At 70.5% G+C, this 112,614-nt stretch carries 96 protein-coding genes, 2 tRNA genes, 1 other RNA gene, 7 pseudogenes and 1 riboswitch (1 of these 107 only partly in view); of the genes and pseudogenes, 47 read left to right on the forward strand and 59 right to left on the reverse strand.

The window, feature by feature from the left end; all coding sequences use genetic code 11:
• Positions 1 to 139 precede the first annotated feature (139 nt).
• The 5 genes from OHB04_RS18950 to ssd form a co-directional block, all read right to left on the reverse strand.
• The gene (locus OHB04_RS18950) at positions 140 to 340 is read right to left on the reverse strand and encodes a DUF4244 domain-containing protein (RefSeq protein ID WP_326688868.1); all 201 of its coding nucleotides are present in this window, start codon (positions 338 to 340) and stop codon (positions 140 to 142) included.
• Between the two features lie 52 nt (positions 341 to 392).
• Positions 393 to 1,310 (reverse strand): type II secretion system F family protein, encoded by a 918-nt coding sequence (locus OHB04_RS18955; RefSeq protein WP_326688869.1) that lies wholly within the window; start codon positions 1,308 to 1,310, stop codon positions 393 to 395.
• A complete protein-coding gene (locus OHB04_RS18960; RefSeq protein WP_326692801.1) occupies positions 1,307 to 2,182 on the reverse strand; it encodes a type II secretion system F family protein in 876 nt (291 codons plus the stop codon). The genes OHB04_RS18955 and OHB04_RS18960 overlap by 4 nt, the downstream gene beginning before the upstream one ends.
• 68 nt (positions 2,183 to 2,250) lie before the next feature.
• Positions 2,251 to 3,510 carry a TadA family conjugal transfer-associated ATPase gene (locus OHB04_RS18965; protein ID WP_326692802.1) on the reverse strand — a complete coding sequence of 420 codons (1,260 nt, stop codon included), beginning with the start codon at positions 3,508 to 3,510 and terminating at the stop codon, positions 2,251 to 2,253.
• A gap of 83 nt (positions 3,511 to 3,593) precedes the next feature.
• Positions 3,594 to 4,736, reverse strand: coding sequence for a septum site-determining protein Ssd (gene ssd / locus OHB04_RS18970; protein ID WP_326807871.1), 1,143 nt, complete (start codon positions 4,734 to 4,736; stop codon positions 3,594 to 3,596).
• Between the two features lie 453 nt (positions 4,737 to 5,189).
• Between ssd and OHB04_RS18975 the strand changes: the two genes are divergently transcribed.
• A complete protein-coding gene (locus OHB04_RS18975; protein WP_326807872.1) occupies positions 5,190 to 6,023 on the forward strand; it encodes an HAD family hydrolase in 834 nt (277 codons plus the stop codon).
• Positions 6,024 to 6,472: 449 nt separating this feature from the next.
• Here OHB04_RS18975 and OHB04_RS18980 read toward each other — a convergent pair whose 3' ends face one another.
• Entirely contained in the window at positions 6,473 to 7,336 is an 864-nt protein-coding gene (locus tag OHB04_RS18980) for an oxidoreductase (RefSeq protein WP_326688872.1), read from the reverse strand.
• A gap of 106 nt (positions 7,337 to 7,442) precedes the next feature.
• Here OHB04_RS18980 and OHB04_RS18985 point away from each other — a divergent pair, with 106 nt between their 5' ends.
• A complete protein-coding gene (locus tag OHB04_RS18985; protein WP_326688873.1) occupies positions 7,443 to 8,426 on the forward strand; it encodes an ATP-binding protein in 984 nt (327 codons plus the stop codon).
• Between the two features lie 137 nt (positions 8,427 to 8,563).
• Here the strand turns inward: OHB04_RS18985 and OHB04_RS18990 are convergent, their stop codons facing one another.
• Positions 8,564 to 9,805 carry a hypothetical protein gene (locus tag OHB04_RS18990; protein ID WP_326688874.1) on the reverse strand — a complete coding sequence of 414 codons (1,242 nt, stop codon included), beginning with the start codon at positions 9,803 to 9,805 and terminating at the stop codon, positions 8,564 to 8,566.
• Positions 9,806 to 10,065: 260 nt separating this feature from the next.
• On the opposite strand from OHB04_RS18990, the gene OHB04_RS18995 reads away from it, so the two are divergent.
• From OHB04_RS18995 to OHB04_RS19020, 6 genes are all read left to right on the forward strand, one after another.
• Positions 10,066 to 12,411, forward strand: coding sequence for a SulP family inorganic anion transporter (locus OHB04_RS18995; RefSeq protein WP_326807873.1), 2,346 nt, complete (start codon positions 10,066 to 10,068; stop codon positions 12,409 to 12,411).
• Between the two features lie 179 nt (positions 12,412 to 12,590).
• Entirely contained in the window at positions 12,591 to 14,558 is a 1,968-nt protein-coding gene (gene acs, locus OHB04_RS19000) for an acetate--CoA ligase (RefSeq protein ID WP_326807874.1), read from the forward strand.
• Between the two features lie 281 nt (positions 14,559 to 14,839).
• Entirely contained in the window at positions 14,840 to 16,180 is a 1,341-nt protein-coding gene (gene nhaA / locus OHB04_RS19005) for a Na+/H+ antiporter NhaA (protein WP_326692803.1), read from the forward strand.
• Positions 16,181 to 16,314: 134 nt separating this feature from the next.
• Positions 16,315 to 16,785, forward strand: coding sequence for a phage holin family protein (locus OHB04_RS19010; protein ID WP_326688877.1), 471 nt, complete (start codon positions 16,315 to 16,317; stop codon positions 16,783 to 16,785).
• Positions 16,782 to 17,717 (forward strand): alpha/beta fold hydrolase, encoded by a 936-nt coding sequence (locus OHB04_RS19015; protein ID WP_326688878.1) that lies wholly within the window; start codon positions 16,782 to 16,784, stop codon positions 17,715 to 17,717. Before OHB04_RS19010 ends, OHB04_RS19015 begins: the two co-directional genes overlap by 4 nt.
• A 130-nt stretch (positions 17,718 to 17,847) precedes the next feature.
• The gene (locus tag OHB04_RS19020; protein WP_326688879.1) at positions 17,848 to 18,033 is read left to right on the forward strand and encodes a hypothetical protein; all 186 of its coding nucleotides are present in this window, start codon (positions 17,848 to 17,850) and stop codon (positions 18,031 to 18,033) included.
• Positions 18,034 to 18,105: 72 nt separating this feature from the next.
• Here OHB04_RS19020 and OHB04_RS19025 read toward each other — a convergent pair whose 3' ends face one another.
• The 3 genes from OHB04_RS19025 to nth all read right to left on the reverse strand — a co-directional run bounded on the left by OHB04_RS19025 (position 18,106) and on the right by nth (position 21,356).
• Positions 18,106 to 19,305 carry a MarP family serine protease gene (locus tag OHB04_RS19025; protein ID WP_326688880.1) on the reverse strand — a complete coding sequence of 400 codons (1,200 nt, stop codon included), beginning with the start codon at positions 19,303 to 19,305 and terminating at the stop codon, positions 18,106 to 18,108.
• A 207-nt stretch (positions 19,306 to 19,512) separates the two neighbouring features.
• Positions 19,513 to 20,217 (reverse strand): NUDIX hydrolase, encoded by a 705-nt coding sequence (locus OHB04_RS19030; protein WP_442814877.1) that lies wholly within the window; start codon positions 20,215 to 20,217, stop codon positions 19,513 to 19,515.
• Positions 20,214 to 21,356 (reverse strand): endonuclease III, encoded by a 1,143-nt coding sequence (nth, locus tag OHB04_RS19035; RefSeq protein ID WP_326807876.1) that lies wholly within the window; start codon positions 21,354 to 21,356, stop codon positions 20,214 to 20,216. The genes OHB04_RS19030 and nth overlap by 4 nt, the downstream gene beginning before the upstream one ends.
• A gap of 265 nt (positions 21,357 to 21,621) precedes the next feature.
• On the opposite strand from nth, the gene OHB04_RS19040 reads away from it, so the two are divergent.
• Positions 21,622 to 22,296 (forward strand): Crp/Fnr family transcriptional regulator, encoded by a 675-nt coding sequence (locus tag OHB04_RS19040; RefSeq protein ID WP_326688883.1) that lies wholly within the window; start codon positions 21,622 to 21,624, stop codon positions 22,294 to 22,296.
• Between the two features lie 183 nt (positions 22,297 to 22,479).
• Here the strand turns inward: OHB04_RS19040 and OHB04_RS19045 are convergent, their stop codons facing one another.
• The 4 genes from OHB04_RS19045 to OHB04_RS19060 form a co-directional block, all read right to left on the reverse strand.
• A complete protein-coding gene (locus OHB04_RS19045) occupies positions 22,480 to 23,334 on the reverse strand; it encodes an MBL fold metallo-hydrolase (protein WP_326807877.1) in 855 nt (284 codons plus the stop codon).
• Positions 23,331 to 24,194 carry an NUDIX hydrolase gene (locus tag OHB04_RS19050; protein ID WP_326688885.1) on the reverse strand — a complete coding sequence of 288 codons (864 nt, stop codon included), beginning with the start codon at positions 24,192 to 24,194 and terminating at the stop codon, positions 23,331 to 23,333. Before OHB04_RS19050 ends, OHB04_RS19045 begins: the two co-directional genes overlap by 4 nt.
• 356 nt (positions 24,195 to 24,550) lie before the next feature.
• Entirely contained in the window at positions 24,551 to 25,015 is a 465-nt protein-coding gene (locus tag OHB04_RS19055; RefSeq protein WP_326688886.1) for a RidA family protein, read from the reverse strand.
• Positions 25,012 to 25,173 (reverse strand): DUF4177 domain-containing protein, encoded by a 162-nt coding sequence (locus OHB04_RS19060; protein WP_165299738.1) that lies wholly within the window; start codon positions 25,171 to 25,173, stop codon positions 25,012 to 25,014. Before OHB04_RS19060 ends, OHB04_RS19055 begins: the two co-directional genes overlap by 4 nt.
• 127 nt (positions 25,174 to 25,300) lie before the next feature.
• On the opposite strand from OHB04_RS19060, the gene OHB04_RS19065 reads away from it, so the two are divergent.
• Both OHB04_RS19065 and OHB04_RS19070 read left to right on the forward strand, forming a co-directional pair.
• Positions 25,301 to 26,296 (forward strand): ArsA-related P-loop ATPase, encoded by a 996-nt coding sequence (locus OHB04_RS19065; protein WP_326688887.1) that lies wholly within the window; start codon positions 25,301 to 25,303, stop codon positions 26,294 to 26,296.
• Positions 26,297 to 26,412: 116 nt separating this feature from the next.
• Entirely contained in the window at positions 26,413 to 27,885 is a 1,473-nt protein-coding gene (locus tag OHB04_RS19070) for an ArsA family ATPase (protein ID WP_326809470.1), read from the forward strand.
• A 246-nt stretch (positions 27,886 to 28,131) separates the two neighbouring features.
• On the opposite strand, the gene OHB04_RS19075 is transcribed toward OHB04_RS19070, so the two are convergent.
• A complete protein-coding gene (locus OHB04_RS19075; RefSeq protein ID WP_326688888.1) occupies positions 28,132 to 28,482 on the reverse strand; it encodes a WhiB family transcriptional regulator in 351 nt (116 codons plus the stop codon).
• Between the two features lie 501 nt (positions 28,483 to 28,983).
• Between OHB04_RS19075 and OHB04_RS19080 the strand changes: the two genes are divergently transcribed.
• Positions 28,984 to 31,266, forward strand: a complete 2,283-nt coding sequence (locus tag OHB04_RS19080) for a transglycosylase domain-containing protein (protein ID WP_326807878.1) — start codon at positions 28,984 to 28,986, stop codon at positions 31,264 to 31,266.
• Between the two features lie 233 nt (positions 31,267 to 31,499).
• Here OHB04_RS19080 and OHB04_RS19085 read toward each other — a convergent pair whose 3' ends face one another.
• The gene (locus tag OHB04_RS19085) at positions 31,500 to 31,964 is read right to left on the reverse strand and encodes a GatB/YqeY domain-containing protein (protein ID WP_326807879.1); all 465 of its coding nucleotides are present in this window, start codon (positions 31,962 to 31,964) and stop codon (positions 31,500 to 31,502) included.
• Positions 31,965 to 32,260: 296 nt separating this feature from the next.
• Between OHB04_RS19085 and OHB04_RS19090 the strand changes: the two genes are divergently transcribed.
• Positions 32,261 to 33,205, forward strand: a complete 945-nt coding sequence (locus OHB04_RS19090; RefSeq protein ID WP_326688891.1) for a metallophosphoesterase — start codon at positions 32,261 to 32,263, stop codon at positions 33,203 to 33,205.
• Between the two features lie 684 nt (positions 33,206 to 33,889).
• Positions 33,890 to 33,963 (forward strand) — tRNA-Pro (locus tag OHB04_RS19095).
• A 136-nt stretch (positions 33,964 to 34,099) separates the two neighbouring features.
• On the opposite strand, the gene OHB04_RS19100 is transcribed toward OHB04_RS19095, so the two are convergent.
• The 4 genes and pseudogenes from OHB04_RS19100 to OHB04_RS41860 form a co-directional block, all read right to left on the reverse strand.
• A complete protein-coding gene (locus OHB04_RS19100) occupies positions 34,100 to 34,450 on the reverse strand; it encodes a hypothetical protein (protein ID WP_326688892.1) in 351 nt (116 codons plus the stop codon).
• A 375-nt stretch (positions 34,451 to 34,825) separates the two neighbouring features.
• Positions 34,826 to 34,948: pseudogene (locus OHB04_RS19105) on the reverse strand (site-specific integrase); the annotation flags it as partial.
• A gap of 504 nt (positions 34,949 to 35,452) precedes the next feature.
• Positions 35,453 to 35,988, reverse strand: a pseudogene (locus tag OHB04_RS41855) (LacI family transcriptional regulator); the annotation flags it as partial.
• A gap of 87 nt (positions 35,989 to 36,075) precedes the next feature.
• Positions 36,076 to 36,656 (reverse strand): annotated as a pseudogene (locus OHB04_RS41860) (IS701 family transposase); the annotation flags it as partial.
• Between the two features lie 166 nt (positions 36,657 to 36,822).
• On the opposite strand from OHB04_RS41860, the gene OHB04_RS19115 reads away from it, so the two are divergent.
• On the forward strand, positions 36,823 to 37,221 hold the full coding sequence (locus OHB04_RS19115; RefSeq protein ID WP_326688893.1) for a type II toxin-antitoxin system PemK/MazF family toxin: 399 nt from the start codon (positions 36,823 to 36,825) through the stop codon (positions 37,219 to 37,221).
• Between the two features lie 379 nt (positions 37,222 to 37,600).
• On the opposite strand, the pseudogene OHB04_RS19120 reads toward OHB04_RS19115, so the two are convergent.
• Positions 37,601 to 38,743, reverse strand: a pseudogene (locus OHB04_RS19120) (IS701 family transposase); the annotation flags it as partial.
• Positions 38,744 to 39,022: 279 nt separating this feature from the next.
• Between OHB04_RS19120 and OHB04_RS19125 the strand changes: the two are divergent.
• The 3 genes from OHB04_RS19125 to OHB04_RS19135 all read left to right on the forward strand — a co-directional run bounded on the left by OHB04_RS19125 (position 39,023) and on the right by OHB04_RS19135 (position 44,948).
• Positions 39,023 to 40,444 carry a hypothetical protein gene (locus OHB04_RS19125; protein WP_326688894.1) on the forward strand — a complete coding sequence of 474 codons (1,422 nt, stop codon included), beginning with the start codon at positions 39,023 to 39,025 and terminating at the stop codon, positions 40,442 to 40,444.
• 266 nt (positions 40,445 to 40,710) lie between these two features.
• Entirely contained in the window at positions 40,711 to 41,184 is a 474-nt protein-coding gene (locus tag OHB04_RS19130; RefSeq protein WP_326807880.1) for a hypothetical protein, read from the forward strand.
• Positions 41,181 to 44,948 (forward strand): caspase, EACC1-associated type, encoded by a 3,768-nt coding sequence (locus OHB04_RS19135; protein ID WP_326807881.1) that lies wholly within the window; start codon positions 41,181 to 41,183, stop codon positions 44,946 to 44,948. Before OHB04_RS19130 ends, OHB04_RS19135 begins: the two co-directional genes overlap by 4 nt.
• 499 nt (positions 44,949 to 45,447) lie before the next feature.
• On the opposite strand, the gene OHB04_RS19140 is transcribed toward OHB04_RS19135, so the two are convergent.
• Positions 45,448 to 48,081 (reverse strand): valine--tRNA ligase, encoded by a 2,634-nt coding sequence (locus tag OHB04_RS19140; RefSeq protein WP_326807882.1) that lies wholly within the window; start codon positions 48,079 to 48,081, stop codon positions 45,448 to 45,450.
• A 294-nt stretch (positions 48,082 to 48,375) separates the two neighbouring features.
• On the opposite strand from OHB04_RS19140, the gene OHB04_RS19145 reads away from it, so the two are divergent.
• Positions 48,376 to 48,930 carry a hypothetical protein gene (locus tag OHB04_RS19145; RefSeq protein ID WP_326807883.1) on the forward strand — a complete coding sequence of 185 codons (555 nt, stop codon included), beginning with the start codon at positions 48,376 to 48,378 and terminating at the stop codon, positions 48,928 to 48,930.
• A gap of 310 nt (positions 48,931 to 49,240) precedes the next feature.
• Here the strand turns inward: OHB04_RS19145 and OHB04_RS19150 are convergent, their stop codons facing one another.
• The 3 genes from OHB04_RS19150 to cobN all read right to left on the reverse strand — a co-directional run bounded on the left by OHB04_RS19150 (position 49,241) and on the right by cobN (position 56,656).
• Entirely contained in the window at positions 49,241 to 49,612 is a 372-nt protein-coding gene (locus OHB04_RS19150; RefSeq protein ID WP_326688899.1) for a 6-pyruvoyl trahydropterin synthase family protein, read from the reverse strand.
• A gap of 67 nt (positions 49,613 to 49,679) precedes the next feature.
• A complete protein-coding gene (locus OHB04_RS19155) occupies positions 49,680 to 52,598 on the reverse strand; it encodes an AAA family ATPase (RefSeq protein ID WP_326807884.1) in 2,919 nt (972 codons plus the stop codon).
• 257 nt (positions 52,599 to 52,855) lie between these two features.
• Entirely contained in the window at positions 52,856 to 56,656 is a 3,801-nt protein-coding gene (gene cobN, locus OHB04_RS19160; protein ID WP_326807885.1) for a cobaltochelatase subunit CobN, read from the reverse strand.
• 118 nt (positions 56,657 to 56,774) lie between these two features.
• Positions 56,775 to 56,871: riboswitch (cobalamin riboswitch) on the reverse strand.
• Between the two features lie 203 nt (positions 56,872 to 57,074).
• On the opposite strand from cobN, the gene cobG reads away from it, so the two are divergent.
• The 3 genes from cobG (at position 57,075) to OHB04_RS19175 (ending at position 61,272) form a co-directional block, all read left to right on the forward strand.
• Positions 57,075 to 58,787: a precorrin-3B synthase gene (gene cobG / locus OHB04_RS19165; protein ID WP_326807886.1), complete on the forward strand. Its 1,713-nt coding sequence runs from the start codon at positions 57,075 to 57,077 to the stop codon at positions 58,785 to 58,787.
• Positions 58,788 to 58,912: 125 nt separating this feature from the next.
• A complete protein-coding gene (locus OHB04_RS19170) occupies positions 58,913 to 59,539 on the forward strand; it encodes a precorrin-8X methylmutase (RefSeq protein WP_326692805.1) in 627 nt (208 codons plus the stop codon).
• Positions 59,540 to 59,685: 146 nt separating this feature from the next.
• Positions 59,686 to 61,272, forward strand: coding sequence for a precorrin-2 C(20)-methyltransferase (locus tag OHB04_RS19175; protein ID WP_442815098.1), 1,587 nt, complete (start codon positions 59,686 to 59,688; stop codon positions 61,270 to 61,272).
• A 43-nt stretch (positions 61,273 to 61,315) separates the two neighbouring features.
• Here the strand turns inward: OHB04_RS19175 and OHB04_RS19180 are convergent, their stop codons facing one another.
• Positions 61,316 to 62,230 carry a helix-turn-helix transcriptional regulator gene (locus tag OHB04_RS19180; RefSeq protein WP_442814879.1) on the reverse strand — a complete coding sequence of 305 codons (915 nt, stop codon included), beginning with the start codon at positions 62,228 to 62,230 and terminating at the stop codon, positions 61,316 to 61,318.
• Between the two features lie 254 nt (positions 62,231 to 62,484).
• Here OHB04_RS19180 and OHB04_RS19185 point away from each other — a divergent pair, with 254 nt between their 5' ends.
• Together OHB04_RS19185 and OHB04_RS19190 are read left to right on the forward strand one after the other, a co-directional pair.
• A complete protein-coding gene (locus tag OHB04_RS19185) occupies positions 62,485 to 63,366 on the forward strand; it encodes an SDR family oxidoreductase (RefSeq protein ID WP_326688905.1) in 882 nt (293 codons plus the stop codon).
• Between the two features lie 89 nt (positions 63,367 to 63,455).
• A complete protein-coding gene (locus OHB04_RS19190) occupies positions 63,456 to 63,671 on the forward strand; it encodes a tautomerase family protein (RefSeq protein WP_326688906.1) in 216 nt (71 codons plus the stop codon).
• A gap of 85 nt (positions 63,672 to 63,756) precedes the next feature.
• On the opposite strand, the gene OHB04_RS19195 is transcribed toward OHB04_RS19190, so the two are convergent.
• Positions 63,757 to 64,950, reverse strand: a complete 1,194-nt coding sequence (locus OHB04_RS19195; RefSeq protein ID WP_326688907.1) for an MFS transporter — start codon at positions 64,948 to 64,950, stop codon at positions 63,757 to 63,759.
• Between the two features lie 105 nt (positions 64,951 to 65,055).
• Here OHB04_RS19195 and OHB04_RS19200 point away from each other — a divergent pair, with 105 nt between their 5' ends.
• Together OHB04_RS19200 and OHB04_RS19205 are read left to right on the forward strand one after the other, a co-directional pair.
• Positions 65,056 to 65,667 (forward strand): TetR/AcrR family transcriptional regulator, encoded by a 612-nt coding sequence (locus OHB04_RS19200; RefSeq protein ID WP_326688908.1) that lies wholly within the window; start codon positions 65,056 to 65,058, stop codon positions 65,665 to 65,667.
• Between the two features lie 151 nt (positions 65,668 to 65,818).
• A complete protein-coding gene (locus OHB04_RS19205) occupies positions 65,819 to 65,980 on the forward strand; it encodes a hypothetical protein (RefSeq protein WP_326688909.1) in 162 nt (53 codons plus the stop codon).
• 56 nt (positions 65,981 to 66,036) lie between these two features.
• Here OHB04_RS19205 and OHB04_RS19210 read toward each other — a convergent pair whose 3' ends face one another.
• Entirely contained in the window at positions 66,037 to 66,318 is a 282-nt protein-coding gene (locus OHB04_RS19210; protein ID WP_326688910.1) for a ribosomal protein L7/L12, read from the reverse strand.
• 192 nt (positions 66,319 to 66,510) lie between these two features.
• On the opposite strand from OHB04_RS19210, the pseudogene OHB04_RS19215 reads away from it, so the two are divergent.
• Positions 66,511 to 66,636: pseudogene (locus OHB04_RS19215) on the forward strand (IS5/IS1182 family transposase); the annotation flags it as partial.
• A gap of 35 nt (positions 66,637 to 66,671) precedes the next feature.
• On the opposite strand, the gene OHB04_RS19220 reads toward OHB04_RS19215, so the two are convergent.
• From OHB04_RS19220 to OHB04_RS19235, 4 genes are all read right to left on the reverse strand, one after another.
• The gene (locus OHB04_RS19220) at positions 66,672 to 67,325 is read right to left on the reverse strand and encodes a hypothetical protein (RefSeq protein WP_326807889.1); all 654 of its coding nucleotides are present in this window, start codon (positions 67,323 to 67,325) and stop codon (positions 66,672 to 66,674) included.
• A gap of 713 nt (positions 67,326 to 68,038) precedes the next feature.
• Positions 68,039 to 68,236 carry a DUF397 domain-containing protein gene (locus OHB04_RS19225; protein ID WP_326688912.1) on the reverse strand — a complete coding sequence of 66 codons (198 nt, stop codon included), beginning with the start codon at positions 68,234 to 68,236 and terminating at the stop codon, positions 68,039 to 68,041.
• Positions 68,229 to 68,447, reverse strand: coding sequence for a DUF397 domain-containing protein (locus tag OHB04_RS19230; RefSeq protein WP_326688913.1), 219 nt, complete (start codon positions 68,445 to 68,447; stop codon positions 68,229 to 68,231). The genes OHB04_RS19225 and OHB04_RS19230 overlap by 8 nt, the downstream gene beginning before the upstream one ends.
• Positions 68,448 to 68,452: 5 nt before the next feature.
• Positions 68,453 to 69,337, reverse strand: coding sequence for a helix-turn-helix domain-containing protein (locus tag OHB04_RS19235; protein WP_326688914.1), 885 nt, complete (start codon positions 69,335 to 69,337; stop codon positions 68,453 to 68,455).
• A 361-nt stretch (positions 69,338 to 69,698) separates the two neighbouring features.
• On the opposite strand from OHB04_RS19235, the gene OHB04_RS19240 reads away from it, so the two are divergent.
• Complete coding sequence (locus OHB04_RS19240) at positions 69,699 to 70,055, forward strand: hypothetical protein (RefSeq protein WP_326807890.1); 357 nt, start codon at positions 69,699 to 69,701, stop codon at positions 70,053 to 70,055.
• A gap of 3 nt (positions 70,056 to 70,058) precedes the next feature.
• On the opposite strand, the pseudogene OHB04_RS19245 reads toward OHB04_RS19240, so the two are convergent.
• Both OHB04_RS19245 and OHB04_RS19250 read right to left on the reverse strand, forming a co-directional pair.
• A pseudogene (locus OHB04_RS19245) lies at positions 70,059 to 70,868 on the reverse strand (alpha/beta fold hydrolase); the annotation flags it as partial.
• Between the two features lie 90 nt (positions 70,869 to 70,958).
• Complete coding sequence (locus tag OHB04_RS19250; protein WP_326807891.1) at positions 70,959 to 71,762, reverse strand: cobalt-precorrin-6A reductase; 804 nt, start codon at positions 71,760 to 71,762, stop codon at positions 70,959 to 70,961.
• A gap of 51 nt (positions 71,763 to 71,813) precedes the next feature.
• Between OHB04_RS19250 and OHB04_RS19255 the strand changes: the two genes are divergently transcribed.
• A complete protein-coding gene (locus OHB04_RS19255; protein WP_326807892.1) occupies positions 71,814 to 73,031 on the forward strand; it encodes a cobalt-precorrin-5B (C(1))-methyltransferase in 1,218 nt (405 codons plus the stop codon).
• Positions 73,032 to 73,266: 235 nt separating this feature from the next.
• Here OHB04_RS19255 and cobM read toward each other — a convergent pair whose 3' ends face one another.
• On the reverse strand, positions 73,267 to 74,043 hold the full coding sequence (gene cobM, locus OHB04_RS19260) for a precorrin-4 C(11)-methyltransferase (RefSeq protein WP_326807893.1): 777 nt from the start codon (positions 74,041 to 74,043) through the stop codon (positions 73,267 to 73,269).
• Positions 74,040 to 75,395: a precorrin-6Y C5,15-methyltransferase (decarboxylating) subunit CbiT gene (gene cbiT, locus OHB04_RS19265; protein ID WP_326807894.1), complete on the reverse strand. Its 1,356-nt coding sequence runs from the start codon at positions 75,393 to 75,395 to the stop codon at positions 74,040 to 74,042. The genes cobM and cbiT overlap by 4 nt, the downstream gene beginning before the upstream one ends.
• Before the next feature lie 100 nt (positions 75,396 to 75,495).
• Between cbiT and OHB04_RS19270 the strand changes: the two genes are divergently transcribed.
• Positions 75,496 to 77,334, forward strand: a complete 1,839-nt coding sequence (locus OHB04_RS19270) for a S9 family peptidase (protein ID WP_405804806.1) — start codon at positions 75,496 to 75,498, stop codon at positions 77,332 to 77,334.
• Here the strand turns inward: OHB04_RS19270 and OHB04_RS19275 are convergent.
• The 4 genes from OHB04_RS19275 to OHB04_RS19290 form a co-directional block, all read right to left on the reverse strand.
• A complete protein-coding gene (locus OHB04_RS19275; protein ID WP_326807895.1) occupies positions 77,249 to 78,133 on the reverse strand; it encodes an SURF1 family protein in 885 nt (294 codons plus the stop codon). The two genes, OHB04_RS19270 and OHB04_RS19275, sit on opposite strands and share 86 nt — an antisense overlap.
• 163 nt (positions 78,134 to 78,296) lie before the next feature.
• Complete coding sequence (locus OHB04_RS19280; protein WP_326807896.1) at positions 78,297 to 79,535, reverse strand: hypothetical protein; 1,239 nt, start codon at positions 79,533 to 79,535, stop codon at positions 78,297 to 78,299.
• On the reverse strand, positions 79,532 to 80,107 hold the full coding sequence (locus tag OHB04_RS19285; RefSeq protein ID WP_326688923.1) for a SigE family RNA polymerase sigma factor: 576 nt from the start codon (positions 80,105 to 80,107) through the stop codon (positions 79,532 to 79,534). The genes OHB04_RS19280 and OHB04_RS19285 overlap by 4 nt, the downstream gene beginning before the upstream one ends.
• A gap of 460 nt (positions 80,108 to 80,567) precedes the next feature.
• Entirely contained in the window at positions 80,568 to 81,848 is a 1,281-nt protein-coding gene (locus OHB04_RS19290) for an aspartate kinase (protein ID WP_326688924.1), read from the reverse strand.
• 350 nt (positions 81,849 to 82,198) lie between these two features.
• Here OHB04_RS19290 and OHB04_RS19295 point away from each other — a divergent pair, with 350 nt between their 5' ends.
• The 3 genes from OHB04_RS19295 to OHB04_RS19305 all read left to right on the forward strand — a co-directional run bounded on the left by OHB04_RS19295 (position 82,199) and on the right by OHB04_RS19305 (position 84,427).
• On the forward strand, positions 82,199 to 83,011 hold the full coding sequence (locus tag OHB04_RS19295; RefSeq protein WP_442814881.1) for a vWA domain-containing protein: 813 nt from the start codon (positions 82,199 to 82,201) through the stop codon (positions 83,009 to 83,011).
• A gap of 263 nt (positions 83,012 to 83,274) precedes the next feature.
• Positions 83,275 to 83,583 (forward strand): hypothetical protein, encoded by a 309-nt coding sequence (locus tag OHB04_RS19300; protein ID WP_326688925.1) that lies wholly within the window; start codon positions 83,275 to 83,277, stop codon positions 83,581 to 83,583.
• A gap of 133 nt (positions 83,584 to 83,716) precedes the next feature.
• Positions 83,717 to 84,427, forward strand: a complete 711-nt coding sequence (locus OHB04_RS19305; protein WP_326688926.1) for an ArsR/SmtB family transcription factor — start codon at positions 83,717 to 83,719, stop codon at positions 84,425 to 84,427.
• 34 nt (positions 84,428 to 84,461) lie between these two features.
• Here the strand turns inward: OHB04_RS19305 and OHB04_RS19310 are convergent, their stop codons facing one another.
• The 5 genes from OHB04_RS19310 to ffs all read right to left on the reverse strand — a co-directional run bounded on the left by OHB04_RS19310 (position 84,462) and on the right by ffs (position 89,241).
• A complete protein-coding gene (locus OHB04_RS19310; RefSeq protein ID WP_326688927.1) occupies positions 84,462 to 85,121 on the reverse strand; it encodes a DUF5063 domain-containing protein in 660 nt (219 codons plus the stop codon).
• 186 nt (positions 85,122 to 85,307) lie between these two features.
• Complete coding sequence (gene recR / locus OHB04_RS19315; RefSeq protein ID WP_326688928.1) at positions 85,308 to 85,907, reverse strand: recombination mediator RecR; 600 nt, start codon at positions 85,905 to 85,907, stop codon at positions 85,308 to 85,310.
• A 183-nt stretch (positions 85,908 to 86,090) separates the two neighbouring features.
• Positions 86,091 to 86,432, reverse strand: coding sequence for a YbaB/EbfC family nucleoid-associated protein (locus OHB04_RS19320; protein ID WP_326688929.1), 342 nt, complete (start codon positions 86,430 to 86,432; stop codon positions 86,091 to 86,093).
• Positions 86,433 to 86,643: 211 nt separating this feature from the next.
• Positions 86,644 to 89,073 carry a DNA polymerase III subunit gamma and tau gene (locus OHB04_RS19325; RefSeq protein WP_326807897.1) on the reverse strand — a complete coding sequence of 810 codons (2,430 nt, stop codon included), beginning with the start codon at positions 89,071 to 89,073 and terminating at the stop codon, positions 86,644 to 86,646.
• Positions 89,074 to 89,142: 69 nt separating this feature from the next.
• Positions 89,143 to 89,241, reverse strand: an RNA gene (gene ffs, locus OHB04_RS19330) — signal recognition particle sRNA small type.
• A 72-nt stretch (positions 89,242 to 89,313) separates the two neighbouring features.
• On the opposite strand from ffs, the gene OHB04_RS19335 reads away from it, so the two are divergent.
• Both OHB04_RS19335 and OHB04_RS19340 read left to right on the forward strand, forming a co-directional pair.
• A tRNA-Ser gene (locus OHB04_RS19335) sits at positions 89,314 to 89,398 on the forward strand.
• A 297-nt stretch (positions 89,399 to 89,695) separates the two neighbouring features.
• Positions 89,696 to 91,084, forward strand: a complete 1,389-nt coding sequence (locus OHB04_RS19340; protein ID WP_326807898.1) for a sensor histidine kinase — start codon at positions 89,696 to 89,698, stop codon at positions 91,082 to 91,084.
• A gap of 139 nt (positions 91,085 to 91,223) precedes the next feature.
• On the opposite strand, the gene OHB04_RS19345 is transcribed toward OHB04_RS19340, so the two are convergent.
• Positions 91,224 to 91,868, reverse strand: a complete 645-nt coding sequence (locus OHB04_RS19345) for a response regulator transcription factor (RefSeq protein WP_326688953.1) — start codon at positions 91,866 to 91,868, stop codon at positions 91,224 to 91,226.
• 538 nt (positions 91,869 to 92,406) lie between these two features.
• Between OHB04_RS19345 and OHB04_RS19350 the strand changes: the two genes are divergently transcribed.
• Entirely contained in the window at positions 92,407 to 93,171 is a 765-nt protein-coding gene (locus OHB04_RS19350; RefSeq protein ID WP_326807899.1) for a S1 family peptidase, read from the forward strand.
• A gap of 297 nt (positions 93,172 to 93,468) precedes the next feature.
• Here the strand turns inward: OHB04_RS19350 and OHB04_RS19355 are convergent, their stop codons facing one another.
• The gene (locus tag OHB04_RS19355) at positions 93,469 to 93,717 is read right to left on the reverse strand and encodes a hypothetical protein (protein WP_326688955.1); all 249 of its coding nucleotides are present in this window, start codon (positions 93,715 to 93,717) and stop codon (positions 93,469 to 93,471) included.
• A 134-nt stretch (positions 93,718 to 93,851) separates the two neighbouring features.
• On the opposite strand from OHB04_RS19355, the gene OHB04_RS19360 reads away from it, so the two are divergent.
• Positions 93,852 to 94,508 carry a hypothetical protein gene (locus OHB04_RS19360; RefSeq protein WP_326688956.1) on the forward strand — a complete coding sequence of 219 codons (657 nt, stop codon included), beginning with the start codon at positions 93,852 to 93,854 and terminating at the stop codon, positions 94,506 to 94,508.
• A 353-nt stretch (positions 94,509 to 94,861) separates the two neighbouring features.
• Here OHB04_RS19360 and OHB04_RS19365 read toward each other — a convergent pair whose 3' ends face one another.
• Entirely contained in the window at positions 94,862 to 95,437 is a 576-nt protein-coding gene (locus OHB04_RS19365; protein WP_326688957.1) for a hypothetical protein, read from the reverse strand.
• An 85-nt stretch (positions 95,438 to 95,522) separates the two neighbouring features.
• Between OHB04_RS19365 and OHB04_RS19370 the strand changes: the two genes are divergently transcribed.
• Positions 95,523 to 95,990, forward strand: coding sequence for a MarR family winged helix-turn-helix transcriptional regulator (locus OHB04_RS19370; protein WP_326688958.1), 468 nt, complete (start codon positions 95,523 to 95,525; stop codon positions 95,988 to 95,990).
• A 37-nt stretch (positions 95,991 to 96,027) separates the two neighbouring features.
• Here the strand turns inward: OHB04_RS19370 and OHB04_RS19375 are convergent, their stop codons facing one another.
• The 3 genes from OHB04_RS19375 to OHB04_RS19385 form a co-directional block, all read right to left on the reverse strand.
• Positions 96,028 to 96,885: a ribonuclease BN gene (locus tag OHB04_RS19375; RefSeq protein ID WP_326688959.1), complete on the reverse strand. Its 858-nt coding sequence runs from the start codon at positions 96,883 to 96,885 to the stop codon at positions 96,028 to 96,030.
• Between the two features lie 37 nt (positions 96,886 to 96,922).
• Positions 96,923 to 97,480, reverse strand: coding sequence for a hypothetical protein (locus tag OHB04_RS19380; RefSeq protein WP_326807900.1), 558 nt, complete (start codon positions 97,478 to 97,480; stop codon positions 96,923 to 96,925).
• Between the two features lie 465 nt (positions 97,481 to 97,945).
• Entirely contained in the window at positions 97,946 to 98,938 is a 993-nt protein-coding gene (locus OHB04_RS19385; RefSeq protein ID WP_442815099.1) for a GlxA family transcriptional regulator, read from the reverse strand.
• A gap of 160 nt (positions 98,939 to 99,098) precedes the next feature.
• Between OHB04_RS19385 and OHB04_RS19390 the strand changes: the two genes are divergently transcribed.
• Positions 99,099 to 99,992, forward strand: coding sequence for an NAD(P)-dependent oxidoreductase (locus tag OHB04_RS19390; RefSeq protein WP_326688962.1), 894 nt, complete (start codon positions 99,099 to 99,101; stop codon positions 99,990 to 99,992).
• Positions 99,993 to 100,136: 144 nt separating this feature from the next.
• A complete protein-coding gene (locus OHB04_RS19395) occupies positions 100,137 to 100,511 on the forward strand; it encodes a hypothetical protein (protein ID WP_326688963.1) in 375 nt (124 codons plus the stop codon).
• 231 nt (positions 100,512 to 100,742) lie between these two features.
• Here OHB04_RS19395 and OHB04_RS19400 read toward each other — a convergent pair whose 3' ends face one another.
• Complete coding sequence (locus OHB04_RS19400; RefSeq protein WP_326807902.1) at positions 100,743 to 101,075, reverse strand: hypothetical protein; 333 nt, start codon at positions 101,073 to 101,075, stop codon at positions 100,743 to 100,745.
• 481 nt (positions 101,076 to 101,556) lie between these two features.
• Between OHB04_RS19400 and OHB04_RS19405 the strand changes: the two genes are divergently transcribed.
• On the forward strand, positions 101,557 to 101,976 hold the full coding sequence (locus tag OHB04_RS19405; protein WP_326807903.1) for a TOBE domain-containing protein: 420 nt from the start codon (positions 101,557 to 101,559) through the stop codon (positions 101,974 to 101,976).
• 247 nt (positions 101,977 to 102,223) lie between these two features.
• Here the strand turns inward: OHB04_RS19405 and OHB04_RS19410 are convergent, their stop codons facing one another.
• The 3 genes and pseudogenes from OHB04_RS19410 to OHB04_RS19420 form a co-directional block, all read right to left on the reverse strand.
• Positions 102,224 to 103,465, reverse strand: coding sequence for a PP2C family protein-serine/threonine phosphatase (locus OHB04_RS19410; protein WP_326688966.1), 1,242 nt, complete (start codon positions 103,463 to 103,465; stop codon positions 102,224 to 102,226).
• Between the two features lie 146 nt (positions 103,466 to 103,611).
• Positions 103,612 to 103,725, reverse strand: a pseudogene (locus tag OHB04_RS19415) (AraC family transcriptional regulator); the annotation flags it as partial.
• 78 nt (positions 103,726 to 103,803) lie between these two features.
• Positions 103,804 to 104,445, reverse strand: a complete 642-nt coding sequence (locus OHB04_RS19420) for a DNA-binding response regulator (protein WP_326809472.1) — start codon at positions 104,443 to 104,445, stop codon at positions 103,804 to 103,806.
• Between the two features lie 85 nt (positions 104,446 to 104,530).
• On the opposite strand from OHB04_RS19420, the gene OHB04_RS19425 reads away from it, so the two are divergent.
• Positions 104,531 to 105,388 (forward strand): oxidoreductase, encoded by an 858-nt coding sequence (locus OHB04_RS19425; protein WP_326807905.1) that lies wholly within the window; start codon positions 104,531 to 104,533, stop codon positions 105,386 to 105,388.
• On the opposite strand, the gene OHB04_RS19430 is transcribed toward OHB04_RS19425, so the two are convergent.
• Both OHB04_RS19430 and OHB04_RS19435 read right to left on the reverse strand, forming a co-directional pair.
• Complete coding sequence (locus OHB04_RS19430) at positions 105,381 to 106,226, reverse strand: MerR family transcriptional regulator (protein ID WP_326807906.1); 846 nt, start codon at positions 106,224 to 106,226, stop codon at positions 105,381 to 105,383. The two genes, OHB04_RS19425 and OHB04_RS19430, sit on opposite strands and share 8 nt — an antisense overlap.
• A 7-nt stretch (positions 106,227 to 106,233) precedes the next feature.
• A complete protein-coding gene (locus OHB04_RS19435; RefSeq protein ID WP_326807907.1) occupies positions 106,234 to 106,614 on the reverse strand; it encodes a winged helix-turn-helix transcriptional regulator in 381 nt (126 codons plus the stop codon).
• Between the two features lie 133 nt (positions 106,615 to 106,747).
• Here OHB04_RS19435 and OHB04_RS19440 point away from each other — a divergent pair, with 133 nt between their 5' ends.
• The gene (locus OHB04_RS19440) at positions 106,748 to 107,113 is read left to right on the forward strand and encodes a DoxX family protein (protein ID WP_326688971.1); all 366 of its coding nucleotides are present in this window, start codon (positions 106,748 to 106,750) and stop codon (positions 107,111 to 107,113) included.
• Positions 107,114 to 107,134: 21 nt separating this feature from the next.
• Here OHB04_RS19440 and OHB04_RS19445 read toward each other — a convergent pair whose 3' ends face one another.
• The gene (locus OHB04_RS19445) at positions 107,135 to 107,935 is read right to left on the reverse strand and encodes a class I SAM-dependent methyltransferase (RefSeq protein ID WP_326688972.1); all 801 of its coding nucleotides are present in this window, start codon (positions 107,933 to 107,935) and stop codon (positions 107,135 to 107,137) included.
• Positions 107,936 to 108,229: 294 nt separating this feature from the next.
• On the opposite strand from OHB04_RS19445, the gene OHB04_RS19450 reads away from it, so the two are divergent.
• The 3 genes from OHB04_RS19450 to OHB04_RS19460 all read left to right on the forward strand — a co-directional run bounded on the left by OHB04_RS19450 (position 108,230) and on the right by OHB04_RS19460 (position 111,549).
• Entirely contained in the window at positions 108,230 to 109,648 is a 1,419-nt protein-coding gene (locus tag OHB04_RS19450) for a sensor histidine kinase (RefSeq protein WP_442814883.1), read from the forward strand.
• The gene (locus tag OHB04_RS19455; RefSeq protein WP_326688973.1) at positions 109,645 to 110,331 is read left to right on the forward strand and encodes a response regulator transcription factor; all 687 of its coding nucleotides are present in this window, start codon (positions 109,645 to 109,647) and stop codon (positions 110,329 to 110,331) included. The genes OHB04_RS19450 and OHB04_RS19455 overlap by 4 nt, the downstream gene beginning before the upstream one ends.
• Before the next feature lie 345 nt (positions 110,332 to 110,676).
• Entirely contained in the window at positions 110,677 to 111,549 is an 873-nt protein-coding gene (locus OHB04_RS19460) for an MBL fold metallo-hydrolase (protein WP_326807908.1), read from the forward strand.
• Positions 111,550 to 111,818: 269 nt separating this feature from the next.
• Here the strand turns inward: OHB04_RS19460 and OHB04_RS19465 are convergent, their stop codons facing one another.
• Positions 111,819 to 112,256 (reverse strand): ATP-binding protein, encoded by a 438-nt coding sequence (locus OHB04_RS19465; protein WP_326807909.1) that lies wholly within the window; start codon positions 112,254 to 112,256, stop codon positions 111,819 to 111,821.
• 112 nt (positions 112,257 to 112,368) lie between these two features.
• On the opposite strand from OHB04_RS19465, the gene OHB04_RS19470 reads away from it, so the two are divergent.
• Positions 112,369 to 112,614: the 5' end (the start) of a helix-turn-helix domain-containing protein gene (locus OHB04_RS19470; RefSeq protein WP_326688974.1), read on the forward strand. 576 nt of this gene lie beyond the right edge of the window; 246 of the gene's 822 nt are visible here — the first part of the coding sequence; it begins with the start codon at positions 112,369 to 112,371; its stop codon lies off the right edge, out of view.

Below are 112,614 nucleotides of genomic sequence, written 5' to 3' on the forward strand. Positions count from 1 at the left end.
GTCCGCTCCCCACCGGGCGTGCCATGCCGTCCTCAAGCGCCCACGCCCGGCCCCGCGCCCCGGCCCACGCCACCCCGCCCGCCTCCGGGCCCCCGGCCGCCCCCACCGTCTCCACAAACCCCCGTGCACGGCCGCCCCCTCAGAAGGGCCCGCTGAGGGCCCGCATGATGAGCCCTTCCATCTCGTCACTGACCGTGCCGCTGGAGACGACCTTGTAGAGCGCGGTCGCCAGCATGACGGCTGCCAGCGTCCCCACCGCGTACTCCGCCGTGCTCATCCCCCTGTCCCCCGCGATCCTCCGCGCCTCGCGCGCCCTCTCCCACAGCTCTCGAACCCTCATGAACATCGTTTCCTCTCCCTCGCTCGATCCCGCACCTCAGCGATCGACTTCCTCACCACAGCGACTTCGCGAGCCCCAGCACCACGGGGACCACCCCGATCGCCAGGAACGCCGGCAGGAAGCACAGCCCCAGCGGGCCCGTGACCAGGACCGCCGCTCTCCTCGCCTTGCCGGTCGCCACCCGCGCCCGTTCGCCGCGCAGCTCGGACGCCAGCCGGGTCACGGACTCCACCGCCGGAACCCCCGCCGTCCCCGCCCGCTCCATGCACCGGGCGAATTCCGCACCCCAGGGCCGCTCCGCGAACCGCCCCCACACCACTCCCGGTTCGGCCCCGAGCCGCAGCTCGGTCGCCGCACGCACCAGAGGCTCTCCCAAGGGCCCGCCCAGAGAGCCGCCCACTGCCTCCGCCGCCCGTTCCGGACCCGCGCCGGCGGCCAGGCAGGCGGCCATCAGCTCTGCCGCGAGCGGGAGATGCTCCCGTGCGGCCTTCTCCTCGGCGTCCTCGCCCTCTCCTGCGAGAGAGCGCCCTCTCAGCCACCACCACATGCTCCCGGCGGCCACCGCGCCCACCAGCCACCCGAACCCCCCTCCGACCAGCAGCGCTCCCAGCATCCCGGCGCTCAGCACACCGGCCCGCTCCAGCACCCTTCTCTTCCGCAGCCACTCCTCCCAGCCACGCGGCGCCCCGGGGCCCGACGCCAGCCCCCGTCTCCGCGAGGGCCTCCACCACTCCCGCGCCCCTGCCGAGAGCCCTGTCGCCGCGGGCGCGCCGCCGAACAGCGCCAGCGCCCGCCTGCGTACACCTGACTCGCGGCGTATCGCCGCCACCACCCCGGCCACACACCCGGCCGCCGACAGCACCGACACCCACATCCACACCCTGGGGACAAGTCCGCCCTCCCCCAGCCCGGCTACCGCCTCAGTGGCCGCGAGCCGAGCCGGCCCGACGGCCCCGTCCAGCCCCCTCACGCCTTCACACTCCCCTGCGTGCCCTCCGCCGCGCGGACGATCCAGGCCACCCAGGCCAGCCCGGCGCCCTCCAGCACGACCCCCGCCACCAGGCAGGCGAACCCGGCGGGGCTGTGCAGCAGCACCTTCAGTGGGTCCGCTTCCATGGCCGAGCCGAGCAGCAGCCCGAAGACGGGCAGCAGGGCCAGGACGAAGGCGGTGGAGCGCGGCCCCGCCAACTGGGCCCGCAGGTCCTCCCGCTGGTCCCGGCTCGCCCGCAGGGCACCGGCCACCCGGTCAAGGCCCTCGGCGAGCCCCGCGCCGCCCTCGACGGCCACCTGCCAACAGGCCGCGACCCCGGCCAGGCCCTCGGCGCCCGGCTGGCGTGCCGCCTCGCGCAGCGCTCCTGGCACATCGCCGCCGAACCGCGCCGCCGCCAGCACAGCCGAGCCCGCGTCGCCGAAGCGCCGGATCACGGCGGCGTCCCCCGCCAGCAGCGCTCCGTCCGGCTGCCGTCCCGCGCGCAGCTCGCCCGCGACGGCGGCGCACAGCTCGACCACCGCCGTCTCCCTGTCGAGCGCCGCCCGTCCCGCCTCGCTCCTCGCCAGCCATCCGCGTACCAGCGGCACCGCCACGAGTCCGGCGATCAGTGGAATCCAGGACCTGCCCAGCACCGCCAGCAGCACAGCGGCAGGCAGGCACCACCACGCGTGGCCCAGCCGCCCGCCGAGCCGGGCGCGCACGCCCCCCGCCAAGTCCCGCAGCCAGCCGGGCGGCTCGAACGCCCGGCGCGGTCCCGCCGTCTCACCGCCGCCGGCCAGCAGCAACCGTGCCCGGTTCGCCCCGTCGTCGCGTCCGGTCATCAGCCATGCCGCGGCACCGGCGCAGGCCATCGCCGCATAGGCCGACGAGACGGCCGTCGGTTCCGTGCCGGGCAGCAGGGTGCCCGCTGCCTCCGTGATCACGCCCTCCTCCTGTCCGTGCCGGTCCGAAGTCCACCGGCGGTATCGCCGGGCCGGCTCAGGAGCCCGTCCGGGCCGCTCAGCCCGCCCCGCTCGCAGAGCCGTTCGAGCCGGGCCCAACCCCGCTCCTTGACGAACCCTGCGCTCCCCGCACCCCGTACGCCGGCCGTCCCCTTCGCGCCGTCCCATACGGCCGCCGGGACTGTCGTCACCAGCCCGTTGCGGTCCCGCTCCAGCACGTGGATCTGGGCGATGCGCCGCTTCCCGGAGCGCCCCCGCACCAGGTGCACCACCACATCGAGTGCGGCGGCCAACTGGCTGTGCAGGGCTGCCCTGTCGAGTCCCGCAGTCGTCCCCAGGGCCTCCAGCCGGGCGGGGACATCGTCCGCCGCGTTCGCGTGCACAGTCCCGCAGCCGCCCTCGTGGCCGGTGTTCAATGCGGCCAGCAGGTCGGTGACTTCGGCTCCCCGCACCTCGCCCACGACCAGCCGGTCGGGGCGCATCCGCAGTGCCTGCCGCACCAGATCGCGCAGTTCCACACGGCCCACGCCCTCCTGGTTGGCGGGCCGGGCCTCCAGCCGCACCACATGCGGATGGTCGGGACGCAGTTCGGCCGAGTCCTCAGCGAGCACGATGCGCTCGGTGGGGCCGACCAGCCCCAGCAGCGTGGACAGCAGGGTCGTCTTCCCGGAGCCGGTGCCGCCGCTGATCATGAAGGAGAGCCTGGCGTCCAGCACGGCGCGCAGCAGCCGCTCTCCGCCCGGCGGCACCGTACCCGCCGCCACCAGCTCTCCGAGCCCGAATGCGCGGGGCCGCACCACCCGCAGGGACAGACAGGTCGAACCGACGGCGACGGGCGGCAGCACGGCGTGCAGCCGCGTTCCGTCCGGCAGCCGGGCGTCGACCCAGGGCCGTGCGTCGTCCAGCCGCCTGCCCGCCGAGGTCGCCAGCCGCTGAGCGAGCCTGCGGACGGCGGCGGCGTCGGGGAAGCGCACCTGGGTGTGCTCCAGACCGCACCCCCGGTCGACCCACACCTGGTCGGGTGCGGTCACCAGCACATCGGTGACCTCCGGGTCGGCGAGGAGCGCCTCCAGGGGCCCCGCGCCGACGAGTTCGGAGCGCAGGGCTTCGACCACCCCCAGCACCGCGCTGTCCCCCAGCAGCCGCCCCTGGGCGCGCAATGCCGCCGCGACCCTGGCCGGGGTCGGCTCGGCGCCCGACTCCGCGAGGCTGCGCCGTACGGCGTCCAGCAGGCCCATGCCCGCACCGCCCGCCCGGCCGGCTCGCTTTTCGGCGTCTCCGGTCGCAGGGCCGCCGCTCGTGGCGGAGAACTCCAGAAGGCTCATGCCGCCACCTCTCCCCCGCTGAGCACGCGCGCCCAGAACTCCCGGCAGAAGCGGGCCAAGGCTCCGTCCTTCGCGCAGCCGGGCGGCAGCCCCCGGTCGACGCTCTCCAGCAGGCCGCGCTCCCAGGGCAGCTCCCCGGCCAGTGGCAGGCCGAGCAGCCGTGCGACCTCCTCGTCGTCCAGCCCGGAGCCGTAGCCGCGCTCTCCGCCGGGGCCACCGGGGGTACGCACCACGGCCCGCAGGTCGCGCACCACCAGCTGCACCCGCGTGACCATCCGGTGAGCCGCCGCCACGGCGCGCAGCTCGGCGGGAACGACAGCGAGCCCGAGGTCGAGCTGGACCAGGGCCTCGGCCACCGTCTCGTCCATCTGGCGGGGCAGGTCGACGACGACCACGCCGCCGCGTCGACGGGCCGCGCACAGCACGGACTTCATCGCGTCGGCGGGGATCAGCGCGGACTCGCCGCGATCCCAGCTGAGCACGCTCAGGTCGTGCAGCCGGGGCAGTGACTCGGCGAGCGCCGCGCCGCCCACCCGGCCCCGCGATTCCGCGAAGGCCGGCCAGCGCAGGCCCTCGGCGCGCTCTCCGCCCAGCAGGACGTCGAGACCGCCGCCGAGCGGGTCGCCGTCGATCAGCATCGTGCGCTCTCCGGCGCGCGCCGCTGTGACCGCCAGGGCGCACGCGAGTGTGGAGGCTCCGGCTCCGCCCCTGCCGCCGATCACGCCGACGGTCAGCGCCGGGCGGCCCATCTCCTCGGAGGCGTCGGCGATGCGACCGGTGAGCCAGCTCTCCGCGTCGGGCAGCATCACCACGCCCTCGGCCCCGATCCTCGCGCCGCGCTCCCACACTCCCGAGTCGTCCAGGTCCCTGCCGACGAGAAGGACTCCCGGCCGGCGCAGGGCCACGCCGCCGTCCGCCCCGGCGTGGCCGCCGAAGCCCGGGGCAGCGGCGCAGTCGTCCCCCACGAGCACCAGTGGGGCGCGCTCCCACGAGGCCGCGCCGCCCCAGGCCGCCCAGCCGACGCCGCTCGCGGGGGCGCCGTGGGCGACCTCCGCTTCGGCTCCGGCGGCTGCGCACAGTCGCAGTAGGTCATCGAGGAGTTCCTCGTCCTCGGTGACAATCAGAATGTTTTCAGCCAAGATCCCGGCCCCCTTCGCACGGCGTGCACTCGCGTCCGCAAACGCCTGCGGACAACGCCGGGAATCACCGTGCGGCGAACCGGGAAAACTTGTGGATCATGGTCCAAAACTGTGGACAACCGGGGAGCTGTGAATAACTTGCTCACCCAAACCAGTGACTCCCGGAGAGCAGCGTAACGATTACACTCGGTTACAGCTCGGAGGAATCAGGGAGTCCGCCTCCGGGAGATCAAAAACGCCCCGGCCACCTGGGGCCGGGGCGGAGATATGCCTTCGGACATGCGACGACCCCCGCCGGGGGGGAGAGCGGGGGTCGTCCCCACGGCCGACTCGGGGGGGGAGGAGTCGGGCCGGGTTAGCACGGTCGCGAACGATCCGTGACTTCCATGGTGTACCCGAGAGCCTTCTCAGGCAAACCCACGCGCCCCAGCTTACGCCGAATGGTTGGCGCCTATGCTCGATACCGTGGAAAATCTAGCGATGCCCCGCACAGCCGCCTTCTTCGATCTGGACAAGACGGTCATTGCGAAGTCGAGCACGCTCACCTTCGGCAAGTCCTTCTACCAAGGTGGCCTGATCAATCGGCGCGCGGTGCTACGGACCGCTTACGCGCAGTTCGTATATCTCCTCGGCGGCGCCGACCACGACCAGATGGAGCGGATGCGCGAGTACCTCTCGGCGCTCTCCCGGGGCTGGGATGTAGAGCAGGTCAAGGAGATCGTCGCTGAGACCATCCACGACCTGATCGACCCCATCATCTACGACGAGGCGGCCTCGCTCATCGAGAAGCACCACCTGGCCGGCCGGGACGTGGTCATCGTCTCGACATCGGGGTCCGAGGTGGTCGAGCCCATCGGCAAGATGATCGGCGCCGACCGCGTCGTGGCGACCCGGATGGTGGTCGAGGACGGCCGCTTCACCGGCGAGATCGAGTACTACGCCTACGGCCCGACCAAAGCCGAGGCCATCCGTGAGCTGGCCGGGTCCGAGGGCTACGACCTGGCGCGCTGCTACGCCTACAGCGACTCCGCGACCGACTTGCCGATGCTGGAGGCCGTGGGTCACCCGCATGCGGTCAACCCGGACCGGACGCTGCGCAAGGAGGCCCTCGCGCGCGAATGGCCCGTGCTGTCCTTCTCCCGGCCCGTACGGCTCAAGCAGCGCATCCCCTCGCTGTCCATGCCCTCGCGGCCCGCCCTGGCGCTCACAGCCGTCGCCGTGGGCGCCGCTGCGGCGACGGCGGGGCTCGTCTGGTTCAACAACCGCCGCTCGGTCCGCCCCGCCTAACGATTTTCACCCTGTATAAGCAAGCAGGTGCAATTTAGCTCTGTACGCCCGTATTTGAACGGGAAAGTAAAGAACTGCGGGCAGGGGTTCCACTTCGCCTCTGTCGGGAGTACAAAGGAATCAACGGCCCGCGAGACCGGCGGCATCCGAGAGGATCCCGTTTGTACGCACAGGCCCCACGGACCGGATTGCATGAACATCGGGCACCCACGCGACGCACAGCCCGCGATCGGGCAGGTCCCAGCAGGAAACGGGCAAAGTCCCGTCCTGATGGACGAAAAGTGGAGCACGCACTGGTAACCCGGTGGACATGCCAGCGGCGGCACACGCTCTGAGGCGGTGCCGCCGCATCTCTGTTTCCGCTGCCCCGGTCGAGCCGCGCCCCCGCACCCGCGTGGCGCCCGCACTCCCCCGGCAGACGGACACACCCTCGGCATCGCGGTGCCCGCTCAGGCCGCGCCGCGCTGGAGCGCCTCACAGACCGCCGTGCTCTCCCGCACCCCGAACCCGATCGCGCGTCCGCAGTGCGCGATCCACTCGACCATCCCCTCCGGCGTCCCGGAGGCGTAACCGTGCAGCGCGTTCAGATACGCCTCGCCACCCTGTTCGGCCTGGCCCACCTCGGCCGGGCAGATGGCTTTGGGGTCCAGACCGCTGCCGACCAGGACGACCCGCTCGGCGGCGCGTGCCACCAGGCCGTTGCGGGAGCCGAACGGGCGCAGCACCTGAAGCTCCCCATGCACCACGGAGGCCGTGACCAGAGCGGGGACCGAACCGCCGGCCGCCACGAGCTGGGCCAGACCGTCCAGCCGGGCCGCCACCTCGTCGGCTCCGGGCAGCTCCAGGCCCAGGTCGGGGCCCTCCACGGGCTCTCCGGCACGCCGGGGACGGCCGACGCTGTCGTCGGGCGCGGCGCCGCCCGCGGCCACCAGATGCAGCCTGGCCAGCACGCGCAGGGGTGACTGCTGCCAGATGTCGAGGAGCTGCCCGGCCTCGGCGGTCACGCGCAAGGCCGCGCCGACGGTACGAGGCTCGTCGTCGGCGCCGAAATCGCTGCGCCGCCGCACCTCCTCCAGTGCCCAGTCGGCACCCTCCAGCGCGGCGGAGGCGCGGGCTCCGCGCAACGCCGCCTCGGCGCTGACCTCACTGCTGCGCCGGCGCATGACCCGGTGCCCGTACGCCCTGTCGACGGCTGTCCGCACCGATTCGACGGCCTCGGGCACACCAGGGAGCACGGCGAGCGGAGCCAGCGGGTCGGCCGGGGTGGCGACTGGCGCCGGAGGGCGGCCTGCGGGCCGAGCGGTGCTACTCATGCGTACGACCCTACGCACCCTCCGGAGGGACCCCACCCCTCGATCGAGTGGTCTTCTTCACTCAGCGGTCCCGTTCGCGGCCTGTGCCCGGCTTACGCTGTTGAACATGAAGATCGCTTTCGTAGGGAAGGGCGGCAGCGGGAAGACCACGCTGTCCTCGCTGTTCATCCGCCATCTCGCCGCCCACGGCGCGCCCGTGGTCGCTGTCGACGCCGACATCAATCAGCATCTGGGCGCCGCGCTGGGGCTCGACGAGGAGGAGACCGCCACGCTCCCCGCGATGGGCGCCCAGCTGCCGCTGATCAAGGAGTACCTGCGGGGCTCCAATCCGCGGATCGCCTCCTCCGACACGATGATCAAGACGACCCCGCCAGGAGAGGGCTCCCGGCTGCTGCGCCTGCAAGAGGACAACCCGGTTTACGATGCCTGCGCCCGGAACGTCGCACTGGATGGCGGGCAGATCCGGCTGCTGGCGACCGGGCCCTTCACCGAGTCGGACCTGGGAGTGGCCTGCTACCACTCGAAGACGGGCGCGGTGGAGCTGTGTCTGAACCACCTCGTGGACGGACGCGATGAGTTCATGGTCGTCGACATGACGGCGGGCAGCGATTCGTTCGCCTCCGGGATGTTCACCCGCTTCGACATGACCTTCCTGGTGGCCGAACCGACCCGTAAGGGCGTCTCGGTCTACCGGCAGTACAAGGAGTACGCGCGGGACTTCGGCGTACCCCTGAAGGTCGTGGGCAACAAGGTGCAGAGCGAGGACGACGTCGACTTCCTGCGCCAGGAGGCCGGGGAGGACCTGCTGGTGACGGTCGGCCACTCGGACTGGGTCCGCGCCATGGAGAAGGGCCGCACCCGTCCCTTCGCCGAGCTGGAGGAGCCCAACGCCCGGTCCCTGGCGGCGCTCCACGGGGCGGCCGACGCGGTCTACGGGCAGCGCGACTGGGACCGCTACACGCGCCAGATGGTCCATTTCCATCTGCGGAACGCGGAGAGCTGGGGCAACGCGAAGACGGGCGCCGACCTGGCCGCGCAGGTCGACCCCTCCTTCGTCCTGCGCGAGGAGCCCGCCCCCCAGCCCGCCTGATACCCCGGCGGGCCTGCCGGACCCAGGAACCGCCTGGGCCCGGCAGCCCGCCCGTCCGTGGCCAAGGCGCCGGAAAACGCCTTCATCCGGTCTCCCCCGTCCCGGACCAGGCCCTGGTCCGGGACCGGGGATCGGGGTCACCTCATCCGGCCCTCCGGCTTCGCCTGGGCCAGGAAAGAGCGCCAGCCTCCGGTGGGCTTCTCACCCACCTCCAGGGTGCGCAGCTTGGCGAGGACGCGCGGGTTCTGCGCGTCGAGCCAGTCGGCCAACTGCCGGAAGGAGACGCAGCGGACGCCCTTCTTGGGGCAGACCCCCTTCATGACGTCCTCGACGGCGTCCATGTAGACGCCGCCGTTCCAGTCCTCGAAGTGGTTGCCGATGATGAGCGGGGCGCGGTTGCCCTTGTAAGCGCGACGGAAGCCCTGGAGCAGCCCTTCGCGCATCTGCCGTTCATAGGCGGGCCGCTGGGACACGGGGCCGTTGACGGTCACGGACTGGTTGGCGAGGAAGTTGTAGTCCATCGAGAGCGTCTCGAACTTCCTGCCCGGCACCGGCACCTGCTGGAGCGGCATGTCCCACAGACCGTCGCGCTTGGCCGGCCACACCTGGGTGCCGTTGCCGCTTGAGTCGTAGCGGAAGCCCATCTGGCGCGCCGCCTTCAGAAGGTTCTCCTGGCCCTCCAGACAGGGGGTGCGGCCACCGACCATCTCCCTTTGGTAGTTGAACGGAAGCGCGGTGGCGCGCTTCCATCCGGTGGTCGTCTTCCAGTTCTGAACGAACCAGCGGGCCTGCTTGATCTCGCTCTTCCACTGGTCGACCGACCAGGACCCCACTCCGCCGGGGCCGCAGAAGTGGCCGTTGAAGTGGGTGCCGATCTCGCTGCCGTTCAGCCATGCCTCGCGGACCTGCTTGAGGGTGGCGCGGACGTTCTTGTTCTTCAGGTAGCCGATGTCGGAGGCTCCCTGGGGGTGTCCTGGCGGGAAGTAACGTTTCGCCTGGTTCTCCGGAAGCGTGTAGACGCCGCTGAGGAAGTAGGTCTGTGCCGCGCCGTACTTCCTGCCTGCCTTGCGGAAGCGGGAGAAGAGCCTCTTGCTGTCCTCTCCGGCCCCGTCCCAGGAGAAGACGACGAACTGCGGGGGCTTCTTGCCGGGTGACAGCTTGCGGGGGTGGGGCTGGAGCGGCTGCCGGCCCGTGAAGGACGTCGAACCGTCCCCGATGAGCTGAGCCTTGAGCTGGGGCCTCGCCTTGGGCGCCGGCCTCGGCGCCCCCTCCGGACTCTCCGTCGTACTGCCGTCCGCGCATCCGCTCACAGCCAGGGACAGCGCCAGCGCCGCCATGACCGCCGCGGTGAGAGCGGGTCGTCTTCGCGTGGCTGCCATCGGCTCACCTCGTCCTCTCGCCTTGTCTCGTCGGTCACCGGTCGGGACCGGCGGTTGCCACAGGGATAAAAGTGACATGAGATGTTAAACAGACAAATAGGACAAGCGGCTTTTTTACGCTGTTCACTCGATGGATGGAATCGGCTGGCCAGACGCCACCCCGGGCTTCTCCAAGGATTTACTTGTCATTACGATCCATTTACTTCCGCTTGGGAGTAATCAGACGGTCACCCTCCGTGCCATCCATCGAAGGAGACACGATGTCCGCCTGCACCTCCGCGCACCGGGGCGATCCCAGCCGTCCCAAGCGCTCCCCCGCGCGCAAGCGCTGGTCAGCCGACCTCTCCGCCTCCACGGCCGTCTTCCTGATCGCCCTGCCTCTCTCCCTCGGCATCGCCCTGGCCTGCGGCGCCCCGCTTCAGGCCGGGCTGGTGGCCGGGGCGGTCGGCGGGCTGGTCTGCGGCCGGCTGGGCGGAGCACCGCTCCAAGTCAGCGGCCCCGCGGCCGGCCTGACGGTGATCACCGCCGAGCTGATCCAGATGTACGGATGGCGCACCACCTGCGCGATCACCGTGGCGGCCGGGCTGGCGCAGATCGGGCTCGGGTGCCTGCGGGTGGCCCGCTCGGCGCTCGCCGTCAGCCCCGCGATCGTGCACGGCATGCTGACCGGGATCGGCATCACCATCGCCCTCGCCCAACTGCACGTCATGCTCGGCGGCGATCCCGACAGTTCGCCGGTCACCAACGCGCTGGAGCTGCCGGGCCGGCTGGTGGCCGTCCAGTCGGCGGCGCTGTCCATCAGCGGGCTGACGGTCGTCGTGCTGCTGGCCTGGCCGTGGCTCAAGGAGCGTGGCGGGCCCTTGGGAGCGGCGCTGGGGACGATGCCCGCGGCCCTCGCCGCCGTGGGGCTGGCCACCGCCGCCGCCTGGCTGGGGGACATGCGGCTGCCCCGTGTCGACCTCCCCTCCTGGCGCACCCACGCTCTGCCCGAGCTGCCGGAAGGGCCCGTTCTGGGGCTGGGCTCCGCGGTGCTCACGCTCGCCCTGGTGGCCAGCATTCAGGCGCTGTTGTCGGCTGTGGCCGCGGACAAGCTGGCGTCGGCGCGCAGTGGGAAGGACCGGGTGCCGCGCAGCGACCTGGACAAGGAACTGCGCGGGCACGGCGTCGGGAACGTGGTCTCCGGGATGCTCGGCGGCCTCCCCATCACCGGGGTCGCGGTGCGCAGCGCGGCCAACATCTCGGCGGGCGCCGTCAGCCGCAACTCCGCCGTGCTGCAAGGGCTGTGGGTGCTGCTGGCCGCCGGTCTGCTGGTGGGGGCGCTGGAGCTGATCCCGCTCGCGTCACTGGGCGCGCTGGTGATGGTCGTGGGCGTGCAGATGGTCAACCTCACCCACATCAGGGATGTGAGCCGGCACAGGGAGGCCCTGGCGTTCTGGATCACGACCGCCGCGGTCGTGCTGCTCGGCGTGCTGGAGGGGGTCGCCATCGGGATCGCGGTCGCCGTCGGGGTGGCGCTGCACCGTCTCGCGCACACCCGTATCTCCGTCGAGCGGGGCGAGGCGCAGGCGCCGACGCGGACGGGGGCCGAGGAGAAGGCGGGCGAGCACCGGGTGGTCGTACGGGGGCAGTTGACGTTCTTGGCAGTGCCGCGGCTGAGCCGCGCGCTGGCGCAGATTCCGGAAGGGGCAAAGGCAGTGGTGGAACTGGAGGGATCGTTCATGGATCACGCGGCGTACGAGGCGCTGGAGGGCTGGCGGATCACGCACACGGCGGCGGGCGGGGAGGCGGAGGTGTGGGGCCGTGCCGGTCAGCACATCGCGGAGCCCTCCGATTCGGACACCTGCACGCCTTGGACACCGTGGCGCAACCACCAGTGCTCCCGCGCGCACGCCGAGGGCGAGGGCCACGGCCGTCACACTCCGCGCAAGAGGCAACTGCTCGGCGGGGTGCGCAACTTCCAGCGGACCACGGCGCCGCTCGTACGCGAGGAGCTGGCGCGGCTGGCCAAGGAGGGGCAGCAGCCCTCGCAGCTCTTCCTCACCTGCGCCGACTCACGGCTGGTCACCAGCATGATCACCTCCAGCGGCCCGGGAGACCTCTTCACGGTCCGCAACGTCGGCAACTTCGTACCGCTGCCCGGCGAGGAGGCCAGGGATGACTCGGTGGCGGCGGCCATCGAGTACGCCGTGGACATCCTCAAGGTCGAATCGGTGACCGTGTGCGGCCACTCGGGGTGCGGGGCGATGCAGGCGCTGCACTCCAGCACCGGCCAGGGGGACACGGGCAACTCCCCGCTCGCGCGCTGGCTGCGGCACGGACGGCCCAGCCTGGCGCGGCTGGCCGCCCACGGCGAGACGGCGCCCCGCATCGCCGACCGGGAGACGGCGGACGACACCGAGGCGCTGTGCCTGGCCAACATCGTCCAGCAGCTCGAACATCTGGCCGCCCACGAGTGCGTGGCCCGCCGGGTCCGCGAAGGGGCCCTTGAGCTGCATGGCATGTACTTCCATGTGGGCGAGGCGCAGGCTTACGTACTGGACCTGGACAGCACGAAGGTCAGCCCCGCGGTCTTCGCCGCCGTACGCCCGGACCCGGTGGCGGGATGAGGGGGCAGGGCCGACGGCGTCGCTTCCCATGACAGGTCTACACCAATTTGAGTTGCGGCCCTTGTCACAAGGGCCGCGTGGCTGATGAGCTATGGCCGGGAAACAGCGCACAACCCTGGGAAGGGAGATGACGTGAGCAACAAAAGCCTGGCCAACCTCTTCAAGGAGGAGGGGGAAAAGTGAGCGAGCATTCTTCCCTCTCCAACCTGCTCAAGGAAGAGCGGAGGTTCGCCCCGCCCGCCGATCTGGCCGCGAACGCCAATGCGAAAGCCGCGGCTTACGAGCAGGCGAAGGCTGACCGGCTGGGTTTCTGGGCCGAGCAGGCGCGCCGCCTGAGCTGGGGCACCGAGCCGACCGAGACGCTCGACTGGTCGAACCCGCCGTTCGCCAAGTGGTTCAAGGACGGCAAGCTCAACGTCGCCTACAACTGCGTGGACCGGCACGTGGAGGCGGGCAACGGCGACCGTGTCGCCCTGCACTTCGAGGGCGAGCCGGGGGACACCCGCACCCTCACCTACGCCGACCTCCAGCGCGAGGTCTCACAAGCGGCCAACGCGCTCACCGAGCTGGGCGTCCAGGCGGGCGACCGGGTGGCCGTCTACATGCCGATGATTCCGGAGACGGTCGTCGCCATGCTGGCGTGCGCGCGCATCGGCGCCCCGCACTCCGTCGTCTTCGGCGGCTTCTCGGCCGACGCCCTGGCCACCCGCATCCAGGACGCGGACGCACGGGTCGTCATCACGGCGGACGGCGGCTACCGCAAGGGCGCGCCCAGCGCGCTCAAGCCCGCCGTGGACGAGGCGCTCACCCGCCCCGGCACCGAGAAGGTGCGCAGCGTACTGGTCGTCAGAAGGACGGGCCAGGACGACATCTCCTGGACCGAGGGCCGCGACGTGTGGTGGCACGACGTGGTCGCACGTCAGTCCGAGCAGCACACGCCGCAGGACTTCGACGCCGAGCACCCGCTCTTCATCCTGTACACCTCCGGCACCACCGGTAAGCCGAAGGGCATCCTGCACACCACGGGCGGCTACCTCACCCAGGTCGCCTACACCCACAACGCCGTCTTCGACCTCAAGCCGGAGAGCGACGTCTTCTGGTGCACCGCCGACGTCGGCTGGGTGACCGGGCACTCGTACATCGTCTACGGGCCGCTGGCCAACGGTGCGACCGAGGTGCTCTACGAGGGCACGCCCGACTCCCCGCACAAGGGCCGCTGGTGGGAGGTCGTACAGAAGTACGGCGTCACCATCCTGTACACCGCACCCACCGCGATCCGCGCCTGCATGAAGTGGGGCGACGACATCCCCGCGAAGTTCGACCTGTCCTCGCTGCGGATCCTCGGCTCGGTCGGTGAGCCCATCAACCCCGAGGCGTGGATCTGGTATCGCCATCACATCGGGGCCGACCGCACGCCGGTGGTCGACACCTGGTGGCAGACCGAGACGGGCGGCATCATGATCAGCCCCCTGCCCGGGGTCACCGAGACCAAGCCCGGCTCGGCGCAGGTGCCGCTGCCCGGCATCTCCGCGACGGTCGTGGACGACGACGCCAACGAGGTGCCGGACGGCGCCGGCGGCTATCTCGTGCTGACCGAGCCGTGGCCGTCGATGCTGCGCACCATCTGGGGCGACGACCAGCGCTTCCTGGACACCTACTGGGCGCGCTTCCAGGACAAGTACTTCGCGGGCGACGGCGCCAAGAAGGACGACGACGGCGACATCTGGCTGCTCGGCCGGGTCGACGATGTGATGCTCGTCTCCGGGCACAACATCTCCACCACGGAGGTCGAATCCTCGTTGGTCTCCCACCCGAAGGTGGCCGAGGCCGCCGTCGTGGGCGCCACCGACCCCCAGACCACCCAGGCCATCTGCGCCTTCGTCATCCTGCGCGGCGGCGCGGCCGAGGACGAAGGTCTGGTCGAGGAGCTGCGCGCCCATGTGGCCAAGCAGCTCGGGCCGATCGCCAAGCCGAAGCGGATCCTTCCGGTCGCCGAGCTGCCCAAGACCCGCTCCGGCAAGATCATGCGGCGGCTGCTGAGGGACGTCGCGGAGAACCGGACGCTGGGTGACACCCAGACCCTCACCGACTCCTCGGTGATGGACCTGATCCAGTCCAAGCTGCCGAGCGCCGCCAGCGAGGACTGAGCGGACTGAGCGGCCCGGCGCGTGCGGCGCCGGGGCGGAGATTCGCGGATTCACAGGTGAGGGGCATCCGGGCGCCCGGATGCCCCTCACTCGCGTTGGTTACCCTGGCAGGGGTCGCGTAACGAACGCGGCAAGATCACGGGCGCGCCGGGAAGTCTGGTCGGCACACAGAGCACGTATGTCCGCCGACGCTCCTGGAGGCCCCCACCGTGTCCACGTCCCCCGACGGCAAAGAGCCCCGCCGCTCCGTCTTCCTCGGCAGGCTGCCCCTGGGGGAACGGATGTTCCTCACGGATGCGCTGCGCACCGAGACCGTCGGCGGCACGCTGCTGCTGGTGGCCGCCGTCCTGGCCCTCCTGCTGGCCAACACCCCGGCGAGCGGCTTCTACGACGACGTCAGGAACTTCCACCTCGGGCCCGAGTCCCTCCATCTGCGCCTGACGATCGCCGACTGGGCCAAGGACGGGCTGCTCACCGTCTTCTTCTTCGTTGCCGGGATCGAGCTGAAGCGCGAGCTGATCGCGGGCGAGTTGCGCGACCCGAGAGCCGCCGCGCTGCCGATCGTTTCCGCGCTGTGCGGCATGGCCGTACCAGCGCTGGTCTACGTCGCCATCACCCTCAGCGGCGGGGGTGACACGCAGGGCTGGGCCATCCCGATGGCCACCGACATCGCCTTCGCACTCGGCGTGCTGGCCGTGCTGGGCACCGGACTGCCCTCCGCGCTGCGGGCCTTCCTGCTCACGCTCGCGGTCGTGGACGACCTCGGTGCGATCGTCATCATCGCCATCTTCTACTCGGCGGGCGTCAGCATCGGCGCCCTGGCCGGAGCCGTCGCCGGGCTGGCGCTGTTCTGGTTCCTGCACCACAAGGCGGGGGTGCGCGGCTGGTACGTGTACGTGCCGCTCGGCGTGGTCGTCTGGGCGCTGATGCACGCCAGCGGGGTGCACGCGACGGTCGCCGGGGTCGCGATGGGACTGATGCTGCGCTGCACCGTCGGGCCGGGCGAGGAGGTCTCCCCTGCCGAGCGCGTCGAACACAAGGTCAGACCGCTGTCCGCCGGGCTCGCCGTGCCGGTCTTCGCGCTCTTCGCGGCGGGTGTCGGAGTGTCAGGCGGGGCACTGGCGGATGTGTTCGGCAAGCCGGAGACACTCGGTGTGGTCCTGGGCCTGCTCGTCGGCAAGACCGTGGGCGTCTTCGGTGGCGCGTGGCTGGCGGCCCGCTTCACCCGCGCGGAACTCAACCGCGACCTCGGCTGGCCGGACGTCCTGGCCATCGCCATGCTCGCCGGAATCGGCTTCACCGTCTCGCTCCTCATCAGCGAACTCGCCTTCACCGGGCGGCCCGGCCTGGCCGACGAGGCGAAGGCGGCGGTGCTGTGCGGCTCGCTGCTCGCCGCGCTCTGCTCCGCCGTACTGCTCAAGTTCCGCTCCAAGAAGCACCGTTCTCTCATGGAGGCCGAGGAGCGCGACGAGGACCAGGACGGCATCCCGGACATCTACCAGGAGGGCCGGCCCGAGTACCACCTGCGCATGGCGGCGCTCCTGGAGGCGAAGGCCGCCGAGCACCGCAGGCTCGCCGAAGTGGCCAGGGGCCAAGACGTGACGGACGATGGTCCGGCATGATTCGACGTTGACCGACGGGTAATCCGGCAGAACAGCCGGAGGATGCCCCGGACAGCATCGCGGGGAGCCCCCGGCTCGTGCCACGGCACGTCCCGGGCACGCACTTCGCCGTACGACAAAGGGAGAGAGAAGCGATGAGCGCAGCCGACGACGGCCGCAGCCTCGGACAACTGGTCGCGGCGGCGACCGCCGAGATGTCCGCGCTGGTGCACGACGAGATCGCCCTGGCCAAGGCCGAGCTGCGGCAGGACGCGAAGCGCGGCGCCATGGGAAGCGGCGCCGCGATCGTCGCGCTGGCCTTCCTGCTCTTCGCGCTCCCCGTGCTGAGCTTCGCCGCGGCCTACGGCATCCACAACCTGGGGCTCGGGCTCGCCTGGTCGTTCCTGATCGTGGGCGGCGCCTTCATCCTGCTGGCGCTCATCCTGCTGGGTCTGGCGGCGCTGAAGTTCAAGAAGATCTCCAAGAGCAAGGGCGCCCAGAAGTCGATGGCCTCCGCCAAGGAGAGCGCAGCCGTCCTCTCCCACGCCAAGCCCCACCCCCGCGAGGGGGAGGACAAGGCGGAGGAGAGCCGTCCTCTTGAGGGTGTGACACGCTCGTCTGTATGACCCTCGCAGAAAGCCCCGCGGCAGTGATCCGCGCCGACGGACCCTGGACCCACCGGGATGTGGCCGCCAACGGCGCGCGCTTCCACATCACCGAAATGGGTGAAGGTCCGCTGGTGCTGCTGCTGCACGGTTTTCCGCAGTACTGGTGGACCTGGCGCCATCAGCTGCCCGCGCTGGCCGACGCGGGGTACCGCGCCGTCGCGATGGACCTGCGCGGGGTGGGCGGCAGCGACCGTACGCCGCGCGGCTACGACCCGGCCAACCTCGCGCTCGATGTGACCGGTGTCATCCGCTCCCTGGGCGAGCCGGACGCGGCGCTCGTCGGACATGACCTGGGCGGCTACCTGGCGTGGACGGCCGCGGTGATGCGGCCCAAGCTGATCCGCCGGCTCGCCGTGGCCTCGATGCCGCACCCACGCCGCTGGCGCGCCTCGATGCTGGGCGACCTGCGGCAGACGGCCGCCAGCTCCTACATCTGGGGCTTCCAGCGGCCCTGGGTGCCGGAACGTCAGCTCGTCGCGGACGGAGGAGCCCTGGTGGGCCGGCTGATCCGGGACTGGGCGGGGCCCAAGCTGGCCGGACCCGCCGAGGACACGGCGGTCGAGAACTACCGCCGCGCGATGTGCGTGCCCTCCACGGCGCACTGCTCGGTCGAGCCGTACCGCTGGATGGTGCGCTCGATGGCGCGGCCGGACGGTGTGCAGTTCTACCGCCGGATGAAGCGGCCGGTGCGGGTGCCGACCCTCCACCTGCACGGCTCACTCGATCCGGTGATGCGCACGCGCAGTGCCGCCGGGTCGGGCGAGTACGTCGAAGCGCCGTACCGCTGGCGGCTGTTCGACGGGCTGGGCCACTGGCCCCAGGAGGAGGACCCGGTGGCCTTCACCACTGAGCTGGTGAACTGGCTGGGAGACCCGGAACCGGACCGCTGATCCACCCCGGGGAGCCGTCCCGCTGACCTGCCGTGACCACTCAGCGAAATCAAACATGTGCCCGCCGCATAGGCCAATTCGGGACCCCGGAGGCGATTACCGACCTTGGGGCGGGGGCAGGGACCCCGGTATGGGCTGGTCGCACGACTTCCGTGACGTGGCACGTAATCGCAGCCATCTGAGGGCCCCGCGAGCGCAGGCTTCCGCGCGCTTCGCGGCCCGGCTGGAGCCTTCGGATCCCGAGTTGGGAATCCCCCGCATTCTGCGCCGTCGCGCCCGCTGGGTGGGCGCACGGCTGCGGCATACGCGCACCTGAGCCGGGGCCGGGCGGCCCCACATAAGGCGAGCCCGGACCCGGCGCCTCACATCAGCGCGCCGGGGCCCGGTCTCACATGGCGCAGCCCTTGCTGTCGGCCTGCCGCTGGGCCGTACGGCCCTTGGTGATGTCCTCGCGCACCTCATCGGCGCTGAGGGCGTACCCGGTGTCGCTGTCGTCCAGGGACTTGGCGAAGATCACGCCGTAGACGCGGCCATCCGGTGTGAGCAGCGGCCCGCCCGAATTCCCCTCCCGGATGGTGGTGTAGAGCGAGTACACGTTCCGTGTGACCGTGCCACGGTGGTAGATGTCCGCGCCGCTGGGCTGCATACGGCCGCGCACGCGCGCGGCCCGCACGTCGAAGGCGCCGTTCTCCGGGAAGCCCGCGACGATGGCGCTGTCGCCGCTGACCGCGTCCTGTGCGGCGAAGCGCAGCGCGGGCGCGTTCAGCCCGGGGACCTTGAGGACGGCGATGTCCCGCTTCCAGTCGTAGAGCACGACCCGTGCGTCGTAGCGCTGTCCCTCGCCGCCGATCTGCACGGTCGGCTTTTGCACGCCGCCGACGACGTGAGCGTTCGTCATCACCTTGTCGTGCGAGAAGACGAAGCCGGTGCCCTCCAGCTCCTTGGCGCAGCTGGGCGCGGTACCGACGACCTTGACGATGCTGCGCTTTGCCCGCTGGGCCACCGGGCCGGAGGCCAGCTCGGGGTCCGGCGGCGGCACGTCGCGGATCTGCTCGTTGGAGAAGGGCGAGAAGACCTGCGGGTAGCCGTTCTTGGCCAGCACGGAGGAGAAGTTCGCGAACCAGCTGCTGGCCTGCTGGGGCATCACCCGCGAGATGCCGAGCAGCACGTTGGAGCCGCGCACCTCCTTGCCGAGGGTCGGCAGCGCCGTACCGGCCATCGCGGCACCGATCAGCCAGGCGACGACGAGCATGGCCAGCACGTTGACGAGGGCACCGCCGGTTGCGTCCAGGGCGCGCGCGGGCGACCAGGTGATGTACAGGCGCAGCTTGTTACCCAGGTGCGTGGTGAGCGCCTGGCCGACGGACGCGCAGATGATCACGAGGATCACCGCGCTCACGGCCGCCACCGTGCCCGGTCTGTTCCCGTCCGTGAATTGGTCCCACAGCAGCGGCAGGACAAGCAGCGCGACCAGTCCGCCCGCCATGAAGCCGAGGACGGAAAGGATGCCGACGACGAACCCCTGGCGGTATCCGATGACCGCGAACCATACGGCTGCCAGCACCAGCAGTAAGTCCAGCACGTTCACCGAATCAGCCTCGCCTCGGATCCACCTGACAGTACGATCGCCGCTCCCGCGAGGAGAGCGGGCCGCTCTGCGAAAAGAGCGGGAGAGATACCGTCTCATGTGCGCGGGGCGGCTCTGTCACGTGTCCTGGGGCTTCGGGGGGAACGGTCATCTGTGCCGGGCCCGGGAGAGGGCCCGCAGGCGGGGAGGCCGGGACGGCGGCGTCGGTCATGTGTGCCAGTCGAGCGGGACCCGGCGGTTCTGGTCCCAGGGGCGCTCCCACCCGGCGAAGTGCAGGATCCGGTCGATCACACCCGCGGTGAAGCCCCATACGAGCGCGGAGCCCACGCGGAAGGCAGGGCCCGCGTGTCCGGCCGGATGCACGGCCATGACGCGGTGGGCGGGGTCGGTCAGGTCGGCCACCGGCACGGTGAACACCCGCGCCGTCTCCCCCGGATCCACCGGCGTGACGGGTGTGGGGCGGCGCCACCAGCCGAGCACGGGTGTGACGACGAAGCCGCTCACCGGGATGTAGAGGCTCGGCAGGACGCCGAACACCTGCACGCCCGAGGGGTCGAGCCCGGTCTCCTCCTCGGCCTCCCGCAGCGCGGCCCGCAGCCGGCCCTCGCCCTGCGGATCCCCGTCCTCCGGATCGACGGAACCGCCGGGGAAGGAAGGCTGGCCCGCGTGCGAGCGCAGGCTGGAGGCCCGCTCCATCAGCAGCAGCTCGGGACCCCGGGGGCCCTCGCCGAAGAGCACCAGCACGGCGGAGGGGCGGCCTCCGCCGTCGGGGGGCGGCAGGAAGCGGCTGAGCTGACTCGCCTCGACGGTCCGCGCGGCGTCCCGTACGGGCACCAGCCATTCGGGCAGACCGTGGTCGCTGACCTCCACGGGCACGGGGGAATCCCCGTGTGTGGACCTCGCGCTCGTCACTGGGCGGCACCGGCGGCCGGGGCACGGGAGGGCAGGGGCGGCGCCGGCTGTCCGGGGTAGTCGGCCGGCGGTTTGAGCCGCTGCCCCGGCTGGCCGCCCATCTCGTACTTGAGCAGCTTCTTGGCCTTCTCCGGGTCGGTCTCGCCCTCGCCGTAGGAGGGGCACAGCTCGGCGATGGGGCACGCGCCGCAGGCGGGCTTACGGGAGTGGCAGATGCGGCGGCCGTGAAAAATGGTGCGGTGCGAGAACATCGTCCACTCGCTCTTGGGGAGCAGCGCGTCAATCTCCTGCTCGACCTTGACCGCGTCGGTCTGCTCGGTGAGCTTCCAGCGGCGCACCAGACGGCCGAAGTGCGTGTCCACGGTCAGGCCCGGGACGCCGAAGGCGTTCCCCAGCACCACGAACGCGGTCTTGCGGCCGACACCGGGCAGGGTGACGAGCTCGTCGACGGTGCCGGGAACCTCGCCGCCGAAGTTGTCGCGCAGGGCGGCGGACAGGCCCAGGAGGGACTTCGCCTTGGAACGGAAGAATCCGGTGGGCCGGATCAGCTCCTCCAACTCCTCCGGATTGGCCGCCGCCATGTCCTCGGGGGTGGGGTACGAGGCGAAGAGCGCGGGCGTCGTCTGGTTGACCCGCAGGTCCGTGGTCTGCGCGGACAGGACGGTGGCGACGAGCAGCTCGAAGGGGTTCTCGAAGTCCAGCTCGGGGTGCGCGTAGTAGTACACATCGGCCAGCGCTTCGTTGATCCGGGCGGCGCGGCGGGCCCTGGACGCCTTGGACTCGGTAGAGGTGCCGCCGGATGCCTTCTTGGCGGCCGGCTTCTTGGCGGCCGGCTTCTTGGTGGCGGGCTTCTTGGTGGCCGATTTCTTCGCGGCGGTGTTGACAGGCGCCTTCTTCGCAGCGGTGTGGACAGGCGCCTTCTTCGCAGCGGTCTTGGCAGGCGCCTTCTTCGCGGCGGTCTTGTTCGCCGCCGGTGTGGCCTTCTTGGCGGTGGCTCTGGTGGCGGTCTTCTCGGCGGTGGCCTTGGTGCCCGCTGTCTTCTTGGCCGCTGTTTTCCTGGCCGGGGCCTTCTTCGCCGCCGTCTTCTTCGCCGCCGTCGGGCCGCCCGTCGCCCTCTTGGCCGCCTCGCGTTCGCTCACAGCGGAATCCTCCGTCACCGTCACCCGCCCAGCCCCCTCTCTGTCCGTGCACTTCCCGGGGTGGTGGACACTCGGCCAGACTAAAGGGGCCCACCGACATTCGCGGCGCACACAGCCGATCCACGGCCCTAGCGGGACCTGCCTTGGGGGTCACTGCGTGCGTGCGTCAAACTTGTGACTGATTGCTGTGACTGATCGCACTGTTTCACCGTCCGGCATCATGGGTTCCACGGATCCCATGGGCAGGTCGACAAGGAGAGAACTCGTGGACGACGTTCTGCGGCGCGCCCCGCTCTTCGCGGCGCTCGATGAGGAGCAGGCCGCTGAGCTGCGTGCCTCCATGGCGGAGACAACGCTGGCTCGCGGTGAGGCCCTCTTCCACGAGGGTGACCCGGGGGACCGCCTCTATGTGGTGACCGAAGGCAAGGTGAAGCTGCACCGCACCTCGCCGGACGGACGCGAGAACATGCTCGCTGTTCTCGGCCCCGGTGAGCTGATCGGTGAGCTGTCCCTGTTCGACCCGGGCCCACGCACGGCGACGGCCTCCGCGCTGACCGAGGTCAAGCTGCTGGGCCTGGGCCACGGCGACCTCCAGCCGTGGCTGAACGCCCGCCCCGAGGTCGCGACGGCGCTGCTGCGCGCCATCGCACGGCGGCTGCGGCGCACCAACGACTCCATGTCCGACCTGGTCTTCTCCGACGTGCCCGGACGAGTGGCCAAGCAGCTGCTCGACCTGTCGCGGCGCTTCGGGGTGCAGTCCGAGGAGGGCATCCACGTCGTGCACGACCTGACGCAGGAGGAGCTGGCCCAGCTGGTCGGCGCCTCCCGCGAGACCGTGAACAAGGCGCTGGCCGACTTCGCCGGGCGCGGCTGGCTTCGGCTGGAGGCCCGCGCGGTCATCCTGCTGGACATCGAGCGGCTGGCGAAGCGCTCCCGCTGACCGCCCGGCACGTGCCGCCGCCCGGATCCGATCCGTGACGGTAAGGGGCATCCTCTCTGGAGGGTGCCCCTTACGCGTGTGCCCTTTACGCACGTCCCGTGGCCCGCGAGTGTCCCCGTGGCGCCGGAGGATGCGAGAACGGGGTGCGCGTCCTCGGCACCTCTTGGATCAGCTGCTCGACACCTATCGGGCTGGCCCGCGTCCGCGTGAGATCAGCCCGTGTTCGCGCAGGTAGTCGAGCTGTGCCCGTACGGAGAGTTCCGCCGCCGGCCACAGCGAGCGGTCCACGTCGGCGTAGACGTGCGCGACGACCTCGGATGCCGTGCGGTGGCCCGCCTCGACGGCCGTCTCGACCTGGGCGAGCCGCTTGGCGCGGTGGGCCAGGTAGAAGTCGATGGCGCCCTGTGCGTCATCCAGTACCGGCCCGTGCCCCGGCAGGATCCGGCTGACCCCGTCGTCCACCGTCAGGGAGCGCAGCTCGCGCAGGGAGTCGAGGTAGTCGCCGAGCCGCCCGTCCGGATGAGCGACGACTGTGGTGCCACGGCCCAGCACCGTGTCACCCGTCAGCACGGCGCCGTCGGCGGGCAGGTGGAAGGAGAGCGAGTCGGCCGTGTGCCCGGGTGTGGGGACCACGTGCAGTTCCAGGCCGCCCGTGGTGACGACGTCGCCCACGCCGAGCCCCTCGCCGCCCAGCCGCAGCGCCGGGTCGAGGGCCCGCACCGGAGTGCGGGTCAGCTCCGCGAACCGCGCCGCGCCCTCGGCGTGGTCCGGATGCCCGTGCGTGAGCAGGGTGAGCGCGACGCGCCTGCCGGCCCGTTCGGTGGCGGCGATGACGGCGCGCAGGTGGGAGTCGTCCAGGGGCCCGGGGTCGATGACGACGGCGAGATCCGAGTCCGGTTCGGCGACGATCCAGGTGTTGGTGCCGTCGAGGGTCATGGCCGAGGGGTTGGGAGCGAGCACGCAGTGGGCGCGTGGGCCTGCCTGCCCGCTGATCACCCCGCCTCGCGGCTGTCCGGGAAGGGCTGCGGCGTCGGTCATGCCGGATCGATCCTCTTGGTGAACTCGTCGTGTCCCGGCCAGCTCAGCACGATCTCCCCGCCCTCCAGGCGGGCCCGTGCGAGGACCGGGGTCAGGTCGCGGTCCGCCGCCGCTGCCAGGGCTTCGGCGGCCGTCGCGTACGGGAGCAGCTCCCGCAGCGCGGAGATGGTGGGCGGCATCATCAGCAGCTCGCCCCTGTCGTAGCCCGCGGCGGCCTCCTCGGGGCGTACCCAGACGGTGCGGTCGGCCTCGGTGGACGCGTTGCGGGTGCGCTGGCCCTCCGGGAGGGCGGCCACGAAGAAGAACGTGTCGTAGCGCCGCTTCTCGAACTCGGGCGTGATCCAGCGCGCCCAGGCCCCCAGCAGGTCGGCACGCAGGACGAGGCCCCTGCGGTTGAGGAAGTCGGCGAAGGACAGCTCGTGGGCCACCAGAGCGGCCCTGTCGGCCTCCCAGTCCTCCCCCGTGGTGTCCGCCACGACCGTGCGCGGGTCCGGCCCGGCCAGGAGCACCCCGGACTCCTCGAAGGTCTCCCGGACAGCGGCACACACGATGGAGCGCGCCGTCGCCTCGTCCGTGCCGAACCGCTCGGCCCACCGCGCGCCGGTGGGTCCCGTGCTGTCGGTCGCGCGTGCGTCACGCGGGTCGACGGAACCGCCCGGATAGGCGTACGCGCCGCCCGCGAACGCCATGGAGGCACGGCGGCGCAGCATGTGGACGGCCGGTCCTTCGGGAGCGTCACGCAAAAGCATGACGGTCGCGGCTCTTCGCGGGGCGACGGGCGTGAGTTCGCCCGCTGCCATGGCGCGGATACGCTCCGGCCACTCGGACGGGTACCACTGGCCGTTCTGGGTGGACGACATGGCCGGATGCTACGGCCCACCGCGTCGATGTTCGAGAGGCGACCGACGTGCCGGCATCCGGTCGCACGGGCTGGAAGTGCGCATATCCGGTCACGCGAGCCGATCATGCGGGCATCCGGTCACGCGGAACATCGCCCGGCATCCGGTCGCGCCAACGTCACCGGCGACCTCGGGGTGGCATCCGGTCACGCGCGACCGTCCGGCGCGGCATCCGGAGGCCAGCGGGGAACGGCCGACGGGCCGACCCCGAGGACCCGACGGCCGTGTGCGCCGTCAGGCCGTCCGGATCGGCCCTTTCCGTCCCGTGCGGAAGCCCGCCCCTGCGGCAGCCCGGTCAGAGGGCTGCCGGACGGCGCTCAGTCGGCCAGCTCGACCTGGGCCTCGACCTCCACGGGCGCGTCCATCGGCAGCACGGCGACGCCGACGGCGCTGCGCGCGTGCACGCCCTTCTCACCCAGGACCTCGCCGAGCAGCTCGCTCGCGCCGTTGATGACACCGGGCTGGCCGGTGAAGTCCGGCGCGGAGGCGACGAATCCGGTGACCTTGACGACACGTGCGACCCGGTCGAGGTCCCCGGCGACCGACTTCACCGCGGCCAGCACGTTCAGCGCGGCCGTACGCGCCAGCTCCTTCGCCTCCTCGGGGGTGACCTCGCCGCCGACCTTCCCGGTCAGCGGGAGCGTGCCCTCGACCAGGGGGACCTGGCCCGCGGTGTAGATGTACTTGCCCGACTGCACCGCGGGCACGTAGGCACCCGCGGGGGTGGCGGTCACCGGCAGCGTCAGGCCGAGCTCCGCCAGCTTGTCCTCGACCGCGCTCACGCTTCCTTCTCCCGCTTCAGGTATGCCACGAGCTGCTCGGGGTTGTTCGGCCCGGGCACGACCTGGACCAGCTCCCAGCCGTCCTCGCCCCAGGTGTCCAGGATCTGCTTGGTCGCGTGCACGAGGAGCGGCACGGTCGCGTATTCCCACTTCGTCATGGGGACGACCCTAACGGCTGCGGCCACCCCCGCACGGGCGCGGTGGTTCCGGCTGTTCAAGCCCGGAAGAGGCTTCCGCGGGGAACCCGGCGCGTAGGCGGGGCGCGCGCTGGTTAGGCTCCCAGCCGTGAGCAGGCTTCACGTAGTGACCGGCAAGGGCGGGACCGGCAAGACGACGGTCGCCGCCGCACTAGCGCTGGCTCTGGCCGACGGCGGGCAGCGCACGCTGCTCGTCGAGGTCGAGGGCAGGCAGGGCATCGCCCAGCTCTTCGAAACCGAGCCGCTTCCCTACGAGGAACGCAAGATCGCCGTCTCGCACGGCGGCGGCGAGGTGTACGCGCTGGCCATCGACGCGGAGAGGGCGCTGCTGGACTACCTCCAGATGTTCTACAAGCTCGGCAGCGCCGGCCGCGCGCTCAAGCGCCTGGGCGCCATCGACTTCGCGACGACCATCGCGCCGGGGCTGCGCGACGTGCTGCTGACCGGAAAGGCGTGCGAGGCGGTGCGGCGCAGGGACAAGCACCAGCGTCCCGTCTACGACGCCGTGGTGATGGACGCGCCGCCCACCGGCCGCATCGCCCGCTTCCTGGGCGTGAACGAGGAGGTGGCCGGACTGGCGAAGGTCGGCCCCGTCCACAACCAGGCGCAGGCCGTGATGCGGGTCCTCAAGTCGCCGGAGACGGCGGTGCACCTGGTGACGCTGCTGGAGGAGATGCCGGTCCAGGAGACCGTCGACGGCATCACCGAGTTGCGCTCGGCCGGGCTGCCCACCGGAAGCGTGGTGGTCAACATGGTCCGCCCGAGGCTGCTGGACGAGGAGCACCTGAAGGCAGCGGACGGGCACAGGGCCGAGGTCGCGCGCGCCTTCGCACGCGCCGGCCTGGGCGGCGCACGGCGCGGAGGGCACGCCGAGCGCCTCGTCGCACCGCTTCTGGAGCAGGGCAGGGAGCACGCGGAGCGCGTCGGGCTGGAGCGGGGGCTGCGCGAGGAACTGCGCGAGCAGGGCCTTCCCATGCGGGAACTGCCCCTGCTGAGCGAGGGAGTCGAGCTGGCGGGCCTGTACGGCATGGCCGGCGAGCTGCGCGCCCAGTGGCAGACCGGAACCGGCGGGAGGCAGCGATGAGCCGCACAGAGCGCGAGAGGGGCCCCTCGGTCTCTCAGGAGGCGGCAGAGGCAGCGGAGGCGGCAGCGGCCACAGACGCGGCGGAGACCCCCGCACCCGGCGAGGGGACGGCACCCATGGACCCGCTGGACGCCAAGGCCCTGGACATCGACCCGCTCCTGGAGGACCCCAACACCCGCATCGTCGTCTGCTGCGGCTCCGGTGGGGTCGGCAAGACGACCACGGCTGCGGCGCTGGGCGTGCGGGCCGCCGAGCGCGGTCGCCGCGCCGTCGTACTGACGATCGACCCCGCCCGCCGCCTCGCGCAGTCGATGGGCCTCTCGGAGCTGGACAACACCCCGCGCGAGGTCCCGGGCGTCGACACCTCGGCGGGCGGCGAACTGCACGCCATGATGCTCGACATGAAGCGCACGTTCGACGACATAGTCGAAGCGCACGCGGATCCCGACCGCGCCAAGGCGATTCTGGAAAACCCCTTCTACCAGTCGCTGTCCGCCGGATTCGCGGGGACGCAGGAGTACATGGCGATGGAGAAGCTGGGGCAGCTGCGCTCCGGCGACGAGTGGGACCTGATCGTCGTGGACACCCCGCCCTCGCGCTCGGCGCTGGACTTCCTGGACGCCCCCAAGCGGCTGGGCTCCTTCCTGGACGGGAAGTTCATCAAGCTGATGATGGCTCCGGCCCGGGTCGGCGGCCGGGCCGGCATGAAGTTCGTGAACCTGGGGATGGCGGGCCTGTCGATGTTCACGGGCGCGCTCAACAAGCTTCTGGGCGCCGGGCTCCTGCGGGACGTCCAGACCTTCGTCGCCGCCATGGACACCATGTTCGGCGGCTTCCGTACCCGCGCCGACGCCACCTACCGGCTGCTCCAGGCGCCGGGCACGGCCTTCTTGGTGGTGGCGGCACCCGAGCGGGACGCGCTGCGCGAGGCCGCGTATTTCGTGGAACGGCTGGCCGCCGACCGGATGCCCCTCGCCGGACTGGTGCTCAACCGGATGCACGGGAGCGAGGCGGCCGGACTGAGCGCCGAGCGGGCCCTCGCCGCCGCCGAAAATCTTGAGGACGGCGGCATTGTGGATCGCGGCCAGGGGAAGGGTGGAGGACACAGCGCCCCGTCGGCCGGTCCAGAGGATCCCGAGGACGGCTCCCCCGCCTTCGAGGACCCCGGCTCCGCCGGATCCGTCACCACCTCACGAGCCTCTCGCACGACCCACGCCGATGCCGCCACGCCCGCCGAGCAGGCGGGCACCGCCCGCGCGAGCGGGGAGACCGACACCACCGGGGGGAACGAGAAGACACAGCGAACGACGCCGGACGCGCGTATGGGCGCACCTGACGGCAGCACAGCGCCCGACGAGGACGCCGACGACACCACCGCGGCCGACGACACCGCCACGCTGGCCGCGGGGCTGCTGCGGCTGCACGCAGAACGCATGCGGCTGCTCGCGCGCGAACGACGTACCCGCGACCGCTTCACCGCGCTGCACCCCGAGGTGCCCGTGGCGGAAGTGACCGCCCTGCCGGGCGACGTGCACGACCTTGAAGGCCTGCGCACGATCGGTGAGCGGCTGGCCCAGCAGCAGCGGTGAGCTGCTCGCGCTGCTGCGTGCCGACTCCGGGCAGGCTGAAGCGCTTGGCCGCGCCGGACTGCCTCGTGGACCTGTGGACCTCGCAGACCTCGGGGTGAATCACCTCGTGGGGGTTCGCCTCATCCGGGTCGAACGGCCTCGTCGCGACCCGCAGCGCCTCGTCGGCCCGTGAATCCGCAGCTGAATCGCTGCACCTCAGCGATTCACATGACACTGGATGTGTTGGAGCGGCCTTGGAGCCGGGGTCTATCCCACAGCTGCATAGTCCTGGTCGTAGTCGTGCTCATCGTCCATGTCCACGGGCAGTACGCCGCCCGTGCTGCGCTCATACTCCGAGCGCGCCGTTTCCAGCAGGCGGCGCCAAGAGGTGACCGTGGGGCGACGGCGCAGCAGCGCTCTCCGCTCCCGCTCGGTCATCCCGCCCCACACGCCGAACTCCACACGGTTGTCCAGAGCGTCCGCGAGGCATTCCGTGCGGACGGGGCAGCCGGTGCATACGGCCTTGGCGCGGTTCTGCGCCGCTCCTTGCACAAACAGCTCATCTGGATCCGTCGTGCGGCAGGCTGCCTGCGCACTCCAGTCTGTAACCCAGCTCATTGCCGGTGCCGTCCTCTCCCGAATCGAGGCTCCCCCACGGCGGCGAACGGCATATTCACCGTTGCCAGTTGAGGACGTTACGGAAGGCGGACAGGGCGCAACACCCCCTTCGGGCCCAATCTTGAATGGCCCGAACGGACTATGCGTATGCGGCAGATCACCCAACGGAGTGAGCGGACGACAAGCACGACCTTCCCGGCAGATCCGGGCAGTTCAACAGCCTGACTGCTCAAATGGGCGGCTCTGGAAGGGCAGCCGGCGGCCTGTCCGGCAATTGTCACTACAGATTTCTTCTGGCATATGACCGCTCACGAGGCAGCCCTCATCACTCACTTGAGTGAGCTGGAGGGCAAGGAAGAGCTGCGTGGTGGGGAACCACTGATGTGACGGGTGGGAGGACGAGAACGAGCCACAGCTTAGGTGACCTCTCTCGCCCCTGTCCGGCGTTTGCCACGCTTCTCCACGGGATTCCGGGGGTGTACTCGTCGTAGGCTCTTCCCCATGGCTAAGAAGCGCGCGGGCCGAGGGCTGAGTGGCCCCCAGCAGATCGCCAAGTTCGTCGGTGTCAGTGTGCTGGCGGGGGCGGTGATGGCAGGGCTCGCGCTGCCCGCTGTCGGAACGCTGGGCCTCGCCGCCAAGGGCACGGTCGAAGGCTTCGACGAGTTGCCCGTCAACCTCAAGCGCCCCCCGCTCAGCCAGCGCACCACGATCCTGGACCGGCAGGGCGGTGAGATCGCCAAGGTCTATTCGCGCGACCGTACGGTCGTGGACCTCAAGAACATCTCGCCCTACATGCGCAAGGCGATCGTCGCCATCGAGGACGCGCGCTTCTACCAGCACGGCGCGGTCGACCTCAAGGGCGTGCTGCGCGCGGTGAACCGGAACGCGCAGTCGGGCCAGGTCTCGCAGGGCGCCTCGACCCTCACCCAGCAGTACGTCAAGAACGTCTTCGTCGAGGAGGCGGGCAACGACCCCGACAAGGTCGCCCGCGCCACCCAGCAGACCATCGGCCGGAAGATAAAGGAGCTGAAGTACGCGATCCAGGTCGAGGAGGAGCTGGGCAAGAAGCGGATCCTGGAGAACTACCTCAACATCACCTTCTTCGGCCAGCAGGCCTACGGGGTCGAGGCCGCCTCGCAGCGGTACTTCTCCAAGTCGGCCAAGGACCTGAAGCTGGAGGAGGCCGCGCTGCTCGCCGGGATCGTCCAGTCCCCGACCCGGTACGACCCGGTCAGCAACGGGCAGGAAGCGAAGAAGCGGCGCGACGCCGTGCTGAGCCGGATGGCCGTACACCACGACGTCAGCAAGGCCAAGGCCGCCGAGGCGAAGAAGAAGCCGATCAAACTGGCCGTCAGCAAGCCCAAGAACGGCTGCATCACCGCCACCAAGGGCTCCGGATTCTTCTGTGACTACGTACGCCAGGTCTTCTTGAACGACCCCACCTTCGGAAAGACCCGCAAGGTGCGCGCCAAGCGGTGGAACCAGGGCGGCCTCACGGTCAAGACCACGCTCGACCCGAAGTCCCAGGAGTCGGTCAAGGCGTCCATCGAGTCGCATGTGAACAAGTCCGACAAGGTCGCGACAGCCGCCTCGATCGTGGAGCCCGGCACCGGCAAGATCCTGGGGATGGGTCAGTCCCGGCCGTACGGCTTCGGGAAGAACGAGACGCAGATAAACCTCTCGGTGGACAGGAGCATGGGCGGCGGCGCCGGATACCAGCCAGGTTCGACCTTCAAGCCCGTGATAGCCGCAGCGGCGCTGGACAGGGGAATGAGCCCCTACAAGTCGTACCCCTCGCCGTACCGCATGCAGTACCCGTCCCCGGTGAAGACCTGCCGCGGCGACTGGCAGGGCAAGGCTCCGGTCGAGAACGAGAACAGCACTGAGGTCGGGCCGTACCGGATGAAGGAAGCGACCGCGAAATCGGTCAACACCTACTTCGTCTCGCTCATAAGCGAAACCGGTATCTGCCCCGTCACCGACATGGCGAAGAAGATGGGCATCGAGCGCGCCGACGGCAAGAAGATCGACCAGGTGCCGTCGATCTCGCTCGGCACCCAGGAGATGTCGCCGCTGACCATGGCCGAGGGCTACGCCACGTTCGCCAACCGTGGCGTGCACTGCACTCCCGTCGCCATCGAGTCGATCACCGACGCGCGGGGCAAGAAGCTGCGCGTGCCGAAGTCGAAGTGTGAGCGCGCGATGAAGACCAAGACCGCCGATACGGTCAGCGCCCTGCTGCGTGGCGTGGTCGAGGACGGCACCGGCAAGAAGGCCGGCCTGTCGGGCAGGGACAGCGCGGGCAAGACGGGTACGACGGACGAGCGGTACGCCGCCTGGTTCGTGGGCTACACGCCGAACATGTCCGGCGCCGTATGGGTCGGCGACCCGACGCACCGCACCCAGATGACCAACATCACCATCGGCGGGGTGCCGTACGACAAGGTCTTCGGTGGCGAGGTCCCCGGCCCGATCTGGCGGGACGCGATGACCGGCGCGCTGGCGGGCAAGCCGTCGCCCGACTTCCACCACGTGCCCATCCGGGACGGCGGCAAGAAGAAGCCGAAGCCGCCGAGGCGCGATGGCGGTGGCCGTGGTGGCGGTGGCGGTGGCCAGGGCGGCAACTCCGGCGACAACAAGCCGGATGATCCCTGGCCGGACGTTCCGGACGTCGTCGGCGGAAACGACAACGGCGGGGCCGCGAACGGCAACGGCGGTGGCGGCGGCGGCTGGCCGGGTGGCAACGAAGGTGATCCCGGTGGTGGCGGCTGGGACTGGCCGTAGCCGCGCGCTGCGGGTGCCGACGGCGGCTGCCCTGACAGTGGGTGCCGGCGGCGTCTGACAGCGGCCATCCGGTGCGAGGAAGCATGAGTAAGGGGCGCCCTTCTGGAAGGGCGCCCCTTACTCATGCGCTCACGCGCTGTGGGTGCTCGCTGTAGGTACTGCTGGCGCTTCGGGCCCTCGTCCTCTGGCCTCGTAGGGCCCGGACCCGGACCCGGACCGGGGCCCGGGGGTCGCTAGCCTGCCAAGCGCTTCTTCACCACTGCGGCGACCCGGCCGCCCTCGGCACGGCCCGCCACCTTCGGATTGACGATCTTCATGACGGCGCCCATCGCGCGGGGACCCTCGGCTCCGGATGCCTGCGCCTCGGCGACCGCCTCCCCGACCAGCGCCTCCAGCTCCTCGTCGGAGAGCTGCTGGGGCAAGTAGCGCGCGAGCACCTCGCCCTCGGCGCGCTCCCTGTCGGCCTGCTCGGCACGACCGCCGCCCGCGAACGCCTCGGCCGCCTCACGCCGCTTCTTCGCCTCGCGGGCGATGACCTTCTGCACCTCGTCGTCGGAGAGTTCACGCGCGCTGGTGCCCGCGACCTCCTCCTTCGTGATCGCGGTCAGGGTCATACGGAGGGTGGCGGAACGCAGCTCGTCGCGCTCCTTGATCGCTGCGGTCAGGTCGTCCTGCAGCCGGGACTTGAGCGTGGTCATGGAGGTCAGTGTGCCAGGATCCGGCCAAAGCTTGCCCGGGATAAACGGTCGGGGTCGGGGCCGGGGGGGGCGGGGACGCCAGGGCGCCAGGGCGGGACAGGCTCTGAACGTCGTATCGCGGGCGGCGGACGGCTCGGGCGGCGGGCGGCGGACGGCGGGCGTCGGCTGACCGGCTCGCCCCGCTGGGTCGGCCGGCTGGTGGGCCGACCGCCGGCTGACTCGCTGGCTGGTCCGCCGGCTGGCTCGCTGGCCTGGACTCGCTGCGTGGGGTCTGCCGGGTCTGCGACCATGGGCCCATGCGCGCGCGATACCGGATTCCCCTCAAGACAGCAGTCGGCGTCACGGCACTCGGCGCGGCGTGCGTCGGGTATGCGGCGGGGGTGGAAGTCCGCTCGTTCCGGCTGCGACGGGTCTCTGTGCCCGTACTGCCGCGCGGCATGCACCCGCTGCGCGTCCTACAGGTCTCCGACATCCACATGGTCGGCGGGCAGCGCAAGAAGCAGCGCTGGCTGCGCGATCTGGCGGGTCTGCGCCCGGACTTCGTGATCAACACCGGGGACAACCTGTCCGACCCCGAGGGTGTCCCCGAAGTACTGGACGCGCTGGGCCCGTTGATGGAGTTCCCCGGGGCGTACGTCTTCGGTTCGAACGACTACTACGGGCCAAAACTGCGCAACCCCGCGAAGTACCTCCTGGAGAAGGCGAGCGGCCGGCACGGTCTGAACGGGAACCCGCCCGCGGTCAGCGCGGTCCACAACCCGTGGGAGGACCTGCGGGACGCGTTCGACGCGGCGGGCTGGACCGGCCTGTCCAACGCCAGGGGCCGCATCAAGCTCGACGGCGGCCAGGAGATCGCGCTGACGGGGCTCGACGACCCACACATCAAGCGCGACCGCTACAGCGAGGTCGCGGGCGGCCCGGAGACCGAGGCGGACCTCTCTCTCGCCGTCGTACACGCTCCGTATCTGCGCGTGCTCGATGCGTTCACCGCCGACCGCTACCCGCTGATCCTCGCGGGGCACACCCACGGCGGCCAGCTTTGCGTCCCCTTCTACGGAGCGCTCGTCACCAACTGCGACATCGACACCGACCGGGTGAAGGGTCTGTCCTCGCACCGGGCGGGCGGCCATGAGTCCTATCTGCACGTCAGCGCGGGCTGCGGCACGAACCGGTACACCCCCGTCCGCTTCGCCTGCCCCCCGGAAGCGACGCTCTTGACGCTCACCGCCCGGGAGGCGTAGGACGCCGCCCACGCGGACGACGACGAGGCAGGCTCCGGCTCGCGGCTCCTCTTGGCCGCGACGCCCGACGCCATCCAGTTGCTCACCCTGCGCGACGGGAGGGCTGCGCCCACGGCTCCCCTCCCCCCTCTCCCCCTCCCCGCGATCAGCGTTTTCGGCGGACCGCGTTCGCGCGTTCGCGCGTTCGCGCTTCCGCGCTGACGGTGGCGGCGGTCACTGCCGGACTGAACGAGGCCCTCAGCGTCTCCGAGATCGCATTCGAGATCGCATTCGAGATCGCCTCGAGCTCACTTTCGACTTCGTGAAGTGGTGCGGGCGGCGTATCTGCTGTGGCTCGTCGGCCGGACGATCCCCACGGCCGAACGGTGCGGCGGCGACAGGCCCGCTTCTTCACCGTCTTCCTGCCGCAGTTTCTGGCGCCCCGCGCGGCGCAGCACGTCAAGGTGCGCTCCTCACGGCGGGCAGCGCGTACATCGCCATCGAGATCTGCTCCGCCTGGCGACTTCGCCGCCCTCGGCGGTCACCTGCGCGAACGCACCCGCCGTGCCCCCCAACCCCCTCACCGGCCCTCGATTGCCGGCCGGCCACCGAACACCACTGTCCCCCCTGCCAGCCCCGCCCCTCCCCGCCCAAAACCGGATTTCGCCTCAGCGCTCCGCTGGGCTAAAGTAGTCTCCGTTGCTTCGGGGTGTAGCGCAGCTTGGCAGCGCGCTTCGTTCGGGACGAAGAGGTCGTGGGTTCAAATCCCGCCACCCCGACAGAGAAGTACCAGGTCAGGGCCCGTCTTCCGGTAGGAAGACGGGCCCTGATTCGTGCTGGGTGACTAACTGAGTGACTACGACCTCGCGTAGTAGCCGCAGACCCCGGCAGCCGGGCCGCGGCTTGAGTGCGTGATCAAGCACATGAGCCGTTGTCCTCAATGCTGGTCGCAGTGATGCAGGACGTACCGACGGGCTCACCCGCACGGTCAGAGACCTGCAAGACAGTCTTCTCTCCTCGGTTGTCCCACCAGAGATCAACCGCCTCGGCCAAGACGAATGTCTTCGCGTTCAGAGCGAGACTGCGCTCCAACTCGTCATCGTCTCCGGCATCGATCGCTTGATTATCAACTGTGGGGTAGTCCGAGGTGACCTCAAGAGCGAGGTAGACCTTCTGCTTCACCCCCCTCCACTGCTTCAGATGCCGAACTTCCCTCTTCTGTACTGGCGTCCCGAACTTCGCGATGAACTTCTTGAAGTCCTCCATGGATGTGGGATCACTAGCCACCTCCCGAAGCGACTTCGTCAGCTTGGGTGGCCGCCCGCCCTTCGCCGCATCTGATGATGGTCGCTTCTCGTCCCGTGAGACGGGCTGCGAGGGCTCCTCACCAGAACCGCCCGTTTCCCCGTCCGTGCCGCATGCCTGTAACGGGAGACACAGCAACAAGGCGGCACCCAAAGCCGCTCCTCCACGCATACCTCTGCTCTTATGAATCAACGTGCTTCCCCCCAAGACACGCACCAGACAGCCACTTTGCGTATCAGGCTGAGATCGCAGGATAAGCAGACTTTGCACGCCATAGCAGTAGGTTCGGTGCATCTGTTCGCCACAGATACACCGAACCTCAGCCCTTATGCACGGCTATGAAGGTGAGCCAAAGATGCCGTCCATCGCGACCGCTCCCGTCTGAATCAAGGGGCGAATCTGCTTCCGGTAGACCTCCTCCGTGACGGCCGTCCCGGAGTGACCGACCAGCCGTGAGATAAGTCCGTGCTCGACGCGGCACACGAAATTGGATGGCGGCTGCTCACGTTCCATACCGTCGCGATGGCCACTGCGGCTCTCCCGGGCTGAAGAGGACGCAGATGCAGTTGAGCGACGAGGGCCATCGGCAGTCCGCGCGAGCGAGATGGCTCGAGTGGGGGTCGCGGCGGTGATCGGTGCATGGATGGGCGCTCAGGTGGATGGGGCAGCGTGAAGCTGGGGGGGGAGCAGTTCGCGTAGGGCACTGGCCGCGTCGAGTTCCTGTCAGCGAGGGCGTCCAGCTAAGTGGGGCTCAGCGGCGACGGTCGCCGTCTCTTCTTAAAACTCCGGGCGACTGAGACCCGGGCCTTCCCACGTAACACGGTCTGTCCCTTTTCGGGACAGCGCGCTTGTCCCCCTACGGGACGACGTGCTTGTGCCGAACAGGGACAGACCCAGGTGTCGTCCTCGTAGGCGCCGAGGTCCGCTCTGCCCCCGCAACGACGCTGCGAGGACAGAATGGAGCTACCTGAGGGCGACCGCTCGTGTGAGGAGGAGGTCGTTGAGCACGTGTGTCTGCGACGTCGGGCACATCGCGAGCCGGGCGTCGAGCGCCGCTTCCCATTGTTGGGTCAGGCCGACCATGAGACGCCGGCGCATGCCGGGGGGACGTGGGCGTAGCGCGCCGAGACTGAGCCGTCGATGTGGCCCATGCGTTCGTCCATGAGGACCTTCTCGGTGCCGACGTCCTCCATCATCGTACGGTGGGTGTGGCGCAAGCCGTGGGGTGTGAGGCCCTTGGCGATCGGGAGCCAGCAGGCGTCGGCCCGGTCGGTTGCGCCACGGCCGCGAGCCGGGATGCCCGGCCACGGCTCTCCAAGGATCGGCACCGGGCGGGCCTCCTGGGGCGCCTTCTTCGGGTACCAGCCGGAGACCGCCGGGGTAAACAGCCACGTGGCGAAGCCGTTGCGGCGCCAGTGGGCCGCGTGCTCCGACGGGGCGCCTCCCCGCACGAACCCGAGTTCTGCGATGGCAAGTTCAACGCGGACGCGCGTTTCCTCCGCGCGGAACTTCCCGGCGCCGGTGGTGACTTCGTGCGAGCAGGCCACCGCGAGGACGTAGCCGGTGCCGCGTTCCTCCAGCGCGGTTCGCAGCGTCGGGTTGCCGCCGTAAACCTCGTCACCGGCGACCCAGGCGGCCCGGTGCCCGGCGTCCAGGAACCGGGCGACCATGCGAGCGGCCAGCTCCGGCTTGGTCGCGAACCCTGTCTCCTCGCCGAGCCCGGCGGCGCGGCAGCGGTCGGGGCGGAGGTCCAGGAGCGCGGAATGTACAGTTCCCGGTCCACCGCGGCGTGCCCACGCCGGCCTGCGTAGACCAGGCAGACGGCGACCTGGGCGTTCTCGATCCTGCCCGCGGTGCCGGTGTACTGGCGCTGGACGCCGACCGTGCCGGTGCCCCTCTTCACGTCGCCGGTCTCGTCGACCACCAGAACCGCCTGGTCGTCGTGCAGGTGCTCCACCACGTAGCCGCGTACGTCGTCGCGGACCTGGTCGGCGTCCCACTTGGCCCGCCCGAGCAGGTGTTGCATGCCGTCCGGGGTGGCCTCCCCGGACCACTCGGCGATGGTCCAGCAGTTCTTACGCGGCAGGTCCGACAGCAACCCGAGCACCAACCGTCCGGCCCTGCGCCGGGGTTCGACTCGCGTGAACCGGCCTGCGATCCGGCTCATCAGGCCCTCGAACGCCTCCTGGCAGCGGGCAGGGTCTAAGCTGTGACCTGCGGCCACCGCATGATCGTTTGTCTTCACACACCGATGGTCAACGGTGGCCGCACCCGTCTCCACAGCGCGTCAGGGTCGTGCAGCGTTCGTCTGCCGTCCTGTGTCAGGAGGACATGTGCAGCGTGGCGAAGTCTGGTGGGTCGAGTTCGACGAGCGGCGGCTGGTCGTACTGCTGTCGGCAGACGACGCGTCCGGGATCCGGGCGATGCAGGTCGTCGCGCCGGCGGGCGTCGACATCAGCGGTCTGGGCGTCGAAGTGCAAGTAGGCGCCATGGAAGGACTGCCCTTTGAAGGCGTACTGCGGTTCGCACTCCCGCGTCCAGGCTTCACCCCCTGCACGTGGCTGACCACCATGTCCCGGGACGACCTGATCGAGCGGGCAGCCGTCCTGTCCTCCGCGAAGCTCAGCGAGATCGAGGATGCCCTCCGCCTCGGCGGACAGGCGAAAGAGTGGACCCCGGCGACAACCGCGAAGCTCAGCGAGATAAAGGACGCCCTACGTACGTCTCGGTGAACTCGAGTAGGCGGACAACGCCCCCCCCCGATGGCGTGGTCGATCTCGTCCAGATGATCGACACTGGCCACCTGTCTCCTCGGCGCCCTCACCATCGAGATCACGAACTACGGCTGGAGTACTAGTACTCCAGTTGCAGTTTGCTATTCCTGCTGGTCGGAGGCTTGTTTTCAAGTGTAGCGAGCTGACTGTGCGTCATGTGGCTGGAGTTCGTGATGGCGGGTGCGGCGTTGGTAGTGGCAGTGTTTGGCGGTGGCCTGGTGGCGCCGCCGGAAGCGGGACCATCTCCGGGCATGATGCGTGTGCTGGCGGTGGCCTGTTCCAGGACGGCAAGCTGCCATGAGCTTGCGGATTTCTGCCAGGCTGAGCGGGATGAGGAAAGATCCGTTTCTGCGGCCCCCCTTTCAATGGCTTCGGCGGCGGCCATGGCGGCGAGGAAGGCGTGAGCGAGCATCGCGAGGGTGATGTGCCGGTACCAGCCCGGGTAGCGCCGGACTTCGTACTGGTCGAGGCCGCATTCGTTCTTCGCGCTCTGGAAGCAGGACTCGATCGCCCAGCGGCTGCCGGCCACGGTGACCAGCTGATTCACCGTGGTCCCCGTGGGCGCGTACGCCAGGTAGTAGGCGATCTCGTCCGGGCGGGCGATGCTGCGGCGGGCCAGCACCCACCTGCGGTGCGAGGGCTCATCACCCTCGAAGAACGGGACGGCCGGGAGCTGGGCTGCTGCCCAGTCGTAGATGCGCGGGCCTTTGGCCCCGTCGCCGCAGGAGAGCCGTTCCCAGGCGTCATCAGGCGCGTCACCGATGAGCTGGTCGATGCGCCAGCACCCGGCCAGGGACTTGACCTGCTGTGATTTCGGCACGGCGACGACGTAGCCGAGTCCGGATTCCTCGAGCATGCGGCGGAAGTTGCAGTCCTGACCGTAGAGTGCATCCGCGGTCACCCACGCGATGGACAACGGCGAGGCCAGTGCCCGGGTGACCAGGTTCCGGGCGAGCTCGGTCTTGGTGGCGAACGCCCGGCTCTCGGGCACCCCTGCCGCTCGGCACCGCTCCCGGTCACACGTCCAGGACTTCGGCAGGTACAGCTCCCGGTCCACCAGGGTCCGGCCCCGCGTCGAAGCATAAGCCGCGAACACCGCGACCTGGCAGTTTTCTGTGCGTCCTGCCGTGCCCGAGTACTGCCGTTGCACCCCGGCCGAAGTGCTGCCTTTCTTGAGGAAGCCCGTCTCGTCGATGATCAGGACACCGTCGGGCTCGCCGAGGCGTTCGGCCACGTATTCCTGCAGGTCGTCACGGATCTCGTCCGGATCCCACCGGGCCCGGTTCAGCAGGTGCTGCAGTCCGGCCGGCACGTCGTGGCCGACGTACTCGGCCAGTTGCCAGCCATTCTTCCTGCCGACAGGACCGAGCAGCCCGCGCACGTAGTCCCGCATCCGCCGCCGCAGGTCGACCCGGCCGAACCGGTGACCGACCCGCAACAGCACCTCCTCCAGCTCATGAGCCCAGATATCGGGCCGCACATCATCTCGCACGATCAGCACAACAGCGATCACATGCCGACGGTCACGAACTCCAGCCACATGACGCACAGTCAGCTCGCTACACTTGAAAACAAGCCTCCGACCAGCAGGAATAGCAAACTGCAACTGGAGTACTAGGAAACGAAGCCACCGAGAGGGCCCGACAGTGCCCCGCCGGGCCACGAGGATCGACGCATGGATTTGAAGTGCACTCTCGCGCCGCCATGGCCTGAATCACATTCTTGTCGGCGATATCCGCGGTTCTTACTGTCCCATGGCATGGACTCCACAGCTTCTGGCGTGATCAGGCGCCTCGGTGACCTTCTGGCCGTGCAGGTGAACTCGTCACCCGAGCTCTTTGCTGGGGTGGAAAAGGCAGCCACTGCCGTCGACCGCGAGCGAGTCAAGAAGAAGACCACGAACGAGGGCCACGGCCCACGCAAACCGGACCTACGTCCAATGCCCCGAGCAGAGCGTGCTCCTTTGCGTATAACTCCGTGGGACCTGCTCGCGATGTTCGCGCGCGCTACGACCCTGGCCCGGCAGGGACGAGGCAGGGGGCTGGCTGAGCACTGGCAGGGGCTCAAATACTGCCGGGCCTTCACGGCCGACCGGCATGGGAGCCTACGTCTCACCGATGACGGGAAGGCTCCCGAACTGTCCTATCGGGCCATGCAGGCGAGGGAGCTGGGCCGGGCGTTCGGGCTCGCTGTCGCAGAAAGGGTGTTGCACGAACGGTATCCGGACTTCCTGATCAGCATCGTCGATGCGGAAACCGTCCTGCTTCCTGGCTTCGCGCGGACCAAGCCGGCCGGGACTCTTGGCGCGAGACCGCGGCCGGACTTTCTGCTGGAGGTATGGCGCCCCGGGGAAGCTTCCCGAATCTTCGTGGTCACAGTGAACGGCAACCACCAAGCTGTGAAGCCGAAGACCTCCGCAAGCTCCCGCACGACATACAGACAACTGGCCCGGGGCAGTGAGCGCGTGGAGCGACTCCATCTGGGACAGCGGAACGAGACTCCCACGCTCATGACTTCGACCGAGTTCCTGGCGACTGCCGGTGTGACGGTTCACGTCCTGCACACAAGAGGCGGTGTCGAGCTCCCGGTACGGCCGAGATCCGGGGCGGGTTCAGCCGATGTGGCTATCGGGCGTAGAGCTCTGCCGTACGTGGACTCCATGGCCATCCCGACGACACGCGGCGCGGAACGGCACAACGCCTTCTTGATCCCTGAGAAGGAATTCTCCTGGTTCGGTCAAGTGGTAGCCCGGGCCCACGCAGCCGGGCAGCTCTCACTGGCTGGCGGCGGAGGGACAGTCGGCCAATATCTGATCGATGAGCAGGGCGGCAAGCACTTCAGCGAAACAACCTTCGCCGGGACCGCCAGTGTTCACGACGCGAAAGTCTCTTTCGGGAAGGAGTCATACGTCGGTACTGATCAGGTCTTCCGTATCAACGGCACACGCGTTGAAGCGTTCTCCGGCATGGCCACAGATCTCTACGATCTGCTCGCGGAGGGCAAAGTGGAGGAGTACCGCCGACGGGCGTACGAACGCCAAAAGGACTGGCCGGAACCGGACGACATCGACGACTGGGGTGCGAGTTCCTTCCGGCCGGACGGCACTGCGCTCGCGATACGGGTGGTGCCGAAGACGGCATCCCGCGACGACCGGTCCCCAGGGTCACCCACATCAGTTTGAGAGGCGGCGAGGTCGGACGATCCCACCTATGACTCTCCACCAAGCTTTGTAGCGGGGACTCGGGCGTCACCAGTCTGAAGGTACGTCGAAAGCCTCTGGTCGTGGTGGTCTCACTACAGGGCTCTTTGCTTCCGTCTCCACGAGCTGCTGGATCCTCGTAGGCGCTGATATCTCGACAGTCAGCTCGGACACGTCTCCTCCGACGCTCAGGGGTGGCCGGATGCCGTCCCCCCATGCGCCCCTGACTGACTCTTACAGAGGCCCGCGTGCCAAAGTCGCCGGACAGACTGGGCAAGCACATACGCGAACGCAAGGAGCAGCACATGCGCAACGGGGGAACACCGTGGACACTCGCCGTGCCCACAGGCGGAGACATCCTCCGGCAGGAGCGTCTCACCCGAAATTTGCACGACACCCTGAACAGGGCGGACGGCCTCGTCGTCGGTTTCCACGACGCCGACGAGCCTACCGAACCGGGCCATAAGGGTGCCGGTGTGGGTGAGGTAGCTCTCTGGGCTGCTGGCACCGCCGCCGTCGCCCGCCCTGCGTCCCAGGTCCTGATCACTCTGATCAAGGAGTGGTGTGCCAAGGAACGGCACCGCAAGGTCGTGGTCACGGTGGGGGACGACTTCATCGAGATCACGGGGCGTCCGGACGCCGCACAGGAACGTATGGTCCGTGATTTCCAGGACAGGATCGCTGGCGAGGACGGTCCCGAACCGGATGACGGCGCAGCATGACCCGCCTCCACAAACGCCGGGCTCTCCTGATCGGCAACGAGAACTACGACGACGGCCGCTTCTCACCACTGGCCTCCGTACGGGCAGACCTGTGGGGACTTGCCCAGGTGCTGAAGCACCGCAACATCGGCAATTTCGTCTCCGTCCAGACCGAGTCCGATCTCGCCGCCAATGACATGCGGGCGGTCATCGGCGAGTTTCTCCAAGAGCGCGACGAGGACGAACTAGCGCTCGTGTACGTCTCAGGCCACGGCGTGCGCACCGTACGCGACGGCGGAGAGTTCCACTTCGTCGCCAAGGACACCGACTACGACCGGGTGGCCGCGACCAGCGTCAGCGCCGGGTTCCTCAACGACGCGCTGGAGGAGTGTGTCGCCCTTCAGAAGATCGTGATGATCGACTGCTGCCGCAGCGGCGGGTTCGCCATGGGCCTGCGCACGTCGGACCGGCGGGCCGATAACTCCGTGTCCAAATCGGGCGAGCAGCCGCCGCTGACCAGCAGGGGTGTGTACGTCCTGTCGTCCTCGCGGGCAGGGGAGGACTCTTACGCAGACACGGGCAGTGGCGACGACGTGAAGCCGTCGGCGTTCACCGGCGAAGTCGTCGAGGCGCTGCGCACGGGGAAGGTCAGCAAGGACGGTGGCAGCGCTGTGACAGTCAGCGACCTGTTCCACTACGTGAACCGACGCATGCGTGCCCAGGACGGCGGGCGCCAGGTGCCGGTGCACTCCGCGCTCGGCGTCGACGACCGCATCATCATCGCGGACAGCCCCTTCGGCCGAGCCCCTATCCTCGATCCTCTGAGCTCTCGGCCCCAGCCCATCGCCGGAGAAGCTGCACAGGCCCGTGTCGCGAAGTCCGTTCCCTCGCAGCCCGGTTGGGCCAACTTGCTGGACTACTACCGCGAGTGCGTCCTGGCCGAGAGCGCCGAGACACCTCTGATGGACGTGAGCCGTCAGGACGCGTCGTACGTGTGCCTGGCCGGCGCGGAAAGACTCATCTCCGGCGACGTCGACGACGACGGCTGTATAACTCTCCCCGACGAAGCGGCCCCGCTGGTGGACTCGGCAGCCGAGGAGGACGCCGAGCTCTGGGCGGGGTACCCGGCCGTGGTCCTCACCGGGCCACGCACCGGACGCCCCTGGCGGCAGCCGAAGTTCGCACCCCTGCTGGTACGTCGGGTCGAGATCGTCCAGGACGAGGGCGAGGTGCGACTCAAGCCGTATGGCCCGGTCCAGCCGCATCCTCAGCTGGCACTCGACTGGCTGGGAGAGGACGAGGCCAACCAGCTCATCGACACGTTTCAGCCGTCCTGGCATCGTGGGCAGCACGACCGTATGGCGGTGGAGGTGCGCAATCTCCTCACGCAGGAGTTCGAGCTACCGTGCGTGCAGGAGCTCCGTCCCGACCAGCTCGCCGACCGCATCGACGTCCGCACACCCGGACACGGGGCCCGCAACACTGCAGTCCTGTTCGCGTCACGCCCCCAGACGGGCTTCACAAAGGGGCTTCTCAACGACTTCGCCGGCATCGCCGACCAGACAGACCAGATCGGGCAGACCGCCCTCGGTGCACTAGCGCCCGATGCCGCGCAGCGAGCCGGGTCCCACGCCCACACGAGCCCCGAACCGACGCACCTCGTGACGCCGCTGCCCTGCAACGAAGCCCAGACGGCGGTTCTCCGGTCTGCCATGACACGCCGCCTCACAGTGGCCACGGGCCCGCCCGGCACAGGCAAGAGTCAGCTGGTCGCCAATCTCGTGGCCACGGCGATCGCGGCAGGTCAGACGGTACTGGTCGCGTCCACCAACAACGACGCCGTGGACGAGGTCTGGCGCCGCTGCGACAAGCTGGTGCCCGGCAGCGTCGTGCGCACCGGCTCGGCGCGGAAGAACGGCAAGAGCAACGCGGAGCACGAGGCCGCCGCGCTGCACGCGCTACGTACCGGCCCGGAGCCGCCCACCACCGTGGCCACGGCGTCCATGGCCACGGTGGTGGCCATCGACCGCCTGGTAGAAGTACGGCAAGGTCTGGCACACATCGCGGAGACCGAAGCGCGGCTTCGTCAGGCAGGCGAAGCCCGTGCCCACCACTCGGAACAGCTCGGGAGCACCGTCACCGAACTCCAACACCTGCTCGCTGGCACACCTCGGCCAAGGGAGCTGGAGAACAAGGCACGCCGCCTCGCCCACGCGCGCTTCCTCGGATCGTGGCGCCGATCCCGATTCCTGCGCACGACCGGGCTGGAGGGGCACGCCGGTGATCCCGCCGCGGCATGCCTCGCGCTTGCCGGCTTCGCCGCGGCCGAGGCGGAATGGCGTGACGGGCACGAGCAAGCGGCGGCCGTTGACGACACCGCACTCACGCGGGCTCTCCGTGAGGCGGAGAGCATCGTCCAGGACGCATCACGCACGCTCCTCGCCACCACGGTCCAAGCAGCCGCCTGGGCCGGACGCCGCCGCATTCTCGACCTGCTGGCGGCTCGGGACGGCAAACGGAGCGACTGGCCGCAGATGCGGAGAGTTTTGGGTCGCTCGAACGGTTCTCCGGACACGCCCGCCGTGGCCGGATGGGCCGTCACCAGTCTTTCCGCCCGGCGGTTCCCGCTGGGCCCGGCACTGTTCGATCTCGTCGTCGTCGACGAGGCCAGTCAGTGCGCCGTCCCCCACGTTCTGCCGCTGTTGTTCCGGGCGCAGCGCGCCCTGGTCATCGGTGACCCCATGCAGCTAACGCACATCACTCAGACCAGCCCACACCGTGAGGCTCTCATCCGGCGCGGGAACGGGCTACGGTCCGATTGGTTGGAGAAGCACCACCTCGCCTACCGGCGCCACTCGGCCTTCCACGCGGCCGAGCAGTCTGCGGGCGGCACGTTGCTTCTCGACGAACACTTCCGCTGTCATCCGCAAATCGCCAGCATCTCCAACGACTTCTTCTACGACGGCGGGCTGACAGTCCTCACCGACACCCGCGGCCGGCCTGCTCTGGCGCATCGCTCGGCTGTCATCTGGACAGATGTGACCGGGCGGGCCGCCCGCCCGCCGTTCGGCGGCTCCTGGATCAATGAGGACGAGATCCGCAAAGTGCAGGACAGCGTCCGCTATCTACTAACGCAGCTCCCGCCCGAGGCCACCGTAGGCGTTGTTACTCCCTTCACAGCGCAGGCCGAGACGCTGCGCAAGCGGCTGCAGCCGTACGACGAGGAGCGCCTTCGCATCGGTACGGTGCACACCTTCCAGGGCGGAGAGCGCGATGTCATGGTGTTCTCACTCGTCGCCGGCGAAGGCATGCATCCTGGAGCCGTCGAGTGGATCGGTGGACAGCTGAACCTGTGGAACGTCGCCATCACTCGGGCACGCGGCCACCTCATCGTGGTGGGGGACAAGGAACTCTGGCGGAAGCGGGGTGGCGTGGGCACAGCGCTGCTGGAGACCGCGGACCGGAACGGCGCACCCCTCGGTGGCGGAAATGACGATGTGCTGCTCAAACGCCTGTACCGGACCCTCTCCCTGAGAAAAGGGGCCACCGTCACGCTGGGCGAGACCGTTCACGGGCATCCGGTGGACGCTCTGGTGGGCGGCACCAGTGCCACCACTTCGAGAGTTGTATTGCTCGACAGGGGAATCGAGGAGGGCTCCGACGCGGCCCGCCACCTTCGGCTCATGCTGCACCGACGCAACCTGCTGGGCAGTGAGGATGGAAAAGTCGAAGCCGTTCGATGGCCTGCGTGGAGGCTGTACGAGACAGGCGAACGGCGAGAGTGAGTTCTGGTTCGTGCCATGATCCGGCGCGGCGCTCGCTCTCCACACGCCCGCCCCTCTGAGCCCACCCATGCGGCTGGGCACGACGAAGGACCGCGCCAATCCAGCGCTTCGGGTCACCTGGCAGAACAGACCGACCTGACTTGCCACAGCGGCTACGCGGGTTCTTGGGAGCCAACCCACTCCCTAACTCCATTCCAGACCACCCGGGACCGCTCACCTCCAACGCTCTGACCAGGAAAAACACCGAACCACACAGCTGGCAATTCGGGCTGGTCGTAGTACCTCACGAGGAGCCGGCCATCTGGCCCTACGAAGCCCCACTCCGTCAGCAGAGCCGCACTACGGCCAAGGTTCACCGCCTTGACGTAGGCGTACGCGAGGTCACTCTGGAAGCCCCTGGGGTCGATGGGGCTGTCCTGACCCCCTGAGACGTAGCGGTGCCCGCTTTATGAAGGATCCCCCCCGGACGATGCGTCCGGGGGCTTCCTCACTGGTCAGGCTATTGGGCAGGCGGCAGGTTGTTGATCTGCTTCCGCAGCCGGACGATGTCCTCTTCGGCCTTCGTGAGGCGGGTACGGATCTTCTCGACCACGTTGTCCGGGGCCTTCGCCAAGAACGCCTCGTTGCCGAGCTTGCCCTCCGCCTGAGCCTTCTCCTTCTCGGCCGCAGCAAGGTCCTTTGCCAGCCGCTTGCGCTCGGCCGCGACGTCGATCGTGCCGGACAGGTCGAGCGCGACCGTGGCGCCGGCAACTGGGAGAGTCGCCGTGGCGCTGAAGCCGTCGCCTTCCGGCTGGAGCCGGAGCAGCTGGCGGATGGCGGCCTCGTGGGCAGCGAGCTGCGTACCTGACAGCTCCAGGCGCGCCGGGACCTTCTGACCGGGCTGCAGGCCCTGGTCCGAGCGGAAGCGCCGAACCTCGGTGATCACCTGCTGGAGGCTCTCGATCTCCGCCTCGGCCGCCGCATCGCGGAGCCCGCTGTCCGTCGGCCAGTCAGCGATCACGATGGACTCGCGGCCGGTGAGCGTGGTCCACAGCGTCTCCGTCACGAACGGAACGACAGGATGCAGCAGGCGCAGCGTCACGTCCAAGACCTCGCCCAGGACACGTGCCGAGACCTTGGCCGCGTCGCCGCCGGCCATGAACGTCGTCTTGGACAGCTCGACGTACCAGTCGAAGACCTCGTCCCACGCGAAGTGGTACAGGGCATCGGCGAGCTTCGCGAACTGGTAGTCGTCGTAGTGCGCGTCCGCCTCGGCCACGACGGTGTTCAGCCGGGACAGGATCCAACGGTCCGTGGCCGAGAGCTGCTCGGCCGGGGGCAGCTCGCCCTCGATCGTGGCGCCGTTCATCATCGCGAACCGTGTCGCGTTCCAGATCTTGTTGGCGAAGTTCCGGGACGCCTGGACCCAGTCCTCGCCGATCGGCACGTCGGTACCGGGGTTGGCTCCCCGCGCGAGCGTGAACCGCAGAGCGTCGGAGCCGTACTTGTCCATCCAGTCCAGCGGATTGACCGTGTTGCCGAACGACTTCGACATCTTCTTGCCGTGCTCGTCACGGACCATGCCGTGGAAGGCGATGGTATGGAAGGGGACCTCGCCGTCCATCGCGTAGAGGCCGAACATCATCATCCGCGCGACCCAGAAGAACATCAGGTCGGATCCGGTGACCATGGCCGAGTTCGGATAGAACTTGGCCAGGTCCGCGGTCTTCTCGGGCCAGCCCAGCGTCGAGAAGGGCCACAGGCCGGACGAGAACCAGGTGTCGAGGACGTCGGTGTCCTGCTCCCAGCCCTCGCCGCTCGGCGGCTGCTCGTCGGGGCCGACGCACACGGTCTCACCGTTCGGGCCGTGCCAGACGGGGATCCGGTGGCCCCACCACAACTGCCGTGAGATGCACCAGTCGTTGAGGTTGTCGACCCAGTCGAAGTACCGCTGCGACAGGTCGGCGGGGTGGATGTCCACCCGGCCGTCGCGGACCGCGTCACCCGCGGCCTTGGCGAGCGTCTCGACCTTCACCCACCACTGAAGAGACAGCCGCGGCTCAAGGGTCGTCTTGCAGCGCGAGCAGTGGCCCACCGAGTGGACGTACGGCCGCTTCTCCGCGACGATCCGGCCCTCGGCGCGCAGCGCGGCGACGATCGCGGAACGCGCCTCGAAGCGGTCGAGCCCCTCGAACGGACCGTGGACCGTGATAACACCGCGCTCGTCCATGACGGTCAGCGACTCCAGGCCGTGCCGCTGGCCGATGGCGAAGTCGTTGGGGTCATGGGCGGGCGTGACCTTGACGGCACCGGTGCCGAACTCCGGGTCGACGTGCGTGTCGGCGACGACGGGAATCGTGCGGCCCGTCAGCGGCAGCTTGATGTGCCGACCGACGAGGTGCTTGTAGCGCTCGTCGTCCGGGTGAACGGCGACGGCGGTGTCACCGAGCATGGTCTCCGCACGCGTGGTGGCGACGACGACCGTGCCGTCCCCCTCGCCGTACTTCAGGGAGACCAGCTCGCCGTCGTCGTCCTGGTAGTCGACCTCGATGTCCGAGATCGCCGTCAGGCAGCGCGGACACCAGTTGATGATGCGCTCGGCGCGGTAGATCAGGCCGTCGTCGTACATCTTCTTGAAGACGGTCTGGACGGCACGGGACAGACCCTCGTCCATGGTGAAGCGGTCGCGGCTCCACGCGACGCCGTTGCCCAGGCGCCGCATCTGCCCGGCGATCTGACCACCGGACTCGGCCTTCCACTGCCAGACCCGCTCGACGAACGACTCACGGCCCAGGTCGTGACGCGACTTGCCTTCCTTGGCGAGCTCCCGCTCGACAACGTTCTGCGTCGCGATACCGGCGTGGTCCATGCCGGGCTGCCACAACGTCTCGTAGCCCTGCATGCGCTTGCGACGAGTGAGGGCATCGATCAGCGTGTGCTCGAAGGCGTGACCCAGGTGGAGGGAACCGGTGACGTTCGGCGGCGGGATGACGATGGTGTACGCGGGCTTGTCGCTCTTCGCGTCGGCCTCGAAGTAACCGCGCTCTACCCAGCGCTCGTACAGCGTCCCCTCTACCTCGGCCGGCGTGTACTGGGTCGGCAGTTCGGGGGCGCTGTTCGGCCCGCTGTCGGGGCGCTGAGTATTGTCGGTCACGACGGCCATTCTAGGGCCGTGGCACTCCTCGCCCCGCCTGACTATCGCGCGCGCTCCGTGCCTTGGTCAGGGCAGAAGAGTGGCCGCACGGAGGTAATTCGAGTGTGACCAAGAACACTCCCGTGCGGCCGGTTCTCAGCCTACCTCTCCGCCTGACCGAAATCGCAATTCTCCAAGCCGCTCCAGGCAGACGAACTCGGCTCTCGCGGTGACCTGGACTGGTCCCGATGCGCGGTCGACTCGGTGAACATGCGCTGGACGGAGATGTCTGTGCCTCGTGCTATCCAGGCTCGTATGACGGATACGACGTACTCCGAATTGCTGGGAACCATCGATGAGTTCGCTGGCCGGCTGGACCCGCAAGAGCAGGCGGCCTGCCTTTACGGCCTGATCGCTCCGCTGCTCGACCGCGTTGAGCAGGAGGACGAGGAGTTCAGCGATGAGCCCGTGCTGTCGACCCCGGAGGCGGTGGAGGGGCTCCGCAGAGCGGCTGCCGAGGAGCTGATCGATGCCGACGCGGTCTATGACCATCTGACCGCTGTGGGCCTGTACTACTCCGAAGACCAGGATGAAGAGCGGCATGTGATAGCCCAGACCGCCGATGCCGGGGCGGCCTGGCTGCGTCTGCTGACGGGGCGAGAACTGCGTTCGACGAGCCTTGAGGACGACGAGGACCTGATCCCGTCGTTCGCTCCGTCGACGTTCACGCAGATCGTGGACCTTCTGGCCTGGACTCGATCGGGCCAGGTCTACATCCACTGGGAAGATGCCATCGCCGATCCCGGCCTGTGTGATCTTCCGGCCGCGATCCACGAGCTCAGGGCGATGCACCTGGAGATCACCACCTGATGCGATCGTCAGGGGCGGATCATGGCCATGCGTTGAAGGCGGATCGCGGCCATCCGTTGAAGATTGCAGGCTAAGACGCCGAGTCCGGACCAAGCTTGGGCTCCGCTGAGCCGCCACAGCCGGGTTCGGCGGAGCCCGGACCTCCTTCAGCGCCGCCGCCCGCCTCGCCGCCTGGGCCGTCGCCTATGCCCTGCTCGCCTGCTGCTGGTGGTGGTGGCTGGCCGCGTTGGCCACCGTCGGCTGCGCGGCCGTGGCCGCCCCGGTCGGACTGGTTCGCCGGAGACGCCGGGGCGCAGAACCGGCCCGAGGCTCAGCGCTCGGGGCGGTATTCGGCCCAGGTTTTGGGGGTCTCGGAGACCCTGACCGCTGCCAACTCGGGGTAATGCTCGATCCAGAGGTCGCAGATCCATGCGGCCAGGTTCTCCGCCGATGGTGAGATACCCCCCCCCATCGCCTCGTTCAGGTGACGGTGGTCGAGGGTCTCGTCCATCCATTTCTTGAAGGTGTCGAGCTCGCGGTAGTCACGGACGAAGCCCGCGTCGGTGAGGTCCTCGCGGCGGGCGGACAGCTCCAGCACGACGATGTAGTTGTGGCCGTGCATGCGTGCGCAGGGGTGCCAGCTCGGCAGCCGGTCGAGGACATGGCTGGCCGAGAAGTGGAACTCCTTGGTTATCGTCAGCATGGCGGCTCCAGTCTGCCACCTGCCGTCAGGGCGCCCAGCCGTCCGTCCGCCCTGGCGTCCGCCCTGGTCAATGGCCGATCCCTTCGCCCTCGCGGATGGCGTTGTTGAGCGGGATCTGTGTGAGGAAGCGGTCGCGTCGTACGTCGCCGGTGATCAGGTCCGCCTTGCGGGCGACCTCGCGCCGGGCCCGTTCGAGGAGGGCGTGCGCTTCCTCCCGTGCGTCCCCGGCGGCCCGTACGACGGCGGAGTGGTACAGGACCTCCTCCGTACGGAGGGCGGGCATGTCCCCGACCTCGTCCAGGATGCGAACGGCCTGGCGGGCCTGGTCCTGGGCGGCGGCCGTGTCGCCTTGCCGGAGCAGGATGCGGCTGCGCAGGGAGTGTGCGGCGATCTCGCTGCGGATCATGCCGCTGCGCCGGGTCTCGACGCAGGTGGCGACCGCCAGGCGGTCGGCCTGGTCGAGGAGTTCCCCAGGTCCGTCAGTGGCGCGCAGCAGGATCTCGGCGTACAGGTTGCGGACGATGGGGACGAGGTTGGCCAGCCACGTCCGCTCCGTCTCCGCCCACGCGTCGGTGATCAGCTCCAGGGCCTGGTCACGCCGTGCCGACCGCTCGGCATCATGCTGTGCCGACCGCTCGGCATCATGCTGTGCCGGCTGCTCGGCATCACGCCGTGCCGGCTGCTCGACGAGGAGGTGGGCGAGCAGCGCCTGGTTGTAGGCGTGCCAGCCGCTGTCGCCTCCGCGGTCGGCCTCGAAGTCGAGCGCTTCACGCAGGACGCCCTCGGCTTCCCCGTAGGCGCCGAGGCCCGTGTACACCTGTGCAAGGTAGTTGAGCGCTATGGGCAGCTCGGCCTTCAGCGGTTCGTCGCGCAGCCGTTGGACGCAGCGGCTCAGCCTGGTCAGCGCCTCGCTGAGGTGTCCGCTGTCGAAGAGGGTGATGCCGAGCTGCATCTCTCCCAGGTTGCGGGCGTGTTGGAGCACCGGGTCGCCCGTGCCGCCGAGGCGTGGGTCGGAGGCGTACATGCGCTCCGCCTCCCGCAACTGAGCCAGGCCGTCGGCCAGCCGTCGCTTGGACACCTGCCGTCCGTACTCGACGCGGGCCACGAAGAGCGGGACGGGATCGCCGTGCTCCTCGGCCAGTTCCACGGCCGCGCGGAGCTTGTCCAGGGACGGCACCAGGCCCTGGGTCGCCAGCAGGGTCTTGCCGCGCAGGAGCGTCGTACGGATCGCCAGCTCGGGGATGCGGCAGCGCCTGGCCGCTGCTTCGGCCTCGGCGGCCAGGACGTCGATGTCCGGGCCGCCGGCCGGCTGGTGCTGGCCGCGCCAGCGCACCTCGGTCAGGGACAGCAGCAGTTCCACCGCCTGGACGAGCCGCCGGTCCCGGCTCTCCTCGTGCTCCGGCAGGTCACGGACGGCCTTGATCACCTCTTCGCAGTGCCGCTCGGCCTCGGCGAAGGACAGCCCTTCCATCGCGGCGTCCCGGGCCAGCCCGTAGTGGACCTCGGCCGACGCGAGCAGGCTCTCGGTTCCGCCGCTGCGGAGGTGGCGGGCGATCTCCAGCCGTCGCTCCAGCGGCACGCCGTCCAGCGGCACGCCGTCCAGCGGCACGCCGTCCAGCGGCACGCCGTCCAGCGGCACGCCGTCCAGTGACGTGCCGTCCAGTGACGTGCCGTCCTGTGGCGTGCTGTCCAGCGGCACGCGGCCCGCCCCGGCGCCGTCCAGCGGGCCGGACGTGAGGGCCGCCGCGATACGGGCGTGCCGGGAGCGCAGCTGCTGAGGGGTCTGCTGGTCGTACACCACGCCCCACAGGGCGCTGTGCTCGAAGCGGTAGCAGTCGGAAGCGTCCAGCCGTGCCCACCCGGGCGGCTCCGTCCGCAGGATCAGCCGGTGCTGAGCGGCGATGAGCCGCAGCCGCTCCATCACCTCGTCGTGCGGCACTCCCTTGACTTCGGCAACCGTCCGCGACAGGAACGTCTCGCCCTGGGTCGCCCCGATCATGAGCAACTCGCGGTCCAGCTCGGTGAGCGGCCGGAGACGGTCTTCCACCACCCGCGAGAGGCTGCGGGGCAGTTCGACGACGAGCCCGTCGTCGGGGCGCCACTCCTCCAGGCAGAGGGTGACGAAGACGGCGTGGCCGGCGGTCAGCCGGCTCAGCTGTTCGGACAGGGCCGGCGGAGCATCCGGGTGCCGGGAGCGCACCAGCTCGGCGACCGCGTCCTGTGGCAGACCTTTCAGCACCCGCCGTCGCAGGAGCCCGTCCTTCGCCCAGTCGTGCAGCAGATCCTCGACAGCGGAGCCCGGACCCTCGGCGTACGCCCCGTCCGTCGTATGGCTGAGCACCACGCCGAGCGGCTCGCCGGGCAGCCGCCGCAGCAGTCGGTCGAGGACGAGCAGGCTGCTGGGGTCGCCGTATTGAATGTCGTCGATGAGCACCACAGTGGGAGGGCCCTGCCGGACGAGATCCAGCAGGGCGTCCACGATCTGCGTGGCGGCTCCCTGCTGGAAGGGCAGCAGGCTGTCGAACGGCATCGATCCCGAGGTGAGGGAGGCCTCCGCGACTTCCTTGCCCAGGTTGAACAGCGCACCCAGGCCGGGCACGATCGCGGACAGCACCTCCGGCGCGGAGCGGACGGCGCCCTGACCGGTGAAGCTCAGCAGCCTGCGGAAGACGCCGGGCTGCTTGACCTCCTGGTCCTGGGCCAGCTGAAGGAGCAGATCGACGATCGCTCCGTAGTGCAGCCCTGAGCCGATGGACGGCTGGCACCGCGCGGATACGACTCGGCGGACGTCCGCCCCGCGAGAGGCGTCGGCCTCCGCCTCGAACGCCCGCAACAGCGCCGACTTCCCCATGCCCGAGGCACCGTCGACCACGATCGCCCGGCCGCCGCGCCCTGCGGTCACGTCCGCCATCAGCGAGCGCAACTCGTCCATGTGCTCCACGCGGTCGACAAATCCGGTCCGCACCACAGTCCCCGTCTCAGCCATCCTTCACGGAACTTCCGTACCCACAGCATTACTTGCGCCTACGGTAGATCACGCGAAACACGTCTCCCGCTCGGCCGAATCATGGTGGCCAGCGAGGGGACCGGCACAGAAGCAGGTTTTTGGCCGACAGTTCGGCGTCGGGGCGTTCGGGGCCCGGTGGTGGCGCGTTCGGGGTCAGGTGGTGGGCCCGTTCGGGGTCGGGGAGTGGGCGACGGTGTCCCCCACTCCCCGTCGGCCCGGCTCGGCAGAGACGGGGCTCAGTCGTCCGTCTCCAGGTCGCCCTCCGTCTCCAGGTAGACCTGGCGGAGCGCTTCCAGAACCTCGGGGTCGGGCTTGGACCACATGTTGCGGGACTCGGCTTCCAGGAGGCGTTCGGCTATGCCGTGGAGTGCCCAGGGGTTGGCCTGCTGGAGGAAGGCGCGGTTGGTCTCGTCCAGGACGTAGGTCTCGGTGAGTTTGTCGTACATCCAGTCGGCGATCACGCCGGTGGTGGCGTCGTAGCCGAAGAGGTAGTCGACCGTCGCGGCGAGTTCGAAGGCGCCCTTGTAGCCGTGGCGGCGCATCGCTTCGATCCACTTGGGGTTGACGACCCGCGCGCGGAAGACGCGGGAGGTCTCCTCGACGAGGGTGCGGGTGCGGACCGTTTCGGGGCGGGTGGAGTCGCCGATGTACGCCTCGGGGGCCGTGCCGCGCAGGGCGCGGACGGTGGCGACCATGCCGCCGTGGTACTGGAAGTAGTCGTCCGAGTCGGCGATGTCGTGCTCGCGGGTGTCGGTGTTCTTCGCGGCCACCGCGATCCGCTTGTAGGCCGTCTCCATCTCCTCGCGGGCCGGGCGGCCGTCGAGTTCGCGGCCGTACGCGTAGCCGCCCCATACGGTGTAGACCTCGGCGAGGTCGGCGTCGGTGCGCCAGTCGCGGGAGTCGATGAGCTGGAGCAGGCCCGCGCCGTAGGTGCCCGGCCGGGAGCCGAAGATGCGGGTGGTGGCCCGGCGTTCGTCGCCGTGCTCGGCCAGGTCGGCCTGGGCGTGGGCCCGTACGAAGTTGCGGTCGGCGGGCTCGTCCAGGGAGGCGGCCAGACGGACCGCGTCGTCCAGCAGGCCGATGGTGTGCGGGAACGCGTCGCGGAAGAAGCCGGAGATCCGGAGGGTGACGTCGACGCGGGGGCGGCCCAGCTCCTCGTACGGGACGGCTTCGAGGCCGGTCACGCGGCGGGAGGCGTCGTCCCAGACCGGGCGGACGCCGAGCAGCGCCAGTGCCTCGGCCACGTCGTCGCCCGCCGTGCGCATCGCGCTCGTGCCCCACAGGGACAGGCCGACGGAGGTGGGCCAGTCCCCGTTCTCCGTGCGGTAGCGCTCCAGCAGCGAGTCGGCGAGCGCCTGGCCGGTCTCCCAGGCGAGGCGCGAGGGGACGGCCTTGGGGTCGACGGAGTAGAAGTTGCGGCCGGTCGGCAGGACGTTGACCAGACCGCGAAGGGGGGAGCCGGAGGGCCCGGCGGGGACGAAGCCGCCGTTCAGGGCGTGGACGGTGTGGTCGAGTTCGGCCGTTGTCGCGGCCAGGCGGGGGACGACCTCCGTCGCCGCGAACTCCAGGATGGCGCGGACCTGTTCACCGTGGGTCTCGGGCTCCGGAAGCGCGGCGAGGTCCCAGTCCGCGTCGTCCATGGCCTGGACCAGGGCGCGGGCCCGCGCCTCCGTCTCGTCGGCGCTCGTCCGCGTCGCCGCCGACTCGTCCAGGCCGAGCGCCTCGCGCAGCCCCGGCAGCGCCTGGTTGCCGCCCCAGATCTGGCGGGCGCGCAGGATGGCGAGGACGAGGTTGACGCGGTCGCCGGCCGCCGGGGCGTTGCCCAGGACGTGCAGACCGTCGCGGATCTGCGCGTCCTTGACCTCGCACAGCCAGCCGTCGACGTGCAGCAGGAAGTCGTCGAAGCCGTCGTCGTCCGGACGGTCCTCCAGGCCCAGGTCATGGTGGAGCTTGGCGGCCTGGATGAGCGTCCAGATCTGGGCGCGGATGGCCGGGAGCTTGGCCGGGTCCATCGAGCTGATCTGCGCGTACTCGTCCAGGAGCTGTTCCAGGCGCGCGATGTCGCCGTACGACTCGGCGCGGGCCATCGGCGGGACGAGGTGGTCGACCAGGGTGGCGTGCACCCGGCGCTTGGCCTGGGTGCCCTCGCCCGGGTCGTTGACCAGGAACGGGTAGACGAGGGGAAGGTCGCCCAGCGCGGCGTCGGGTGCGCAGGCGGCCGACAGGCCCGCGTTCTTGCCGGGCAGCCACTCCAGGTTGCCGTGCTTGCCCAGGTGGACCATCGCGTCGGCGCCGAAGCCCCCCTCCGCGCTGGGCGCCGCGATCCAGCGGTAGGCGGCCAGGTAGTGGTGCGAGGGCGGCAGATCGGGGTCGTGGTAGATCGCGATCGGGTTCTCGCCGAAGCCGCGCGGCGGCTGGATGAGGATCAGCAGGTTGCCGCGCCGCAGGGCCGCCAGGACGATGTCCCCGTCCGGGTTGCTGCTGCGGTCCACGAACATCTCACCGGGCGGCGGGCCCCAGTGCTGCTCGACGGATTCCCGCAGCTCCTTGGGCAGACCCGCGTACCAGCGGCGGTAGTCGGCCGCCGGGATGCGTACGGGGTTGCGGGCCAGCTGCTCCTCGGTGAGCCACTCCTGGTCGTGGCCGCCCGCCTCGATCAGGGCACGGATCAGCTCGTCGCCGTCGCCGGAGACCAGGCCGGGGATCTCCTCGGCCGGGCCGAAGTCGTAGCCCTCGGTACGCAGGCGGCGCAGCATTGCTACGGCGCTTGCGGGGGTGTCGAGGCCGACGGCGTTGCCGATACGGGAGTGCTTGGTGGGGTACGCGGACAGGACCAGGGCCAGCCGCTTGTCGGCGGCCGGGATGTGCCGCAGCCGCGCGTGCCGTACGGCGATGCCCGCGACGCGCGCGGCCCGCTCGGGGTCGGCGACGTAGGAGGGCAGACCGTCGGCGTCGATCTCCTTGAAGGAGAACGGCACGGTGATCAGCCGCCCGTCGAACTCGGGCACCGCGATCTGGCTGGCCGCGTCCAGCGGTGAGACGCCCTCGTCGTTGCGCTCCCACTCGCTGCGCGGCGCGGTCAGGCACAGGGCCTGGATGACGGGGATGTCGAGCCCGGTGAGCGCGCCCGCGTCCCAGGACTCGTCGTCGCCGCCCGCCGACGCCTCGGCGGGCTTGGTGCCGCCGGCGGCCAGGACGGTCGTCACGATCGCGTCCGCGCCGCGCAGCTGCTCGATCAGCTCGGGCTCGGGGGCGCGCAGGGAGGCGACGTACAACGGCATCACCCGGCCGTGGGCCCGCTCGATCGCGTCGCACAGCTCGCGCACGAACGCGGTGTTGCCGCTCATGTGGTGCGCGCGGTAATAGAGCACGGCGATCATCGGGGTGTCCGGCTGGGTGCCGGGCAGCGGAAGACGCTCCAGCCGCCCCCACGACGGCGCCTGCGCCGGGGGGTCGAACCCGTGCCCGGTCAGCAGCACCGTGTCGGACAGGAAGCGGGCCAGCTGCTCCAGGTTGGCCGGACCGCCGTGCGCGAGGTAGGCGTGCGCCTCGGCCGCGATGCCGATGGGCACGGTGGAGGCCGCCATCAGCTGGGCGTCGGGCGCCTGTTCCCCCGTGAGGACGACGACGGGGCGGCCGTCGGCGCGCAGCAGGTCGAGCCCGTCCTGCCAGGCCCGTACGCCGCCGAGCAGGCGTACGACCACCAGGTCGACGCCCTCCAGCAGCGCGGGCAGCTCGTCGAGCGGGAGGCGGGAGGGATTGGCGAAGCGGTAGCCGACGGGGCCTTCGGCAGCCCGGGCGCTCAGGAGGTCGGTGTCGGAGGTGGAGAGAAGCAGGATCTGACGACGCTCACCGTCGCTCTCGCCATTGCCCCCGCCCTCGCCGCCGGGGCTCTCCTCGTGGCCGGAGCTCTGCTCGTGGCCGGAGCTCTCCTCGTGGCCGGGGACGTCGGGGGCTCGGCCCGGATCCGGCTGCGCGCTCCCGGCCCTGTGGTCGCTGTCGCGGTGCGGGGCGTTGTCCTGTGACGAAAGCGGCATGCGGTGTTCGGCCCTTCCTCGGGGTGTCCACGCCCCGGGCGGTCTCGGACTGGGTCTCCCCTGCTCCGGGGCCCCTCCCGTCCGAAGGCTGGGGGAGGATCCGAGAGCGTGGAGAAGGGAGTTCCTGACTCACCCGGCCGCTGGGGCCGAGCTCACAGTGGCGGGACCGCGCCGGATTCACACCGGGCTTCCTCCCCTGTCGCCGTCGTCGGCGATGGCGGACCGGGTGGCCCGCCGACAAGCATCGTAAGGGTGTGGGGGCGGGGGCGGGGAGTACGGGTTCCGCAGCACGGCTTCCGACAGACGGGCCGGGGCGGGTGGGGACAGGGTGGGGCTGGGGTGGGTGGGGCTGGTGTGGGGCTGGGGGCCATCAGCACGGCCCGGGGCGGGCCCGAAAGGGATGAGTATGCTCGCCGCCATGGCCACGCCCCCCACCAGCCCGTTCGCCCAGGACGCGACACCGCCGCGCGACCGCGTTCGCGTTGGCGAACGCGAAACGGGGGTCGAGCTCGGACTCCGGCGGGGGCCGAGCGCCGCCGGGGATGGGCCGGAGGCCAGGGACGGGCACGAGACCGGGGACGGGCACGAGACCGGGGACGGGCACCAGACCGAGGACGGGCACCAGACCGAGGACGGGCACGAGCTCGTCAGTAGGTCGGGGCCCAGGGACGGGGACGAGCCCGGCGGCGAGCCGGTTCGCGGGGGCCTGCCCGTGGGGGCGCCTCGCCGTTCGGTCGGGGGTTCGTCCGCCGCGCGGACTTCGCGGTCCTCCGGGGACGCCTGTCCCGGTGCGTTGCGGCTGCACCAGGCGGATGACGGGGCGCTCGCGCGCGTCCGTCTGCCCGGTGGCGTGCTGAGCGCGGAGCAGGCTGAGGTGCTGGCGGAGTGTGCGGTGGGGCTCGGGGATGGCGGGCTCCATTTGACCTCGCGGGGCAACGTGCAATTGCGGGGGCTCTCCGCCGACTGCGGGGCCGAGCTGGCGGAACTGCTCGGTGCGGCGGGGCTGCTGCCCTCCCCCGCGCACGAACGGGTGCGCAACATCGTGGCGTCGCCGCTGTCGGGGCTCGACGGGCACGGGTCGGCGGACGTGCGGCCCTGGCTGACCGAGCTGGACCAGCTGCTGTGCACAAGCGAAGCCGCACAGGAACTTTCGGGGCGCTTTCTATTCGCGCTGGACGACGGCAGGGGCGACGTGGCCGCGCTGGGCGCGGATGTGACGTTGCTCGCTGTCGGGAGCGGCGAGGCGCTGCTGGTCGTGGGCGGAGCCGCCCTCCGTATGGACGCCTCGAACGGGGCGCGGGCCGCCCTCATCGCCGCCGAGGTCTTCCTGGAGACGGCGCGCGAGTGCGGCGTACGCGCCTGGCGGGTCGCCGAACTCCTGGCGGAGGGGCCGGTCGAGGCAGCGGAGCCGGCCCGGCGTGTTGCCCGGCGGGTCCCCGGCACGCGGGTTGCTGCCGTGCCGTCGCTCGGCCCCGCCGGGGAGGGGCCCGCGCCTGGTCTCGTGCCGTACCCGGGGCGGAGGAGGCGAGGGCAGGACGGGACGCAGGGTCCCGAAGGGGCCGTCGCGCTGTCCGTGCTCGCTCCCCTCGGGCTGCTGTCGGCCGCCCAGTGGCGGTTGTTGGCCGACACCGCGCGTCGGGAAGGCGCGGGGGAGCTTCGGCTGACGCCCTGGCGTGGGGTCGTCGTGCCCGGCGTGCGGCCGGAGAACGCCGCAGCGGCACTGGCCGCGCTCGCCGCCGCCGGGCTGGTGACCGGGCCCGGCTCGCCCTGGCGGGGAGTGGGCGCCTGTACGGGGCGGCCGGGCTGCGCGCGCTCGTTGGCCGACGTACGGAAGGACGCGGCGTCCACCCTCGGTACCGGGGGCGGGCTGCCGGTGTACTGGTCCGGCTGCGCCCGGCGCTGTGGACGTCCGCCGGGCGCTCACGTGGACGTCGTCGCGGACGAGGACGGCTACCGCGTGTCCGTCGTCGGAGCGGGAGACGTACCCCCCGGCCGGGCCTCCACGATCGCCTCTTCCGAGCTCACCGAAGGGCTCACCGATGGGCTCGCCGAAGGGCTCACCGGAGAGCTCGCCGACATCGTGGCGGCGGCACGCGCCTCCGGCGGAGACACGGAGACCACCGCCACATGAGCACCACCACCAGCACCAGCACCAGCACCAGCACCAGCACCAGCACCATCCGCAATCGCCACATCCCCACCACCGACACCCCCACCAGCGACATCCGCACCAGCAATGAAGGCAGCGAGAACACCGTGTTCGACTACGAAAAGGACGGCGCGGCCATCTACCGCCAGTCCTTTGCCACCATCCGCGCCGAGGCGGACCTCGCGGGGCTGCCCGCCGACGTCAGCCAGGTCGCGGTCCGGATGATCCACGCCTGCGGGATGGTCGACCTCGTACGGGACCTCGTCCACACCCCGCACGTGGTCGCCCGCGCCCGCGAGGCGCTGCGCGCGGGGGCGCCGATCCTGTGCGACGTCGCCATGATCGCCAGCGGCGTGACCCGCAGGCGGCTGCCGGCCGACAACGAGGTGGTGTGCACGCTGTCCGAGCCCTCCGTGCCCGCGCTCGCCGCCGAGCTGGGCACGACCCGTACCGCCGCGGCGCTCGAACTGTGGCGCGACCGGCTCGCGGGCTCCGTCGTCGCCGTCGGCAACGCGCCCACCGCGCTCTTCCGGCTGCTGGAGATGATCGAGGACGGCGCACCGCGTCCGGCCGCCGTCATCGGGGTGCCCGTCGGATTCGTCGGAGCCGTCGAGTCCAAACAGGCGCTGGCCGCACACCCGTCGGGGCTCGACCACCTGGTCGTCCACGGGCGCCGGGGCGGCAGCGCCCTCGCGGTGGCCGCGCTCAACGCGATCGCGAGTGAGGAAGAGTGACCGTGACCGGGAACGACGCCGTGGACAACGACGCCGTAAACGACGACGCCGAACGCCACGACGTCGAACGCCACGAAGCCGTCCACAACGACGCGACGTCCGGGCGGCTGCTCGGGGTCGGGCTCGGGCCCGGCGACCCGTCGTTGATGACCGTGCGTGCCGTCCAGGCCATCGCCGAGGCGGACGTGGTCGCCTACCACAGCGCCCAGCACGGCCGTTCGATCGCGCGCTCCATCGCCGCCGAACACCTGCGCGCCGACCACATCGAGGAGGCGCTGGTCTACCCCGTCACCACGGAGAACACCGACCACCCCGGCGGCTACCGGGGCGCGCTGGAGGAGTTCTACGCCGAGGCCGCCGAGCGGCTGGCCGCGCACCTGGACGCGGGCAGGACCGTCGCCGTACTCGCCGAGGGCGACCCGCTCTTCTACGGCTCCTACATGCACATGCACAAGCGGCTCGCGCACCGCTACCCGACCGAGGTGATCCCCGGCGTCACCTCCGTGAGCGCCGCAGCCGCCCGGCTGGGCACCCCGCTCTCGGAGGGCGAGGAGGCCCTGACGGTGCTGCCGGGCACCCTGCCCGAGGAGGAGCTGACCGCGCGGCTCGCCTCCACCGACGCGGTGGCGGTGATGAAACTCGGACGTACGTTCCCGAAGGTGCGCCGCGCGCTGGAGCGTTCGGGCCGGCTGGACGAGGCGCGCTATGTGGAGCGCGCCACGATGGACGGGGAGCGCACGGGCCGGCTCGCGGAGGTGGACCCGGAGTCGGTGCCGTACTTCGCGGTGGCGGTGCTGCCCAGCCGCGTGGCGGCGCTGCCCAGTCCGGTGGACGGGGCTCGCTTCGGCGAGGCGGCGCAAACGGGAACACACCCGGACACCGACGCAGGCACCGACGCAGGCACCGACACGGACACGGGCACGGGCACCGATGCCGCTGTCGACGGCGGCGAGATCGTCGTCGTCGGGACGGGGCCCGCGGGGCCGTTGTGGCTGACGCCCGAGACGCGGGGCGCGCTGGCGGCGGCCGACGACCTCGTCGGTTACACCACCTATCTGGACCGGGTACCGAGGCGCCCCGGGCAGCGCCGCCACGGTACCGACAACCGCGTCGAGTCCGAGCGCGCCGAGTTCGCGCTCGACCTGGCGCGGCGCGGCCGGCGGGTCGCCGTCGTCTCCGGTGGCGACCCCGGCGTCTTCGCGATGGCGACCGCCGTGGTGGAGGTCGCGGCGCAGGAACCGTACGCGGACGTTCCGCTACGGGTGCTGCCCGGGGTGACCGCTGCCAACGCCGCCGCTGCCGCCGCGGGCGCGCCGCTCGGCCACGACTACGCCGTGCTCTCCCTCTCCGACCGCCTCAAGCCGTGGGAGGTCATCGCCGAACGCCTGCGCGCCGCCGCCGCCGCGGATCTGGCGCTCGCGCTCTACAACCCCGGCTCGCGCAGCCGCACATGGCAGGTAGGCAAGGCCCGCGAGGTCCTGCTCGAACACCGCGCCCCCGACACCCCCGTGGTGCTGGCCCGCGATGTCGGCGGCCCGGAGCAGCGCATACGCACCGTGCCGCTGGCCGAACTCGACCCGTCGCAGGTGGACATGCGGACGTTGCTGATCGTCGGCTCGTCCCAGACTCGGGTCGCCCGGCGCGGCGAGAGCGGTGCCGGGACCGGGACCGGGACCGAGGTCGTATGGACCCCACGCCGGTACCCGGAGGACGGACGCCCGGCCGAGGGGTAACACCGGACGACGGCCCACGGCCCACAGCCTGCCCCGACGCTGCTCAGGCCTGTTGCCGTCCCAGTTCGTCCGCGTCGGGCATGTCCCGAGCGTCGGGCATCTCCCGAGCATCGGACATGTCCTGAGTGCCGATGACGGAGAGCAACTCCAGCTGGTCGGCGCCCTCGGTGCCGGGCGGGGCGGTGAACCACAGGAGGCGTTGGCAGCCGTCCTCGCTGAACAGGTTGTGGCAGTCCAGCTCGATGAGGCCCAGGACGGGGTGGACGATGCGTTTGTGGTCCGTCCGCCGGAGGGCGACGTCGTGGGTGTCCCAGAGGGCGGCGAACTCCGGGCTGCGTGCGCGCAGCCCGGCAACCATCCGGGTCACCTCGGTGTCGTGGCCGCGCCGGGCGGCGACGGCCTGGAGGTCGGCGACGAAGACCCGGGAGTGGTGGGGGTGGTCCTCGACCGGGTAGACGATCCGGGCGTCGGGGTCGGTGAACCAGCGGTGGACGAAGCTCGCCTCGGGGCCGCGCAGCGCGGGGGGCCGGCCGACGAGCGTGGCGGCCAGCGGGTTCTGGACGAGGATTTCGTGCAGGTCGGTGATGATCTGCGCGGGGGTGGTGGTGAGCTGGTCCAGGAGGTGCAGCAAACCGGGCTGTACGTGCGCGGCCGGGCCGTGCGCGGCCGGGGGGATCGGCCGGTCGGCGAGGTGGAACAGGTGGTCGCGTCCGTCGCCGTTCAGCCGCAGCGCGCGGGCGAGGGAGACCAGCACCTGGGTCGAGGGCTGGGCGCCGCGTCCGCGTTCGAGCTCTGTGTAGTAGTCCGCGGACAGGCCCGCCAGCTGGGCGACCTCCTCGCGCCGCAGCCCGGGGACCCGGCGGCGGGGGCCGGTGGGCAGACCGACGTCGGACGGGCGAATCCGGTCGCGCCGGGACTTCAGGTATGCGGCGAGCTCAGCGTGATGCACGCCCCCCATTGTCGCGCGCACCGGTGTGCTGAGGCAGGGGACGGTAACCCCAGGGTGGGCTCAGCCCTGGCTGGCGGGGGGACGCGGGCGCACGCTGGAGAGGCGGACAGGGCGTCGCGCACCGTGACGCCGACGCTCCGCACCACGCCCCACCCGTCGGGTGGCGCCCACGCCCCACCCGTCGCGGCGCCCACGCCCCACCCGTCGTGGCCCCACGGCCCACCCGCCGTGGCAGCCCCTATCCGGCCTTGTCAGGAGCCTCCATGTCCTCCCCAGAGAGCGCGACGTCTTCCCAAGAGAACGCGTCCTCCCCAGAGAACGCGACGTCTTCCCAAGAGAACGCGTCCTCCCCAGAGAACGCGACGTCCTCCCCAGAGAGCGCGACGAGTCACGCCGCGTCCGGTCACGGCGCCGGCCGGCCCCGCGTCGCCATCGTCACCGGTGGCTCGCGTGGCATCGGCCGCGAGACGGTGGGCCGGCTGGCGGCCGACGGATTCGCTGTCGTCGTCGGTTACGCGGGCGGCCGTGACCCGGCCGAGGCCGCCGCCCGGCAGGTCACCGCCGCTGGTGGCCGGGCGGTCGCGGTCCAGGCGGACGTCGCCGACGAAGACCAGGTGGCCGCCATGTTCGCCACCGCCGAGTCCGAGTTCGGGGGCGTGGACGTCGTCGTGCACGCGGCCGGCCGTATGTACCTTTCCACTGTCGCGGAGCTGGACCTGGCGGAACTGGACGCCCTCCACCGCACCAACATCCGTGGCACCTTCGTGGTCGCCCGGCAGGCGGCCCGGACGATCCGCGACGGCGGCGCCGTCGTCACCCTCTCCACGTCCGTGGTGGGGCTGGCCTTCCCCACTTACGGCGCCTACAGCGCGAGCAAGGGCGCGGTCGAGGCCCTCACGATGATCCTCGCCCGCGAAATGCGCGGCCGGGACGTCACGGTCAACGCCGTCGCGCCCGGCCCCACCGCCACCGACCTGTTCTTCGAGGGCAAGGACGAGGAAGCCATCGCCCGGCTGGCCGCGCAACCCCCGCTGGAACGCCTGGGCACCCCCGCGGACATCGCCGAGGCGATCGCCTTCCTCGCCTCACCGGCCGGCCACTGGGTCAACGGCCAGGTCCTCCGTGCCAACGGCGGCATCATCTGACCGCCCCGGCGCGGCGCGCCCCGCTCACCGCGGGCAGCTTCCTGCAATCCCACCCCGGAACCTGTTGATCCCACCGAAAGAGAACCACCATGCCGTTCGCGAATTTCAAGGTCCCCGCCGGAACCCTCGACGAGACGCAGAAGGAGAAGATCGTCACCCGCGCCACCGAGCTGTACGTCGAGATCTACGGCGAACGGGCCCGCGCCAACACCATGGTCCTGGTCGAGGAGGTCACCGACGGCGGCTGGGGAATCGGCGGCAACGTTCTGACCCTCGCCATGCTCCAGCAGCCGCCCGAGGGCTGACGCCCCCCACGCCCCCCACCACGGCCGGGCAGCGGTCCCGTTCAGATCGCCGCCCGGCGGCGAGGAGGGTCCGGTCAGTTCTCGATCAACGCCCTGCGGGGAATGCTGCGCGCCGGCCGAAGCCGACCGTGACGAGCGCCAGGAGTGTGAGAGCGATCATCCCGGCTGGAAGAACCGGTGCGCCCACGCCATCGACGACCACAGCCCCCAATGCACCGCCCGCAAAGATCGCCAAGTTGAAGGAGGTCGTCAGCATCGCGTTCGCCGCATCGGCGTTCTCGCCCGCGGCCTCCCCCAAGGCCGTCTGCAACTGCGTCGCCGAGCCGCCGAACGCGAGGCCCCACAGGACGGTCGCGAGCAGCACGAGCACAGTGGACTGTTGCGCGGCGGCAAGAACCCCTCCGGCGACGATGAACAGGATCACACTCGCCAGGGTGAGCCTGCGAAGTGCGCGGTCGATGAACACGCCGGTGATCCAGATACCTCCGAGCGCAGCGAGGCCGAAGACGAGAAGTGTGACGTCGGGCCGGAGGGCGAGACGCATCTGGTGCAGATAGGAAGCGATGTAGGTGTAGAGCAGGTTGTGCGCGAGCATCCAGACGAATACGACGGTGAGGATGGTCGCCACGCCGGGAATGCCCAGCACTCGGCTGAGCGGAGCGCGTGTCCGCGCCGACTGCCCCGGGGCGTCGGGCACGAGGAACTTCGCGAAGACCATGACGATGACGCTGAGCAGTGCCATCGCGGCGAAGGACCAGCGCCACCCGACCGTCGAGCCCAGCCAGGCGCCAAGGGGTGTTCCGACGCCGAGCGCGACCGGGGTTCCGGTCATGGCGATGGCAAGGGCACGCCCGGCGTGCTCAGGTGCGGCGATACGCCGGGCGTATCCGGCGAGCATGCCCCACAGCAGCCCGGAGAAGGCTCCCCCGACGAACCGGGCGACAAGAGCGACGGTGAACGACGGCGATACCGCGGTGACGACGTTCGCGACGAGGAACCCGAGCAGGCCGGCAAGGAGGAGCGGCTTCCGCCGTGCCCCGCGCGTCAGCGCGATCGCGGGTATCGCCGCGAGGACCGTTCCGATCGCGTAGGCGCTCACGAGCTGGCCGGCGCCGCCTTCGGAGACGTCGAGTCCGGCAGCGAGCTGCGGGAGCAGCCCCGCCGGCAGCGTCTCGGTCATGATCACGATGAATCCGGTGCACGCCATCACCACCAGCGCCGGAACGGGGAACGACTCGTGCGCTCGCTCGCGGACCGGCGTGGGGCACGTTGTGGTCATCGGGGCGGACTCCTCCACTAGTTATGGATTGACTGATCCGATATTGATAGACGTGCTTACGGGTGTCAAACTGGATCAGTCAGTCCGCAATAGAGGAGGTTCGCCGTGTCCCCCATCGGCCGTCCCCGCATCTTCGACATGGAGGCCGTCCTGGAGGCCGCGATGCTGCTGTTCTGGGAACAGGGCTACGAAGCGACATCGCTGGCCCAGCTCCGCGAGACCACAGGACTGTCCTCCGCGAGCCTCTACGGCGCCTTCGGCTCGAAGGAGGGACTGTTCGAGAAGGCCGTTGAGCACTACATCGCCGGACCGGGCAGCGTCACCGATGTCGTGGCCGACGAGGCGGAAAGTCCCCGCGAGGCCATCGCCCGGCTCCTCCACGGGTCGATCAACATGCAGACCGACCCATCCCACCCTCGCGGATGCCTCGTCGCCCTCTCGGGGACGGTCCGGGCACCGGGAGCAGGCGAGGCCGGAGCGCGAAAGGTCGTAGCGGCGCGCCGCGCAGCGGACCGAGCACGCATCAGGGCGTGCGTCGTACGCGGCATCACCTCATCAGGAGAACTCGCCGAAGACACCGACGTGGACGGCCTCACGTCAATGATCCACGGCTTCTTGCTCGGTATTTCGACACAGGTATGTGACGGCACATCAGCACGGCACCTGCACGCCGCGGCCGACGCCGTGCTCGCGAACTGGGACACACAGGGACGCTGACGCTCACGCGCACCACACGTCGGCATCGCTCCACGCACAGCCCCCGGAACCGCACGACTTCAGGTGGCATGAATCGCGTGCACAGCCGGCGGCGCACCTGGCCGCCCTGGCCCGCTGACTGCCGGGCAACCCGTCGATTACCCGGCCAACGATGCGAGACGAGCCACGAGGCGGGCTTTCGAGCACGCAGCATCTCGCGAATGCGTCGGCGTACGCGGGGGCACAAGGCGGCAACGCGCTCGCCGTACTGGAACGTATCGAGCGGGACGTCCCGCTGCACATCGTCGACCGGAACCGGCCCAGCGTGCTGTAGCCGCACCGTGCCCGGTGAATGAGCCACCGGCGGACGCCATGTCCTCCGGTCCCCGGCTAGACCATGCGGTCGACGACGTTCTTGGCCTCTTTCAGGCCCTCGCCGGTCAGCTCCCGGTACCGCTTGATCGCCTGGATCTTCTGGCCGGAACGCGCGAGTTCGGCCACCTCGGCGAGCCACGGATCGTGTTCCTGGACCCCTAGGTGTTCGAGGATCAGGTCCACCTTGCGCTCGACGCGCGCCAAGCGCCGGTCGGTGCGGACGATCCGGGCCTCGATGCCGTGCACGGCGACGAAGACCAGCAGGCCCACGACGACGCAGCCGATGAGTATCTCCATGGCAACGATCTAATCAGCCAACCGCCGGGCCCCTGCCGACCGGGGGTTTCCGATGGCAGGGACCCAGCGGAGTACATCTCCTGCTAGCTGCTTCTTTCGGATCACGCAGCTCCCCCGTTGTGAGCCTCAGAAATACAGGTACAAGCCGTGAGGTGATACAGCCGAACGCGATGGCGACCCACCCGACTTCGAAGGGCGGAACACGTATTCGCCCGGATGAAGAATGGGAAAATCCTCCGCGACTGCCGCTGTCGCGGCAACGGCGCCTACTGGGCTGCCGACGGAATCGCCCACATGCACAACCTCGCCCACACCTGAACTCTTACGAGACGACGTTTACTGGCCTCGAACGCCTATTTGACGCCGCCGCCTCCTGAACGCCTATGGCCGCTCCCCTGCCCATTCCCCTGCCCAGACTTGGATGAATGATGGTGGCTCGATGAATGATGACGATGGCTCGATGAATGATGACCGTGTTCCGATGGCGCTTGGTAAGAACCCTGTCCCCTGGAATTACTGCTGAAGGGGGCATTGCTGTACTGCGCGAAGGTCTGCTGCTGCTGGTAGTGGCGCAGGTTTTCCCTCGTGACATCGTTGATCCTGCCGAAGGCCTCCTGGAACTGAACGCGTTGCGCCACGGTGAACGAGGCGGCGTCCAAGTTTCCCTGCGTGGGATTCGTCCTCGCCTTATCCGCCCAGAAGGCTGACTCACGTGAGGCTATGAACTCATGGGCCTCCCTCGCGTATGGGGAGTTGATTGGGGTCAGGTAGGCGTTCTTCAGTGCCTCACTGCGGAAACACCTGTCGACGTCCTCGGCACCGCGCTCTCCGGCAGCCAACTGAATGGTGCTGATGGATGCCACGATGGCGTCGCCCACGGTCGTCTGATCCGATGGCACATTGTTGTCCCGGAGCACGCCCTGGATGTGCTGGATGGCTCGCGCACGAGGTTGCCCCGGAGATTCCGCCATGTTTCTCAGGCCCAAAACTTTGCTGAGTGAGTCCATTTCGTCTCTCCTCCTTGCTGGTAGTCAGGACTGTTGGACATCACTACGTGGATCGGGTCGTAGCGGTTCACGCGCGCGCCGACTCCTTCGGTACCGCCACCCCCACCTGGGCCTTCCTGACTGAGAGCGGGAGCCGCCCGGCTGAACCGGCCCCATGGGCCCGCCGACCGATCATGGCGAGGAGTCCTCCGCGGCAGCGGCTCTGGCCTAGAGAGTCCGTTTCGATCACGTGGCTGACCAGCTGAAGCTTCCTGAGAGGTGGAGTGTGGCGAAATGGAAATGGGCGGGCTTCTCGTAGCGGGTGGCCAGGCCGCGCCATTGCTTGAGCCGCCTGAAGCGGTATTCGACGACGTCGCGTCTTTTGCAGGCGTCACGGTCGAAGGCGGGCGGTCCGCCTCCGCCGCGTCCGCGTCGCTTGCGGTGGGCGGGCTGGTCCGCAGGTTGCGGGACCACCGCCTTGATGCCCCGTCCTCGCAGGTGGGCCGGTATGCGCGTGAACGCGGGCGCGTCGTCTGCCTGGCCGGGCGGGAGAGGGAAGGCCAGGGGCCGGCAGCGGCTGTCGGCCCCCAAGGGGATCTGGGTCGTCGGTCCGCTGCGGGACCGGCCGATGGCGTGGTCGTGCGGCTCACCGGGGCCCCTGTTGAGGAGCCCCGGCTTTTGAGGGGCCCGGCCGCGTGCTCGTGGGCGCGGACGACGCGTGAAGTACTCGCGGCTCAGCCGACGGCGGGCGCTTCGCCCCTCAGCGCGGTGAGGAACGCGGACCAGGCGTCAGCCCCGAACGCGAACGCGGGGCCGTCGGGCTGCTTGGAGTCCCGTACGGCCATCACGCCACCACCCAGGCGGGCACCTTCGACGCACTCGCCGCCCTGATTGTCGCTGTAGCTCGACTTGAACCAGGCGGGCTCAAGCATGGCCCTCGCCCCCACCCTTCAATGACGTGACGAACGCGGACCAGACGTCAGCCCGGAACGCGAACGCGGGGCCGTCGGGCTGCTTGGAGTCCCGTACGGCCATCACACCACCACCCAGGCGGGCACCTTCGACGCACTCGCCGCCCTGATCGTTGCTGTAACTCGACTTGAACCAGGCAGCGTCGCCGGAAACCTCAGCCATGCTGTTCATCGATATCAATGCTCCTTGACTGCTTTCTTGATCAGGCTCAGGGACTCCTGCGGTCCCGGAGCCAGTGCTTGCAGGTCGGTGAACGCCTCCTCGTACCGCTCCACATCCCCTTCTCGACGGCTGATCCACACGTCCGCCATGTTCTCCAGGTAGACGAGCGACCGCATCGCAGCGCGGTCAGGGAATTGCAGAACAACGAACGAGCCGTTCATTCCTGGATGCGCACCGGAGCTGAACGGCACCACCTGTACGCGCACGTTCCGAAAGGACGTAGCCACGTCCACGATGTGACCCAGTTGGTCGCGCATCACCTGTGAACCGCCAACCGTGCGGTGCAGCACGGCTTCGTTGATGATGGCCGTCAGCTTCAGCGGCGAGTCCTTCCGCCACAGCACCTCCTGACGGTTCATCCGCACAGCAACCAGGCTATCCACTTCTTCCGTGCTCATACCCTGGTGAGCACGCTCGTGGATCACGCGCACATACGCCTCGGTTTGCAGCAACCCCGGCACGAACTCGGATGCGTAGTTCTGGAAGACACTTGCCGTGGCCTCCAACCCCAAGTACGCCTTGAAACCCGGCCGGATCACCGGCCGGTACTCCGCCGACTGCCACCAGTCCCGCCGCGTCTTGGTCACCGCCGCGTACCCCTGCAACATCGCCCGCTTCTCCGGGGTCGCCCCGTAGATCTCGCAGAGCGCTATGACGTCCGACGGCTCCACCGCCACGTTCTCGCCCGTCTCCAGACGGGTCAGCTTCGAGGGGCTCCACAGGAGCTTTCTGACGACGGTGCGCCCGTTGAAGCCTGCGGCCAGGCGCAGTTGGCGCAGCTCACTGCCGAGTTGCAAGCGGCACAGCGCGGGCGTGGCCGACTCGATGTCGGTGATCATCTGTTTCCTTCCTCCGGTAGCGCGAGGAACGTTCCGCGTGCGAGCGGGACATCACGGCGGTCGGTGAACTCGCCGCTGAGCAGCGGGAGTTCGCGTGGAAACTTAAGCGCGCAATCCCACTGACTCCGTTCCAACCGTAGCCGCGACGGTGCCACTCTGTCCTTGGTTGCTCACAGAGCGCGCACGGAGCACACGGAGCGCGCGAGGCGCATGGAGCGCACGGAGGAAGTTCATGACGAGTTACCGATCAGCGGCGTGCGGCCTCGGCAGGCACGGGGACTGTCGTCACGCCAACCCCAGGAAGGCGCCGACGGGCGTGCCGGTGACGTACGAGGCGTGCGCCTGCGCGTGCCACAAAGGGATGGAAGGGACCCGTATGTGGATCTACGACCGGGAACGGACCCCCGCGTCCGCCGCGCCGGAACTGAGGCTGCTGCCGTGGGTCACGGACGCGGGCAACCCCTGCTACCTGAGCGGCGAAGCGGACTCCGTACTCGCCGTCTACGCCGACGAGCTTGAGGACGCCCAGCTCGCGGACGGCGCGCGTGCGCTGAGGCGGATCGTGGAGCTTCTCGACAACGTGGCTGCCGCGGACGACGAGACGGCACAGACCGTCAAGGAGGCCGCGGCGGCGCTGAGCAACGTCCTCCGGGTCGCCGACAGCAGGGGCGCCCGGCTTCCGGACGCGGAGGAGGACGCCGGTCACTCACCGGGGTAGTGGCTACGCCGCCGCCCGGTAGGGGCGGAAGAACGCGCGCAGCTCCTCCGCGTACAGCTCGGGGTCCTCGATCGGCGCGAAGTGCCCGCCGTGCGCGGGCTCGGTGACGCGCGCGAGGTTCGTCGTACGTTCGAGCCAGGCGCGCGGCGGGCGGACGATGTCGCCGGGGAAGAGCGAGAAACCGGACGGCACCTCGACCCGGCGGGCGTGCTGCGCGGGCGGGATCGCGGCGTTCGCGCGGTACATGCGCATCGACGAGCCGATCGTCCCCGTGAGCCAGTAGAGCGTGACGTTCGTGAGGATCTCGTCCTTCGTGAAGCTCTGTTCGACGTCGCCGTCACAGTCGCTCCACGCCCGGAGCTTCTCGACGATCCAGGCGGCCAGCCCGGCCGGAGAGTCGTTGAGGCCGAAGGCGACGGTCTGGGGCTTCGTGCGGTGCATGGCGGTGTAGCCGCCCTCCGCCGCGCCCCAGGTCGCGACGCCCTCCACCCAGGCGCGCTCTTCGGGTGTCAGCTCCGCCGGGTCGCCGGTGAAGACGGCCACGCCCCCGTCCATGCGGTGGACGGCCACGACCCGGTCGGGGTGGTCGAGCGCGAGGTAGCGGCTCACATGGCTGCCGATGTCCCCGCCCGCCGCGCCGAACCGCTCGTAGCCGAGGACGTCCATGAGCTCCGCCCACAGGCCGGCGACGGCGATGGAGTCGAGCGGCGGGCCGGCGGGGCGGTCGGAGTATCCGAAGCCCGGCATGTCGGGCACGATCACGTCGAACGCGTCGGCCGGATCGGCGCCGTGCGCGCCGGGGTCGGTGAGAAGCGCCCGGTGGGCGGGCGGGGTTGATCGGTGGGCGAGCGGGATTGCTCGGCGGGCACGCGGGTTGCTCGGCGAGCTCGCCGAGGGGGGCTCTCAGAGTGCCCGTACCGCCTCCGCCGCCTCCTGCGGACCGGCCACCACCCGCACCCCCTCCGGCACCGGAGGCCGCCGGACCACCACCACCGGGATGCCCGCCTCGCGCGCGGCCACCAGCTTGGGTGCCGTCGCCGCGCCGCCGCTGTCCTTCGTCACCAGGACGTCGATGCGGTGGCCGCGCAGCAGGTCCCGTTCCGCCTCCAGTGAGAACGGTCCGCGCTCCAGCAGCAGCTCCAGCCGGGCCGGGAGCGGCTGCCCCGGCTCCGGCGGGTCGACGGAGCGGGCGAGGAACCACAAGTCCGCCGATCCCGGCCCGGCGAAGGCGGCGAGTCCCATGCGTCCCGTCGTCAGGAAGACCCGGCGCCCCAGCCCCGGCAGCAGCGCCGCCGCCTCCGTCAGGGAACCGGCCGGATGCCAGTCGTCGCCCTCACCCGCGACCCAGCCGGGGCGGCGCAACGCGAGCAGGGGAACATGGGCGGTGGCCGCGGCCCGCGCGGCGTTGAAGCTGATGGTCTCGGCGAAGGGATGGGTGGCGTCGATGAGTACGTCCACGCGGTGCTCGCGCAGCCATTCCGTCAGGCCCGCCACTCCCCCGAACCCCCCGACCCGCACCTCGCCCGGCGGCAGCCGCGGGTCGGCGACCCGGCCCGCGAGGGAGCTGGTCGTCCGAAGGCCCGGCCCGGCGCGGTGGTCCCGTCCGGCGCTGTGGTCCGGGCCCGCGCCATGGTCCGGCCCCGCGCCGTGCAGCAGTCCGGCCAGCTGCCGGGCCTCGGTGGTGCCGCCCAGGATCAGTACGTGCACGGAGCGTGGGTCCCTTCATGGTTGAGGTTCACATCATGGGTGAGGGTCACAGTGGGACATAGTGAGCCCAAAGGCGGACGCGGCGCCCAACTCAAGCACACCGGGCTGCGCCCCGGCTGGACGACCGGTGCCTGCGCGACGGCGGCGGCCACCGCCGCCTACACCGCGCTGCTGACCGGCGACTTTCCCGACCCCGTGACGATCACCCTGCCCAAGGGCCAGACACCCGCCTTCGCGCTGGCGAAGGAAGAGCTGAGCGAGGGCGCCGCCATGGCGGGCGTCGTCAAGGACGCGGGGGACGATCCGGACGTCACCCACGGGGCCGTCGTCCGTGCGACGGTACGGCCGCTGGGCCCCGGTTCCGGGGTCGTCTTCCGCGCCGGACCGGGGGTCGGCACGGTCACCCGGCCGGGGCTCCCGCTGGAGGTGGGCGAACCGGCGGTCAATCCCGTGCCGCGCCAGCTGATCCGCGAGCACCTGGCGCGGGTGGCGGCGCGGTACGGCAGCGGCGGCGGCATGGAGGCCGCAGCCGAGGCCGGTGTCGAGGCCGAGGCCGGTGTCGAGGCCGACGTCGAGGTGACGCTGTCGGTCGACAACGGCGAGGAGATCGCCCGCTCGACATGGAACCCGCGCCTCGGGATCCTGGGCGGGCTGTCGATCCTGGGCACGACCGGCATCGTCGTCCCGTACTCGTGCTCGGCCTGGATCGACTCGATCCGCCGTGGAGTGGATGTGGCGCGGGCGGCGGGGCGGACGCATGTGGCGGGGTGTACGGGCTCGACGTCGGAGCGGACGGTCGTCGCCGAGTACGGGCTGCCCGAGGACGCGCTGCTGGACATGGGGGACTTCGCCGGCGCCGTACTCAAGTATGTGCGCCGCCACCCCGTCGACCGGCTGACGGTGTGCGGCGGCTTCGCCAAGCTGTCCAAACTGGCGGCCGGCCACCTGGACCTGCACTCCCAGCGCTCCCAGGTCGACAAGGCCTTCCTGGCGGAGCTGGCCCGGCGCGGCGGCGCGGGGGCGGCGCTGGCCGCCGAGGTGGAAGGGGCCAACACGGGATTGGCCGCGCTCCAGCTGTGCGCGGCGGCGGGCGTCCCGCTCGGCGACCTCGTCGCGGAGTCCGCGCGCGATGAGGCGCTGGCGGTGCTGCGGGGTGCGCCGGTGCGCGTGGACGTGATCTGCATCGACCGCGCGGGGGCGGTCGTGGGCCGCAGCGAGGTCCGCCGGACCTTGTCCGGCGGACACGGTTTGAAGGCCCCGCCTCCCTGACCGACCCCGCTGCCCTCTTCCGCCGCCACCCTCTTCCGCCGCCACGGCGGCCAACCACACACCACGCAACCGGCGGTGCCAAACCGGCCCCCACGGCCGGAACGGCACCGCCGGACCGCAGTACCGAGCTCCTCGCCGTCGCGGCGGAAAGAAGTTGCGGCGCCCCGCCGCACCCACGTGCTCGCCAGCGCGGCGGGAAGAGGTTGCGGCGAAAGAGGCCAAGAGGGCTCGGGGCTCAACAATCGTGGCGGGGGCGCTCCGCGGGGCAATCGTAGCGGGGGCGCTCCGTCGAGTAGAGGTGGCTGTCGCGGAAGCCGGCGGCGGCCAGTACTCGGCCGACCAGGATCACCGCCGTCTTGCTGATGCCGGCGGCCCTCACCTGGTCGGCGATGTCCGCGAGGGTGCCGCGTAGCACCACCTCGTCGGGGCGGCTGGCGAAGGCCACCACCGCGGCGGGGCAGTCCGCGCCGTAGTGCGGCAGGAGTTCCGCGACCACCTCATCGGCGTACCGCGCCGCCAGGTGCACGACCAGCAGCGCGCCGCTGCTGCCCAGGGTGGCGAGGTCCTCACCGGGAGGCATGGGCGTGGCCTGGCGGGCGATGCGGGTCAGGACGACGGTCTGGCCGACCGTGGGCACCGTCAGCTCCCGCTTCAGCGCCGCCGCCGCGGCGGCGAACGCGGGGACGCCGGGCACCACTTCGTACGGCACTCCGGCCGCGTCCAGGCGGCGCATCTGTTCTGCGACGGCGCTGAAGACGGACGGATCGCCCGAGTGGAGGCGGGCCACGTCGTGGCCCTCGCCGTGCGCCCGCACCATTTCGTCGGTGATGGCGTCCAGGTCCAGGTGGGCGGTGTCGACCAGTCGGGCGCCCGGCGGGCAGTCGTCCAGGAGTTCGCGGGGCACCAGACTGCCCGCGTACAGGCACACCTGGCAGGCGGCGAGCGTACGGGCGCCGCGCACCGTGATCAGGTCGGCGGCGCCAGGGCCCGCCCCGATGAAGTACACGGTCATGCGTCGTCTCCTGCCACGGGTGGGGAAGGCGCAGCGGGAGCGGGTCCGCCCTTGCGGACCGACCACTGCGTCACGGGCATCGCCTGGCGCCAGCCGGTGAAGCCGCCCACCGGGACGGCATGCGCGACGGCGAGGCGCACCAGTTCGCCGCCGTGGCGCCGGTAGCGGTCGGCGAGCAGCGCCTCGGACTCCAGCGTGACGGTGTTGGCGACGAGCCGGCCGCCCTCGGGCAGCGCCGCCCAGCAGGCGTCGAGCAGGCCGGGCGCGGTGAGGCCGCCGCCCACGAACACGGCGTCGGGGGCGGGGAGTCCCTCCAGCGCGCCGGGTGCCGTGCCGGTGACGACGCGCAGGCCGGGCACGCCGAGCCGTTCGGCGTTGCGGGCGATGCGCGCGGCCCGTTCGGGGTCGCGTTCGACGGTCACCGCGCGGCACGCGGGGTGGGTGCGCAGCCATTCGACGGCCACGGAGCCCGCGCCGCCACCGATGTCCCACAGCAGCTCGCCGGGCGCGGGCGCCAGCGCGGCCAGGGTGGCGGCGCGGACGTGGCGCTTGGTGAGCTGCCCGTCGTGCTCGTAGGCGGTGTCCGGCAGCCCGGGGACGGCGCCGAGTCGCAGCCCGCCCGGGTCCCGTACGCACTCGACGGCGACGATGTTGAGGGGATCACCGGGCGGGTGGGGCCAGTCGTCGGCGGTGGCTCCGTAGGAGCGTTCGCGCTCGCCGCCGAGCTGTTCGAGCACCCGCAGCCGGCTGGGCCCGAACCCGCGTTCGCGCAGCAGCGTGGCGACCTCGCCGGGGGTGCCGGCGCCCGCGCTGAGGACCAGCAGCCGCCGCCCCTCGTACAGCGCGGCAGCGATCCGCGCGACGGGGCGCCCGACAACGCTGATGACCTCGATGTCCTCCTGCGGCCAGCCCAGCCGCGCGCAGGCGTACGAAACGGAGGAGGGGTGCGGCAGCACACGCGGCAGCGCCCTCGGCACCCCGGTGCCCAGGGCCTCGGTGCCGAGGGCCTGGGTGCCGAGGGCCTCGGCACCCAGGACCCCGGCGCCCAGAACCTCGGCGAGCGCGCGCCCGACGCCGAAGTGCATCGGGTCGCCGCTGGCCAGTACGGCGATACGGCGTCCGGCGTGCGCGGCCAGCAGGGCGGGGACGGCGGGCCGCAGCGGTGTGGGCCAGGCCACGCGCTCCCCCGCGCACTCGTCGGGCAACAGCGCGAGCTGACGGGCGCCGCCGATGAGCACCTCGGCCTCACACAGCGCCGCCCGGGACGCCCGCGTGAGCCCGTCCCACCCGTCGGCCCCGATCCCCACGACGGTGACGTCCGGTGGGACCGCGGACGAGGCGGGGGCTGTCATGGCGGCACAACACCTCGGTCATATGCGGAAGGGAACGGTCTCGCACTCTACTGTCCGGACACCCGCCACCCCGGCGAGGGGTCCGGGCCACAATGGGCGCATGGATCAGAACGCAAAGCCCGACGGCCCGATGCCCGACTGGGAGAAGCGGTTCCGGGCGCCGCGCGTCTCACTGCCGGAGTGGGCCGAGGACGCGCCCGCCCGGTCCCTGTTCGTCTCCAACGCGACGGGCACGTTCGAGCTGTATTCCTGGGACCGTACGACCGGCGAGCAGCGGCAGGTCACCGACCGGCCGAACGGAACCACCGACGGCGCGCTGACGCCGGACGGGGAGTGGATCTGGTGGTTCTCCGACACCGACGGGGACGAGTTCGGGGTGTGGATGCGCCAGCCCTTCGGCGGCGGCGCCGACACCCCGGCGGCGGCCCCGCTGGCCGCCTCGTACCCGGCGGGCCTGGCCATCGGCCGGGACGGCACGGTGATCGTCGGCCGCTCCACGGACGAGGAGGGCTCGACCATCCACGTGGTGCGCCCTGACGCCGCACCCGAGGAGATCTACCGGCACGCGGAGTCGGCCGGGGTGGGCGATCTCTCCCACGACGGCTCGCTGCTGGTGATCGAGCACACCGAGCACGGCGACGCCATGCACTCCGCGCTGCGCGTCGTGCGCGCCGACGGCTCGACGGTCGCCGAGCTGGACGACAGCGAGGGCGGCACCAAGGAGCTGGGCCTGAGCGTGCTGGGCTTCGCCCCGGTGGACGGGGACACCCGGCTGCTGGTCGGCCACCAGCGGCACGGCCGGTGGGAGCCGATGATCTGGGACCCGGCGGACGGCACCACGAAGGAGCTGGACCTGGGGCTGCCGGGCGACGTGTCGGCCGAGTGGTACCCGGACGCGAGCGGGCTGCTGATCGTCCACAGCCACCAGGCGCGCGACGAGCTGTTCCGCTACGACCTGGCATCCGGCGAGCGCACCCGCGTCGAGACCCCGGCGGGCTCGGTGCTGGGCGCGACGGCCCGCCCGGACGGCACGGTGGAGTTTCTGTGGTCCTCGGCGGCGCAGCCGCCCCAGGTCCGCTCGACGACGGGCGCGACCGTGCTGGATCCCCCGGGCATGAAGGCGCCGGGCTCGGTGCCGGTCGAGGACGCCTGGGTGGAGGGCCCCGGCGGGCGGATCCACGCGCTGGTGCAGAAGCCGGCGGGCGAGGGTCCGTTCCCGACCGTCTTCGAGGTGCACGGCGGCCCCACCCACCACGACAGCGACTCCTTCGCGGGCCAGCCCGCCGCCTGGGTGGACCACGGCTTCGCCGTCGTCCGCGTCAACTACCGCGGCTCGACCGGCTACGGCCGCGCCTGGACCGACGCGCTCAAGCACCGGATCGGCCTGATCGAGCTGGAGGACATCGACGCGGTGCGCGAGTGGGCCGTCGGCTCGGGCCTCGCGGACCCGGACCGGCTGGTGCTGGCGGGCGGCTCGTGGGGCGGATACCTCACGCTGCTGGGCCTCGGTACCCAGCCCGAGGCGTGGGCGCTGGGCCTGGCGGCGGTGCCGGTCGCGGACTATGTCACGGCCTACCACGACGAGATGGAGGCCCTGAAGTCGATGGACAGGACGCTGCTGGGCGGCACCCCCGAGGAGGTGCCGGAGCGCTTCGAGGCGTCCTCACCGCTCACCTACGTCGACAAGGTGCGCGCCCCCGTCTACATCTCCGCCGGGGTCAACGACCCGCGCTGCCCGATCCGTCAGGTCGAGAACTACGTGACGCGGCTGGCGGAGCGAAGCCACCCGCACGAGGTCTACCGCTACGACGCCGGGCACGGCTCGCTCGTCGTGGAGGAGCGGATCAAGCAGGTCAGGCTGGAGATCGACTTCGCGCTGCGTCATCTTCCGCGGCCTGCTCCGGGAGGGGGCCCGGCTCTTCCGGCCCGCCCGGAATGAGACCGAGGGCCGTGTCCCTGGCGACCTCCGCCTCCATGCGGAAGAAGCGGAACCACATGAAGACCACGAACCCGGCGAAGACGAACCACTGCGCCGTGTAGCCGAGGTTCTGGAACGCCTTCATATCGAGGCCGGTGTTGTCGGGCGCTACCGGCGGCACCGGCCTCAGCGGTTTGTCGGTGTGCTGCTCGGTGAGCCACGCGTCCTGCACCCGGTAGGGGACGACGTTGACGAGGGCCGCGGCGCTGATGAAGCCGAGCTGCCCGTCGGGCAGTCCGCCGGTGGCACCCTCGGCCGCGTCGTTCTGCGACTCGGATGCCTGGAGCACCCCCTTGACGCTCACCTCGCCCTTGGGCGGCGGCGGCACCTTCGCGGGGTCGGCGCCGCCGGGCAGCCAGCCGCGCACGACGGGCAGCGCCTTCGCGCTCTCGCCCTTCCCCTTGCGGCCGGTGCCGTCGGCACGGCCGGCGCCGTCGGTGCGCAGCAGGGACAGGACGTAGAAGCCCTTCTCGTCCTCGACCGTACGGCCGGGCACCAGCAGCGGGTGTGCGGCGTCGAAGCGGCCGGTGACCTCCGCGGTGCGCCCGACGGTGTCCTCCGTGACGGGCAGCAGCCGGGCCAGCGGGCTCGCCTTGGCGTGCGCCGCCGAGTCGGCCTGCTTCTCTTGCTGCTGATGGTTCTCGACCCGGTCGTCGAACCGGCTGAGCTGCCAGCTCCCCATCAGCAGACAGACCGGAATCGCCAGAACGGCCAGGATGTTGATCCCCCACCACCGCGGGGTGAGCAGAAACCGGTACACGCCCCCACGGTACGTGCAGCCTGTGACAGGCCGGACGTCCGGGGTCCGTCCAGGAATTCACGGGCCACGCGCCGCGTCGGCAAGGCTCACCTACGGCGTCCGCAAAAAATGGTCACCGGTCAAGGGGGTGACGACATAACCACGTCCGGGGGGGACCGTCAGGTCAGCCCGCCGGGATGATGCCCGTGCGGTAGACCGTGCCGCCGCAGCCGCCCTCGACCCGGGTGTCCGCTATGGCGGGCGAGCCGCCCTCGGGGGTGTGCGTGAGCACCACGCTGCTGTCGTCGGGCGGATCGCCGCCGGAGCCGTTCTCGCCGGGAGTGCCGACCGCGCCGCCCGCGCCGTTGTCCCCGCCGCCGCCGTCACCGCCGCTGTCGCTGCCGGCACTGGGCGTGGTCGCCCCGTTGTCGTTCTGCGCGCTGTTGGTGGCGGGCGGGTCGTTGTCGCAGCCGCCGTTGGGCACGTACGCGAACTTCACCACGTAGGCCGCGCCCGGCTTGAGCACCACCTCGTTGCTGGCGATCCCCGGATTGCCGAGGCCCGGCGCCGGGTCGCCCGTGGTGTGGTCAGCGACCGTGACGCGCGCCCGCTCGGTGCCCTGCACAGACGCGCCGACCATGCCCTCGCCCTCCACCGTGCAGGCGTCGGAGGAGGTGTTGGCGACCCGGAAGCTGCCGTAGACCTTGCCCTGGCCGTCGGGCGAGCCGGCCTGGGCCGAGGCCTGGCCGAGCTGGTCGCGTCCGCAGGAGGGCGCGCTGGCGGTGAGCGCGTCGTCGGGGTCGGCGCTGCCGTTGCCGGGACCGCCGGAGGGTGACGGGTCGGCGCCGCCGTCCCCCTTGCCGCCCTTGTCCTTGCCCTCGCCCTTGCCGCCCTTGTCCTGGTCCTTGTCCTTGCCGCCGTCGGCGCCGGAGCCGCCCTCGGGGCCGTGGCTCTGTCCCTGGCTGCTGGAGGCGGTCAGCGGGTGCCTCTCGTCGCCGACGCCGGGCACCACCCCGCCGAGGAAGAGCGCGGGCACGCCGACGGCCACGACGAGCACGGCCGCCGCCGCGCCGACCAGCGCCTGGCGACGGTGCACCCGGCGCGCGGGAACGGCCCGCTGGAGATGATTGAGGGTGTCGGGGGACGGCTCAAGGTCGCGCACGCTGTTGCGCAGCAGCTCCCTGAGCGTCTCCTCGGCCGAGTCCAGCGAGGCACCCTCCGCGGACTCTTCGGCCCCCGCGGACTCTTCGCCTTCCGCACGCTCGTCGGCCTCGGACTCGCGGTGCATGTCCTGCTCACCGTGCTCAGCGCACTCTTGCTGTTCGGCACGCTCGTCGCGCTCGGCACGCTCTTGCTGCTCGGCGCGCTCTCCGTGCTCGTCGTCTCCCCCGTCACCGCGCGGGCGGTTCAGGCCCTCACTCATGACGTGGCCTCCATGACAGTACGCAGGGCGGCGATGCCACGGGATCCGTACGCCTTCACGGAGCCGAGCGAGAGGCCGAGCGTCTTGGCCACCTGCGCCTCGGTCATGTCGGCGAAATAGCGCAGCACCAACACTTCCCGCTGACGCCGCTGCAAGCCACGCATCGCCTGTATCAACTGATCCCGTTCGAGCTGTTCATAGGCCCCCTCCTCGGCGCTCGCCATGTCGGGCATCGGCTTGGAGAGCAGCTTCAGCCCGAGGATGCGACGGCGCAGCGCGGAGCGGGACAGATTCACGACCGTCTGCCGTAGGTAGGCGAGGGTCTTCTCAGGGTCCCGCACACGCTTGCGCGCCGAGTGCACGCGGATGAACGCCTCCTGGACGACGTCCTCGCACGAGGCGGTGTCATCCAGCAGCAGCGCCGCGAGCCCGAGGAGGGACTTGTAGTGGGCGCGATAGGTCTCGGTCAGGTGGTCGACTGTGGTGCCCGCTGCCATCGCGTCGTCAGTATCCCCACGCTGTCCGGGCAAGCGTGCGGGCCGAGCGGCAGGCCAGGGCGCGATCACAGGCATGCCTCCGGCGCTGGCGCCGGGGCCGCCAGGGGCCGTTGCGATTCCGAGTACCTCTGCCACACCTGTTTGACACGTTTCCCCCCGTCAGGGTTGTACGCGAAAGGCAGTGTGCCGGGAAACACTTCATATGCCCTCATACGTACCAGCTTTCGGCTACCTCAGCGCCCCGTTCACCAGGCCCGGGTCTGGGCCGCGCCCCCCACAGCGCGCGAAGCCTGATGGCGAACCAAAGACGCTCCCCGTCAGCCTGCCGGTTGCAGGGACGGGGAGCGAAATTGTCCGTCAGCGAACACCACTATGGCCAGAGGCCGAAGCACGCCGGGCGCGCATTGCGCCCCGAAGGGGCGCGGGGCCGTGACATATGCGGCTCCGCCGCGTGGGCGCGCCCAGCCTGGGGGTACCTCCCTGCTCGAGGAGCTTGGGGGAGCACCCGCAGCCGAAAACGCGCCCCACGGGGCAACTACCGCCCCGTCCCCCCATAAACAACCGCCTCGTCCGTCTCGCTGTCCAGGCCGAAGGCCGTATGCACCGCGCGGACGGCGTCGTTGACGGCCTCCTCGCGCGTCACGACCGAGATCCGGATCTCGGAGGTGGAGATCAGCTCGATGTTGACCCCCGCGTTGGACAGCGCCTCGAAGAACGACGCGGTGACCCCGGGGTTCGTCTTCATCCCGGCGCCGACCAGCGAGATCTTGGCGATCTGGTCGTCGTAGCGCAGCGAGTCGTAGCCGATCGCGCCCTGCGACTTCTCCAGCGCGCCGATGGCCTTCTTGCCCTCGGACTTGGGCAGCGTGAAGGAGATGTCGGTCAGCCCCGTGGAGGCGGCGGACACGTTCTGGACGACCATGTCGATGTTGACCTCGGAATCCGCGATCACGCGGAAGATCGCCGCGGCTTCACCCGGCTTGTCCGGCACTCCGACGACCGTGACCTTCGCCTCGGAGGTGTCGTGCGCGACACCCGAGATGATCGCCTGCTCCATCGACTCTTCCCCTTGCCCGTCCGGCTGCTCGTTGCTGACCCACGTGCCCTTCAGGCCGGAGAAGGAAGACCGCACGTGGATAGGGATGTTGTAGCGGCGCGCGTACTCCACGCACCGGTGCAGCAGCACCTTGGAGCCGGAGCTGGCCAGCTCCAGCATGTCCTCGAAGGAGATCCTGTCGATCTTCTTCGCCTTCTTCACGACCCGGGGGTCGGCGGTGAAGACGCCGTCGACGTCCGTGTAGATCTCACAGACCTCGGCGTCCAGCGCCGCCGCCAGCGCGACGGCCGTGGTGTCCGAACCGCCCCGGCCCAGCGTCGTGATGTCCTTGCTGTCCTGGGAGACGCCCTGGAACCCGGCGACGATGGCGATGTTGCCCTCGTCCACCGAGCTCTTGATGCGGCCCGGGGTGACATCGATGATCCGCGCCTTGTTGTGCGCGGAGTCGGTGATCAGTCCGGCCTGGCTGCCGGTGAACGACTGCGCCTCGTGTCCGAGGGATTTGATCGCCATCGCCAGCAGGGCCATGGAGATCCGCTCTCCGGCGGTCAGCAGCATGTCGAACTCGCGCCCGGAGGCGACCGGAGACACCTCTGAGGCAAGATCGATCAGCTCGTCCGTCGTGTCACCCATCGCCGAAACCACTACGACAACCTGCTTGCCGTTCTTCTTGGCTTCGACGATTCGCTTGGCAACGCGCTTGATGCCCTCGGCATCGGCAACGGAGGAGCCGCCGTACTTCTGCACGACAAGGCCCACGTGTGCTCGCTCCTCGAAATCATCCTGCGGGACCCCTGCGCTCCGCGCGACGCTGCCCGGAAGGGCGGGATCCACTGATCGGCTCAGTGTAACGATCGGGCGGGTCCCGCACCCGCCCAGCGAACCCCTGCCCGCCGCGCCGCCCGCCACACGGAAACGTGACCGTGCTCACCTTGTGACCACCCCCACCACCACCCCCACGACCGCCCCGGGGACGCCCGCACGCCGTGGGCTCCGGCGCGCGCTCCAGGGCTGCCGAAAAAACGCGAGGGGCCCCGACGGCCCAGGGACACCGGGCGCCCCGCACCGTACGGTGCCGCTACCCGCCCGCACAGCCCGAGGAGACCGCCGTGGCCATCGACTACGTGAAGCGCCCAGCCCCCGCCGGCACCGCAACCGACGGCAGTGCCGGCCCCGCCGTCAGCCTGGAGCAGCTCACCACGCGCGCCCCCGGGCTCGTGAACCTCTACAAGACGGCGAAGATCTCCCTGGAAAAGGCCGGCCTGACCGGCCGCCGGGCCGCCGTCTACCTCGTCCTCGACCGGTCGGGCAGCATGCGCCCGTACTACACGGACGGCACGGCCCAGCACCTCGCCGAGCAGGCCCTCGGGCTCAGCGCGCACCTGGACGACGACGGGACGGTGCCCGTGGTCTTCTTCTCGACCGAGGTGGACGGCGTCGCCGAGATCGGGGTCGACGCCTACGAGAACCGGATCGACACGCTCCACGAGAGCCTCGGGCACATGGGCCGCACGAACTACCACCTGGCCATGCAGGCGGTCATCGACCACTACACGGCATCGGGCGCGACGGACCCCGCCCTGGTGATCTTCCAGACGGACGGCGGCCCGACCTCCCGTACGGCGGCCGAGCATGTGCTGTGCACGGCGGCCCGGCTGCCGATCTTCTGGCAGTTCGTGGGCTTCGGCGACACGGACAGCAAGCAGTTCGACTTCCTCCGCAAGCTCGACGAGCTTCCGGTCCCCGCCAAGCGCGTCGTCGACAACGCGGGCTTCTTCCCCGCGGGCCCCGCCCCCATGGAACTGTCCGACGACGCGCTCTACCGAAGCCTGATGACGGAGTTCCCCTCCTGGCTGGTGGCGGCCAGGGAGGCGGGGGTGCTCGGTGGGCGTAGTCCTTCAGCTTCTCCGTCTCCGGCGTGACCCCTACCGGGTCGGGCAACTCCGGCCGGCGCCGCACAGGTCCGCCACATTTTCAACCGGCTGCCGAACATCCGCCTCGCCCGCTCACATCATCTGGATGACGTGCTTGCCGCGGACGCCGCCGGCCTGAGAGACATGCCTGCTCAGCCATCTCACAAACCGTCCGGGGACGTCGGCGACGCGCCCCGCGACACGGCCCCGGCGGGCCTGCGCGCCGATGCCCGGCGCAACCGGGAACGCATCCTCGAAGCCGCGCCGTATTCATGGCCCAGTTCCCCGATGCCCTCGATTACGCCCACGAACGTGCCTGCGCCGAAGACGGCCTGGCGCGGCTGGTCCAGCGTGCCCGCGAGGCCGGACAGCTGCGCGAGGACTTCGACGCCGCCGACATCACCCTCCTGCTCCTGGCCAACAGCGGCCTCGCCGGACAACCGCGGGAAACCGCCCTCGCCGCCTCCCGTCGCCTGCTCGCCTACCTCTTCCAGGCTTTCCAGCCACAGCACACCGGCCCTCTCCCGCCTCCCGCGGCGATGGGACTGCGGGAAATCCACCAGCCACCGGGTCGCCTGTGAGACCTGTGAGACCTGTGAGACGAGCACGCGACGAGTCGAATGGGAGCGCCCCCCGCACGTGCCCGGGGCCGCTCACAGATGGCCGGTGAACACTTCGGCGACCGGCGAAACGGGCGCGCGCGAGAATCGGGGCATGGACACCGAACGGGATGTCGCCCCCGCGCTGGCGGCGATGGCCGGGCTGCTCGCGGACGGGACGCGGGCCACGTTCTGTCTGGCGCTGCTGGACGGGCGGGCCTGGACGGCGACCGAGCTGGCACGGCACGCGGGCGTCGCGCCGTCGACGGCGACGGCGCACCTGAACGCGCTCGTCGGGGGCGGGCTGCTCACCGAGGTACGGCAGGGCCGGCACCGCTATGTGCGGCTGGCCGGGCCGCGGATCGCCTCGCTGGTGGAGAACCTGGCGTCACTCGCGCCCGAACGCCCCGTACGGCCGCCCCGTACGCTCTCGGCCGACGGGCGGCGCCGCGCGCTCGCGTGGGCCCGCACCTGCTACGACCATCTCGCGGGCACCGTGGGCGTCGCCGTCACCGACGCGATGACCGCGCGCGGGCTGCTCGACTGGGAGCAGGGGCTGCGGCTCACGCCGGAGGGCGCCGACTGGGCCGCGAGGCTGGGGATCACCGTGCCTCCCGGCACCCGGCGCCCTTCCGTACGCTCCTGCCTCGACTGGACCGAGCGGCGGCCCCACCTGGCGGGCGCCGTGGGCGCCGCGCTGTGCGGGCACGCGCTGGAGCGGGCGTGGCTGACACCCACCGGCACCACCAGGGCTCTCGCCCTGACTCCCGAGGGGCACAGAGCCTTCCAGGACCACTTGGGGCTCCAGCTGGAGCCGGGCCCCTGAGCGGTATCCCCGTCAGGTGAGCCCGGTATCCCCGTCAGGCGTTGTTGAGGCCCAGCGGGGCGGCGATCTCGGCGGCCATCACCGCGCCCGCCTCGCTCTCCAGCTCACCGTCCTCGGTGGCGTTGCTGTCGGTGTCCAGCCCGTCCAGCTCGTCCAGGGGCGTGTCCAGGCGGACGTGGGCCACCAGGGACTGGAGGGCGCGCAGCGCGGCGGAGGCGGTCGGGCCCCAGTTGGAGAGGTAGGAGAACTGCCACCACCACAGGGCCTCGCTCACCCGCCCTGCGCGGTAGTGGGCCATGCCGTGCCGCAGGTCGGTGACGACGTCGGAGATGTCGTCGGAGATCCGGCAGGCGACCGGCGCCGAGCGCGGCACGTACGGGTCGAAGACCTCGGAGTAGACGTCGACCGGGTCCAGCAGCGCGGCGAGACGCTCGCGCAAATCGTCCACGTCCGGCTCGGGACCGACGTCCGGCTCGTAGCGCTCGTCGGGAACGATGTCCTCGTGCGCGCCCAGCCGCCCGCCCGCGAGGAGGATCTGCGAAACCTCCAGCAGGAGGTAGGGCACGGCGCTGTCGGGGTCGTCGCCCTTGGCGACCTCGGCGACCGAGACGATGAAGCTCTCGACCTGGTCGCTGATCTGGACGGCGAAATCGTCGGGATCGTTCTTGATGGCGTTCAGCGTCGCATCGGACATCGGGCAACCTTCTCCCCTTGAGGGCCCCGCGGCGTCGAACGCTGGCGCGTCCGCGCTTCGTCATGGGCGTCGTGCGTGTGGGCGTCCGTGTGGTGGCTCCCCCGCCGCGCGGCACACATCCAGGCGTTACGGATGCGGGCCTGACGCATCCGGGCGTCCGGCATCCGGGCATCCGGAATCCTCGCGTCACACATCCAGGAGCCGCCTTCCTTCGAAGGCCCGCCCCAGGGTGACCTCGTCCGCGTACTCCAGGTCCCCTCCGACGGGCAGCCCGCTGGCCAGCCGCGTCACCTTCAGCCCCAGCGCGGACACCATCCGCGCGAGGTAGGTGGCCGTCGCCTCGCCCTCCAGGTTGGGGTCCGTCGCGAGGATCAGCTCGGTGACCGTGCCGTCGGCCAGACGAGTCAGGAGCTCTCTTATCCGCAGGTCGTCGGGGCCGACGCCCTCGATGGGGCTGATCGCCCCGCCGAGCACGTGGTAACAGCCCCGGAACTCACGGGTCCGCTCGATCGCGACGACGTCCTTCGGCTCCTCGACCACACAGATGACGGCCGGGTCGCGACGGGGGTCGAGGCAGACCCTGCACCGCTCCTCCTGCGCGACATTGCCGCACACCGCGCAGAACCTGACCTTCTCCTTGACCTCGGTCAGCGCGTGTGCGAGACGGCGCACATCGGCCGGCTCGGCCTGGAGGATGTGAAAAGCGATCCGCTGCGCGCTCTTGGGACCGACGCCGGGCAGCCTGCCCAGTTCGTCGATGAGGTCCTGGACCACGCCTTCGTACACGGATGCACTCCTGCTCTTTCTGGGATTGTGCTCTCCGTACGTTAGTTGCCCGTACGGGACCCCGGTAGCCACCTGCAAGAAGCACGGCGACCGGAACGACCTGGGCGACCTGAACGGCCGGGGCGGGCGAGGCAGGCCCGCGCTGTCAGAACCCGCGCCGGCGGGCGAGGCGGGCCCCCGCTGTCAGAAGGGGAGCCCCGGCATACCGCCGCCACCCAGGCCCTGGGCGAGCGGGCCGAGCTTCTGCTGCTGGAGCTCCTGCGCCGCGTTGTTCGCGTCACGGACGGCCGCCAGCACCAGGTCGGCGAGCGTCTCGGTGTCCTCCGGGTCCACGGCCTTCGGGTCGATGACCAGACCCTGAAGCTCGCCCCCGCCGGTCACGGTCGCCTTCACCAGGCCACCGCCCGCGGAGCCCTCGACGGGCGTCTCGGCAAGCTCCTGCTGCGCCACGGCCAAGTCCTGCTGCATCTTCTGTGCCTGTTGCAGCAGCTGCTGCATATCGGGCTGTCCACCACCGGGAATCACGGCATCGCTCCTGGCTCTTTCGACGACTTTGCAGAGCTACGAGCCTACGTGCTCTCCACCCACCCCAGGGCCCGGCCCCCGAGACTCCTCACGGCTTGCCGACACGGGCCACACGGGTCGCCGAGGCGGGTGCCACACGGGTCGCCGAGACGGGCAGGCCGCACCGGCACGCCGCCACCGGGCGGCCGACAGACCCGGGGGCGGGGGCGGGTCACTCGTGCTGGAACTCCTCTATGACCGTCGCGCCCAGCTCGCGGACGATGAGGTCGTGGCCCGAGAGCGCCGACTCGTCGAGGTCGGGGTCGTCCTCGGCGGGCATGTCGTCCTCCAGCCCGATGCCGGGCGGCGCGGAGCGGGGCACTGCCCCTGCTCCGGGGGCCGCCTCGGGCGGCGGCGGGGCGGACGCCGGGCCGGGAGCCGCCGATGGCGCGGAGGCGGACGCCGGGGCCGGGGCCGACGGTCCCGCGTGGGCGGACTGCGCTCCGCCCGCCGGGGAAGGTCTCTGCGCGCTGTCACCCCCGGGCGCCCCCGGGGCCGGGACGGCTGGCGCGGCCGAGGGAGCCGCCCACTGCTGCGGCGGCTGCGCCGCCGGCGCGGGAGCCGTCATCGTCGCGCGCACTCCGGCACCGGCACCCGTCGCCGTCCCGAATCCGCCCCCGGTGCTCCCGGGCCCGCTAGGGCCCGCCGCACCACCGCCCCCCGAACCGCTTCCCGACCCGCCTCCCGAGGGGTCGACGATTGCCTCGACCTGCCACTGGACGCCCAACGAGTCGCTGAGCGCCTGGCGCAGCACCTCGTCGCTGCCGCCGTTGGCGAAGCTGTCGCGCGCGCCCGCGTTCGGAAACCCGACCTGGAGCGTCTTGCCGTCGAACCCGACGACCTGCGCGTTCTGGCTGAGCAGGATCCAGGTGAAGCGGCGCCGGTTCTTGACCGCCTCCAGAATCTGCGGCCACATCTGCCGGATCTGCGCCGGGTCACCCCCGGCACCGGCCCCGCCGGAAGCGACGGGAGCCGCGGGCGCGGCGGGGGCGGGAGCGGCGGGCACGGAGGGGGCGGGGGACGCGGCGGGGGCGGACGAGGCAGCGGAGGCGCCCGGCCAGGCCCCCGGCCGACGCCCTTCCCCGGACTCCCCGGCCCCGCCACCCGCACCGCCGCTACCGGGCGCGGCGGCCCCCGGCCAGGCACCGGGCCGCCGCTCGGGCGCCGGCTCGGACGGGGGCGCGGGCTCGGGTTCGGCGGGTGCGGGTTCGGCGGGTGCGGGAGCAGGGACGTCAGCCGACGGGGCGGGTGCGGCGGCCGGCGGCACGGACGCACCGCCATCAACGGCGCCAGGGGCGGAGGAGGCAGCCACAGGGGTGGAGGCAGGAGCAGGAGCAGGAGCAGGAGCCACCCCGGGCCCCCCACCAACACCAGCCCCAGTCCCAGCCCCAAATCCACCACCGGCACCGGCACCGGTCCCGCCGCTGCCCCCGGCGCCCAACGCCACGCCCCGCTCCAGCCGGTCCAGCCGCGCCTGTACCGACCGTTCGTCCCCATAGGTGGCGGGCAGCAGCACGCGCGCGCAGATCAGCTCGAGCTGCAACCGCGGCGAGGTCGCGCCGCGCATCTCCGTCAGCCCGGTGTTGACCAGATCGGCGGCGCGGCTCAGCTCGGCGGCGCCGAACACCGCGGCCTGGGCACGCATCCGCTCCAGGACGTCGCCGGGAGCGTCGATCATCGTCTTCTCCACGGCATCCGGCACGGCCGCCAGAATGACCAGGTCCCGCAGCCGCTCCAGCAGGTCGGCGACGAAGCGGCGCGGGTCGTGCCCGCCCTCGATGACCCGGTCGACGATCTCGAAGGTGCGGGCGCCGTCCCCGGCCGCGAAGGCGTCGACGACGTCGTCCAGCAGCGCGCTGTCCGTGTAGCCGAGCAGCGCGGTGGCCATGGCGTACGTCACACCGTCCTCGCCGGCACCGGCGAGCAACTGGTCCATCACCGACATCGAGTCCCGAACGGACCCGGCCCCGGCCCGTACGGCCAGCGGCAGCACCGTCTCCTCGACGGGGATGGCCTCGCGCTCACACACCTCGGCGAGGTGGTCACGCAACGTCCCGGGAGGCACGAGCCGGAACGGGTAGTGATGGGTGCGCGACCGGATGGTCCCGATGACCTTCTCGGGCTCCGTCGTCGCGAAGATGAACTTCAGATGCTCCGGCGGCTCTTCGACGACCTTCAGCAGCGCGTTGAACCCCGCGGGGGTCACCATGTGCGCCTCGTCGACGATGTAGATCTTGTAGCGGCTGGAGGCGGGCCCGAAGAACGCCTTCTCGCGCAGCTCGCGGGCGTCGTCCACACCACCGTGCGAGGCGGCGTCGATCTCGATCACATCGAGCGACCCGGGCCCGTTCCGCGCCAGGTCGCGGCAGGACTGGCACTCACCGCAGGGGGCCGGGGTCGGCCCCTGCTCGCAGTTGAGACAGCGGGCCAGGATGCGCGCGCTGGTCGTCTTCCCACAGCCGCGCGGGCCGCTGAAGAGATACGCGTGGTTGACACGGTTGTTGCGCAGCGCCTGCTGCAAGGGGTCGGTCACATGCTCTTGCCCGATGACCTCGGCGAAGGTCTCGGGGCGATAGCGGCGGTACAGGGCGAGGGACGACACACCCCCGACGATATAGGCGCCCACCGACATGTGGGCCCAAGTGGCCCCGCTCACACAAACGCCCCAGGGAACGCGAACGCCCCCCACGCACCCGCCAGAGCCAACCTACCCTTGCTGCCTTCCGGCCCTGGGGGAGTTCAGTCAGATAGCGCCACGTGAGGGGCTGCGCCAACAGTACCCGATCCCGACCACCGGATACGAGTTCGCGAGCACTCCTCGGAGTCTTGTACAGTTTGCGGCGGAGGATTCGCCTAGTGGCCTAGGGCGCACGCTTGGAAAGCGTGTTGGGGGCAACCCCTCACGAGTTCGAATCTCGTATCCTCCGCCCAGCCTCACCGGGCTGAACGTAGGGCCCCACCGGTTCGCCGGTGGGGCCCTACGTCGTTCTTGGTTGCAGTTGGCGCCGGGTCCTGCGGGCCGTCGTCCCAGTAGGCATCGGCGAAGCGGCCTGCACCGGCCGGGAGAAGACGGTCCGGTCGATCCGTGTCGGTGGCCTCTGTCGTGCCTGATGAGGCATTCCACCGGTCACCGGCACGCAGAGAGCGGGGCCGGATCGGGCACCGACCGGGCACGACGGACCTCCGCCGGATTCCGGTCCGGCAGCGCCTTCTATCCTCGCCGGGTGAGAACCACCAGTCGCACCCGCCAGCTCGGGAACACGCTGCGCAACCGGGCGCTCCTGCCTCCCGGCGACGGGGGCACAACGCAGAGCCTCACGGCGCGGCCCGTACCGCGCGCGCCCCTCCTGCCGGCGCGCGCTGCGGACCTGGTGCTGACGGTCGTCGCGTTGCTGCTCGCGGTGTTGGGCAGCTTCCAGAATCCCTACCTGGGACCGGCCGCTCCCTGGGCGAACCTGCTGATCGCCGGGGTGAGCGCGCTGCCGCTGCTCGTGCGGCGCCGGGCCCCCGAGCTGGTACTCGCCGTCGCACTGGTCGCCAAGGTCCTCCAGGTCTCGCCTTTCGCCACGCCCCTCGCCTACTACGCGGAGGGCGCCTACCGCGGCCCGCACAGCCGTCGGACCGTCTGGGCCTCGGCCGGTATCGGGCTCGTGGTCCTCGCGCCCTGGGACGCGGCAGCATGGTCCAGCCTCCGGACAGTGGTGACCTGGTTCACGGTCAACTTCGTCTTCTCCTGCCTGTTGCCACTGCTGCTGGGGCTTTACGTGGGCCAACGGCGCGCCGTCGTCGCCGGTCTCGTCGAACGCGCTGAGCACGCCGAGCGGGAACAGCGGCTCGTCGCCGAGGCCGCGCGGGAAGAGGAGCGCCGGCGCATCGCGGGAGAGATGCACGACGTGGTCTCCCACCAGGTGAGTCTGATCGTCGTACACGCCAACGCGCTCGGCGCCGTCGCGCACGACCCGCAGACGACGGGCGAGGCCGCACAGATCATCCAGACGGCCGGTCGGCGCGCACTGACCGAACTCCGCGAGATGCTGGGGCTGCTCAGGAACGGCCCGGCCGATGGCCCGGCCGCCGGGGCCGGGGAGCCACCGGCACCCGCGGGAGGCGATGCTGCCAAGGACGGGTCGGAGGCCGCGGCGCACGATCCTGCCGCGTCGGCCGAGCGGCGGCCGGCGCCCGGCGCTGCCGTCGACCGGATCACCGAGCTGGCCGACAGCTCGCGGACCGCCGGGCTGCCCGTCACCGTGCTCGTCGAGGGCACGCCGCAGCCGCTGGCAAAGCCGGTCGAGCGTGCCGCACACCGGGTCGTGCAGGAGGCACTGACCAACGTGCACAAACACGCCCCGGGCGCCACGACGCAGATTCACCTCGCATTCGGCCCGCGAACCGTGCGGGTACGGATCGTCAACGGCCCTCCGGAGAGGTCCGCCGAGACGACTGCCGACGGTGCGCCTCTGCTGCCCAGCGGGGGGCACGGGCTGATCGGCCTGACGGAGCGGGTCCGCCTGGCCGGAGGCACCATCGAGTCCGGGCCCACCGGTGACGGCGGCTTCGGTATCGAGGTCGCGCTGCCCGTGTCGGTGGCCGGAGCGCCCGCAACCGGAGCGTGACTCTGCCGGGGCCCATGGCGCCCGGCAGAGCACCCGCCTCTGCGAGCCGCCCTACGCCGTGTTCGACGGACCGCGGCACTCGGTGATCATGCCGACTGCCGTTCGTCGACGTCGTCGACGTCGTCGGCGAGTGAGGCGTTCAGGTCAGTCCGGCGTCGTGGGTGATGAGCGCCACCTGGGTGCGGTTGGCGGCGTCGAGCTTGGTCATGATCCGGGTGAGATGGACCTTGACCGTGGACTGGCTCACGAACAGGTCGGTGGCGATCTCGGAGTTGCTGTGGCCCTGGGCGACTGCCATGGCGACCTCGCGCTCGCGGGCGGTCAGCTCCGCCATCCGCGATCGCGCTTGCGCACCCGCCGCGCCGGTGGCGAAGGCGGCCAGCAGCTTGGTGGTGATGCGCGGTGAGAGCATCGCCTCGCCGCGCGCGAGGACCCGTACCGCGTCGGTCAGCTCGCGCGACGAGGTGTCTTTGAGCAGGAACCCCGCCGCGCCGTGCTGGAGTGCCGCGTAGACGTATTCGTCAACGTCGAAGGTGGTGAGCACCGCGACGGCGGGAGGGTCGGGCAGCGCGGCGAGCTGCTGGGCGACCTCCAGGCCGTCGACGCGGGGCATCTGGATGTCGGTCAGCACCACGTCCGGGCAGTGCTCGGCCACCAGGTCCATTGCCACGGAGCCGTCATCGCCTTCGGCGACCACCTCGATGTCCGGCTCGGCGTTGAGGATCATCCGGATGCCCCTGCGCACCAACTCCTCATCGTCGAGCAGGACCACCTTGACGGTCACTCACGCCACCGACCTCGTCCGTCTACGGGCAACATCACCTGCACAGTATCCGCCGTCCCGGTACGCCCAACGCACAGTGATCGGCCCGTCAGCATCACGCGTTCCCGCATCCCCGTCGGGCCGTAACCGGATCCGGGACGGCCTCGGCGGAGGCGTCGTCGCCGAGTTCCCCGTCGCTCCGTCACCTCACGGTCGTCCCGCAGTACGTGATCCAGTCTCCGTGCCGTACGACTTTCGGGCAGTCCGCCCGAGCGGAAAGGACGATGTGCCGAGGGTGCCGACCAGGACAGGATCGACGGCGTCGGGTCCTGCCGGGCCTGATGCGGATGTTCGCATCCAGGAGTTCGCGAGGACAGAGGAGAGCGCCGGCGAGCTGATCACGCAGGGGGTGCGCCTTCGGCGCGGCCTGCCCGTACAGCCAGGACCGAGCGGTCTGTGCGGCGGACGGGATCGCGGGGCCTCCCCAAGCCGGTCCCGTTCCGGCCCCGTTCTGAGCTCTGCGCGTGACCGAATCGTGGGACGAGACGCAGGAGGACAGATGATCAAGCGCGGCAAGGCGGCACTGTGCGCGGTGGCCGGGGTGATCGCGGTCGCGCTCACCATGGCAGTGACACCGTCCGCATCGGCGATCATCGGGGGACACAAAGCCACCTCGGAGTACCCGTTCATGGCGAGCGTGCAGAAGGACGGCAAGCACTACTGCGGAGCTTCCCTGATCAAACGGGACTGGGTCGTGACCGCCGGGCACTGCACGGTGAACGTCAAGCCCAAGCAGCTTTCCGTGCGGGTCGGCGACCACGATCGTACGAAGGGCGCCGAAGCGAAGGTCACCAAGGTCATCGCGCACCCGGACTTCTCCTACGAGCCGTTCCGCAACGACGTGGCCGTCATGAAACTGGACCACCCCGTGGACGCGAAGCCCATCAAGCTGGCCACTGAATCCGCACCGGCGGGTACCGGCACTCGGATCCTCGGCTGGGGAATGACCTGCGAGGACGGCAGCGATTGCCCGAACCCGCCGATCCAGTTGCAGGAACTGGACACCAACATCGTCCCCGACGGACGGTGCAGCGAGAACTACAACGCGGACGACGAGCTGTGCACCGACAGCCCCACCAAGAACGCGCAAGCGTGCATCCTCGACTCCGGCGGGCCGCAGATCAAGGGCCGTCCCGGGAAGTGGGAACTGATCGGGGCGACCAGCCGCGACGGCGACGCCGATCCGAAGTGTGCCACCGGCCCCGGCATCTACACCGACCTGACCGCCCACCGCGACTGGATCGAGCGGGCCACTGCGAAGTGACCCGGGGGGCCCGGTCCATGGCGATCAGTGCAAGGCCCAGCGACCGCTCTCCCGCCATGGAGCGCTTCCTTGAACACCAGGGCTTCACCCCGGCTCGCCGGCGCTTCTGACGGACTCGGAGTGGTTGCAGTTCTGGTTGCGTTCACCCCCGTCCAGCCCTGTCCGCAGCGCCTCCGCATCACTGCTCGACCGCAGGTCAGGATGCACCAGCACCCCGCCGTACCTTCGGACGAAGACTTGGAAAGCGTGTTGGGGGCAACCCCTCACGAGTTCGAATCTCGTATCCTCCGCCCAGCCTCACCGGGCTGAACGCCGGCCGAGCATGCTCATCACGGCCACGTAAGCGAGTCGGCGCTCAGAAGCTTGGAACAAGGTGACGAACACCCCCGAGCAGAGCTGCCACGACGACCGTCGCGGCGTGCCCGTCGCGGGCTCGGCAGGCAGTTCCCCAGCGGACGACCAGCCCCCTTCGGCCGCCATGACGGCGAACCGTTCCGCGCAGTCGTACTCCTTCAGGACCAGTCGGCGGGAACGATGCAGCGCCATGATTGCTCCTCGTTCGCACCCTCGGTGGGAAACAGAAGTGATCGCGAACGTTCAAGACTAATGCGGAACGAACCCCACGGCGATCTACGGGGGAGTACTGAGCAGTGGTGGACGGAGTCGAGCAGACTGTCGACGTGGATTCAGGCATCGCAGCGATCTTGGGGGCAGCCGTAGGGGCGTTGGGCACCGGCGGTGCGGCTTTCGTCACGGGCCTGTGGACAGCCAGGGCCACGCAGCGCCAGTTGGAGGCTCAGGACGCGCAGGCGAAACGTCAGCTACGGGTCGAGCACATCCGGGAGCGCCGCGAGCCGCGCAGTAAGGCGTACGCGGACTTCGTCGCACAGGCACGTGCCGTCGAGAGGGCGACGGGGAGGTACCGGGATTCACACACCCTCGACATGGATGGTTTCCACCAAGAGGTCGACAAGCTCGACTACTTGGGCGTGCATGTATCGCTGGAGGGCCCGCAACTCCTGATCCCTTCCTCGCAAGAGGTAGTCCGATGTGCGCATCGGTTCATCAAGCCGCTTCGCCATGCGATCGCGATGCACCAGCAGTTCGGCGACCCGTCAGACGAGCACGCCCAAGCGGCGTCAGCCCTCGCAGACGTCGGCTTCGAGTTCATCGCCAAGATGAAAGACTTCACGGAAGCCGCCCGCCTCGTACTCGACGAGGAAGGGGCTGACCCGACGATGCCCCCTGTCGGGCGCGAACGACCTCAGCAGCCGTCCCGCCCTTGGCTTGGGTCGATCAAGAGCCGGAAGTCGGCGCCAGTTGGCAATCAGCGCTGACATCAACGACTGCGGACGACAGCAGTGCGGCAGGGATGTGGTGCTAGATCATCCGCCGCCCGGGCTCGGCACAGGTTGTGATGGCCCGGTTCGTGATCGAACTCCTGGCCGGTGTCTGTCCGCATGAGTTCCGAGTTGCCCACCATCCACCTCCGCTGTCTCCGGGTTGCTTGGCTGAGCTGGATGGCCGGTGCGGCGAGCCATCGCGCGCCTGATCGTTCGGCCCCCCGCCGTCGTGGCGGGCTGTCTTTGGCTGAGGTTCCAGCGCAGCGCTGCGGTACAGCAGCGCGCCCACGGTGCGCACCGGGTTGCCCAGCTCGGCGTAGGCACGGCCGGAGTACCGGCAGACCGGCTCAGCGGGCGAAGCGGCGGGCGATGTGCAGCGCGCCGAAGTCGACGGTGGCGCCTGCGAGACGGGCGCGGATGAGGACGCCGACGGTCCGGACGGTGATCATGGCCAGGACCATGAGGACGAACGCGGTGCCGTAGGTGGCGGCCGGGACCCGGTGCTCGATCGAGAACGTCGCCAGGGCGTGGGTGAACCAGTGGGTCGAGCCGTAGGCGAAGGCCATGCGCAGGGCCATCGCGACCGTCCACAGCGCGGCGTAGGGCCAGCCTGCGACGGTGACCAGGCGGGAGTCGGCCGGGTCGCGGCGGACCTGGATCAGGGCGATCGAGGCCAGACCGAACAGCAGGCCGACCGCGAGCCCGGCCGCCTCGATCAGGTGGGCCGTGCTCCCGGAGGGGATTTCCTTGAGGTACTTGAAGCCGACGCCCGCGACGATCGCGACGGGCAGTAGCAGCCGCCTGGCGTCCGGGCGTCGTGTGCCGAGCTGGGTGGCGAGGATCGCGATGAACACGCCGGTGTAGAGCAGGTAGTCGCTGAGGCTCATGGTGTTCTCCAGTGGTTCGTCGGGCTTGCCGCCCATCTACATCTCTAAAGATGCATCTCAACAGATTCATCTGTCAAGATGCATCTTCTAAGATGCATACCGAGAGATGTATCTTGGAGGGATGGAGATGAGCGACCTGTATCAACTCGGCCGCCGCCTGGCCGAGATCGCCCTTGAGGACATGGGCGCCGACGCACTCGATATAGCCCCCGGCGAGTTCCTGGTCCTCCAAGACCTCTTCCTGCACGGCCGCAGCGCCGTGGGGGACATCGCCAAGCGCACCGGCCTGGCCCAGAGCCGCGTCTCCACGAGCGTGCGGAACCTGGCCGGCCGTAGCTGGGTCGCCACCGCGGCCGACCCAGCCGACGGCCGCAAAACCCTGGTCGACCTCACCGAGGCCATCCGCACCGCCAGCGAACAGCGCCGCGCCGGACGCGCCGACAAGGCCCTGGACAACGCCCTGGCCAAGGTGGACGACAAAGAGCGAGGCACCCTCATCGCGGCACTCGCCCGCCTGCACCAACTCCTCGTCGCAGACCACGCACCGCGCCGGTTCCCTGACACAGCCACACCCCGGACCGGCCGGTAGCCCGGGGCCCCGGGGGCGAACGGTCGGGTGCCGGGCGTCAGCTCGGCGGGGGCGTTCCGCGCTTGCGGTGCCGCGCCCGCCTCAACGCGCTCATGACACGGGGGACTTCTTCGTGCAGCAGACGGCCGAGCAGGGCGCCGCCGAAGACGACGACCCCCACACCCACAAGCCAGGACTGGAGGACGAGGACCGTTCCGATAGAGCCGTAGGAAACGGCACTCGACGCGATCAGCGGCGAGAAGACCAGCCGGGAGAAGACTCTGAGGCCGAGGAGCCCGATCACGGTCACCACCGCGCCGATCAGCAGGGCACCCCAGCGGACGCGTCCGCTGAGCAGGAAGCGCTGCGACCACCAGAAGAACAGAACCGCGCTCAGCGACGCGGCAGTCGTGTCGATCGAGGAGCCCCGCCACAGTCCGGTGGTGGCGGACACGAAGAGGTATCCGACGAGGCCTCCGAGCCAGACGGCATGCCGCCATCTCGCGTGCCAGTGGGCGGGAGGCAGGGACCACACCTTCTCGTAGCCGGTCTGCACCACCGTGCCGAAGGGCAGGCCGAACAGGGCGAGGGTGGCGATCCCGAAGGCGGTCGTGGTGCGCAGGACCTGATCGGGCCGCGCGAACAGCTCCTCGACCTGCATTCCTGAAGTACTCGACAGGCCGAGCGCCTCCCCCAGCCACTGCGCGAGCCCCCGGCCGCGTTCCTGATCGGCCGAGGAGATCACGAGCAGCAGTGGCACCAGTGTGAGGAACCCGAGCGCGGCGAAGCCCAGGGAGCGCGAACCCAGCTCAAGGTCGCTGGCGCTCCTCCACCCGCGGCGGACGAGGGAGTGGAGAAATGTGCGGCACAGTCGGCTCGCCACGGAGGAGCGGGCGTTCGGATTTTTCTTCGGCATGTACGTGGGCCGTCGCGCCGGTCCTTTCCTCTCGGTCTCAGCGGGCGCCCGGAGTGAGGCTGTGCCCGTCGGCGGGATCGGGGGAGTCGGCGGAATTGGCGGAGCCGGCGGGATCGGCGGAGAAGTTCGCCGCCGCCGCGGCGAGGCGCAGCGTCTCCAGCGTCTCGATCTGCCCGAGGGCCCGGTCCAGCAGCGCCCTGACCCGCTCTTCGTCCAGCCCGCCCTCCCGCTGGGCCACCATGAGCAGGGTGCGCCAGCCGAGGGCCTTCCCCTCCACGCCCACGCGCATGGCCTCCAGCTCGATGAGGGTGCTCAGTCCGGAGCGCCGGTACAGCGCTCCGTTCGGCTTCAGGCGCCCCAGCCTCTCGGCCGCCCACCCGCCGTAGATCTTGTACCGGCGAGCGGGCACCCCGAGTTCGTCCATGATCGCCAGCAGAGCCCGCCGGTCCTCCGTGACCTGCGCGGCGAGGCGCTCCAGGTCGGCGCCGGGTGCCGCATCCCGTTGCCGGCGGGCGATCCGACGCGCGAGACCGACGCCGAAGGTGGCTCCGGCGAGATGGTCGTTGAGGTAGATCGCGAGTTTGTCGGCATGCATCGTGCGTCCTTCCCGGCCGCTTCCGCACTCTCCACGAGGCCGCAGCCGCCGCGTACCGGGGTCGGCAGCCGTCGGCTTCCTCGGTGACATCGCCGCACAGCACATCGCGAGAGACGGGAGTTGATCGTGCGAACTGTCCTGCATTACGCCGAAGAGCGTAAATCAGGGGAATATGCGAAGAGTCTGCCATGAGCAGGGCGGATCGTCGGCTCTCGCGCGGGCCTCGGTCACGGCGTGCCGCGGGGGCCCGGGGCTGCCGGACGACGCCGGGTGTCCGCTCGCACGACCGGACTCACCCCGGTCTCGTTCGCCCCCGTGCGTCCCGACCTTCCGCCACTCCGGGTCCGGGTCCAGGTCCGGGTCTCCAGGTCCAGGTCCGGTCCGGCCCCGTCGTCCTTGGCGTCACCGGGACCTCGGCCGTGCCGTGGTCGGTCCGCTGTCGGCCCTCTCCCCCGGGCCGGGCCCTCAAGCGGGGAGGGGCGGCTCGGGCGCTGTCCGGGGGAAGGCCCGCCGGTAGTCGCTCGGCGACACCCCCAGCTGTTTGAGGAAGTGGTGGCGGAGGTTGTTCGCCGTGCCCAGGCCGCTCAGCTCCCCGACCTTCTCGATCGGCAAGTCTGTTGATTCCAGCAGGCTTTGGGCTCGTCCCAGGCGCTGGGTGAGGAGCCACTGGAGTGGAGTCGTCCCGGTGGCCGCCTGGAGTCGCCGGTGGAGGGTCCGCGGGCTCATCGCCGCGCACCGTGCCAGGTCCTCCACCGTCAGGGGCTGGTCCAGGTGAGTGCGGGCCCAGTCCAGTACGGGCCCCAGGCTCCCCTCGTCGGCGGCCGGCACGGACAGGTCGATGAACTGCGCCTGGCCGCCGGGCCGGTGGGCGGGCACCACCATCCGGCGGGCCAGCTGGTTGGCGACGTGTGCGCCCAGGTCGCGGCGTACCAGATGGAGGCAGAGGTCGAGACCGGCGGTCAGCCCGGCGCTGGTGAGCACGTCACCGTCGTCCACGTACAACACCGAGTCGTCGACTCCTACCTTCGGGTAACGCTCGGCCAGTTGAGCGGTGTGCATCCAGTGGGCGGTGGCGCGTCGTCCGTCGAGCAGCCCCGCCTCGGCGAGTGCGAAGGCACCGGTGCACAGGGACACCATGCGGGCGCCCGCGTCGTGGGCGTGGCGCAGGGCTGTGAGCAGCGCCCGGGGCAGTGGCCTGCCCTCGTCGACGCAAGGGTCGGGCACCGAGGGCACGATGACCGTGTCGGCGCCGACCAGGTCATCGAGCCCGTGGCGGGTCCGCAGGGACAGCCCGGTCTCGATCGCGGAGCTGTCCTGCCGGCGCTCCCCCGTACCGCACAGCCGCAGGTCGTACCAGGGATCGGCAAGGTCGGGCTGCGGCTTCCCGAAGACGGTGCAGGGGATGCTCAACTCGTACAGATCCCATGAGGGAACGCCGATGTCCTCTGTCACGACCACGGCGACGGAGCCAGGATTCATGGCTCGAAGGGTATGGCAGGAATTTGGTGGTTGCCGTCACCAGTGTCACTGTCTCCGGCCGCCACGCGCTGCGATCTTCTTCCTTACGCGACCAACCGCCGCGCAGGCGGACATCCGTAGCTGTAGAGGGAGTTGTGGCATGAATTCCGATCACCCGGCGGTAACCGTCATCGGGCTGGGCTCGATGGGCTCGGCGCTGGCCGCCGTATTGCTGGAGCGGGGCCATGAGACCACCGTGTGGAACCGCTCGGCGCACAAGGCCCGGTCGCTGGTCGACCGGGGAGCCCGCCTGGCCGCGACGCCCGAGGAGGCGATCGCGGCGAGCCCGCTGACCATCGCTTGCGTACTGGACTACGAGGCGCTGTACACCGTCCTCGACCCCGTCGCCGGCTCGCTCGCGGGCAAGGTCCTGGTCAACCTCACCTCCGGTTCCCCGGAGCAGGCCCACGAGGCCGCCGCGTGGGCCCGGTCGCACGCCGCCGACTATCTCGACGGCGCGATCATGACCACCCCGCCGGGGGTCGGCAGCCCCGAGATGATGTTCCTCTACAGCGGTTCGGACGCCGTCTTCGAAGCCCACCGTCCGACCTTGGCGTCCCTGGGGGACCCCTTGCACCTGGGCACCGACCCGGGCCTGGCCTCCCTCTACGACGCCGCCCTGCTCGGCCTGATGTGGTCCACCATGACCGGCTGGCTGCACGGCACCGCGCTGGTCGGCGCGGAGAAGACGCAGGCCACGGCCTTCACCCCGGTCGCGATCCGCTGGCTGACCGCCGTGGCCGGTTTCCTGACCGCCTACGCGCCCCAGGTGGACGCCGGCCGCTACCCGGGCGACGACGCCACCGTCGACGTGCAGATCACGGCCATCGGCCATCTCATTCACGCCGCGGCGGCCCGCGGCATCGACAACGCCCTGCCCGCACTCCTGAAATCCGCCATGGAACGGGCCAAAGCCGCAGGACACGGCTCCGACAGCTACGCGAGCGTGATCGAGGTCCTGAAGAACCCGGCCGTCGGCTCAAGCACTCGGTAGACCCCCGGGCCGGGCGCCGGGCTCGCCGCCTGCCCCGACGGGGGCGCATTGCATGACGTGCCCACGCCCGGATAGCGTGACGAACCCCTTAACGCTTGCTCCAGAGCATTAAGATCCGCCATCGATCTCCACGGGGAATCACCCATGAACATGCGCAAACTGGCAGCGGCCTGCATCACCGGAGCCGCCCTGGTCGCCTCCCTGAGCAGCGGAGTCGCCACTGCCGGAACTCCCAGCTCGGCCGGAAAGGCTGACGCCGCCTCAGTCAGCACCTCCTGTTCCAAGCTGACAGCGAGGGAGACCGTGAACATCCGCGCGCACAGGAAGCTGAAGGCCACCGTCAACGGCACGCTTCCCAAGGGCAAGTCGGGCTGCGCCGACGACGACACCGGAACCGGCCTGGACGGCGAGTCCTACAAGCTCTGCGACAAGTCGAGCGACGCGTGGGTCCACGTGACCTACGGACGAGTCAGCGGCTGGATCCCCGCGTACTGCACCACGCAGTGGAACCCGAGGTAGTGAGGTCCGACGCCTTTCGCGTCTGACCACACCGGTCACGCCTGACCACACCGGTCGCGGCCGACCACACCGGTGCGCCACGAGCTTCCGTTCGGCCCGTGGCGCACCGTCGTGTGCGGCTCGGCGAGAACCTGGACCGCCGACATCAACCGCGGGCTCCGGGGGTGCGCCACCAGAGCGCGTCACCGCCCTGGCCGGTGACGTTCCGCGGCATGGGGCCGGTCACGTGCATCAGGGCGGCCCGCCGGCGGCAGCACTGGCGTTCTCGTCGAAGGCGCGGAACACCCGGGTGGTCGGGTCGGGTGCGCCTTCGTCCCGAAGGCGGTCGGTGAGCAGGAAGTCGGCCAGTTCGAACGCGGAAGCGTGTTCGCTCTCGCTCAGGAAGAACGTCCCGCCGGTGAGGCCGGGCTCCCAACCGTGCGTCAGGGCATAGTCGATGACCGTTCGTACGTCCTTGGGGCACGGATAGCTGGAATCGGTCGCACAGCCCCACGGCAGGACCGCCTTGGACAACAGGTCCACCTGGAGCGCCCGGCTGTTCTTCCCTGCGCCCCAAACGCGCACGCGAACGCATCTGTGACGGTCACGCTCACCGGCGACGTGGTGGATCCGGCCCCTCCATACGAACTCCCGCCCGTCCACGTACAGCTTTCGCAACCGCTCTTTCACGCTGTTCACCCCCGCCTCTCCGGCTCACCCCGCCTTTCCGGCCGGGTCGAAGCCTATGGGTGCTCGTCCGCGCGCTGCCAACGGATTTGAGCCCGTCACAGACCGCCGTTCGGGCGGCCCAGGGCGGCCACCGCCCCCGGGACCCACCCGGACCCACCCGGACCCACCCGTGATTCCCAAGCCGAGGTCCCGGCAACCGATCTCTTGCCGCGTGCCCGGAACGTCCTGCCGCTCCGGGTACGACTCCGATCGGCCCGCTCGGCCCGCACGCCACCCGGCTGCCTTCCCCGCCACCCCCGTTCAGGGCATTAGCGTGTGAATCACCGCAGGCCCACCGCCTGACAAGTCCACACCATCTGCCTGTGAGGCGTTCTTCATGAGCCTGAGCATCCGCAACCAGCTCGCCGGTACCGTCACCGCCGTCACGCCGGGCGAGGTCATGGCGACCGTCAAGGTCCGCCTGACCGGTGGCCAGGAGATCACCGCCGCGGTCACCCTGGAGGCCGTCGAGGAGCTCGGCCTCGCCGAGGGCTCCGCGGTCGAGGCCCTAGTGAAGTCCACCGAGGTGTCCCTGGCGACCGGACCGGTCGAGGGCCTGTCCATCCGCAACCAGATCCCCGGCACCGTCGCCGACGTCACCACCGGCGGCGCCATGGCCTCCGTGAAGGTCTCCGTCGATGGCGGCGAACTGACCGCCGCCATCACCAAGGAGGCCGTCGCCGACCTGAAGCTGACCCCCGGCTCCTCCGCCGTCGCCCTGATCAAGTCGACCGCGATCTCCCTCGCCGTCGCCTGATCCACGTCCGGGGGCGAACGGAGCGAAGCCGATGACGACAGTGATCAGGCCAGGCCCAGCAGTTGCTTGCGGAGGCTCCCGTGCGCCGTTCGCCCCGGTCGGCCCTCACGCAGTTCGGAAACGCTCAGCCGGACCGGACGGCCGACCGCGCCCACCACCAAAGGCGGGCCTGTCCATACGAGTTGCCCCATCTCGCCTCCCGTTACGGGCCACGGCCCGCAGCCCTCGGTTTCGGACCGCCGGGCTGCTAGAAGTCCAAGGTGGCCAGGTGGTCGGCGGTGCCGCCGCGCCATTCGACCAGGAAGAGGGTGGCATCGTCGCTGGTGGCTCCGCCGCGCTCCCGCTTCAGCGTGTGGGACAGCGCGCGGGCCGCCTGCTGTGCGCCCCTGGTCCCGGGCAGGGTCCTGTTGATGACCTCGATCATGTGTTCCTCGCCGAACTGCTCGCCGCCCACCTTGTGCTCCTCCACGAGACCGTCGGTGTAGAACAGGACGCGATCGCCCCGCTGGAGCTGTGTCTCGCTGATCAGCGGGGAGGCGCCGCCGAATCCGACCGGCAGCGTGCCCGGGGTCTCCAGCCGCCGGAGGACTCGCTGCTCTCGGATCAGGAGCGCTTCGGGGTGGCCGGCGTTGACCCACTGGAGACGGCCCGTTGCGACGTCCAGGCGCATCATCTGGGCGGTGGCGAACTGGTCCGGGCCGAACTGCTTGTCGATGGCGCTGTCCATGAACGTGTACAACTCGGCGAGGCCGACGTCGGCGCGCCGGGCGTGCCGGTAGGCGCCGATGGCGACGGTCGCGAGTACGGAGGCGTTCAGCCCGTGGCCCATGGCGTCGATGATGGCCAGGTGCAGGATGTCGTCGTTGAGGGCGTAGTCAAGGCTGTCCCCGGCGACCGCGTAGGCGGGCTCCATGATGCCGGCGACGGAGACCTGCGGTGTGTTCATCGAGAGCGGCGGCAGCAGTGACCACTGGATCTCCGCGGCCACACTCAGCGGGTGGCGGCGCCGGGCCTGGAAGAACCGGTCCGTGTAGGCGTTCTTGGTGACGATCATGTCCGCGACCAGTCCGGCCAGCCGACGCAGCAGCCGACGGTCTTCCTCGGCGACCGTGTCCAGGGTGACGCTCATGATCCCGACCTCGTCACTGCCGTCCAGCAGTGGCAGGTACAGGCGTACGCCGTCGGCGACCGGCTCCTCCACCGCGGCCATGGACAAGAAGGCCTCGCCGGCCAGTGAGCCGTCGATGGGCAGCGCGTCACCGCCGGTCAGGCCCCTTCCCGGCAGCGGCACCAGTTCGAGCTGCTCGTAGCACTGCAAGAGGATCGACACCTCCCGGCCACCGATCCTCCGCACCTCCTCGGCCACCAGCGGAGCGATGAGCTGCGGCGGCATCTCATGCGCCCGGTCCAGCAACTGCCCCAGCAGCCGCTCGCCGAACCCCTCCGACAGATCCACCGCGGCCCTGTCCTTCTCCCGGCCTTCACTCACCACAGAGACACCACCTCCACGCGCCGACAACTTCCGGTGACAACTTCCGGTGACAACTATCGGCGACATAACGATCAAATCGACCAGGAGGCGCGCACTGCCACCGCCGGAGACCTGGGTGGCGTTCGCGGGTGGCGGCGCCGGGGTCAGCGCGTCTGGTGACGCCAGGATGAGGGGGAGATGCCGCGACAGCGTTTGAACGCCACGCTCAAGGCGAACGGGTCCTCGTATCCGACCTTGCGGGCCACGGTGGCAACGGTCGGTGCCGACGTTGGCCTGCGACCCGGCACCCGGCACCCGGCACCCGCGCTTCAACGGGGCTCGCTGCAACGGGTCTCTCAGCTGCTCAGGCCCAGCTCACCCGCGCGGACGCCGGCCTGGAAGCGGGAGCCCGCGTCGAGGGTGGTGAGGAGTTCGGCGACGCGGCGGCGGTAGGTCCGCAGGGACATGCCGAGCTCTCGTGCCGCTGCCTCGTCGGTGGCGCCCGATCCCAGCGCCCGCAGGACCGTGCGGCTCCCGGCGTCGAGCTGGGGCTGTTCGCCGCGCAGGAAGGTCTTGAGGTCGGTGGCGGTCTCCCAGGCGGCTTCGAACAGGGCGTGGACCCCGCCGACCAGGGTGGGGGCGGTGGTCACGGTGTACTCACGGCCACCGGGGGCGTGCACGCCGGCGAGGATCGCGTAGCGGCGGTCGATGATGATCGTCTCGTGCGGGAGAGCGGTGGCGGCGATCCGCACCCGGCCGCCCCTGTCGGCGAGATCGCTCAGGTACTCGCGGCTGCGCTCGTCCACCAGCGCGGCCGGGCTGTACAGCTTGCGCACCTGGTGTTTGCCGCTGCGCCGCAGCCGGTCGTGGGCAGCCTGCCGGGCCTCGGGACGGGGCCAGGTGTCGAGATCGCGGGCGGCGCAGATGAACTCCTCACTGACGGAGGAGAAGAGATGCTCGGTGCGAGCCAGGAGCTCAAGGTCACCGTGGATCGTCATGGTCTCTACCACGACCCCATTCTGCCCGGTGGCAGCAAACTGCCACGGTCTCGCGGTCCGAACGCCCTGCGCACAGGCTGAGCCCATGAGCAACGACTTCCGTCTTGGTGGCGACCTCCTGATCAACCGCATCGGCTTCGGCGCCATGCGTCTGCCCACGAACAGCTTTCATGGTCCGGCCCGCGATCCCGAGACCGGTCGCGCCGTCCTGCGCCGTGCCGTCGAGCTGGGCGTCAACCACATCGACACCGCCGCCTTCTACTTCAGCGGCGACGGCACCGTCCGGGCCAACGCCCTGATCCACGAGGCCCTCCGCCCCTATCCGGCCGACCTGGTCATCGCCACGAAGGTCGGCCCGGTCTTCACCTCCGACGGCGGCCTGACCGCGGCCACCAACGCCGCGGACCTGCGGCAGCAGGTCGAAGAGAACCTCGAGACCCTCGGCGTGGACCGCCTCGACCTGGTCTACCTGCGCATCGGGGGCGTAGAGGCGCCCCCGCACGGGGAATCCGTCGCCGAACGCTTCGAGGCGCTGGCCGCGATGCGGGAGGAGGGCCTGATCCGTCACCTGGGCCTGAGCCACGTCGATACGGGGCACCTCGCCGAGGCCCGTGCGATCGCGCCCGTCACCGCCGTTCAGAACCACTTTCACGCCGCCAAGCGCGACGACGTGGAGCTCCTCGCCGCTTGCGAGGAAGCGGACATCGCCTTCGTGCCGTACTTCCCGCTGGGCGGCGGCCTGAGCGACCTCAGCGGTGACCGCATCGCAAAGGTCGCGGACCGGCACGGCGCCACGGTCCCGCAAATCGCCCTGGCCTGGCTGCTCGCCTCCTCCCCCGTCACTCTGGCCATCCCCGGCACCGGCTCCCTCGCCCATCTGGAGGAGAACACCGCCGCCGGATCGATGACCCTCACGCCGGAAGATCTCTCCGACCTCACCTGACCTGCTGGGCACCGACCGGCTGGGCACCGACCGGCGGAGTACTGACCTGCTGACCGCTCAGACAGTGGCTGAGCCGAGTGGCTGAGCTGAGCATGGCAAGGCCTCGGGCGGTGAGCTTCCGCTGCCAGTCGTCCAGGGCACCGGCCAGCGTGTCGGTGCCGCCGGCTGTCCGGATCTGCTGGACCACGGTGGCGATCTGCTCCAGCGGGTAGCCACCGCGTCTGAGGAGATGGGCCAGCTCGGCGTCGCGGACGTCGCTCGCGCCGAAGACGCGGTATCCGGTGGCCGGGTCCCGTACGGGGACGAGGATTCCGGCGCCCTCCCACTTGCGGAGAGTTGCCGGTGTGACCCGGAGCTGGTGTGCGAGTTCGCCGATGGTTCGGGAAGCTTCGCCGGTGGTTCGGGGGGCTTCGCCGGTGGTTCGGCGGTGTCCGCCGACGGTCGGGCGGTCATCGCCGACGGTCCGGGGGCCGGGGTCCGATGGCTGATCCGGCGTGGCGTCGGACCCCGCCGTCAGATGATCTATCGCTTTCCTCACCGCATCGAGGGTCTCCCGGTCGCGGAGCAACTGGCTGTGGCCCTGGTCGATGATCGCCAAGGCCTCGTCGAGTGCGTCGTTGTGGAGCGCCTTCATGATCCGGCCGCCGGCTGAATAGCCGTACGCCGGGATGAGGGAGAGGTAGGCGCGGAGCGCCGCCGCGTGTGCCTCGGTGTAGATCCGGTACCCGCTGCGGGTGCGCTCAGCGGGTGGGATGAACCCGTCCCGCTCGTAGTTGCGGACCGCCTGGGGCGAGATGCCGTGTTCGCGCGCGAGGTCGGATGGGCGCAAGGTGATCACCGTCCGGTCACTCGTGCTGGGTGCCGTATGCGGCTCTGCTCGACTGGATCTGCGCGTTGTGCTCGATGGCCCGGCCCGCGAGGGCCAGTGCGGGCGGGATCAGGCTCTTGCCCATGAGGGTGAGCGCGTACTCGACGCGCGGCGGAATCTCCGCGTAGGCGGTACGGGAGACGAGCCCGTCCCGTTCGAGGTTGCGCAAGGTGAGTGTGAGCATCCGCTGCGAGATGCCGGGGACGTGCTTGTGCAGTTCGGTGAAGCGCATGCGCCCCTCGTCGAGCGTGGCCACGAGCAGCATCGTCCACTTGTCGCAGATCCGGTCCAGGACCGCGCGGATCGCCTGGCCCCCGTCTCCCCTGATCATGCAGGTGTGTTCGTGCCGCGCCGCCATGACAGCTCCTTGTGCGTTGCTCACATCCAGGTGCCTTTTGCAGGCCTCTCTTCACTGACTCATGATGAGGCAACTTACGGTTCGTAACTGAAGGTTCGTAACTGACGGTTCCCAGCAACCGGAGGTCGTCTCCATGCATGTCGCCTACTGGATCGTCGCCGCGTTACTCGCCCTGTTCTACACCTACGCGGGAGGCAAGAAGCTCCTTCAAAGCCAGGAGCGGTTGCGGCCCATGATGGGCTGGGTCGACCGCGTGCCCATGCCGCTCGTCAAGGCCATCGGGGCCCTGGAGGTCCTCGGTGCGCTCGGCCTCCTCCTGCCGCCCCTCACCGGCATCGCGGTCTTTCTCGCCATCGCGGCGGCGGTCGGCCTGGTCCTGGTACAGATCGGCGGCATGACGCTGCACCTGTCCCGAGGCGAAGTGCGGGAGATCGGGCTCAACATCGCCCTTCTGGTGCTGGCCGCGGTGGCCGCGTGGCTGGGAACCGGCTGGCTCTGACCACGCGGCGGCGCGGCGCGCTCATTGGTGACGGTCGCCGTCCTTGCCGGGGCCGTGGGTGACGCGGATCTTGGACTGGCCGTGGGGCAGTTCCTCCCAGTCGCTCATGAAGCGGGCCGCCAGGCCGTGTTTCCGGGCCAGCGCGGTGAGCGTCTCGGTGCGGTAGTAGAAGTCCTCCCGCAGCACTTGGTGTTCCTCGCCCTCGGTGCGGTCGAAGGTGAAGTCGAACCAGCCGCCCGGCGCCAGCACCCGGCCGACGTTGGCCAGGCACTCCTCGATGACCGGGAGCGGGGAGTGCGAGAAGACGCTGTGCGCGTGCACCACGTCGAAGTGGGCCTCGGGCAAAAAGCGCAGGGTCAGGTCGCGGACCGGGGTCAGCGTGGGGAGCCGTTCCTGTAGCCCCATGCTCACCGTCGTGTCCTGCGCGGCGGCGAGGATGTCGGGTGAGATGTCGATGCCGTAGTAATGCCCCGGTTCCAGATGCCGGATGAACCGCCAGCCCGCCCGCAGGTTGCCGCAGCCGATCTCCAGCATCCGGTGCTCGGGGCGCAGGCCGTGGCCGAGCAGGTAGTCGAACTGCATCGCCCCCAGCGCCAGCCACCGCTCGTGGGTGGCGCTGCCGACCGCCGCCTCCGGGTTCGCGCGGGTGTCGGACCGCATCACCGCGCGGTAGTAGGAGACGTGGTCCGGCCAGCGGTGCCGCAGCCACGCGTCCCGTGTGGCGCGGGCCATGTAGCGCGGCACCCGCTGGGGGTGGCGCAGTGCGTAGGTGATGCGGTGCCCGAGGGAGGCGCGGTTGACGGTCATGTTCTTGGCCGGCACGGGGATGGTTCCTCTCGTTGGGGTGGCTCGTCGGACGCGGACGCGGACGGACGCGGACGGGGCGGATACGGACGGGGGGCGGATGCGGATGTGACGGCCGCGCCGCCCCGTCTCGCTGGTCCTGATGCCAGCCTCGGTGCACGGGCGGGTGCCGGAGGCGGCTGACCGGCTCCGATACGGGGGCGGTTCGGGGGACGTCGGTGTCAGCCGATTGGAGGTTGCGCCACCGCGTCGGGCACGGTAGGCACGCCAGGCAGGTGAGCAACCGCGCGCGAGGAGAGGCCGGGTGGAGGGATGAGGAGAGTGCCGGGACGGCCGTGGGGGAGGGCCGATCCGGACGACCGTTGGCTGACGGCGGTCATGCACGCCGCGTTCTTCCTGCTGCTGGGCTCGTCGCTCGTCCGCTTCCTGACCCGTGACCAGGGGCCGGGACCGGGGCCGGAACCGGGGCAAGGGCAGGGAGGCTCGGGTACCGCGTGGGTCGTCGCGCTGTTCGCCGTCTTCGGGCTGGTCTACGTCCTCGGACGGCTGCTGGCACCCGCACCGCGCCCCGGCGCCCGGCCCACCGCGCGGCATCTGGTCTGGCTGGGTACGGTGTCGGCGGTCTGGATCGTCCTGCTCGCGCTCGCGCCGAGCGCCACATGGTGCGCCATGCCGCTGTTGTTCTCGGGCCTCCACACGCTGCCCGCGCGGATCGCGGTGCCGGTGGTGGCCGGGCTCACCGCGCTGGTCGTCGCCTCTCAGCTACGGGGCTCGGACGGCTCCCTCAACCCCAACATGGTGTTCGCCCCGCCGGCCATCGCCGCGGTGGCCACCGCCGTCCTCGTCCATCTACAGCGCCAGGCGGCCCGACAGCGCGTCCTGATCGACGACCTGGTCCGCACCCGTCGTGACCTGGCCGCCACCGAGCGGCGGGCCGGCATCCTGGCGGAGCGGCAACGGCTGTCCACGGAGATTCACGACACCCTCGCGCAGAGCCTGTCCAGCCAGGGGATGCTCCTCCAGGCCGCCGAGCGCGTCTGGCCGACGGACCCGGAGACGGCCCGCGGGCACATCCGGGACGCGGCCGAGATCACCTCCCGCAGCCTCGCCGAGGCCCGCCGGTTCGTCCATGACCTGGCCCCGGCCGACCTCGCCGAGCACACCCTGGCCGAGGCGCTCGGCGCGCTCGCCGAGCGGGAGAGCTGCCCGGGGCTGACGGTGGCGTTCCGGATCGACGGCGCACCGGGCCCGCTGCCCGAGCGGACCGAGGCGGCGCTCCTGCGCATCGCACAGGGGGCGCTGGCCAATGTGCGGGAGCACGCCGCGGCGACCCGGGCCGTGCTGACCCTGACCTTCCTGGACGACCAGGTCTCGTTGGACATCGCCGACAACGGCCGCGGCTTCGCCCCGGACGGCCCTCCCCCGGACCCCGCCCGGCAGGCACCCTCAGAATCCGAGGCTCTCCCAGAATCCGAGGCGCCTTCAGGGTCCGAGGCACCCTCAGAACCCGAGGCGGGCCCGGCGCGCGGGCATGGGCTGCCGGCCATGCGTATCCGGGCCCGGCAGTCGGGCGGCGCACTCACCGTGGAATCCACGCCGGGCGAGGGCACGGTGATATCGGTGGCCGTCCCCCTCGCCCCCGATGTCCCGCTCGACCCCCACGTCCCGCTCGACCCCCACGCCCCCGACGCTCCCTTTGTCCCCGACGCTCCGAAGGAGTCCGCCCCATGAGCCCATCGGAGCCCGATGCGGGCCCGCCCGAGCCCTCGTCGCCGATCCGGCTGCTGCTGTGCGACGACCACGCCGTGGTGCGGGCCGGGCTGCGCGCGCTGCTGTCCAGCGCCGACGGCATGGAGGTGGCCGGCGAGGCGGGCAACGGCGAGGAGGCCCTGGCCATGGCGGCCCGAGTCCGGCCCGACGTCGTGCTGATGGACCTCCAGCTCGGCGACGGCGGCATGGACGGCGTGACGGCCACCCGCCACCTGGTGGCAGGCGGTGGGGAGGGACCCGGCACACCGGGCCCGCGCGTGCTGGTGCTCACCATGTTCGACACCGACGCCGACATCACCCGCGCCATCGAAGCGGGCGCCACGGGCTACCTGCTCAAGGCCGAACGGCCGGAGGAGCTGTTCGCGGCGATCCGCAACGCGGCGTCCGGCCGCACCGTGCTGTCGGCCCCGGTCGCAGACCGGGTGCTGGCCCACCTGCGCAGCCCGCGCCCCGCCCTGTCCGAACGGGAGCGCGACATCCTCCAGCAGTTGGCGAGCGGCCTGGGCAACCGGGAGATCGCGCGCGCCCTGTTCATCAGTGAGGCAACGGTCAAGACCCACCTGGGCCGGATCTACGGCAAGTTGGGCGTGGAGACCCGGGCGGGGGCCGTGGCGGTCGCGAAGGAGCAGCGACTGTTGCCCTGAGACCGACTGCGACCCGGAGACGGGTTACCCCCCAGACCGGTCACCCCCTTGACCGGTTACTGCCCCGACCGTTGCCGTCGGCTCGGGCACTCGGCGTCCGCGTTTCCGGCGTCCGCGTCCCCGCCGACGGCCCGCGCGAGGTCCCAGGCGTGGACGGTGTTGTCCAGCAACGCGGTGAAGATTCGCTGCCCGGTGCCGTCGATCGCCCGGTTCCGTAGCCGTGTGTATACGCCTTCCAGGAGCCGTATCGCTCGGGCAGCTACGGGGTGCAAGGCGTCCGCATCGAGACCATCACGGCATGAGGCGAGTCACCACCCGCGTGGAAGGCATGGCAGGATCGCGGCCATGTCCCTCAGCGTTCCCCGCCTCTGGATCGGCGCGACCGAGATCATCGCCCTCGCCGACAGCGAGGGCCCGTTCTTCTCCCCGCGCGCCGAGGCCTTCCCCGAGGCCACGGCCGCTCAGTGGGCCGAGGCCGACCGCTACGACCCGGGCGCGGTCGACGCCGAGGGCCGCTGGCGGCTCCAGTTCCGCGCGTACGCGATCCGCGGCGACAAGGGCCTCACCGTCGTGGACGCCGGGATCGGTCCGGCGGACAGCCCGGCCGGCTCGTGGGCGCCCGTGCCCGGTGTGCTCCCCGAGTCGCTCGCCGCCGCGGGCATCGACCCGGCCGAAGTCGACACCGTGGTGCTCACACATCTGCACACCGACCACGTCGGGTGGGCGGTCGTGACCGAGGCGGCCGTCCCCTCAGCAGGCGGCGCGGTGGACGGCAACGCTTCGACCGGCAGCGCGACCAGCAGCAGCCGCCGCCCCTATTTCCCGAACGCCGAATACCTGCTCCAGCGGGTCGAGTTCGACGCTCTCGACGCGCTCAACCCGCAGCTTCGCGAGACCCTCACCGACCCGCTCGAGGCCGCCGGTCGGCTCCGGCTCCTCGACGGGGACACGCCGCTGCGCACCGGGCGCGCGGTCGCCACACCCGGTCACACGCCCGGACACCAGAGCGTGCTGGTCGCCGACGGGCGCGAGCTGGCGCTCGTCACCGGTGACCTCCTGGTGCACGCGCTCCAGCTGCTCCACCCCGAGCTCGCCTACGCGCACGAGGCCGACCCCGAGGCGGCCAGGCGCTCAAGGGAGCGCATGCTCGGCCGCGAACCCGCCACCACGCTGCACCTGGCGACGCCGCATTTGACGGAGCCGTTCCTCTCGGCGTGATCGCGGCCGTTCGGCGCTCTTCTCATCCAGCCGTCGCTTTTCATCCAGCCGTGGCTGTTCGAATCCCAAAGACGCCCAGCACGGCGCCCGCCAGGCGACTCATCCCACGCCGAAGATGCCACTGCACGGAACGAGCCTACGCAAGGGGCGCGCGCCAAATCTGCGGTTCCTCAGTTCAGTTCGAGGCGATCCGGACCGGACGCACCACGCCCCGCACCAGCCCAAAGTCATTTGCGGGACGCCCCCTTAGTCTCTGCTTCCTCCGCCCATCAATCAGTTGTCGAATAGTCGCGCGAGTAACATCCCGCGAATTCCGCCCATACCACCTTGCCGGGATTCCGTTCCCCGACCCCCCACTTGTCCGCCAGCGTTTCGACGAGCAGCAGCCCGCGGCCGGACTCCGCGTCGTCGTCCGCCACGGCCATGCGGGGCGCGCCGGCACCGCTGTCGTGCACCTCGACGCGGAGCAGCCCGCCGTGCTCGTGCTCCAGCCAGAGCATGGTGCGAAAGCCGCGCCCTGACGGCACCCCGTGCAGCAGCGCGTTCGTCGCCAGCTCGCTGACGCACAGCAGTACGTCGTCGCTGCGTGCCGCCGCGCCCCAGTCACGGAGCGCCGCCCCGACGAACCCCCGGACCCGGGGAATGGAGCGCCGCTCCCGGCGGTAGAAATGCTCCCGGAAATGCGGCAGATGAGTTTCGCGGTTCATGTGAGAAGCGTTGCGGCCCGTGGTTACGCTCAACACCGTTCCTGGCCGTACGGATGAGTTGTACGGCCACAACGCCGGTCAGTCCGAGGCTGGTTGGGGGAGAGACATGGCTATGCCTCCGAAGAAGCGTAAGAAGAATGCCTCCGCGATGAAGATGGTTGGCCAGATGCTGGCGAACTATCGCCGCCGGGCAGGCCGCACGCAAGCGGGCCTCGCCGAACTCATGTGCGTCGACGAGGAAACCATCGCCTCCATCGAACAGGGCCGCCGCCCCCTGAAGAGCGATTTCGCTGCGCGGCTGGACGAGGTGCTCGACACCAAGGGGACCTTGGCCGTCGCCGTGGAAAACCTGCCGGAC

This window comes from Streptomyces sp. NBC_01775 (genome assembly GCF_035917675.1).
Taxonomy (GTDB): domain Bacteria; phylum Actinomycetota; class Actinomycetes; order Streptomycetales; family Streptomycetaceae; genus Streptomyces.

Excerpts from the sequence above, each read along its gene's own strand:
- OHB04_RS18950 (WP_326688868.1), bottom strand. The coding sequence starts at position 340 with ATGAGGGTTCGAGAGCTGTGGGAGAGGGCGCGCGAGGCGCGGAGGATC.
- OHB04_RS18960 (WP_326692801.1), bottom strand. The coding sequence starts at position 2,182 with ATGGCCTGCGCCGGTGCCGCGGCATGGCTGATGACCGGACGCGACGAC.
- OHB04_RS18965 (WP_326692802.1), bottom strand. The coding sequence starts at position 3,510 with ATGGGCCTGCTGGACGCCGTACGGCGCAGCCTCGCGGAGTCGGGCGCC.
- OHB04_RS18975 (WP_326807872.1), top strand. The coding sequence starts at position 5,190 with ATGCTCGATACCGTGGAAAATCTAGCGATGCCCCGCACAGCCGCCTTC.
- OHB04_RS18980 (WP_326688872.1), bottom strand. The coding sequence starts at position 7,336 with ATGAGTAGCACCGCTCGGCCCGCAGGCCGCCCTCCGGCGCCAGTCGCC.
- OHB04_RS18985 (WP_326688873.1), top strand. The coding sequence starts at position 7,443 with ATGAAGATCGCTTTCGTAGGGAAGGGCGGCAGCGGGAAGACCACGCTG.
- OHB04_RS18990 (WP_326688874.1), bottom strand. The coding sequence starts at position 9,805 with ATGGCAGCCACGCGAAGACGACCCGCTCTCACCGCGGCGGTCATGGCG.
- OHB04_RS18995 (WP_326807873.1), top strand. The coding sequence starts at position 10,066 with ATGTCCGCCTGCACCTCCGCGCACCGGGGCGATCCCAGCCGTCCCAAG.
- nhaA (WP_326692803.1), top strand. The coding sequence starts at position 14,840 with ATGTTCCTCACGGATGCGCTGCGCACCGAGACCGTCGGCGGCACGCTG.
- OHB04_RS19010 (WP_326688877.1), top strand. The coding sequence starts at position 16,315 with ATGAGCGCAGCCGACGACGGCCGCAGCCTCGGACAACTGGTCGCGGCG.
- OHB04_RS19015 (WP_326688878.1), top strand. The coding sequence starts at position 16,782 with ATGACCCTCGCAGAAAGCCCCGCGGCAGTGATCCGCGCCGACGGACCC.
- OHB04_RS19020 (WP_326688879.1), top strand. The coding sequence starts at position 17,848 with ATGGGCTGGTCGCACGACTTCCGTGACGTGGCACGTAATCGCAGCCAT.
- OHB04_RS19045 (WP_326807877.1), bottom strand. The coding sequence starts at position 23,334 with ATGACCGACGCCGCAGCCCTTCCCGGACAGCCGCGAGGCGGGGTGATC.
- OHB04_RS19050 (WP_326688885.1), bottom strand. The coding sequence starts at position 24,194 with ATGTCGTCCACCCAGAACGGCCAGTGGTACCCGTCCGAGTGGCCGGAG.
- OHB04_RS19060 (WP_165299738.1), bottom strand. The coding sequence starts at position 25,173 with ATGACGAAGTGGGAATACGCGACCGTGCCGCTCCTCGTGCACGCGACC.
- OHB04_RS19070 (WP_326809470.1), top strand. The coding sequence starts at position 26,413 with ATGGACCCGCTGGACGCCAAGGCCCTGGACATCGACCCGCTCCTGGAG.
- OHB04_RS19075 (WP_326688888.1), bottom strand. The coding sequence starts at position 28,482 with ATGAGCTGGGTTACAGACTGGAGTGCGCAGGCAGCCTGCCGCACGACG.
- OHB04_RS19080 (WP_326807878.1), top strand. The coding sequence starts at position 28,984 with ATGGCTAAGAAGCGCGCGGGCCGAGGGCTGAGTGGCCCCCAGCAGATC.
- OHB04_RS19085 (WP_326807879.1), bottom strand. The coding sequence starts at position 31,964 with ATGACCACGCTCAAGTCCCGGCTGCAGGACGACCTGACCGCAGCGATC.
- OHB04_RS19090 (WP_326688891.1), top strand. The coding sequence starts at position 32,261 with ATGCGCGCGCGATACCGGATTCCCCTCAAGACAGCAGTCGGCGTCACG.
- OHB04_RS19100 (WP_326688892.1), bottom strand. The coding sequence starts at position 34,450 with ATGGAGGACTTCAAGAAGTTCATCGCGAAGTTCGGGACGCCAGTACAG.
- OHB04_RS19125 (WP_326688894.1), top strand. The coding sequence starts at position 39,023 with ATGGACTCCACAGCTTCTGGCGTGATCAGGCGCCTCGGTGACCTTCTG.
- OHB04_RS19135 (WP_326807881.1), top strand. The coding sequence starts at position 41,181 with ATGACCCGCCTCCACAAACGCCGGGCTCTCCTGATCGGCAACGAGAAC.
- OHB04_RS19145 (WP_326807883.1), top strand. The coding sequence starts at position 48,376 with ATGACGGATACGACGTACTCCGAATTGCTGGGAACCATCGATGAGTTC.
- OHB04_RS19150 (WP_326688899.1), bottom strand. The coding sequence starts at position 49,612 with ATGCTGACGATAACCAAGGAGTTCCACTTCTCGGCCAGCCATGTCCTC.
- OHB04_RS19155 (WP_326807884.1), bottom strand. The coding sequence starts at position 52,598 with ATGGCTGAGACGGGGACTGTGGTGCGGACCGGATTTGTCGACCGCGTG.
- cobN (WP_326807885.1), bottom strand. The coding sequence starts at position 56,656 with ATGCCGCTTTCGTCACAGGACAACGCCCCGCACCGCGACAGCGACCAC.
- cobG (WP_326807886.1), top strand. The coding sequence starts at position 57,075 with ATGGCCACGCCCCCCACCAGCCCGTTCGCCCAGGACGCGACACCGCCG.
- OHB04_RS19175 (WP_442815098.1), top strand. The coding sequence starts at position 59,686 with ATGACCGTGCGTGCCGTCCAGGCCATCGCCGAGGCGGACGTGGTCGCC.
- OHB04_RS19180 (WP_442814879.1), bottom strand. The coding sequence starts at position 62,230 with ATGGGGGGCGTGCATCACGCTGAGCTCGCCGCATACCTGAAGTCCCGG.
- OHB04_RS19185 (WP_326688905.1), top strand. The coding sequence starts at position 62,485 with ATGTCCTCCCCAGAGAGCGCGACGTCTTCCCAAGAGAACGCGTCCTCC.
- OHB04_RS19190 (WP_326688906.1), top strand. The coding sequence starts at position 63,456 with ATGCCGTTCGCGAATTTCAAGGTCCCCGCCGGAACCCTCGACGAGACG.
- OHB04_RS19195 (WP_326688907.1), bottom strand. The coding sequence starts at position 64,950 with ATGACCACAACGTGCCCCACGCCGGTCCGCGAGCGAGCGCACGAGTCG.
- OHB04_RS19205 (WP_326688909.1), top strand. The coding sequence starts at position 65,819 with ATGCGAGACGAGCCACGAGGCGGGCTTTCGAGCACGCAGCATCTCGCG.
- OHB04_RS19210 (WP_326688910.1), bottom strand. The coding sequence starts at position 66,318 with ATGGAGATACTCATCGGCTGCGTCGTCGTGGGCCTGCTGGTCTTCGTC.
- OHB04_RS19220 (WP_326807889.1), bottom strand. The coding sequence starts at position 67,325 with ATGGACTCACTCAGCAAAGTTTTGGGCCTGAGAAACATGGCGGAATCT.
- OHB04_RS19225 (WP_326688912.1), bottom strand. The coding sequence starts at position 68,236 with ATGCTTGAGCCCGCCTGGTTCAAGTCGAGCTACAGCGACAATCAGGGC.
- OHB04_RS19230 (WP_326688913.1), bottom strand. The coding sequence starts at position 68,447 with ATGAACAGCATGGCTGAGGTTTCCGGCGACGCTGCCTGGTTCAAGTCG.
- OHB04_RS19235 (WP_326688914.1), bottom strand. The coding sequence starts at position 69,337 with ATGATCACCGACATCGAGTCGGCCACGCCCGCGCTGTGCCGCTTGCAA.
- OHB04_RS19240 (WP_326807890.1), top strand. The coding sequence starts at position 69,699 with ATGGAAGGGACCCGTATGTGGATCTACGACCGGGAACGGACCCCCGCG.
- cobM (WP_326807893.1), bottom strand. The coding sequence starts at position 74,043 with ATGACCGTGTACTTCATCGGGGCGGGCCCTGGCGCCGCCGACCTGATC.
- cbiT (WP_326807894.1), bottom strand. The coding sequence starts at position 75,395 with ATGACAGCCCCCGCCTCGTCCGCGGTCCCACCGGACGTCACCGTCGTG.
- OHB04_RS19270 (WP_405804806.1), top strand. The coding sequence starts at position 75,496 with ATGGATCAGAACGCAAAGCCCGACGGCCCGATGCCCGACTGGGAGAAG.
- OHB04_RS19280 (WP_326807896.1), bottom strand. The coding sequence starts at position 79,535 with ATGAGTGAGGGCCTGAACCGCCCGCGCGGTGACGGGGGAGACGACGAG.
- OHB04_RS19285 (WP_326688923.1), bottom strand. The coding sequence starts at position 80,107 with ATGCCTGTGATCGCGCCCTGGCCTGCCGCTCGGCCCGCACGCTTGCCC.
- OHB04_RS19300 (WP_326688925.1), top strand. The coding sequence starts at position 83,275 with ATGGCCCAGTTCCCCGATGCCCTCGATTACGCCCACGAACGTGCCTGC.
- OHB04_RS19305 (WP_326688926.1), top strand. The coding sequence starts at position 83,717 with ATGGACACCGAACGGGATGTCGCCCCCGCGCTGGCGGCGATGGCCGGG.
- OHB04_RS19310 (WP_326688927.1), bottom strand. The coding sequence starts at position 85,121 with ATGTCCGATGCGACGCTGAACGCCATCAAGAACGATCCCGACGATTTC.
- OHB04_RS19350 (WP_326807899.1), top strand. The coding sequence starts at position 92,407 with ATGATCAAGCGCGGCAAGGCGGCACTGTGCGCGGTGGCCGGGGTGATC.
- OHB04_RS19355 (WP_326688955.1), bottom strand. The coding sequence starts at position 93,717 with ATGGCGCTGCATCGTTCCCGCCGACTGGTCCTGAAGGAGTACGACTGC.
- OHB04_RS19365 (WP_326688957.1), bottom strand. The coding sequence starts at position 95,437 with ATGGGCGGCAAGCCCGACGAACCACTGGAGAACACCATGAGCCTCAGC.
- OHB04_RS19370 (WP_326688958.1), top strand. The coding sequence starts at position 95,523 with ATGGAGATGAGCGACCTGTATCAACTCGGCCGCCGCCTGGCCGAGATC.
- OHB04_RS19375 (WP_326688959.1), bottom strand. The coding sequence starts at position 96,885 with ATGCCGAAGAAAAATCCGAACGCCCGCTCCTCCGTGGCGAGCCGACTG.
- OHB04_RS19380 (WP_326807900.1), bottom strand. The coding sequence starts at position 97,480 with ATGCATGCCGACAAACTCGCGATCTACCTCAACGACCATCTCGCCGGA.
- OHB04_RS19390 (WP_326688962.1), top strand. The coding sequence starts at position 99,099 with ATGAATTCCGATCACCCGGCGGTAACCGTCATCGGGCTGGGCTCGATG.
- OHB04_RS19395 (WP_326688963.1), top strand. The coding sequence starts at position 100,137 with ATGAACATGCGCAAACTGGCAGCGGCCTGCATCACCGGAGCCGCCCTG.
- OHB04_RS19405 (WP_326807903.1), top strand. The coding sequence starts at position 101,557 with ATGAGCCTGAGCATCCGCAACCAGCTCGCCGGTACCGTCACCGCCGTC.
- OHB04_RS19420 (WP_326809472.1), bottom strand. The coding sequence starts at position 104,445 with ATGACGATCCACGGTGACCTTGAGCTCCTGGCTCGCACCGAGCATCTC.
- OHB04_RS19425 (WP_326807905.1), top strand. The coding sequence starts at position 104,531 with ATGAGCAACGACTTCCGTCTTGGTGGCGACCTCCTGATCAACCGCATC.
- OHB04_RS19435 (WP_326807907.1), bottom strand. The coding sequence starts at position 106,614 with ATGGCGGCGCGGCACGAACACACCTGCATGATCAGGGGAGACGGGGGC.
- OHB04_RS19440 (WP_326688971.1), top strand. The coding sequence starts at position 106,748 with ATGCATGTCGCCTACTGGATCGTCGCCGCGTTACTCGCCCTGTTCTAC.
- OHB04_RS19450 (WP_442814883.1), top strand. The coding sequence starts at position 108,230 with ATGAGGAGAGTGCCGGGACGGCCGTGGGGGAGGGCCGATCCGGACGAC.
- OHB04_RS19455 (WP_326688973.1), top strand. The coding sequence starts at position 109,645 with ATGAGCCCATCGGAGCCCGATGCGGGCCCGCCCGAGCCCTCGTCGCCG.
- OHB04_RS19460 (WP_326807908.1), top strand. The coding sequence starts at position 110,677 with ATGTCCCTCAGCGTTCCCCGCCTCTGGATCGGCGCGACCGAGATCATC.
- OHB04_RS19465 (WP_326807909.1), bottom strand. The coding sequence starts at position 112,256 with ATGAACCGCGAAACTCATCTGCCGCATTTCCGGGAGCATTTCTACCGC.